We start from the raw sequence: 113,582 nt of genomic DNA on the forward strand, positions 1-113,582 counted from the left end.
CAAAGAAGAACTGCAGAATGCATTTGACCTCGCTTTCCAATATGATCGTCGTGTGGTCGTAGAAGAAGGCGTCGTTGGAAGAGAAATCGAGATTGGTGTATTAGGCAATGATGAGCCGAAATGCTCTGTCGTTGGTGAGATTGCGCCTAAAACAGATTTTTATGATTACAAAGCAAAATATGAAGATGGCGATACAGATTTGATCATTCCGGCAAGTGTGTCAGAGGATGAATATAAAACGATTCATGACATGGCGATTAAGGCATTTAAAGCCCTCGATGGATCTGGTCTCGTACGTGCAGACTTCTTCCTTACAGAAAAAGGTGAAGTGTTGATCAATGAAGTGAATACAATGCCTGGATTCACACCATTTAGTATGTTCCCATTACTTTGGAAGCACACTGGTGTAGAGTATCCAGAGTTAATTGAAAAGCTGGTGTCACTTGCAATTGAACGCCATCAAGAAAAACAAACCATTAAAACAACTTTTTAATGTGAGCAGCAAGCAGACACTATCCTTAGGTAGTGTCTCTTTTCCTTCAAACGTGAAATGAGAAAGAGAGGCGAAAAATCATGATCAAACGTACAGTGAAACAAATCGCCCAAATGGCTGGTGGAACCCTATCTAATCAAGCTTTTGGCGAAGAACAGATTCACGGAGTGACAACAGATACACGAAAAGTATCAAACGGCGCCCTGTTTATCCCGCTTATCGGAGAACATTTTAATGGTCACACATTTGCTTCGAAAGCAGTGGAGCTTGGAGCATCAGCTGTTCTTTGGAATCAAAAAGAAGCCAATCCGCCAGAAGGCATTCCGGTAATTCTTGTAGAGGATACACTAGCTGCCCTTCAACAGCTGGCGAAATCATACTTAAAAGAAGAAAACCCTAGTGTTGTCGGTATTACAGGAAGTAATGGGAAAACCACAACGAAAGATATGATTCATTCCGTCTTGCAAACAGCGTATCGAGTTCATAAAACAGACGGTAACTTTAATAATCATATCGGTCTTCCGCTCACCATTCTTGCAATGCCAGAAGGAACCGATATTGCGGTTTTGGAGATGGGCATGAGTGCAAAAGGCGAAATCGAATTTTTATCAGATCTCGCTGAGCCGGATGCAGCGGTCATCACAAATATCGGGGAATCTCATATGCAAGATTTAGGATCAAGAGAAGCCATTGCTGATGCAAAATGTGAGATCGTAAAAGGGTTAAAAGAAGACGGCATCTTTTATTACTTAGGTGATGAGCCTTTGCTTCGCGAAAGAGCAAGTTCACTTTCTCAGCGTGTGAAAACCTTTGGAGAAGCAGAGGACTGTGATATCAAGGTAACGCACATCAACCAGCTTGCAGAGGGAACAGAATTTCAGGTCGAAGGGTATGCCCAAGGTTTTCTCATTCCTGTATTAGGGAAACATAATGTGAAGAATGCACTTGCTGCTATTGCTATAGGCCAGCATTTTGGGCTGAATGAAAGACAAATTGCCCAAGGACTGATGCAAACGAAGTTGACGGGGATGCGTCTTGAGCTGTTTAAAACAGACAAAGGAATCACTGTCATTAATGATGCGTATAATGCAAGTCCTACTTCTATGAAAGCAGCCATTGATCTTGTGGGAGATATGGACGGTTTCGCCAATCGTATTCTTGTACTTGGAGATATGCTCGAAATGGGCAGTGAAGAAGAAACGTATCATTATGAACTTGGCCGTTACATCAAGCCGGAATTTATTGATCATGTCATGACGTATGGCCGTCTAGGTGCATTCATTGCTGAAGGAGCGAAAAAATCATTCGGGGCTGAGCACGTCTTCTCCTTTATGGACAAAGAGGATCTGAAGAAAAAACTAGCTGAAGTGGCAGGGCCTGACGATGTTGTGCTTGTCAAAGCCTCACGCGGTATGAAATTGGAAGAAGTCATTACTGCACTATAAAAGTGAGAAGGTGACAGAATGATTGGCTGTTTATGTATCCACGGTTTTACGGGTGCCCCTTATGAAGTAGAACCGCTGGCGCAATATTTAAAACAGACGGCAGATTGGGAAGTGCAGTCTGTCACGCTTCCGGGGCATGGGGATGAGCTTCAGTTAAAAGGCATTCTTTATCAAGAATGGATAGCGACAGCTGAACTCGAACTTTTATCCCTTTATCGAACTTGTGACACCGTGTATTTGGTCGGCTTTTCTATGGGTGGAATGATTGCTTCTTACTTAGCAGCAAAGTACCCAGTTGCTCGTCTCGTTCTTTTAAGTGCTGCGGCCAAATATGTGAACCCAAAACAAATGATGCAAGACACAAGGCAGATGGTAAAGGAGTCCCTGTCAGGGATCATTGATACAAACCCTTTATATGATCGATATCGCCATAAGCTCACAAGCACGCCGCTGTCAGCTGCGATAGAATTTGTGAAGCTGGTAAAGCAGACGAAGAATTCGCTTGAGAAGCTTCATCTGCCTGTGTTAATTGTTCAAGGGGAAAGCGACGGGATTGTGCCTGCTTCAAGTGCAGAATTTATTTATCATAAGGTCCCGTCTCGCCAGAAAGAAATGTTTTATTTGCCCGATTGTAAACATCATGTTTGTCATGAGCCATGTGCCCAGCAATTGTTTGAGAAAGTAGAACATTTTCTAAAAAAAGCAATTTAATATATAGAAAAGCTAAAATGTGGCTAAACTAATATAAATTGAATCCCACTTGTTAAAATTTGCATCATTTTTGTCGAATGTGTGACAGGCCTATGGTACAATAGGAAAGAAAAGGTGGTTGATTCGGTTGTTTCAATATGACGGAAAAACCTTTATCCCGCAGTCTAATTCGAGTAACGGAGAAGTATCAGCAGGAACCATATTTCAATATCGTCAGGACGGAAATATATTAACGGGCACATATCAAGGCGGCAGTATTGTATCTGGCGTACTTGTAGGAACTGTGAATGAGGATGGAACACTTCATTTTAGATACCACCATGTAAGCAAGGACGGCAGCATGAGAAGCGGGGCTTGCGAGTCCACTCCTAAGCAGCTGGATAACGGAAAAATTCAACTGTTTGAAAAGTGGAAATGGATGGACGGAGATCAAAGTGAAGGTGAATCTGTCATTGTAGAGCAGTAGATATATCCATTTCTGTCTTGTTGAAAAACAAATAGTGTAATGGTAAGATATAAGGTAGGGTAATTCGGGCTTTGTATATAATGGACCTGTCCTTTCAGAAAAGGGCAGTTTTTAATGATCATTCACGAGATTACTGAAACAGCAATTAGAAGGAGTTTGAATAAATTGACTATAACGTTTCAAGATTTTCAATTAAGCGAAAGTCTCATGAAGGCTATTAACCGCATGGGATTCGAAGAAGCAACACCGATTCAAGCAGAAACGATTCCTCTCGGTCTTCAAAATAAAGATGTCATCGGACAAGCACAAACAGGAACAGGAAAAACTGCAGCATTTGGTATTCCTCTTGTAGAAAAAATCGACCCAGCGTCTCCAAATATCCAAGCGATTATCATTGCGCCAACAAGAGAATTAGCGATTCAAGTATCTGAAGAGCTATATAAAATCGGCCAAGACAAGCGTGCACGCGTACTTCCTATTTACGGTGGACAAGATATCGGCCGTCAAATCCGTTCGCTCAAGAAAAATCCTCATATCATCGTAGGGACTCCAGGACGTTTACTCGATCACATTAACCGTCGTACAATGCGTCTTCAAAACGTTGAAACAGTTGTGCTAGATGAAGCAGACGAAATGCTAAACATGGGTTTCATCGAAGACATTGAAGCGATCCTTTCAAATGTACCAAGTGAACACCAAACACTTTTATTCTCTGCGACAATGCCTGCACCAATTAAGCGCATTGCAGAGCGTTTCATGACAAACCCAGAACACGTAAAAGTAAAAGCGAAAGAAATGACTGTATCTAACATCCAACAGTTCTATTTGGATATTCACGAACGTAAAAAGTTTGATACATTGACTCGTCTTCTTGACATTCAATCACCTGAGCTTTCAATTGTCTTCGGCCGTACGAAACGCCGTGTGGACGAATTGACTGAAGCACTTAACCTTAGAGGTTATACAGCTGAAGGAATTCATGGTGACCTGACTCAAGCAAAACGTATGGTTGCGCTTCGTAAATTCAAAGAGGGTTCAATCGATGTGCTTGTCGCAACAGACGTTGCAGCACGTGGACTTGATATCTCAGGCGTCACACACGTGTATAACTTTGACGTACCGCAAGATCCAGAAAGCTACGTGCACCGTATTGGACGTACAGGACGTGCTGGACGTACAGGTATGGCGATGACATTCATCACACCACGTGAAAAAGATATGCTTCGTGCGATTGAGCAAACGACTAAACGTAAAATGGATCGTATGAAAGAACCTACACTAGATGAGGCGATTGAAGGACAACAGCAAGTAACAGTTGACCGTCTACGCACGATCATCAGTGAAAACAACTTGAACTTCTATATGACAGCTGCTGCTGAATTGTTGGAAGATCATGATTCTGTGACAGTGGTTGCAGCTGCGATCAAAATGATGACAAAAGAGCCGGATGCAACGCCAGTTCGTTTAACAGATGAAGCACCGATGATTTCTAAACGTCATCGTAACAACCGCAGTTCTTCTAAACGCAGAGACGGCGGCGGTGGCGGAGGCTACCGTGGAAAAGGCAAGAACACCCGTTCATCTTATGGTGATAAAAAGCGTTCTTCAAATGACCGCAATCGTTCTTCTAACGATCGTCGTCAAAAGAAATCTTATAACAACTAACATACAAGAGCGAATCCTTTGCAGGGTTCGCTTTTTTTAACAGGCTGAAATTGAAACTTTTTAGGCTTTGTTACGTAATATATTGATAGAAAAGTATGAGAATGGGGGAAGAATGTGAGAAAACAGCCGCAACGTCAAATTAGTTTAAATGGTTTAAAGGTATGGCGTCTTCAAAATGGAATTATCTCATTGATTTTCTTACTCATCATCATTGGGGTATTTGTTGCCAGCTACTATTTTCAATGGCCATATTGGATTGGAGCGATCCTTTCTGGTTTATGGGTCTTACAGGTCATTTTTGGCATTTGGCTCATACCAAAAATCCGCCACCACATCTGGCGCTACGAAGTATTCGAAAATGAAATTGAAATACAGCATGGACTCATTCGCGTCACACGTGTAATTGTGCCAATGGTTCGTGTTCAGCATGTTGATACATCTCAAGGACCGCTTTTAAGGCGCTACCGTTTGGCCTCTGTTCAAATTTCGACTGCTGCCACAGTTCATGATATACCGGCGCTAGAATTAGAAGAGGCAGATGAGCTTCGTGATTACATATCTCGTTTAGCAAGGGTGACGGAAGATGATGTCTGAACCAAAACGTGTACACCCCATTTCGATGTTCATTGATTTTATATCAGATGCTGTATCCATGATCAAAAACTTCATTATCCCTTTTTTCGTGTTGATTTTTGTGAACTCGAATTCGAGCATTCGCTTTTATGCATTTATCATTCTTGGTGTGCTTCTTTTATGGAAAGCCGTTTTTACCATTTTAGAATGGAGACGATTCACTTACCGGATGGAAGACGATGAATTTCGTGTGGAATCGGGTGTGATTACGAAAAAGAAAAAATATATCTCGTTAGAACGAATTCAAACGGTCAATACAAGTGAAGGTATTTTCCAGCGAATTTTCGGTTTAGTACGGGTCCAAATCGAAACGGCAGGCGGAACGGATGGTCCAGAAGTGAGCCTGACCGCGATTACAAAAGCAGAAGCGGAACAATTAAAAAAGTCGATTTTCAACCGGAAGAAAAGCTTGCAGGAAGAAGAAATGACGGATGAAGCAGGTGATCTGAATGGCCATTTGACTGCGCAAAAACCTGTGCAGGAAGAAATCAATGTCTCCTATCGTATGGGTGTGCCAGAATTGCTTTTGGCTGCGACCACTTCAAGCGGTATCGGTGTCATTATCTCAGGGTGTCTCGCCATCTACACGCAAATAGATGAAATTCTCCCTTTGGACGGGTTCTTCAAGCAGTTCTCTTTTTTAAGCCATGCGAGCATTGAAATCTATGCGATTTTGATATTTCTTGCCGTATTGATCGCATGGATCTTGAGTGTTGGGGTAACAGCACTTCAGTATGCGAATTTTGCTGCAAAACGAAAAGGGAATGACATCATCATTACAAGAGGGCTCATCGAGAGACATCAAATGACCATTCCACTTGCGAGAATTCAAGCAGTGAAAATCAAAGAGAATATGATCCGTGAGCCTTTTGGTTTTGCGACGGTGATGCTTGTTAGTGCGGGAGGTTCGATTACAGAGAAAGAAACCTCTTCCGTCTTATTTCCGCTCATTCGGAAGAAAAAAATAAATGAATTGCTGTCACAATTCACCGATCATTATCATGTAGCACCAGAAACAGAGCTGAAAAAAGTGCCAAAACGTTCGCTCAAGCGCTACCTGATCTCATATGGCTTTGTGCCGTTACTTGTAGGTATCATCCTGTCGGTACGCTTTCCGCCATGGGGATATTTGGGACTCATTCCGTTACCGCTTGCTCTATTCTTTGGCTATTTAGCTTATAAACAATCAGGATATACAATCAAAGATTCATTGATTCAAATGACATCAAGAGGCATTGGCAAGACCACTGGCATTGTCTTGAGAAAACGAATGCAAAACTATACGATGACGCAATCTTTTTTCCAAAAGAAAGGTCGGGTCGCCAGTATTCACACCTTTGTGAAATCCTCTGCGCTGCTTGATTCCTTTGGTGTGCATCACCTTGAGGAAGAAGATGCGGCACGTGTATTTGATTGGTATTCGTATGAAAAAAATCAATCGTCTTAAACGAAAAATGTCGATCAGCTCCTGCTTGAGGAGTGATCGACATTTTTTATGAGATTAATAGCGTCTTTTTTTCGAATGGAAAAGCAGCGTAATCGGTGCTAGAATCATACCGCCGATCAATCCAAATAAGTGAGCCATGATATTGATGTTCGAATTGACGAACGTCATGATGACAGAAACAGCAAGAATCGTTAAAATCACTTGTGAATTCCCGCGGTCCATCATGTGCGGTTTAAACAGGACAAGGTATAGATAAACCCCAAACAAACCGAAGATCGCACCAGAAGCGCCAACATGTACATACTCTAAAGGCTCCACCCAATAGGTTCCGAGATTGCCAATGAATCCTGCACCGAGATAAATGATTAGAAATCGAACCTTCCCAAGCAAATGTTCAAGCGCTGGGGCGAACAAGAAAAGGGACATGGAATTGAATAAAATATGCGTGAGACTCCCGTGCAGAAAAATAGGTGTGACGAGACGCCACCATTCCCCAGCTGCTACACCATAATTGAAACCGACGAGATGATCCTGTCCAAGCTGTATAATAGGGATAGGAACCGCAAAAATAAGCCACAGGCCGATTTGTAAAGCAAGGATCGCTGTTACGATTGGATACGATCTAATAAATTGTTGAAAGCTCTCCGTTCGAATAAACATAACAAACCCCTTTTGACTAGATAATGGTAAGTTTATAGTAACACGTTTATGAAGCGAACACTCAAATTAGTACGAGTATCATAGGAGGTACCTCATGATCAAAGGAATAGGCATTGATATTGTAGAGATCGACCGTCTTTCGCGAGTGCTCAGCAGACAGCCCCGTTTACCACAACGAATTTTGACTTTAAGTGAACAGGACGTCTTTCTTACACTCAGTGAAAAAAGACAGCTGGAATTTTTGGCAGGACGCTTTGCGGCAAAGGAAGCCTTCGCTAAAGCATACGGAACGGGAATCGGTCAGCATTTAAGCTTTCATGACATAGACATTCAAAAAGACGATAAGGGGAAACCCTTCATCAAAAGCGAGAAAGCAGAGGGAGATCAGGTCCATGTGTCGATAACCCATACAAAGGAATATGCTGCTGCACAAGTTTTAATTGAAAGGTTGTCAAGCTAGTCTGCATATTGTTTGTCCCCCCTTCATATATTGGGTAGTGCGATAAGGAAGGGCGAGTTGCTAACAGGCTTTGATGGTTCGCGGTACGCAGTTAACTCTTGAGGCGTACTGTTAAAGTCAAACAAGCGGTTTCTTCCTTTTAACACAATTAACGAAGGGGTTGAAAAGGGTGAGAAAAAGCTTTGTTTTGCTTGTAACGGGAATCCTTTTTGTACTGATTCTCTCCGCATGCGGTCAAAAATCTCAGAAGGATATCGTTGGAGATTTAAACAAAAAGGCAGAGGAAATGACATCATACAAAGCCAAAGCAAAAATGACCATTGAGACAGGAAATGACCCGCAGGAGTACCAGGTAGAAATTTGGTACAAAAAGCCGGAGCTTTACCGTGTCTATTTAGAAAATCCGAAAAAGGATCAGAGTCAAGTCATTTTAAGAAATGGCAATGGTGTGTTTGTGCTGACACCTTCATTGAACAAGAGCTTCCGTTTCCATAGTGATTGGCCGAATAATAGCAGTCAGGTCTATTTATTCGAATCACTTGTGAAGGACATTAAAAATGACAGTGCAGCTCAGTTCAAAGCGAAAGAGTCAAAGTATGTGTTCGAAACGAAGACCAATTATCAGCACAACCAAATGCTGCCTACCCAAGAGATTACCTTTCATAAGAAAACAATGGCGCCTGCCAGTGTGAAAGTGCTGGATAGCGACAAAAAGCCAATGGTGAAAGTGGAATTCTCTCACTTTGAATTCAATAAATCCTTTGACAAAGATGCATTTGATGAGAAGAAAAACATGACACTCTCTCAAATGGATGTTGCCACAAGTGCAGACCCATCTGACAGCTTTGCGGTGAAAACACCAGTTGATATGCCAGAAGGCGTGAAGAAGATGGAAGAGAAAGAAATGACGACAGATGCTGGGAAGCGTTATGTAATTACGTACGGCGGCAAGAAATCCTTCACACTCATTCAGGAAAAAGCGCGAGTAGCTGAAGCATCTACGCCTGTCACGATGAACGGCGAGCCGGTCGATCTTGGTATGACAGTAGGGGTTCTGACAGATCAATCCCTCTCATGGACATCTGACGGGGTTGACTACTTAATTTCCTCAAGTGATTTATCGAAGGAAGAGCTTTTGATGGTTGCAAAGAGTGTAGAAGGCCAGTCAGCTAAATAGGCGAGAGCCTTAAAAAACAACATATCAGCCCTGTGCAAGGGCTGATTTTCTTTGATTTGTTTCACATTAATCTTGATTTTTAGTATCATATGAGGGGATTGAATCATTCAATAGGGAAGTGTGACTGATGGACACAAATGCCTTTTATAGAGACACATGGGCAGAAATTAATTTAACAGCAATCAAGCATAATGTTTCACATATGAAAGATCATATCGGTCAAAATGTTCAACTGATGGCTGTTGTGAAAGCCAACGCATATGGACATGGAGATATAGAAGTGGCAAGAGCTGCCCTCAAAGCAGGTGCAGACTTGTTGGCTGTAGCCTTTTTAGATGAGGCCATTTCTTTAAGAAATCAAGGCATTAAAGCACCGATTCTTGTACTCGGCGCAGTACCGCCGGAGTATGTCAAAACCGCTGTTCGATACAATGTGATCATGACCGCTTACTCCACCAGGTGGCTGAGGGAAATCGTCGATATGATGAAAGGGCAGATGGGACAACCCATTCGTTTTCATTTGAAAATAGACAGCGGAATGAACCGTTTAGGTGTGAAAACGTTGGAGCAAGTCAGCGAAGTAAAGAAGCTTGTCAGCGAGCATTCTTATTTACAGCTGGAAGGAGTATTTACTCACTTTGCGACCGCGGATGAAAAGGATGAGAACTATTTTGAGCGGCAAGTCGACACCTTTCAAACCCTGCTTCAGCCGCTTCATACGGACGAACTGCTCGTTCATTGTGCCAATAGTGCAGCAGGTTTGAGGTTTAAAGAAGTGTTGTTTAATATGGTTCGCTTCGGCATCAGTATGTACGGGCTGTCACCATCAGAGGAAATCAAAGATGAACTTCCTTTCAAGCTGGAAGAAGCCATGTCTCTTCATACAAAGCTTGCCCATGTGAAGCTCATTCAAAAGGGTGAGAGTGTCAGCTATGGGGCGACGTATACAGCTAATCAAGATACGTGGATCGGGACAGTACCAGTCGGCTATGCAGACGGGTGGATCCGGAAGCTGGCAGGCACGGAAGTACTTGTTGGCGGAAAGCGCCGGAAGATTGCCGGAAGGGTATGCATGGATCAATTCATGGTTGAACTGAAAGAGAATTTTCCTGCAGGGGAGCCAGTCGTTTTGATTGGTGGACAAGGTGATGAAATGGTATCAGTCGATGAAATTGCAAATAGGCTTGAAACCATTAACTATGAAGTCACTTGCTCCATTGGCCACCGCGTCCCAAGAGTTTATATAGAGGACGGCAAAAGGGTGCATGTGCGGAATCCGCTTCTTCAAGGCGGGTCCAGCTTTTTCTAAACAGCTTTCACAGGAACGATCGTCAAACTGACATCGTTCCTTTTTATTCTACAAAGAAGGGGTAAACATTCTCCCTTTTTTAGAGATTTTGGAAATACCGTATGATTTTCGGAAAAAAGCGTATAATGTGAAAGAGGAACTCCATTATCATCTTTGATTTACGGGTGAACAGCCGCTTCATGTTCTAATAAGAAATCATGAAAAAACAGCTTTGCTTGCGCATTGAATAATGGTATGATTAGTCTTGGAATGGATCGAAACGGTATCCGTAAGTTTTGTGGAGGTGTATGTTTTTTGTCTGAATCCAGCGCAACAAACGAAATGAAGATTCGACTACCGGAGGCTTTGATGTCTGAAATCGAACGAGTAGCAGAGCAGGATAAGGTAACAAGAAATGAATTGATCTACCGAGCGACAAAAACGTATATTCGTGAACGTAATATTCGACAAAATCGTGAATCGATGAGACGCGGCTACATGGAGATGGCGAAAATTAATCTGAATATCTCTTCAGAGGCACAATACGCAGAATTTGAGGCTGAGAATACAGTTGAGCGATTAGTCAGCGGGGGTTAAACATTTGATTGTTAAACGCGGTGATGTTTACTTTGCTGATTTATCTCCTGTTGTTGGCTCCGAGCAGGGCGGGGTTCGCCCAGTATTGGTGATTCAAAATGACATTGGAAATCGCTTCAGCCCGACTGCTATCGTTGCAGCCATAACAGCCCAAATACAAAAAGCGAAATTACCGACTCACGTCGAAATTGATGCAAAGCGCTACGGCTTTGAACGAGATTCTGTCATTCTCTTGGAGCAGATTCGTACAATCGATAAACAAAGATTGACAGATAAAATCACACATCTTGATGATGAGATGATGGAGAAGGTTGATGAAGCCTTACAAGTTAGTTTGGCTCTTATTGATTTTTAATATGGTGAGATTTGGTTGCTCTCTTGGGAGCAACTTTTTTTGTGTTCAATTTTTATTAACGTTATAATGAAGAAAGACTAAAAGAAGTGCTGTTTATGTACGTAGGGGGTAAAACATGTCGAATCATATCGTGTTAGCTTTTGCAAGAGAGCATCGAGAGGAATTACAAAAAGAGTGGACGGACATTTTTAGACGACTCGGAGAAATAGAAATGGACATGATGCTGAACGACAATATGTATGAAACCATCTGTTCGGAATATGTTCAATTAATCATTACATCTCTTTCAGAAGGGTATGCTGAAGATTTTGAAGAAAAAGTGCAAACTTTTGCTTTAAAAATTGTTCAAATGGGTATATCACTTAAGTTACTGGCAAATGGTCTAACAGAAATCCGTTCACATTTATATCACAAAATGAACGATGACAAAGATACAACAGAAGAAAGTCATGACCTCATCTGGCAAATTGATCGATTCATCACACCTATTCATAACGAGATCTTAAACCAGTATTCCATCTCATGGGAGAAAACAGTCAACCTTCAAAAAATCGCGCTGCAGGAACTTTCTGCCCCGCTGATCCCAGTATTTGAGCACATTACCGTCATGCCGCTTGTTGGAACAATTGACACAGAACGTGCCAAAAAAATTATGGAGAATCTGCTCAACGGTGTCGTCAAACATCGCTCACAAGTCGTCTTAATTGATATTACGGGTGTACCTGTCGTTGACACAATGGTAGCGCATCATATCATTCAAGCATCAGAGGCTGTGAGATTAGTAGGTGCGAAGTGCTTGCTTGTCGGTATTCGTCCAGAAATAGCCCAAACCATTGTGAACCTTGGAATTGATTTATCTCAAGTTACAACAAAGAATACCCTTCAAAAAGGAATTCAAACTGCTTTGGAAATGACAAATCGAAAAATTGTTTCATTGGAGGGATAACCCAGTGAGAAATCACCCGAAGATTCCAATCTTAAAACTATATAACTGTCTTCTGATTTCGATACAGTGGGAGCTTGATGATCAAACAGCTCTCCACTTTCAAGAAGACTTGCTGAATAAAATTCATGAAACAGGAGCAAACGGTGTTGTCATTGACCTCACATCCGTTGACATGATTGATTCCTTTATTGCAAAGGTATTAGGTGATGTGATCACGATGTCCAAGCTCATGGGGGCGAAAGTTGTATTAACAGGAATACAGCCGGCAGTCGCTGTGACGCTGATTGAACTTGGAATATCGCTTGAAGAAATTCAGACAGCACTAGATCTTGAACAAGGGCTTGAGACACTGAAGCGGGAATTGGGGGAATAGATATGAAAGACCAATCCTGTGTAAGAATATTGACGGAATGGGACATAGTCGCAGCAAGACAATTGGGGCGCAATGTTGCAAAAGAACTTGGATTTGGAACAGTTGACCAAGCAAGAATTACGACGGCCATTTCAGAATTAGCTCGAAACATCTATTTATACGCTGGTAAAGGTCAGATTTGTATAGAAGAAGTGATGGAGCGCGGAAAGCGTGGACTCAAAGTCATCGCAGCAGATGAGGGGCCGGGTATCATGGATATACGTAAAGTAATGGAAGACGGATTTTCAACATCAGGCGGACTCGGAGCAGGTCTTCCGGGCGTCAGACGGCTGATGGATGAATTTAAATTAGATTCTGCACCAGAACAAGGAACGGAGATACAAGCTGTTAAGTGGCTTCGCTAGGAGGGAAACCATGGATTTTAAGGAGGTAATGGAGCAGCGGTACCATCAGCTGCTCAGTCGTTATATCAGTGATTTAACTGAAACATCGCTTTATCAAGCTCAAAAATTTAGCCGTAAAACCATTGAGCATCAAATACCTCCTGAAGAAATAGTGAGTGTTCACCGAAAAGTGATTCAGGAGCTTTACCCTGATTTGCCGGAAGATGTTTTTCATTCACTAGACTTCTTAATTGAAGTCATGATTGGGTACGGACTTGCCTACCAAGAACATTTAACACTCAGAGGCATCCAGCAAGAAATAAAATCTGAAATTGAAATTGCTGCAAATGTTCAGCAAACCCTTCTGGAAACGAAAATTCCAGAAGGAGATACCTTTGATATTGGTGCAATTAGTGTACCGGCAAAACAGATGAGTGGAGATTATTACCACTTTGTAACAGATCACGATACAATCAATATCGCGATCGCAGATGTCATTGGAAAGGGAATCCCGGCTGCGCTCTGTATGTCGATGATTAAATATGCGATGGATTCCTTGCCAGAGTCAGGGAGCGGCCCAACAAAGGTGCTGAAAACCCTGAATCGTGTTGTCGAGCAAAACGTAGACCCAAGTATGTTTATCACGATGTTCTATGGCAGCTATAATAAAGAAACGCATGAGTTTAAATACGCATCGGCTGGTCATGAGCCGGGCTTTTTCTATTGCAAAAAAGAGAACACATTTTACGATTTAGACGCAAAAGGGCTTGTCCTTGGGATCGCACCAGAATTTGACTACAGACAGTACGAGAAGCATTTGGATGCAGGAGACATGGTGATCTTATTCTCTGATGGGGTCACAGAATCCAAGTCAGAGGATGGTTTCTTAGAGAGGGAGGACATCAAAACACTCATATCAGAGCACCTATCCTACTCAGCTCAAGAAATGGTGGATGCCATCTACGCCAGCTTACTCAAACTGCAGGATTTTCAGCTGCACGATGACTTTACTTTACTTGTTCTCAAAAGAAAGGTTTAGAAAGTGAACATGCGGGTATATAAAACTTTAGGAAACAAGAATTTCGAGGTGAATGCATAATGAATATGTCTGTAAAAGAGCATCAAATAGATCAAAAAACGAAAATCAGTGTCAGCGGTGAAATTGATGTGTACTCCGCTCCTGAGCTAAGAGAAACGCTCATGCCTAAAGCTGAGGCGGGAGAGCATCTTGAAATCTGTCTAAAGGATGTTACGTATATGGATAGTACAGGTTTAGGTGTATTCGTTGGGCTGTTTAAAGCGGCTCAAAAAGCAGGTGGCACATTAAAGCTTGAGAACTTGTCAGAACGGCTTGTAAGGTTGTTTGAAATCACTGGATTAAAGGACATCATTGACATTTCTGCAAAGTCAGAGGGTGGGGTACAATGAACGAATCAGTAGATCGAATCGAGATGAAAATACCGGCAAAACCAGAATATGTAGGCATCATTCGTTTGACTCTGTCAGGCGTAGCGAGCCGGATGGGATATGTCTATGAAGAAATTGAAGACTTAAAAATAGCCGTCAGTGAAGCCTGTACAAATGCAGTTCAGCATGCCTACAAAGGTGAAGACGGCGAAGATGGAGAGGTGGCTGTTCGCTTTCTTGTCTACGAGGATCGTCTAGAAATCATTGTCGCTGACAAAGGCGGTAGCTTTGACTTTAAGCAAAAACAGGAAGACTTGGGACCGTACACATCTGCTCATACGGTGGATCAATTGGCAGAAGGAGGTCTTGGTTTATACTTAATGCAAACATTGATGGATGAAGTCGAGGTGCAAGCAAACTCCGGAGTTACCGTGGCGATGACAAAGTTTTTAAACAGGGAGCGAGTTGACCATGACACAACCATCCAAAACTATGAAACTAACTAAAGATGAAGTAGACCGCCTCATCCAAAGCTATCAAACCAATCAAGACGAGCAGGCGCAGCTCACGCTGGTCGAATGCTATACAAACTTGGTTGATATGCTGGCGAAAAAATATTCTAAAGGAAAAAGCTTTCATGAGGACCTCAGACAAGTTGGAATGATAGGTTTACTTGGCGCTATTAAACGATACGACCCGCTCGTCGGTAAATCATTTGAAGCCTTTGCCATTCCAACCATCATCGGGGAAATCAAACGCTTTTTACGAGATAAGACATGGAGTGTCCATGTACCAAGGCGGATTAAAGAGCTTGGACCAAGAATCAAAATGGCAGTTGATCATTTGACAACAGAGACACAGAAATCACCTAAAGTCCAAGAAATTGCAGAATACTTAGATGTAACAGAAGAAGAAGTACTTGAAACCATGGAGATGGGCAAAAGCTATCAAGCGCTGTCTGTTGACCAAGGCGTAGAGGCTGATTCTGAAGGAAGTACTGTGACGATTTTAGACGTTGTCGGCTCACAGGAAGAGGGCTACGAACGTGTGAATCAAAAAATGATGCTTGAGAGTGTGCTTCATGTGCTGTCGGATAGAGAAAAAGAGATTATCAATCTGACTTACTTGCAAAATAAGAGTCAGAAAGAGACAGGCGATTTACTTGGCATATCTCAAATGCATGTATCGAGACTTCAGCGGAAGGCAGTGAAAAAACTGCGAGATGCATTATCAGAAGATGCGTCTATGGAGCTAGGGTAATGAAACAGATTGAACAGCATGAGCATGTAAACGCCATTATCTATCAATCGAATAAAGAAGGAAAACCATGCTGCGGGGACAGTTTTTTTATTAAAGCAGATGATGAAGAACTAATTTGTGCTGTAGCAGACGGATTGGGCAGCGGCCAGTACGCCAATGAATCATCTTCTTTAGTCAGCGAAATTGTCGAAGAATATGGACATGAGGATGTGGCGGCCCTCATCGACAGATGCAATCAGGCTATGAAAAATAAACGCGGGGCCACTGTGGCCATATTAAAGGTGAATTTTTCCCAGCAGCAATTTACCTATTGTTCGGTTGGCAATATTCGGTTTATCTTGAATGCACCTTCTGGCGACTATATTTATCCACTTCCGACATCAGGATACTTATCAGGGAAACCTAGAAAATATAAAACATACACCTATTCATACGAAAAAGGATCGATATTCATTATGTATTCAGACGGACTGAATGTGCCAAACATGCGCATGTGTTTAAAGCATGGACATTCAGTTGAAGACATCGCCAAACAGCTTGAAACATACACACAAGACAAAAAGGACGATCTCACCTATGTACTTGGTCAGCTCACGTAAAATAGCTGACCTTTTTTCTGTTTTGCCGGTTTTTTTGATACACTAAAAGAGAAGACACAGTGAGAGGATGCAAAGTATGAAGACATCTGACTTTTTATTGAAACAAATTGCGACAGAATTAAAGCTTTCAACAAAACAAATTGAAAGTGTGATCAAGCTCTTAGAGGATGGCAACACCGTCCCCTTTATTGCCCGTTATCGGAAAGAGCAGACAGGCTCACTGGATGAGGTGCAAATTCAAACCATTTCAGAGCGCTATACATATATCCAAAATGTCACGAACCGAAAAGAAGAAGTCATTCGCTTAATTGCTGAACAAGACAAACTAACCGATGAATTAAAACAGAAAATTGAACAAGCTCATAAACTGCAAGAGGTCGAAGATTTATACCGTCCATTCAAACAAAAACGTAAAACAAAGGCGAATGTAGCCAAAGCAAAAGGGCTTGAGCCGCTGGCAGAATATATACTCACGCTGCCAAGTGATGAGATCGAGAAGAAGGCCGCTTCTTTTATCAACGAAGAAAAAGAAGTGACAAATGTAGAAGAGGCACTTGAAGGTGCGCAGCACATCATTGCTGAACAGCTGGCAGATGATCCTGATATGCGAAAATGGATTCGCAGTGAAACGTACCAAAAGGGCAGTCTGGTCACATCAGGAAAAGACGTCGAAAGCGATGAGAAAAACGTCTATGAAATGTATTACGATTATCAAGAGCCAATCAAAAAGATTGTCCCGCACCGTGTACTAGCGGTCAACCGCGGGGAGAAAGAGGGCATTTTAAAGGCAGCCATCGAACCACCTGCTGAAAATATTCGCTTCTATCTCGACAAACAAGTTCTAAAAGGCAAACAGACGACGGCGAGACCGTTTATTGAAGCGGCAATCGATGATGCGTATAAACGCCTCATTCAGCCTTCCATCGAGCGAGAAATACGAAAAGAGCTGACAGAAAAAGCAGAGGAACAAGCGATTCATATTTTTGCTGAAAACTTAAGAAAACTGCTGCTTCAGCCGCCGATGAAAGGGAAGCGTGTACTTGGAGTCGACCCCGCATTTCGGACAGGCTGTAAATTAGCTGTCGTGGATGATACAGGCAAAGTCCATCATATTGGCGTCATTTACCCGCATCCGCCCGTGCAGAAAAAAGCGGAAGCGAAACAAAAAGTCAAAGAGATCATTCAATCATCAAACATTGAAGTGATTGCGATTGGAAACGGAACAGCCTCAAGAGAGACAGAACAATTCATTGCAGACTTGATTCAAGAGCTGGATCAGCCGGTTTCTTATTTGATTGTGAATGAAGCTGGAGCAAGTGTTTACTCCGCATCAGCACTTGCGCGAGAAGAGTTTCCAGATCTGCAAGTCGAAGAACGAAGCGCCATCTCAATCGCTAGAAGATTACAAGATCCTTTAGCAGAGCTCGTGAAAATTGATCCGAAGTCTGTTGGTGTGGGCCAATACCAGCATGACGTCAGCCAGAAGCAATTAAACAGCTCGTTAACCTTTGTGGTAGAAACAGTCGTCAACCAAGTCGGTGTAAACGTCAATACCGCCTCACAGGCGCTACTGCAATATGTATCAGGCCTTTCAAAAGCTGTCGCAGGGAATATCATCAAGCGCCGCGAAGAGATTGGGAGATTCACAAGCAGAAAAGAATTGAAGGATATCCCAAGGCTCGGTGCTAAGACATATGAGCAGTGTATCGGCTTCCTTCGCATTACAGATGGACAAGACCCACTTGATCGTACAGGTATTCACCCTGAGAGCTATAAAGAAACAAAACAGTTTTTACGCATGATCAACATGACGCCAGACGACCTTGGCACAGAGCAGTTAAAAGAGAAAATTGCTGAGGTTAAACTGGACAAAGCAGCCCAGCAGCTAGACATTGGGACAATTACACTTCAAGATATCATTGATCAGCTGACAAGACCTGAGCGTGATCCGCGGGATGAAGTACCAAAGCCGCTGCTCAAAACAGATGTGTTGAAATTGGAAGACTTGAAGCAAGGAATGGAGCTGCAAGGAACGGTGAGAAACGTTGTAGACTTCGGCGCATTCGTTGATATTGGTGTAAAGCAGGATGGGCTTGTGCATATTTCCAAGCTAAGCAACCGTTTTGTGAAGCATCCGCTTGATGTTGTATCAGTTGGTGACATTGTGACCGTATGGGTGGACTCTGTTGACCAGGCAAAAGGTCGTGTTGCCCTCTCCATGCTGAAACCAGAGTAAACAAAAAAACGAGGCGCACCTTAGGATGGGGTGTGCCTTGATGTGACTGAATGTTTTTTTCTATAGAAGTACCAGCATTGATTCAGCAATTTGATTTGATAATGATTTTTCTCATAAAATGCCTTCTGCATCTGATTTTTCAGCCAGTTGGGCATCGCCCATTCCTCCTTTGATCGAAACAGTGGATGTACCTTCAATGTATGCATAGGGGAAATTGTCCCGTTCGAGGTTTTTATAGAAAGGAACGATCTTGATTGAACGAGAGAGAGTTACAGCAGTTAACAGAGCACATTTCCCAGCAGTTCTTTGGCAAGGCATTCCGCCATCAGGCTGTTTTTAATGACCGTCTAAAAACGACAGGCGGGCGATATTTACTTGGTACACACAACATCGAACTGAACCGCCGATACCTAGAGGAGCATGGGCGAGAAGAATTAATCGGGATCATCAAGCATGAGCTGTGTCATTATCATCTGCACCTTGAGGGAAAGGGCTATCAGCATCGCGACCGTGATTTTAAAGCGTTATTAAAACAAGTAGGTGCCCCGCGTTTTTGTACACCGCTAAAGACCGTACGAAATAAGCGGCGTGCGGAGAAACGCCATGAATATATTTGCACAGGATGCGGCCGGTCTTTTATAAGGAAAAGACGGTTTGATACCTCTCGTTATGTATGCGGCGTCTGCAAAGGAAAATTAAAGTGGCTGCGCACAATCGATTCATTGTGATAAGCATTCCTCTACGGGGATGCTTTTTTTTGTTCCAATAGATGTGTGGACATATTGAGACAAAAAGAGACGCATGTCTCATTTTGTCTCTTTTTTCATCGGTGTGATTCAGTCAAAGCCTAAGTGTTTATGCGTCGTCATGTTGGCACGATTTTTGCTTGTATAGAAGTGCAAGCAAAAAAGATAGGAGGTTTTACTAAATGGAAATGGCATTGACTAAAGAAAAAGCCGTATGGATGTATCAAAAGATGCAGGAAATCCGCCAATTTGAAGACCGGGTGCACACGCTTTTTACAAAAGGAATTTTGCCGGGGTTTGTCCATCTTTATGCTGGCGAAGAAGCTGTTGCCGTAGGAGTCTGTGCTCATCTGAATGAAAAAGACAGTATTACAAGTACACACCGGGGCCACGGCCACTGTATAGCGAAAGGCTGTGATCTAAAAGGAATGATGGCAGAAATCTATGGGAAAGCCACAGGTCTCTGTAAAGGCAAAGGCGGATCCATGCACATTGCAGATTTTGATAAAGGAATGCTCGGTGCCAACGGAATTGTTGGAGGCGGCTTTCCTCTTGCGTGCGGGGCAGCCCTCACCGCTAAATATAAAAAGACAGAAAATGTAAGCGTTTGCTTTTTTGGGGATGGTGCAAACAATCAAGGAACTTTCCACGAAGGAATCAATCTCGCGGCCATCTGGAAACTGCCTGTCATTTTCATTGCAGAAAACAATGGGTACGGGGAAGCGACACCATTTTCCTATGCTTCAAGCTGCAAATCAATCGTGGATCGAGCGGCCGGTTATGACATTCCTGGGATTCAAGTGGATGGAAAAGATGTGATGGCCGTTTATCAAGCCGCAGAACAAGCAATTGAACGAGCAAAAAATGGAGAAGGTCCGACATTAATTGAATGCATGACATATCGAAATTATGGCCATTTCGAAGGAGACGCCCAGCGTTATAAAACCAATCAAGAAAAAACAGAACACCAAGAAGAGAGAGATGCGATCGCTCTTTTTAAAAATGAATTGATCAAGCAGCAGCTGCTGACGAATGGGGAGCTATCAAATATTGAAGCGGCTGTAGCAGAAGCGATAGATGAAGCCGTTACATTCAGTGAAGAAAGTGAATATCCAGATCAGACCGAATTATTGACCGACGTATATGTTTCGTATCAATAAATCAGAAGGGGGAGAGAAAAATGACAAGAGAAATCAGCATGTCTAGTGCATTAAATGAAGCGATTAAACTTGCCATGAGAAGAGACGAGAATGTCATTTTAATGGGGGAAGATGTTGCTGGAGGCGCTCATGTCGATCACTTACAAGATGATGAAGCATGGGGCGGTGTGCTTGGTGTAACGAAAGGAATCGTTCAGGAGTTTGGACGTGAGCGAGTCCTTGATACACCGATTAGTGAAGCTGGCTATGTAGGTGCGGCCATGGCAGCTGCTTCCACAGGGCTAAGGCCAATTGCAGAACTCATGTTTAATGATTTTATCGGCACCTGTCTGGACCAAGTGCTAAATCAAGGAGCAAAATTCCGATACATGTTTGGCGGAAAAGCAGAGGTACCGATCACGATCAGAACGACACATGGGGCGGGTTTTAGAGCAGCTGCCCAGCATTCACAAAGCTTGTATGCGCTATTTACAAGCATCCCTGGATTAAAAGTAGTGGTGCCTTCTTCACCATACGATGCCAAAGGATTGCTGCTGGCAGCCATCGAAGATCAGGACCCTGTCATCTTTTTTGAGGATAAAACGCTTTACAATATCACAGGAGATGTTCCAGAACGATACTACACGCTGCCGCTTGGCAAAGCAGATGTGAAAAGAGAAGGCTCAGATGTGACCATTTTTGCAGTAGGCAAACAAGTTCATACAGCACTCGAAGCGGCGGAACAATTAGCTGCACGTGGAATTGAAGCAGAGGTGATTGATCCAAGAAGCTTGTCACCGCTCGATGAAGAGGCCATTCTAACTTCAGTAGAAAAAACAAATCGGCTTGTCATTGTAGATGAAGCAAATCCAAGGTGCGGAATTGCCGCAGATATTTCTTCTTTGGTTGCGGACAAAGGATTCGATTTACTTGACGCTCCAATCAAAAAAGTGACGGCTCCTCATACACCAGTTCCGTTTTCACCACCGCTTGAAGATATCTATTTGCCGACACCTGATAAGGTTGTGAACACCGTCTTAGAGATGGTTGGAAAGAGTCACGACAAGATCTTGAACTAAAGAAAGGAGAGAGGGAGATGGCTGTCGAGGTTGTGATGCCGAAATTGGGCATGTCAATGAAAGAAGGAACGGTATCTGTCTGGAATAAAGAGATCGGAGAAACTGTGAATAAAGGGGAAAGCATTGCAAGCATCAACTCTGAAAAAATTGAAATGGAGATCGAATCACCTGCTGAAGGAACCATATTGGATATAAAAGTGCCTGAGGGAGAAGGTGTACCGCCTGGCACGGTCATCTGCTATATAGGTGAAGGAAATGAACAGATCGAGGAAAAGAAAGAAAAAGACCTGCCGCCAAAACAAAAGAAAGAGAGAAAGAAAATCTCCCCTGTGGCACGTAAGATTGCTCAAAGCGCTAATCTGGACATTCATACACTAGTGGGAACAGGTCCAGATGGGAGAATCACGAAAGCGGATGTGCTTCGGGCACTTCCTGATGAAAAAGAAAACCAACAAAATGAACCAAAGCATCAGCCAGTCAGCATGATGCGGAAAACCATTGCCTCGCGAATGATGGAAAGCCTGCAAACAAGTGCACAATTAACAATAACGATGAAAGCGGATGTGACAAAGCTGACAGCATTACAGTCTGAGTTGAACGAAACAGCTGGAGCACGACACGATATGAAATTAACCATGACCGATTTTGTAGCCAAAGCAGTGGTTCTTTCCCTGCTAGAGCATCCTGCAATGAACAGTCAATATCAGAATGATAGAGTCGAAACTTTTGAGTATGTTCATCTTGGAATCGCTGCTGCTTTAGATGACGGTCTGGCAGTGCCTGTTATTCGGCATGCCGAAAAACTTTCACTTATTGAGCTGGCGAAGAGCATCAAATCGAATGGCAAAAAAGCACGTGAAGGCAAACTTCTCCACGATGAAATTGAAGGCTCTACCTTTACAATCACTAATCTAGGCGCCTATGGTGTGGAACATTTCACCCCGATTTTGAACCCGCCGGAAGCAGGTATTCTTGGCGTTGGAAAAACGGATCACATGCCTGTTTATCATGGGAATGAATTATGTAAAGGGACGATCCTGCCACTCAGTCTGACCTTTGATCACCGCGTGCTGGACGGAGCGCCGGCATCACAATTTTTATCAACTGTTAAAACGTATTTAGAAAATCCAGTATCCATTCTTTTATAGGAAGAAGGTGAAATGAATGACGCTTGTCATTATAGGAGGCGGGCCAGCAGGATATGTGGCGGCAATAACAGCCGCCCGTTTTGACAGAGAGATTGTACTAATCGACCAAGGCTTGTTAGGAGGTACCTGCCTGAATGAAGGCTGTATTCCAACGAAAGCACTTTTGCAAAGCGCCGATATGTACGAGCATGTGAAATCAGCTGGACATTTTGGAATTGAGCTTCCAGGGAAGAAGCCTATCATTCATTGGGATGCCGTTCAAAAGCGGAAGCGGTCAGTCGTCAAGCAGCTGACTGATGGCGTTCGTTATTTGATGAATAAAAACAAAATCAGCGTGTTAAATGGGAAGGCATCATTTCTTTCAGCACATGAGCTATTGATAGAAAGTGAAGGGAAATCTGAAATCATTCAGGCAAAACAAATCATTATTGCTTCAGGATCAAAACCTGCTGCTTTACCTTTCGCCCCATTTGATAGAGAGTGGATCATTGATAGTAAGGATGCGATGACGCTCCCTTCAATACCAGATTCGCTTTGTATCATTGGTGGAGGGGTGATCGGCTGTGAGTTTGCAAGCATCTTTAGCCGAATGGGATCAAAGGTTGTCATGGTGGAACAGGCAGCACACATTTTACCTGAAGAAGATCACGATACAGCTAACTGTCTTCAAGATCAGCTTCAAAAAGCAGGTGTGGAAATTTTGACATCAGCAGCAGTCAAACAGCTTGATGCAATCTCAAAAAAAGTGGTGGTTGAGAAGGATCATGGGGAGCGCTGTGAAATCAAGTCCGATCATTGTTTAGTCGCCATTGGCAGAAAGCCGAGGCTGGGAGAGCTGAATCTTGAGCAGATCGGCATTGAATTTGACAGGAACGGCATCTGTGTGAATGAGCATATGCAAACCAATCTCCCGCATATCTATGCGTGCGGTGATGTGACAGGCGGCGTTCAGCTTGCTCATGCTGCTTTTCATGAAGGAACGATTGCGGCATCACATGCATCAGGTGAAGATGTAAAGGTCAATGAACAAGTGATTCCAAGGTGCATCTACACGTCTCCAGAAATCGCTAGTGTCGGTTTAAATGAAGAGAATGCTAGAAAACAATATGGGGAGATTCGAATAGGGAAATTCGCATTTTCTGCAAATGGAAAAGCATTAATTTTAAATCAGCCAGCTGGTCAAGTAAAGGTCATTGTCGAACCGCAATATCAAGAAATTTTAGGTGTATCTATCATCGGACCGAATGCAACAGAACTGATTGGACAAGCGGCGGTAATGATGCATACAGAGTTGACAGCTGATACATTAGAGCAGTTTATTGCGGCACATCCGACACTCTCTGAGGCGATACACGAAGCCTTGCTGCAAACAAATGGACGAGCGGTGCACTGCTGATAGAGAAACTTTCTATCCAAATGACTTCCTGGGTCAGCCAATAATTGAAAGCGTTTTTATAATTATCTATAATGGATAAAAAGCCCCCAGAGGAGAGGATGGAATGAATCCGACGCCTTGCTATTTAAATACTTGGAAACGTTTTGTTCGTGAAGGTTTGCTTGATAGATCTCGTCTGGATAAGAGAGTGATGGAGTCATGGCACAGATGTAAACAAGCAAATGTGAACCCGTATTTAGATAAAGGACAGTCGTTGTTAGAAAAGGAATTATTCAGTATTCAAAAAAAGAAGTACTCACTATTTCTAAATGCCGCTCTTCCTTACTTAAATAAAATCAGTCAGCAATTAAAAGAATCTGACATGATGGCATTACTTATCGATGCAGATGGTTATGTGCTAAGTCTGACAGGAAGCCAAAGGACGCTGGTAGAAGCGAAAAAAATAAACTTTATGGAGGGTGCGCGCTGGACCGAAGCCGATGTGGGGACGAACGCTATTGGAACGGCACTAGTCATTGGGGAAGCTGTAGCGATCAACGGAACTGAGCATTTTTCAGTCGCTTCCCACCATTGGAGTTGTTCAGCGGCCCCTATTCGTGATGCAGACGGCACGATCATAGGAGTCATTGATATCTCCTGTATGGCGGATCAAAGGCATCCTTTTATGCTTGGAATGGCTTCAACAGTTGCATATGCCATAGAGAGAGAAATTCAGGTCCAGCAAAAAAGAAAAGAGATGGAGCTGATCAGTCATTGTCTCCAACAGGTAGAAGCGGACGAGCCGTATGTTGTCTGTAATGAGAAAAAGCAGATTGTTTTGGCAAGTAAGCCGATTAGAGACCGATTTTCAGACTGGTATGGAATGGATGTTGAGCTGCTCATGGACGATACATTTGTTACACGGGACAAGCAGATTATTCAGTCAGAACAAGACGGAAAGCTGCTTGGGATGTCTTTTTCTCTTGAAGAAGCAGCGAAGAGCAATATAACCGTTTCTTTTGCTCAATTTCCCGGGGAATCTGGAACAAGTACGGCATTTCAGCAGACGCTCAGCGAATTGAAACGAGCGGCACAAACAGATGCAAATGTCTATATTTGGGGAGAAACAGGTACAGGGAAAGAACTGGCCGCTCGAGCGATTCACTTAGCTAGTGAAAGACATAAAGGACCGTTTATTGCCGTGAATTGCGGAGCCATACCTGAAAGCCTGTTAGAAAGCGAACTATTTGGTTATGCGGAAGGGGCTTTTACAGGGGCAAAACGTCATGGAGCAAAGGGGAAATTTGAACAGGCGCAAAAAGGAACACTCTTTTTAGACGAAATAGGCGAAATCCCTTATGCGATGCAAGTGGCGCTTCTTAGGGTCATTGAAGAAAGAAAAGTCGTACCGCTCGGCGGGACACACGAAACCCCTTTGGATATTAGAATCATTACAGCGACACACCGGAATATGAACGAACTGCTGAAGGAAGGAAAAATACGTGAAGATTTGTATTACCGTCTTCATGTCTATCCAATCAACATCCCGCCGCTTAGAGAAAGAAAAGAAGACATTGTTGATTTATATCGTTATTACCAAAAGAAACACCAATGGAATGCGACATTTCCTGAATCTTTTTTTCGTAAGCTGGAAGCGTACCATTGGCCAGGAAACATACGAGAGCTTTTTAATCTGTTTGAACATATAAGGGTACTGTTTCCTAAAGGAGGATGGATTGGTGAATCGCAATATGCGGCGGTATTAGAGACGGTGGATCAGAAAAAGCAGAAGTTGCATCTACCAGAATATACCGAGAATCCAAAAGAACTCACGCTAAGGGAACGCATTCAAAAGCAAACAGTGATAGAAGCACTGCACAAAACGAAAGGTCATGTGTCAGAAGCTGCGAGGTCAGCAGGGGTGCCTAGAAGCACGTTTTACAAGTGGATGCGGAAGTATAAGCTGTCATGAACCCATAGAGAGCGCAGCAGCAAGGAGACCTTGGTCTTTCAATTAGAGGTCGGGGTCTTTCTGTCATGTCTAAACAGAAAACAAAAAGGAAGGAAGAAAGGCTTGACTGTTATATTAGTATATGTTAAATTATAAAAGCCGTCGCTAATGAGACAGGAATGAAACACTTAAAAATTCTTGACACATTTTTCTGGCATAGATATAATGAAACATGTCTTATTATTCCGCAGTAGCTCAGTGGTAGAGCTATCGGCTGTTAACCGATCGGTCGTAGGTTCGAGTCCTACCTGCGGAGCCATAATGGAGAAGTACTCAAGTGGCTGAAGAGGCGCCCCTGCTAAGGGTGTAGGTCGCGTAAGCGGCGCGAGGGTTCAAATCCCTCCTTCTCCGCCATTATTGTATGGCCCGTTGGTCAAGCGGTTAAGACACCGCCCTTTCACGGCGGTAACACGGGTTCGAATCCCGTACGGGTCATGTTTTGTTTTTTGATTCGTTGGGCTATAGCCAAGCGGTAAGGCAACGGACTTTGACTCCGTCATGCGTTGGTTCGAATCCAGCTAGCCCAGCCATTTTTTATATATGTTTTTCTGCATAGCAGATGAGCCATTAGCTCAGTTGGTAGAGCATCTGACTTTTAATCAGAGGGTCGAAGGTTCGAGTCCTTCATGGCTCACCATTGTCACGCGGGTGTGGCGGAATTGGCAGACGCGCTAGACTTAGGATCTAGTGTCTTTATGACGTGGGGGTTCAAGTCCCTTCACCCGCATTGTTTTTTCAAACAGTGCACTTATCAATATATGAGCACATCATACACGCGGTCGTGGCGGAATGGCAGACGCGCTAGGTTGAGGGCCTAGTGGGTGAATAACCCGTGGAGGTTCAAGTCCTCTCGGCCGCATTTCAAAAATACCAAGGGTTTAGACCTTTGGTATTTTTTTGTTTAGACTGAAATATTTATTATTCACCGCATGCAATAGTGGTTATAACCATTTCACTAAAGTAGGAGGCGGTGGGGATGGCGAATATGAAACGGTTGGATTGCACCGGAGGGCGAACGATTTAGAGCTGTATTTTAGAAGTATGCCCGTCAGGAAGGTGTTTTTGATCAAGTGAATATTATTTTATGACGCTCACCATGCAAGAAAGTGGTGGGCGTTCTTTAGATATCATGCAAAGTTCTGAAAGTATCGGCTTACCTCCCAACTCCATAACTGACCCAGAACGTTCGATTGAAGTCGGCATTAAACATTTTAAGAAGGTTTTTAAACAGGCTGGCGGTGATTCGTTTAACTTTACAGGCATACAACTTTGGTTCTGGATTTATAGACTATGTGAAAAAGAATGGCGGGAAATACACAAAGAAACTGGCACTCGCTTTTAGCCGATTGCAAGCTTTTAAAATGGGCTGGAAAAGCTATGGTGACCCGAGCTTTGCTAATCATGTCATGAGGTATGTAAAAGGCTCTGATAAAAATGTGAAGCCTGTGAATGGTTCTATGGATTTCTATGAAACGGTCATGAAGGAAGCTTTGAAATATGAAGGGCAACCGTATGCCTGGGGTGATTCAAATCCGAAACTGGATTTGATTGTTCGGGCCTTGTTCAGTGGTCTTTTGCGAAAGCTGGAATCACTCTTTTTAGAACATCACAAGAACAACATGGGGCAACAAAGAAAATAAGTGAAAAAGAAGCGACTGTGGGTGACTTGGTGTTCTTTGGTGGCACATATGAAGGAAAAGCCATTACTCATGTTGGCATCTATGTAGGCAATGGCAGAATGTTTCATTCAAATGACAGTCGAATCCAATATTCTGATCTGAAATCAGTTTATTGGAGAGATCACCTTGTATCTTTTGGACGAATTAAATAACTAGGAATGAAAACATGAAAACACATATTGCATGGGCTTTGTCTTGTTTGTTATTAATATTACTGACAGGAAAATTTTGCTACTGAAATTGGACATTACTTTCATCATCAGGGAAATTTAGAGCAATCAAATGAATATTATCGTTTTAGAATTGAGGCGAGGCGAAAAATAAAGAAAGGAGAGATTATAAATGGAGATCAGCCGAATTCTATTGACAGTAATGGTGTTAAGTAGCATCTTAGCATTTACTCACTTTTCAGATAATAATGGTGCTTCAAATGGTGGTTTCAAAATTGCCGCAGATCGAGTTGGTGCGTAAAAGGAAGAGGATTGATTAACCTCTTCCTTTTTAGTCAGTTGTTCTATTTGAAATAAATCCTTTTATAATCACGGTCGCTAATAAAAAAACAAAGCAAATATTTATATTGAACATAATTATTAATTTACTAAAAAGTGCTACCCCAATACTCATACCAATAAAATTACACAAATTAAAAATACCAATATATATTTTCTTGGATTCTTTAAGTGCGGAGTCTAAAAGATAGTTTAAAGCAATTTGTACAAGAGAAAAAGCAATGAAGCAACAAATACTTGTTGAAATACATGCTATGAGGATCTTCGAATCGAAAATACTAATTAAATAACCTATTGAAAAAATGTATAATCCTATTTTGTAGAGATTTTTAACATTTTTGTTGCTTATCCTCTTCCCAATTACTATACTTGCCATACCTCCCATTAAAGAACTGATAAAAAGTATCCCTCCGGACTGTATCGAATTTAATTTTAAAATAGATGAAAATATATAAGAGAGAAGGAATACATTTGCTCCCAGCAATAAAAATAATAAAAAGCTGAGACCAGTTATTCTAACAAAAGATGAATTATTAAATATCTTTTTATTAATAATTGGATAAGAAATAATGCTGATATGGCGAATAAATAATAGAGAAAAAATAATACACAAAACAATAAAAAGAAAACTAATGTTCAAGGCACATAATAAAAAGAGGATACACATTATTAAATAGAACATTCCCAGCCAATCAAATGGACTCTTTTTTTCTAAATTTATTTCTGGAAAAGTGAGATATAAAATGGGTATAAAAATAATTGCACAACTCATAAATAAATATAATATGTGCCAATTAGTTAGAGAAAGGAGAATACCACTTAGTAAAGGACCTAGACCTGATCCCAAGGCCATAGCAAAGCTAATAAAAGCTAGACCTATTGGCAATAATGATCGATCAAGTACATCCATAACTGCAACCATTGTTAATGATATAAAGGCTGCCCCTCCAGCCCCTTGTGCTAGTCTACATAAAATAAGGAAATAAAAATTATTCGTAAAATATCCCAAAATCGAGAATGAAACAAACATAACTAAAGCGATTAGATATAATTTTTTTAACTGAATATTTTCAGCGAGCTTACTATATACTATTGAGCCAATTGTAACCATAACTGTATACCCTAAGATAAACCAACTGCTGAAAGCTATAGAGATATTTAAGTCTTTTGAAATTGGAACAATGGCTATATGAAAGAAAAAACTATTCATCACTCCAAGTAATACAGTGCTTAGTAAACAAAACAATGTTATCTTATCCCTCAAACTAACCCTCCGTTTAACCTATTTATAAAAAATAACTTCTTTTCTATACTTGAGTTATAGTTCTAGTAAAAAAATAAATGAATCGCGATCAGGATAGTCATATTTAATGGGTAAATTCTCTTTTGTAATCTTCTTAAATCCTACCTTTTTATAAAAACTGTGTGATCTAGTCGCTTGAGATGGGGTATCTAAAATCACCTTAGAAAATCCTTGATTCTTTGCAAAATCAAGCAAAGCTTCATAAAGCTTTTTTCCTGTCCCAAGTTCTTTGCCTCGATAGTCTTTATAAACAAAAAATTTCTTTAGTATGGCTATCTCGTCGGTTTTCTTTTGTAAACCAATAGAGCCTATAACCTCACCGTTATCGTTTAATGCCACCCAAAAGTTCCCCCCATCATTTATATAATTTGATGGAATATCCAGAATATCTGGTTGTTCTTCTATACTAATTCCAACACCTGCTTCAACATTTTGAATGTACAATATTAAATTAATGACTTCTTCTTTATATTGATCGTCGTAAACCGTAATCATTTATTAACTCCTCCTAATATGTATATAAAGGTAATTCTATTTAGAATTAAGGTTTTCTTTCTTTATTTTAATGACAGCCATTGTACATCTAGAAATACAAATAAGCTTGTCTTTCTGCTCGTCTGTAATCTTAATTTCCCACACCATGGTTGTTTTCCCTTTACGGATGGGTGCCTCTGTTGCTTTCACGATTCCTTCATTCTTTCCATGTATATGATTTGCGTTAATCTCTAATCCAACTCATATTCTTTCTCCATATCTAAGAGATTCCATGTGCCTACACTTGCCACAGTTTCAGCTAAGACCAACAGAAGCTCCCCCATGAAGCTGTCCAAAGGGTTGTCTGGTTGCATCATGAACAGCCATCGTTGCCATAACCTTTTCATTTGATACTTCAACAATTTCAATTTGAAGTGCATCCAATATTGTCTTCAAATAAAGCCTCCTTTTCCCTTATCCTACTTAAACATTAAAGTGTAACTAAATATTAGTAAAATTGAAGTTTGTGAAATTATCCATTGATTTTTTTGATACTATAGAAGAAAAAGAAAAATAAAAGTGGGTGAAATCATGGAGATACGACATTTTGTAACGTTTAAAAAGGTCATTGAAATGGGGAGCTTCACACAAGCAGCCGAACACTTAGGCTACACTCAATCAACGGTGACATCACACATTCAAGCACTTGAAGAGCATTTAGGTGCACCTTTGTTTGATCGAATGGGCAGAGCGATAAGAGTGACAGATATAGGTAAGAAGTTGTTGCACTATACATACGAGATGTTAGAAACCTATGGGAAAATTGAAAACATTGCAATTGAAGAGAAGGATATTCGGGGAGAGATAAAAATAGCTGCTCCTGAGTCTTTAACAGTATATCGTTTAGAGCCAATTTTAAGGGAATACAGAATGAAGTTTCCTCATGTAAGCATCATTTTAAGTAACGCTAACTGCGGAGATAACAAAAGAGCAATACTTAATGGTGATGCAGATATTGCGTTTGTCATGTTGCCACCATTGCAGGATTCTGATTTGATTGTCCATTCATTGTTAGATGAACCTATTGTCCTTGTTGGAAGCCCAGATTGTTCACTAAATTTTTCAGGCGAAAGGTATGAAAAACAGAATTTAAGCGATTGTTTGATTGTCAACGAGAAAGAATGTAGCTATAGGAAATTGTGTGAAGAATACCTCCTGGAACGTGGAATCGTCCCTTACAACACGATGGAGCTTTGGAGTATTGAAGCGATGAAACGTTGTGTAATGAGCGGGCTTGGAATTGCTTGTTTACCTTTAATGACTGTAAATGATGAAATTAAGGAGGAGAAGTTAAAGGTTATTCCTTGTGGTGATAATTTTAAACAGATTTTCTCCCAAATTGCATATCATAAGAATAAGTGGGTTTCCCCAGCTTTATCCATGTTTATTGATATTACGTTGAAACATGCAAAAGACTGGTCATGTTAGGAGAACACTTAGTCTCTTAAAGTGTAATGAGATGGTAAGTTATTTTATTTAAATTAACAGATTCGTTTGTTTAATAAGTAGTATGAAAGAACCGGTAAGCATAGATATTCTAATAGAAATTGCACCAAGCTCGGGATGGATTTTGTTTATTTTTCATAAAAAAAGAGATCAAGCCATTGTTTGATCTTGGAGAATATCATGCATCATTTTAAGTCTTACATTAAATAAAGGAAAAGAAATGGAGTAGACATTGGGTCTACTCTTCTTTTGCTTAGATTCAAAAGCTCACTTCTATTGCCACTTCAACCAACTTTTATTTTATAAGCTAAAAACCATTCAATAATATTAAGACTTTTAATGCTTCAGAGAGTAGCTATTTCGTTTAAATATTTTGTCAGAGTCTCTGCCTGTGAAAAAAGGAGAATGATCTGCATCAATACTGAATGTATTTTCAAAAGGTATTTGTTTATACATTTCTCTTTGTACTTCGATAGGTAGGACGAATGTTCATTATTTTGGCTCACCATTTTTTAAACATAATTAATATAAACGTATAGAAATGATGTTAAATGAATATAAGGAGTGTAATGAAAATAAGCTTTCATGGGCACGTTTCCACCCAGCATACAATCGATGTATCGATTGTTGTCCATAAAAGAACTGAATAAGCTCTTTTATTCAGCTTCTAGTTTCCTTTCACCTTTTATATTGTTAAATAAAGGTGATAATGAGATAATTTGATAAAAAGTAATTAAGTAGCATAAGATCAACCAAAGGAGTTATAACATGATAAAAAGGTTTTCTCTAGTTTTACTTACTTTCATGATGTCTATAGTTATTTTGCTAGTGGCTGCCAAAAATTCCCCTGGGGATAATGTCATTTCATTTGATCAGCCTCACATCTTAATAATATCAATTGGAATAATGGTATGTTTATTCATTCCTCCGTTAGTGATGTCTTTTTTCAGTCATTTGATTGTGAGAACTATATCTGGTATTTATCAATGTTTTATTGTTCTATCTTTTCTAGGGCTCATTCCAATAGGATTTCTTATTCCAGATTTTTTGACAATTGTTGTTTCTGTTGCAGGAACTTTAGCCAGCGTAGCTAGTCTTATAGTAACTTTAAGAATTGATAGGAATAAAGATGCTAATCTTAACTAAAATAAAAATGACATCAATTTCTAAGAATACAGTGATGTTTCGTTATTACTCACTTTTAACTAAAACTGAAAGATGTCTGAAAAATGGATTGACGTGATGAACTTGTTTAATCCTTTCGTGATTGAACGCCCATTTTGTAGAAGAAATATCTTAAAGTTAGAGAAGAACAAAAGTAAGTATGATCGTTGATTTTGTCCTTTTAAATCCTAAATTGCAATTATTTCCGATTCGTGTTACAATAAGAATAATTATTTTTGTTCGGCGTAAAGGATAGCATGAAGAAAGACTTTTCGTCTTGAGGATACTTTGGGCAAGGATAGTATAATACATTGTGTGGTATACGCACGAGGAGGCAACAAACATGGAACAAGGTACAGTAAAATGGTTTAACGCAGAAAAAGGTTTTGGATTTATCGAACGTGAAGAAGGCGACGATGTATTCGTACATTTCTCAGCTATCCAAGGTGACGGATTCAAATCTTTAGACGAAGGTCAAAAAGTAACATTTGACGTAGAGCAAGGTTCTCGTGGAGCTCAAGCTGCTAACGTTCAAAAAACTGCTTAATCTTCATCCTTTTAAAACAGGTTCTCTGTAGAGAGCCTGTTTTTTTATGCTTTCACGCATTTTTTCAATAAAAAACCCTACTCAGCGTACAAGTAGGGAGATGTTACAAGGTAATCGTAAAAAAATTCATGCTTCAAAGGTTTATCAACAGTATAGCATATTGGATTTACAATATGCGGAATTTGCCTAAATAAATTCTTTTTTTCTTTAATAAATTGCAGGATGGAAATGTCCGTAGAGAACATGTATTCAAAAATGGTGAGTGTGGAAGAGGTTCTTAACAGAAACTTTTGATTTGCTTTTCTGTGATCCCTTTGATGACTTCTAATTCACTTAGCAAAAATTCATGGGCATCATCTAGCATTTTCTTTTCACTTGCATTGAGTGCTTTCTCTTTCTTCATACGCATCAGATCACGCACAACTTCAGCACCTTCTTGGATGTTACCCGTTTTTATTTTGTTTGTGTTAATTGTATGCCGTTCTTTCCATGTCAGTAATTGATCTGATTTGCCATGCTGGAAAATGTGCATTACATCCTTTAAAGCCAGTATATCTGTAACAGGTCTAATACGTGAACCTGACATTTTACGTGTTGGAATCATTACTTTCATATGACTGATTGCCATTTTAATCACATAATACTGTTGTTTTTCATCAGAGAATTCTTTTTCTTCTATGGCTTCAATTATACCTGCTCCGTGCATTGGATAAACAATGTTATCACCAATTTGAAACATATCATCCACCTCCATAATGTATCTACTTTAAGGGTACCACACTTAGGGGTTAAATAATCAAATTTTTAATAATAACATGTTTATTTATTTGTTGTCAACAAATTTTGTTCTAAAAAAGAGAGGTTATTTTGTGGAAATTTTTGATATGATTTTTTTAATTTGAACATATCCTCCTCGCTATAAGAAAAACAGGATATCCACAATTACTGCTCGGACTCCACCCTTTATATCCGTCATCCTAGTCTTTCAAACGTAAACAGCTGTTTGTGAGGAAATTATGTTAAATAGCTGCAATATAAAAAGACCAGCCATTGAGCCAGTCTTTCAAAATAGAATCCGATCATAATGTCGAAATATCAATCACAAACCGGTAACGCACATCACTTTTCAGCACCCGTTCATACGCTTCATCAACTTGATTAGCGTTGATGACTTCAATTTGTGGTGCGATGTTGTGAGCAGCTGCGAAATCGAGCATTTCTTGTGTTTCTTGGATGCCGCCAACGAGTGAACCAGCTATGCTGCGGCGGCCAGAAATTAATGAAAAGACGTGGAATTGATCCGGCTTAGGCGGTGCACCGACGTTCACCAAGGTTCCATCTACACGGAGTAAGGACAAATAGGCATCCACATTAATGTTGGCAGAGACCGTATTGAGAATAAGGTCGTACTGACCAGCTAGTGTCTGAAACGTATCAGGATCACTTGTAGCAAAATAGTCTTTTGCGCCAAATGACAGTGCTTCTTCTTTTTTATTCAAAGAGCGGCTCAATACTGTCACTTCAGCGCCCAGAGCACTCGCGAATTGAATAGCAACATGGCCGAGCCCGCCCATTCCGACGATAGCAACCTTCTTGCCAGGACCTGCCTTCCAGTGCTTTAATGGTGAATAAGTTGTAATGCCAGCACAGAGAAGAGGGCTTGCGGCATCAAGGGGCAGTTGATCAGGAATGCTGACGACAAATCGTTCAGTCACGACAATTTTTTGACTGTAGCCGCCATAAGTCGGCTTCCCGTCATAGTCACGGCTGTTATACGTTTGGACGACTCCTTTTGTGCAATACTGCTCGTCTCCATTTTGACAATATTCACAGGTGCCGCAGGAATCCACAAAGCAGCCAACGCCCACACGGTCTCCGATCTGAAACTTCGTCACATCATCCCCTACAGCTGCCACGACTCCAGTGATCTCATGACCTGGAACCATCGGGAAAATGCCGCCGCCCCATTCATCAAAAGCGCTGTGGATATCTGAATGACAGATCCCGCTAAATTGAATATCAATTAAAATATCATGTGGACGAAGCGCTCTTCGTTCAATGGTCGTCCGTTCAAAGTTTGCTTTGGCATGTGATACACTTAAAACGTTTGATTGGTGCGTCTGACACATTCTTGATCATCCTTTCAAAAATAAGATTCGATTCTTTCCTCTATACTGTACGTCTTAAAGTGAACTATAAGTCAACAGAAAACCTTCTTTAATAATAAATTCAGGCGTTACAACATTCTTGATATCAAGAATTGAGCCAAAAGCATCTTGCTTTCTTTTTCAAAATGGAGATGATGAGGAAAGGGAGATCGGAAGGTAAGAGAAAGAAGGAGGGCACAATGAAAATAGCACAAGCAGCAAAACAGCTCGATTTATCCACTGCGACACTTAGATATTACGAAAATATTGGTTTGATTAGGGAAATCAAACGTGACGATCATGGGATTCGTGATTATACGGAGGATGATCTTCAATGGATCGAATTTATCAAGTGTATGAGAAATGCAGGGCTCTCGATTGATGCGCTTAGAGAATATACAGCCTTATTTTTTGAGGATGATGATCATACGTTATCTTCGCGAAAAAACATTTTGGTCAATGAACGAGAAAGACTCGTCCAAAAACAAAAGGAAATCGAAGAGACCATTAAACGATTGGATTTCAAAATAGAAAGTTATGAAGATATTATCCACAATCATGAGAAAAAACTCGCTCATCAGCTGAAAACTCATTCTAATTAAACGAAGAAAAACCTGTGAAAAATCACAGGTTTTTTTGATAGAGTTATCTTTTTGTGTAACGCACCCAGTTATAATGTGCGTGGAGTGGGGTAACACCGTTGTAGGAGCCGAGCCATTCATCGACACCTGCACCATTCCACAGGTTCATCATAATTTTCCCTGGTGTTTGAGGAATTTGAGTGGTGGCGGTATGTTTTAATTGTCCATCGACATACCATTTGATAGAGTTTGGCTGCCAGTCAAATGCATACGTGTGATAAGAGTTCGCTGCATCGAAACCAAGGTTGACGATCTTTTCATGATTTCCTACACCATTGGTATAGTAGTTAAACTGTACCTTTGTTGTATCTTTTCCTAGAAATTCAATGTCAATCTCATCCCAAGGCGTGCCATCAGTCGGTCCCGTATAAGTGAAGAAAGAAGAGACGATCCCCACATTTTTGGCTGGCTTCATGTTGACTTCGTACAGCCCGTAGCCGTAAGTTTGTGTGGAGCGGTTTTCTCCGCAGTCAAACTTGTTATAGGCGGGACTTGTGAGCGATAAACGCATTTCACCTGATGAGGTCATCGACACGTTATTTGCACGCCACGTACAGTTAAACATGTTTCCATTCGAGTATCCATCGGCTTTTTGCCACAACCCCGTATTATAGTTATTAAAAGGTTCATAAAACGATCCACCCGTTTGTGCCGAGGCACCAGCTGTAAATGTGGACAAACTCAAGACTAATCCAGTGACAAGCAGCATCAACATTCGTTTCATACGGTACATATTCGCATTCTCCTCTCCTTTTATGGAAGCGCTTTCTTTATTGATCATACATGATTTTTTCAAAAGGGAAAATCGGTCTAATATATGATATTAAAGGAGACTTTTTGCTAGATTCTTCTCTTCTTTTATGAGAAGTTATGAAAGAGAATGGTATAAACAGAAAAAGGCCAAAAACTCATAAAGGATAGTTGAGTTTTTGACCTTTTTTATTTTAAAAAACTTTTGCTTTTTCTTTAGCTTGATCAACTGCCGCTGTTTTAATCTCTTCGGCTAAATGGGGTGTATAAGACATGCCTTCTACGAAGATCTTGTCAAAGGAAGTTACACCAATGAAGTTTAAAACGGTTTGTAAGTGTCTGCTGCCAATTTCCTTGTCCTGCTGGGGTCCGGTCGTATAGATGCCCCCGCATGCCTGAATGTGAATTGCTTTTTTGTTATTTAATAGTCCAATAGGTCCATGTTCTGTATATTGAAAGGTTTTACCGCGCATACAAATGGCATCAATGTAGGCTTTCATGACAGGTGGATGTGAAAAATTCCACATAGGATTGACGAACACGTACTTGTCGGCCTGACAGAATTGATCAAGCAAATGTGCAAGGGCCTCTAGTTTTTTCTGATGATCTGGCTGTAATTCATCAAATGATTGTCCAGATTGAAGCTTTGCCCAAGATTCAATCACATCTTGATCAATTTGCGGGATGTCTGTTTTATATAAATCAAGGCGAATGATTCGATCTTCTGGATGTGCTTCTTGATAGGCGCTGATGAATGCTTCTCCAACAGTTAAGCTGTATGATGCAGAAGGACTGCTTGGGTGTGCGGTAATATATAAAAGGGTACTCATAATGTTTCTCTTCCTTTCAAATGTAGTTTAAAGGGCAAATTGTGCGATTCCGTCTCCATAAGACCAGTTATCCTGAGTTACTTCGATCAAATTGATAAATAGATCTTCTGTTCTTACGTTGGCGGATTGGTGCAATTGTTTGCTTAATTCTTTATAAAATTCCTTTTTCATTTCTGTTGGACGGCCAATATTTAAAAATATTTGTACGATCAACAATTCGTCAGATCGTTCAATTTCTAAACAAGTCGGATGAAAATTGAAGTTTTCTTTCTCGAGTTCCTCTATAATTAAAAAACGATCATCACTAGGAACCTTTAGATGGTCAACAATGACCTGTCCAATTATGTCTCTTATTTCGTTTTTAGCCTCAAGGGAACGACCTTTGATCATAGATACACGGGTTAAAGGCATATTCATCACTCCTATTGTTTGATGGGTACATGATGATGTTACCGCTAGAGAGGAATTTTAAGAATGTAGGTTAGTTCGTGTTTGTTCGTCTGAATAAAAGAAAATTGAATCTGGGTGATAAAATGACAAACCATGAAGCTTGGATTGATCAACTCATAAAACAATTAAGGACAAGACCGGCCCGTAATGCCAGCACAAAAATGAGGCAGATCGATTTAGCAAGGTTGATCGGTGTAGATACTAGAACTGTACAGTTATGGGAAAACGGTGAGCGTATGCCAAGTGTAACGAACTTAAAAAAGCTCATTTATACCTTTTTGATAGAAGAAAAGTTTATAGAGGGTCAAGAAAAACAAGAAGCTCAACACCTTTGGGGAGCAGCAAAACGAGCGTTTGAGGCAAATTCTTTATCAAACCGCTCCTTTCCTTCATTCGATGATGTTTGGTTTGATCATCTGCTCACTCAGCGTGAGATAAGTGATCTGAACCTGATTGACACGCCAACGGAGACTTTACATACAGCTTCATTACAAACTGTGATGGGGAAAAGAATGGACCACTTTATCGGCAGAATCAAGGAAATAGAGGATCTACATCGTTTTCTAGCGACGCCTCAATGTGTAACGATTGTAGGCCCTGGAGGAATTGGCAAGACATCTTTAGCGATGAAAACAGCTCAAACTCTGTCAAATCTATATGAAGATGGTATGTATGTATTGGAGCTCTCCTCACTTCAAGATCCAACTTTATTCACACATTTTCTTTATTCACAGCTAGAAATAAAAGAAAGGTCCAATCAGCCAGAATTACAATCCATCCTCGAGTTTATCGGTCATAAGAAACTATTGTTCATTTTTGATAATTGTGAACACCTGATTCAAAAATGTGCAGAACTCATAGATCAGCTTCTGTCTGCTGCACCAAATATCAGTATTATCGCAACGAGCCAGGAGCCGCTCAATATTCAGGGAGAGCGGATATATCGGCTTTCTCCCTTAACAAAACCAAAAAAAGATGAAAGCTATCAGATGGAACATCTACTAGAATTTGAAGCGGTTCGTCTTTTTATTGAACGTGCGAAATCCATTGTTCCTGATCTCGTTATCTCTCAACACAATATACAATTCATCGCTGATATATGTACAAGGCTGGACGGGATACCATTAGCTATTGAATTAGCTGCTTCCCGTCTGAATATCTTGACACTAGAACAGATCCTAAAGCGGTTAGATCAATTGCTCTCCTTCCTAACACAAGGAAACCGAACGGCAGCCCCGCGTCAACAGACTTTAAAGGCTGCGATTGAATGGAGTTATCAATTGCTGACACAAGAGGAGCAAAAATTACTTAGAAAAATAAGTGTGTTTGTAGGCAGTTTTACTTTAGAGGCCGTTGAAGAGGTTTGCGGATCATCTTCTCTAATAGAGGTAAAGAGTGACGAAGTGTTACATTTGGTTTCTAGCTTAGTGAATAAGTCATTGCTTTCGATTGAACAGTCAATAGACGGGCGTCGAGTGAGGTACTTTTTATTAGAAGGAATTAAACAATATGCACAAGAGCAGTTCAATGCATTAGAAAGTGAGGAATGTAGAAAATTCATTCGTCGTCAATATATGACGTACTATCAACAGTTTGTTCTTGAAATGGATAAGAAGTTTAGAACATCAAGCCGAGATATTATTCTAGCATCTATCAGAGATGAATATGCTCACATTCTTCATATCCTCACATCCTGCTATACACAGACTAATGAACAAGAGAAGAGCATAGGTTTGAGTATAATTGGGGCGATGTATTGGTTTTGGGTGCATGAAGGCAGCGCAGATGAAGGAGTTCTTTGGTTTGAGCGCTTTCTCAGTGTACTGCCATCAGCAGACGATGGGCATGAATCATTGCTGGCAAAAGTATATCATGGACAAGGCGTCCTGCTCTTTATTTTGGGACAGGATAATCAGTCACTGATCAGTGCATCTAAAAGTTTAAAAATAGCCCGGAAATATAAAATGTCTTCTTATATTTCATCTTCTCTGCGCTTAATGACCTATATATCTTTAAAGACTCACTCCTTAGAGGCAGCCGAACGTTATATTAAAGAAAGCATAGAGGTAGCTAAAAGGGCAAAGGATGGATGGAATATAGCTAGTTCTTATAATGCGTATGGTTTGATTCAAATGAAGCAAGGAAATGATGAGCAAGCAGCTAAACTGTTCAAGAGCAGTATTGAGTACTTTGAAGAAGTAAACGATAAGTGGGAGCTGTCAGCCCCATATGAGAACCTAGGTTATCTCGCTTTGAAACAAGGCCATACTAAACAATCTATTCCGTATTTTAAAAAGGTCCTGACGCTGGGATTAATGTATCAAGGCGCGTGGATTTTCACTCGTGGATTAATGGGAATCATTCTTTCATTAGTGTCAGGACAATGCTATCACGAAGCAAGTATCATGATTGGCGTATTTCAAAAAATAAATAGAGCTTCATTTCAACAGCCTGTGACTGAAGATTATCAGCAGGCACTCATTCTTATCAGACAGAACCATGATCACCATCTGATAGAAGAAGCAGTAAGGTATGGGGAACAGCTTCATAAGGATGAGCTCATCACATGGTTGGATGAATATGAGAATAAGACAAAGGGCTAAAATAAAGATCATTTTAGCCCTTCATCAAAAATCTGAAAGGGTCTTTGTCTAAGGCCTTTTTTGTATGCTATTTCATGTCTTATTGTGGATGCGCAATGTCAACTAGGCACTCCACAAACTCTTTCTTTCGCGAGTAAAAAGGAAAATGATCAGCATCAAGGGTATAAATACGCTCAAAAGATCTAGTGGCATACATCTGTCTTTGCAAGTCAATCGGAATGGAGCGGTCTTTTGTTGTTTCAATATAGACGCTAGGCACATGTCCAAAGCGTATATTTGTTAGAGAGACCTTATCTTCAAAAGGCTGAACAGGCTGTGGGCGTATATTCCTTTTGAACAATTGCAGATCTTCCTCCGAACTTTCGTTGAGCATATCCTCTGCAATGAATTCTTCAATTAATGTGAGGGTCTGATCCTTTTCGTTAAACGCTGCTTTAGGACCACCTGATGCAATATCACTGACGGCTTGTCCATTCTCTGGAACAAAGGCGCAGACGTATACAAGTTTTTTGATCTTCTCTGGTATTTCCTCTGCTGCTTGTGATATGACCATTCCGCTCATACTGTGTCCTACTAAAATGACAGTCTGGTCTATTTTTTCAATTGTTGAAACAACTTTTTTTACATAGCTTTTTAGTGATACGTCCTGTGGAGGCGTAACATCTTCGCCGCTGCCAGGTAAATCAATAGCAACTACTTTATGACCTTTTTGTTGAAGAGCAGGTGTTATTTGGTCCCAGCACCAGCCACCTTGAAATGCACCATGAACGAATAGGAATGTATTCAATGAGATCACCTCTATTGTTTGATGTAACTATTATAGTTACACTTAGAGATCCAGTCAAATGATATCGATTAAAAAAGAATGATTGACAAAGCGGACAGTTGTCCGTAAGATAATACCGTTACAATTGTCCTAAAGAGAAGCAAAGAAATTTGATTTACACATAGAGATACGTGCAATGTGGATGAAGGTAAAGAAGGTGAACATGGTGGAAAAGGATATTGGGGAAGAAATTGAAGAGATCGCTTTCTCCTTGTTTCAAGAATTTGGTGTAGAAAATGTCAGTATGCATAAAATTGCGAAAACAGCTGGTGTTGGGCAGGGTACTCTTTACCGCCGCTACGCCAATAAAAGTGATTTGTGCCTTTCTATCCTTGGGGAGAGATTTGAACAGCTGATTCCAGCTTTGCATCTTTACTTGAGCAAAATAAGTGATCAGCCGGTTCGTGAACGTTTGCGCTACGTTCTCGAAGAAATTCATCTGATCGTCGGTCACCATTTAGACTGGATTCGGATGCTCACAATCTCTGGGAATTTAGAGCAGACAAGTAAAGTGTATGAGAGTCATTACAGTCAATCGCTTAGACAAATCATTCGTGATTTGCTTGAAGAAGCGAGAGAAAAGGGAGAAGCAAACATACAGGATATAGAACTGACAACGTTATGTATGTCCTCTCCAATGACGCCTGAGCTCATGTTTTATATACATGAATCCGGCTATTCAATCGAAAAAATTGCTCAATTTGCTGCAGAAAAACAGATTTTATCCGTCTTTCAATAGACATGAAAGTGGCTCATTTCTGACCACCCTGACTTCCTAAGGTTCATCTAAATTGAAAAAGAAAAGGAGCCAACTTAATATGAACAAACAGAAAGCAGCAGCTTCTGACATTCGAACGCTGCCTATTATTATTTCTTTTATCACAGCTGGATTTATTGGCCTGTTCAGTGAAACGGCATTAAACATGGCGCTGAGAAGTTTAACGTTAGACTTTGGAATTGAAGCGACGACTGCTCAGTGGCTGACAACAGGATATTTATTAACACTTGGTATTCTCGTACCGATTTCAGGACTCATTCTTCAATGGTTTACGACAAGACAGCTTTTCATTACATCGCTCGTCTTTTCAATCATCGGAACATTTATTGCGGCGGTTGCGCCGGTCTTTAGTATTTTAATGGTAGCACGTGTCGTGCAGGCAGTCGGCACAGCATTGCTTCTGCCATTGATGTTTAATACGATTTTGGTCATCATCCCGCCTCATAAACGAGGCAGATCGATGGGGATTATTGGTCTTGTGATCATGTTTGCACCAGCTGTCGGTCCGACCGTCTCTGGTCTTATTCTGAAATCGCTGACGTGGCATTGGATTTTCTGGATTTCACTTCCTTTATTAATGGCTGCACTCGTATTTGGTTATATCTTTATGCAAAATATTACAGAACCAACAAGACCGAAAATCGACATCTTATCAATTGTGCTTTCAACCATTGGTTTCGGCGGAATTGTATATGGCTTTAGCAGTGCCGGTGAAGGCGGCGGCTGGAGCAGTATGCATGTCATCGTTGCAATTGTAGTTGGTGTCATAGGGATTCTTGTGTTCTCCTTAAGACAGTTGAACATGAAAGAACCAATGTTGAACTTAAGCCCGTTTAAATATCCAATGTTTGTCATTGGGTTACTTCTGATTTTAGTGTGTATGATGGTGATGTTGTCTGCTATGATGATTTTGCCATTGTATCTGCAAACGTCCTTGGCGCTTTCTACATTTACAGCAGGTTTAATGCTATTGCCAGGTGGAATTATCAACGGACTTCTATCTCCAATCATGGGTGGTCTATTTGATAAGTTTGGTCCAAAATGGCTTGTCATTCCAGGTCTTGTCATTGTCGCAGCGACGATGTTTGGCTTTACGAATCTAAGTGTGAATACGTCGATTGGATTCATTGTAACCCTTCATATTACCTTAATGATCGGAATCGCGATGATCATGATGCCTGCTCAAACAAATGGATTGAATCAGCTGCCGCCAGAGCTATATCCGCATGGTACAGCGATTATGAATACATTGCAGCAGGTGGCAGGAGCCATTGGTACTGCGATCGGTATCTCGATCCTTTCATCAGGAGCCCGCAGCTTTATGGAAAATGTGTCTGATCCCGCAAATCCGGTGAATCAGCTGCTCGCCTTCACAAATGGCGTCCAGCATGCATTTATCTTTGCAGTGATCATGACCGTCATTGGTTTAATCATCGCTTTCTTCATTAAACGAGTGAAGGTAGAACAACAAGTATCATAAGAGAAATGAAAAGCACTGAGGGCATAGCGCCGCAGTGCTTTTTTATTTGCTCCATGCTTGTTTCAAAGAGAGTGAAAACGGGGAGATAGGTAAAAAGTGAATTATTGATAATTTACTGCTGGTTCAGTAGAGGAAAAGAGGAAAAGGAAACGAATGAGTAACTAAGAAATGAATAAGATAGGAGTCTGAGATCATGAACTTAGAAGAACAAATCAAAATCGCTGCTTCATTACGCCAGCCATCTGAAGACTCATTAGCGAGTCAATCGGAACTAAAGCCAGTAAATCCTCCTGAAGTGAACAAAATGGAATATGATATTCCAACAAGTGCTGGTGAAACAAAGGTGTGGGTATTTAAGCCGGTGAACACATCAAAACAGCTGCTTCCTGTTTTTGTGAATTTACATGGCGGCGGATTTATCATGGGCAGTGCTGAAATGGATAATCCATGGTGTCCAGTTATTGCAGACAGGGCGCAATGTATTGTCGTCAATGTCGAGTATCAGCTTGCCCCAGAGCACCCATTCCCAGCCGCTCTTCATGAATGCTATGATGTCCTGAAGTGGCTGTATGAACATCCTGACGAGCTTCAAATCGATCGGAATGCATTAGCCATTGGTGGACATAGCGCAGGAGGAAACTTGGCAACGGCTGCATGTCTATTGAATATTCAAAAAGGAAATACAATCCCAATTGTCTATCAAGTGCTTGATTATCCGCCGCTTGATCTAGCCACTGATCCAGCAGAAAAGCCAGCGTTTGAAGAAGCAATCCCAGTTGAATTGGCGAGACTCTTTAATTCCTTCTATCTGCAAGGCCAAGATCCGCACAATCCGCTCGTTTCTCCGGTTTTTGCAGATCGTTCATCCTTAGCACAAATGCCTCCAGCTCTCGTCATCACAGCAGAGAAGGATTCGCTGGCTGAAGAAGCCGAGCAATATGCTGCCAAGTTAAAAGAAGCTGGGGTAGACGTCACGTACAGACAATTTAAAGGCGTTCCACACGGCTTCACGCACGCCGGAGATTTAGCCATAGCTGAAGAGGCTTGGCATTTGATGGGTGATCAATTAAAGAAAGCGTTTGAATAAAAAAGCAGAGTGACTCAAAAGCACAGGAGACAATGGGCCTGTGCTTTTATTACTGTTTCTGAAAAAGAAAAGTGAATGTAAAAAGGGTCAGATATCTTTCCTCAAGGAATTATCCCTGGCTACTATATGAATAAGACTCATTGGAATTCCATTTACCTTGATGCAGACATTCCATCCTCATTTGTAGAGGAGTTAATTGAACATTCCTACCAATTGGTTTTTCAAAAATGAACAAAAAAATCTCAACATGACATCCTCCAAAATGATTCAAAAGGAAGTGACTGAGGAGCTGTATCTAAGTTAGACAAATGCCCTTTGACTCTCTTCAAAATTGACTTGCATGAAATGCTGTCGTTATAATTTAACCAGTAAGAAGACATGAATAGGGGGATATAAAATGGGCTATACAGTCATTACAGGAGCAAGCTCGGGTATTGGATATGAGGCGGCTCTCGCCTTTGCAGCACGAGGGAAAAATCTTATATTAGCTGCACGCCGGCTTGATAAACTCCAAGAATTGAAGAAGAAGATTCATGATCAATATCCCGATATCAAAGTAGTCATACAGTCAGTCGATTTAACAAACATAGAGCAAGTGTATTCATTTTATGAATCATTGTCAGATTATGAGCTGGATACGTTCATTAATAATGCAGGGTTTGGTCACTTTGGCTCTATAGGAGAACAAGATTTAAGTAAAATTGGGGATATGCTTCATCTGAATATCGAAGCATTAACGATTCTATCCACCTTATTTGTTCGTGATTATGAGCAAGTAGAGGGAGCGCAGCTCATTAACATTTCTTCACGAGCCGGCTATACAGTCGTCAGCAATGCCGTCACCTATTCGGCCACGAAGTTTTACGTGAGTGCCTTTACAGAAGGACTGGCACTAGAGTTGAAAGAAAAGGGAGCTAAGTTACAGGCAAAAATATTAGCACCTTCCGCGACAGAATCAGAATTTGCAAAGCGTTCATTGGATGTAGACGAATTTGAATATGAAGGCAATTTCAAGAAATATCATACATCAAAAGAAATGGCAGCTTGTCTGCTTGAGCTTTATGACAGTGAAAAAACAGTCGGTATTGTGGACGGAAAGACATTCGAATTTGAATTGAAAGATATGATCTTTTCACACGCTGGTACAAGTATGAAATAACAATTCTCATCACTGAGGTAGATTTCCTTAGTGATTTTTTTATGGCATGATTGGCTGTGTGGTCAAGCATAGGAGAAATGTAACAAGTGAAGGCGATTAAGCATTACAAAATTGCCCTTCGTCACTTTACAGAAAAGGATTTTGTAAGTCCTAAGAAGATCGCTCAAAATGGATATCGATTATTTGATGAGAAAAATGCTTTAAAGAAACTAATGAAAAAAACACCTTCGCGTTAGGTGTTTTTTTCATGCATTCTTTGATAAAACAAAGAATCACAAGTCCAGTAGATAAGACTGCTCATGATGATGATGGGTAAAGACGCCTGGCTCCCAATACCATCAATGAAAAAGAGCATGACAACCATTGCAATCAATAAATAAGCAGCTAAATAAAGAGGATGGAAAGCCTTTGGCTGCAAAGAAAACAATAACTGCAAAGGAACCGCAAAGACGAAATAAAAAACAAAAAAGATAGGAATATAAAATATCAGAAACGCAGGCTCAGCTTGAATAGGTGGAAATAAGCAGACAAACAAGCCGAGTAAAATAGAGCTGATGAATAGTGTGATTAGGATTTTGTAAAAGGGTCGAAGCGAATGCAAAATGTATACTCCTTTTTTGTAAAATTTACTATATTTTATCATAAATTCATTATCAAGCATCGGTTATTTTGAAAATACGCCACCTTCAATACTCAACTTAATTACAGCAAATTTAGGTATTAAGAATTGAATAAATCATTAATATAACGCCCTTTTTACCTTTATTTGGTTATATATCTTTAGCCTCATGCCGATGAATGAATGTATGGTATAAAGTAAATCCTATAGATAGAGTTTAGCCATGAATCCATCAAATGAGGAAAAGAGATGATCCAATGAACATGACAAAATGGTTAGGTGCTGTCCTTCTTTCTGTTTTATTACTGGTGACAGCAGCCTGTGCGAACACGGGCACTCAAGAGAATAGTCAAAATGAAAAAGAGAACGTATCGAGTGAAACAAAAGAGAAAAACAAGGCGGTTGAAACAGGGAATAAGTCCTTATCTAATATTAAGGTATTAGCCACGGGCGGGACGATTGCTGGCAGTTCAGACAGTGATACAGATACGACGGGCTATAAATCTGGTTCACTCGGCATTGATAAAGTCATTGATTCAGTTCCACAGCTGAAAGATATTGCAAATGTCACGGGTGAGCAGGTTGCGAATGTCGGCAGTGAAAATGTTGATAACGCTCTTCTTTTAAAATTAGCCAAGCGAGTGAATGAACTATTAAAAGATGATCAAGTAGATGGCATTGTCATCACGCATGGAACAGATACACTTGAAGAAACAGCTTACTTTTTACATCTGGTTGTCAAAAGTGATAAGCCTGTGGTGGTCGTTGGCTCAATGAGACCAGCATCGGCAATCAGTGCGGATGGTCCGCTCAACTTGTATCATGCGGTGAAAATTGCATCAGCCAAAGAAGCAAAGGGCAAAGGGGTCATGGTCACATTAAATGATCGAATTGCTTCGGCTCGATTTATTACGAAAGCAAACACGACCACAACCGATGCCTTCAAGTCACTTGAGCAAGGATACATCGGAGTAGTTACTGGTGAAGTGGTGTCCTTTTATAACGAACCGACAAGAAAACATACGACTGAAAGTGAATTTGATGTATCAAAGATAAAAGAATTGCCGCAAGTTGATATTTTATACGGCTATCAAAATGATCAAAAATATATGTATGATGCCGCAGTCAAAGCAGGTGCGAAAGGGATTGTCGTGGCTGCAGCAGGAAATGGAACGATGTCAACAGAAGCCATCAAAGGGGCAACAGACGCAGTGAAAAAAGATGTCGTTGTTGTGAGATCAAGCCGTACGGGGAATGGGATTGTCACCCGCGAAAAAACGGATGATGAACATCACTTTGTGTCCTCTGATTCATTAAACCCGCAAAAAGCACGTATTCTGCTCATGCTGGCACTGACGAAGACAAAAGATCCAGTTAAAGTGCAAAGGTATTATGAACAGTATTAATGAAGAAAAAGACCCGAGTCATATTGGGTCTTTTTTTATGCATGTTCCTGATGTTCAGCACGCTCCTTTAAAGAGAGTAAAATATCTCGCCAAATATCGTCTACATCAGTAAGAAAGTGCCCTGCTTGATCTATATAATGGGTTTTGACGTTTGGAATCGCCTGAGCTATTTTTTCTATTTCTACAAATGGAGCCATTGTATCTTCTTTTCCGTGCCAGACATCAACAGGGATTTGAATATCTTTCATATCGAATGCCCATGGTTTTGAGAGTAAAATGGGTTCACGAATACATTCATCCACCGATTGACGAGTCGCTTCGTATAAATGTGTCATCATCATCTCTAACTGCTCATCGGTTTGAAGGAATTGCCGATCCCACGGATGTAAATGCTTGTTCCCGTTTTTGGCCAGCTTCTTAAATTTCTCTGGTTTGTTCTCAATCATTTTTTTCTGGGAACGATAGCTTGCTTTCAATAGCCAAGGAAACTTCTTACTAAGGAAAAAGGCTAATTTATTTTCTTTTAGCATACTTTTCGGCGGTTTTCCGCCTTGAAAAGGGGTTGTACTTGAGATCAGAGCGGCTGAAAGGACGCGATTCGGCAATTGATAGGCACAACCAGCTGCGAATGCGCCGCCTCCAGATACACCCATCACTGAAAAATGTTGAATGCCAAGATCATCTGCCACTTCCAGCACGTCTTTTGCCCAGTCTAAAATTGTACGGTCAGGGAGAGGGGTGGATAAACCGAATCCAGGTCGATCCAAACAGATGAGACGAATGCCGAGCTTTTGAGAGATTGGATCATCATCTAAAAACATCACTCTTGATCCAGGTGTTCCATGAAAAAAGAAAATTGGAAACCCCTCAAGATCACCGTATTGAGTCAAACCAATGTACCGGCCATCTTGTAAATGAATGCTTTGCATATTTTCATCTCCTTAATAGTTTAGTTAACTTAAATGTTAGTGAGAGAAACACCGTATTAAGGCGCTTCTTTTGCAATCTGATAGATCTTTTCGTATAGAGATAGTAATGTTTTTAAATCTTCTTTTGGAAGCTTTGCATAATATTTTTGAATAAGGTGCAATTGAATGTCTTCCGTATTCTTGTGATAGTCATGGCCCTTTTGAGCAAAATCAACAATGATTTCTCTTCGGTTATGTGGATTAATTTCTCGTTTGACATAGCCGAGCTGCTCAAGCTTTGATACAAGCTGGCTAGCTGCGCTGGCAGAAATCGAAAAGTAATCAGCTAATTCATTGATTGTTCTCGTATTCGTGCGCAATAGCTCAAGTGTCAACTCTTGTTTGGCTGATAAATCTGCATACTCATGTTTTAAAAATCGTTGATACTCTTCTACATAAATTGAGCCTAGAGCATTCGAGTATTCAATGATCTTTTTACCGTAATGAATGATTTCCTCATCCAATGACATCACCTCTCTTCTATTATAGGCAATCTTTATATTTAAGTGAAATTAAATATAAAGAAAAGTTAAATGAATGACGGATATACTTGAAAGGGAGATCACCGGTATATCCACTTTTTCATCAAAAAGGGACATAGTATACTTCCCATGACCCCTGCACATTCATAAAGTGTCGTTGGCTTGAATTTGAACACGTAGTACGCCAAAGCAGCCATGAAAAGGTCGCAGAAGAAAAATACATATAAGTCCTTTTTGGTGATAGCACAAATGACTGTTCTATTTGTTTTCACATGAATCACTCCTTATGAAGTCCAATGCCTTTTTCATTGTATTATGAGGAAAATCCATTTATAATAAAAAAATAAACCAACTGGTCGGTTTTATTTTGTCCGTATGAAGAAATGCAGGGTAGAAAGGGATTGTGACACATGACAAGTACACAAAGCGGGGCTGGAAAGAGTGAGAAGACGAAGCAAAAAATCGTCACCGCTTCTCGTGATTTATTTGCAAAAAAAGGTTATTCAGAAACATCCGTGCGTGATATTTTAGAGGCTGCTGAGGTGAGTAAAGGCAATCTCTATCATCATTTCAAAGGAAAAGAGTTTTTGTTTCTTCATATTATGGAAGAGGATCATCGTTTGATGATGGAAACGTGGCATGAGGAGAAGAAAACACTGAACCGAGCTATCGACAAGCTTGCCGGGTTTGCAGAACTGCTCAGCCAAATGGGCATTAACTACCCATTAATGAGAGCGAGTGAGGAATTTTGCGCCAGTGCCTTTACATCAGACGAAGTCATGGAACGGCTGAACAAGATTGATGTCGATTTTGATGATGTGATGAGAGATATCTTACTTGAAGGAAACAAAGATGGCAGCTGGTCGATCCAGCAGGTGGAGTCAAAAGTGAAAATATTACTTTCCGTTTTTTATGGATTAGACGTGTTATATAAAAATGACACCATCGAGCAGAAGAAAGAGTTACAAAAAGAGGCGATCTCATTGTTTATTCACGGAATCAACCATCATGAGTAACAAGTGAGTCAGTAAAGGGGAAACAAACATCATGCAAAAACCGATTCGTGAGCAAAAAGCAGTACTCGTTATTTTATTAAGTAATATATTTATTGCGTTTTTAGGCATCGGTCTCATTATTCCTGTCATGCCGCTATTCATGAATGTCATGCATCTAACAGGAAGTACAATGGGATACCTTGTGGCGGCGTTTGCCGTTGCTCAGCTCATCGCATCACCTATTGCAGGTAGATGGGTAGACCGCTACGGAAGAAAGATTATGATTGTGTCTGGGCTGTTTCTATTCGCATTATCAGAACTCGTTTTTGGTCTTGGTACACACGTGTATGTTCTGTATGTTGCAAGGCTTCTAGGCGGTATTAGTGCGGCATTTATTATGCCGGCTGTCACTGCGTATGTCGCAGATATTACGACCGTTCAAGAAAGATCAAAGGCGATGGGTTATGTCTCTGCGGCCATTAGTACCGGTTTTATCATTGGCCCGGGAATTGGCGGGTTTATTGCAGAATACGGCGTACGCCTGCCATTCTTCTTTGCGGCAGGGATTGCGTTTATTGCCGTTATTTCGTCTATGTTTATGCTGAAGGAGCCTTTAACAAAAGAAGAGCGAGCGAAGCAAATGAATGAAGTGAAAGAATCGACTTTCTTTAAAGATTTGAAAAAATCAATTCATCCAAGCTACCTCATCGCCTTTATCATTGTGTTTGTCCTCGCATTTGGACTATCTGCATATGAAACAGTCTTTAGCTTGTTCACAAATCATAAGTTTGGATTTGGTCCAAAAGATATTGCCGTGATCATTACCGTCAGCTCGATTGTGGCTGTCATCATACAAGTACTTGTGTTTGGTAAGCTGGTAAATGCCCTAGGTGAAAAAAGAGTCATTCAGCTATGTCTGATTATCGGGGCTGTCCTTGCTTTCGTTTCAACTGTTGTTTCAGGCTTTTTGGTTGTTCTGATTGTCACATGTGTCATTTTCCTTGCCTTTGATTTATTACGTCCAGCATTAACGACCTTCTTATCTAAAATCGCTGGCAACCAGCAAGGATTTGTCGCAGGAATGAACTCCACCTACACAAGCCTAGGTACGATTTTCGGGCCGGCACTTGGCGGCATCTTATTTGACCAAAATATTCACTTCCCATTTCTATTCGCAGGTGTTGTCTTATTTCTTGGATTAGGCTTAACCCTGATTTGGAAGGGAAAAGTGTCAGAAGAGGCAGCGGCAGAATAATGTCATGCAGAAGTAAGAGACCTTTTAACTAAGGTCTCTTTCTTTAATTGCGTGATTGATGCAGAAGAATTCATTTTGCTGAAAAGAGACCTGAATGTCAGCAGCTTTTTCTTTATAATGGAAGGGAAGGAGGAGAAATCGTGCATTTCTTAGAACGGCAAAAGACACCATCAATGAAAAAAGGAATTCGGCAGATCGATCCGGCATATCCAGTGTTTGTAGATGCGGTCATGGATGGCGTCATACAAGGACATCTTTATGTAGATGATGAAGCGCATCCGCTTGTTTATTTTCTCGAAGCTTCATGCGGCATTTATTATGTGGCAGGAAGGAGTGAAGCGGAGCTGTTACGCTGCTCAGCCTTCATTGTGGATATGTACGAAAGGCAGAAAAGACAAAACGGCCGATTCACCTTATTTTCAGCAAATTCATTAACAGATGCGATGATGAAAAAATGTCTTGGGTCACATCTGAATGAAATGGAAAGACATGCGTACGTTTATTCACAGGCATATTCTCATGCCACTCAGCCTCATCCAGGCTATAGAGTAGAGCGGACAAATGAGCGGGTGATGACTGCAAGCAGGGCTTTTCCTCCTAACTATTACGAAGCCTATTGGGGAGAAACAGCTCGTTTTCTATCAAAGGGAATCGGGATTGCCATTTTAAATGGAGAGAACGTGGTGAGTGAATGCGTCTTTATTTTTTCAAGTATGGATCGTGCGGAGATAGATATTTGGACAGATGAGTCTTATCGCGGAAAAGGTTTGGCGCTGCTGGCAGCTCAGCATATGATCAGCACCTGTCTTGAAAAAAAGAGGACACCGCATTGGGATTGCGATGTCCATCACCTAGCTTCAATCAAACTGGCAGAGAAGTTAGGCTTTCAGAGGCTCAAAACCTATCGATTGTTTTATGGTTCAAGATGAGAAGGTTTTGAGATACCAAGCATCCATTGCAGAATGCTCAGAGCCTTCAAGCGGTTCTGAAAGAAGAGAAAAGCCATACCGCTGATAAAGGCCTATAGCCGCTGTTAATTCCCGGCGGGTCTCTAAATAACACGCTTCGTAGTATGTAGAGGCATACTCCAGCGCCGTATCCATCAGTTTTTTGCCCGCACCTTTTCCTTGTGCTTTTGGACTTAAATAAAGCTTTTGTAATTCACATACTCCATTTGTAAATGGAGCAATCCCTACACCGCCCACAATCTCACCCTGCTCTTCAGCAATCCAATAGGCTGCATGAGTCAATGATTGATAGTATTCGAAAAGCTGGTCAAGTTGGGGATCAGTGTAGGCTGTTCCTTCAATCGCTAGATTCGCTGATTCTAGTGACTGGCGGATAATCGCTGCGATATACGGGTTGTCTTTTTGCTCAATGGGTCTAATGTTCATTTGAAGTACCTCCATTTTTATGGGTTAGGAGTTGATATCACATGTTCTGGCTGCAAACCGCCTTTTTTACAATCGTTGTCTTGTGTCTCTCATGGTGGGCAGGGAAAAGACGCCGGCAGCGCCATGCGGGGTTCATTGTTCCTATATGCTTGATTTTATTTGGTTTGGTTTTATTGATTGTTAGTTTTTTTATTGGCAGATGGGAAGGCATGGCGCTTAGTCTAGCGAGTGTCTCTATCGTTCTCTCTTCCATCATTTGTTTAATCATCGTCACTGGGATTCAATTTTTTAAAAAAGACGACTTTTCTTAAGCAGGAGCATCTGTATTCATCATGTGTTTATATTCTTCTCGAAGGATGCCCATGATGATGACATCTGAGTATGTACCGTTGAAATAGAGCGCTTGGCGTCTTTTTCCTTCGTATTGAAATCCGGCTTTCTCATAGCTTCGAAAGGCCCTTGGATTGTGGGAAAAGACTTCAAGCTCAAGACGGTTGAGTTCTAATGTGTTAAAGGCAAATGCTTGAACCATCCGAACAGCTTCAGTGCCATAGCCTTTTTGAAAATACTCTGGCCCGTGAAGCGCAATGCGGAAGCTTGCCGTATGATTGATTGGATCAATGTCCACAATCGCCGCATCTCCAATCATCTCTTTCGTGTCTAGTAGACAAATGGCGAAATCTCGTCTGCTGTCATCCTGCAAAAAGCGGGTATAGGCGGAGCGAATTTCTTCTAGTGTGAACGTTTTGCGTGTGCCAGTCATATAAAGTGTTTCTGCATGCTGGCATCCTCTTTGAATACCAGGATAATCTTGCTCTTCAATCGGTCTCAAAAATATACGAGTCATGACGGATCACCCTCCTCTATATATCGAGAGATTTCAATTAAATTCAGATCAGGATCACGGATATAAACAGATTCAATTGGACCTAATGTACCTGTGCGTCTGACCGGCCCCTCTTCAATGGGGACCACTTGCTTCCGGAGGTGCAGCAGCAAACTGTCCATGTCTAAATCGGTGATAAAGCACAAATCATGAGAACCAGGAAGAGGATGAGCCGCTTTTGGCTCAAATTCATGACCAGCTTCATGAAGGTTGATCTTCTGTAAACCAAAACGAAGCGCTTTACGGCCTTCACCAAAAGTTTCTTCCTTCATCCCTAATACGTTTGTATAAAAGCGAATGGTGTCCTCCATATGTTGTACAGTCAACACGATATGATCAAGTCGTCGTATCATCAGTCTCTCCTCCAAGTATGATCATTGATTGAACTGACTCTATTATATCATCACCTGAAGAGGATACCTTATTTAATCACGGTTTTATAGCTCCAGCTTTCCAAGGACATTTCCTTTCCACGCAGTACCCTTTCATCAAACTCCATCCAGCCATTTTTTCGGTAGAAATGACGATTGGCCTCGTTGTGCGTCATCAGTGTGAACAGTCCGCCGCCTTGCCGGGCGATAAAGGGAAAAAGGCATTGCTTTAACATGCGGCTTCCGAGTTTTTTTCCTTGCTGGTCTTTTGCCACGACAAGTGCTTCTAAATACCAGTAAGGCTGCTTTAAGGAAGAACATGCCTTTTTCGCCTCCTTTAACACACGGAACACATGCTGAACCGCCGATATACCGCCAATGAAGAGCAGCTTTAACCCACCTGACAACACATAATCCATGACGCTTGGTTCAGGAAGACGCGGATGCTTTAAAAGGGCAGCAGACACAATGTTCTCGTTTTCAACCCCGACCAAACAGATTTGATGCTGAAAATACACCTTTGTATTGACCAAATGCAGCTGACGAGCGAAAGCAGACCGGTTTGAGACCTTTTCACATAATAGGTCAAAAAATGAATAGTCCTGAAACGAATCATCTAACAACTCTGCCACTTGAGGCAGTTCATCCTCTCTAGCAAGTCTAAAATGAAACATATAATGGTCCTCCTTTACTGAACACATATAGATTATTGAACATGTGTTGAGTATAATAAGAAGTAAACCAATCGAACATCGGCAATGGATGAGATCCTGTTCATAAATAGACATTTGGCGCCTGATTGTTCAACAATGGAGGGGATGTCATGAAGGACAGACGAACAATCAAAACAAAAAGAGCCATTCGGGAAAGCTTCCTTGAGCTGTTAAAGGAAAAGGAAGTGCAGCAGATTACGGTATCAGAGCTATCAAGGAAAGCGGATTTAGGCAGGGGAACCTTTTATTTGCACTATCAAGATGTGTTTGATTTATATGAACAGCTTGAGAAAGAACTATTCGATCAGCTCGGGGGGTTATATGATGAAACCTTTCCAAGTCAGGACCCTCTTGATATGCTTTCCTTTTTAAACAAAACGACGGAGTACTTGAAAGAGAATCAATATATGTTGACGTTATTTGTAAAACCAAATGGTCCAACGACAAACCAATTCAAAGCATTTTTCAAAGAAAAAATCATGAAAGAGTGGCAGCTTGATCAGCGGCCGATTACAGAGAATGAGCAAATAGAGGCCTCTTTTGTCGTGTCTGGTGTCGTGGGTGTACTCGAGGAATGGATTCACGAAGAAATGACTATTGATGCCGGCAAGCTCGCGCATAAATTATACGAGCTTCTCCTCAAGGTGGAACAGGAATCGTAAAAAGTTATGTAGCCTTTGTCTTTCCTTTTTGATAAAATAGAATATATGTTCTTATTTGAAGTAAGGGAGTGGTGGGAGTGAGTGAGAAAAGGAAGCTGCTTTTTTATGGGGCGATGAGTATCGATGGATATTTAGCGAGAGAGGATCACCGGCTCGATTGGCTGATAGGGACAGAGGGCGAAGAAGAAACGAGCTATGACACCTTTTATGCGTCAGTCGATACACTGATCATGGGGCGCAATACATATGAACAAGTTCTTCAGCTGTCACCAGATGGGTTTCCTTATGAAGGAAAGACTTGTTATATCATGTCACGTACGTTACAAGACAGTCTGGAAGGAACCCATATCATTCGCGAAGATGTCTTATCATTTGTGAAAAAATTAAAGAATGAAACAGGCCGGAATATTTGGATTGTCGGCGGCGGGGGACTGCTTCAATCTTTCATAAAAGAAAGATTGGTTGATGAGCTTTTTCTTCAAATCGTACCTGTCATCATTGGAAGAGGAATTCCTCTCTTTTCGCCGGCGGATCTGGAATCCAAGTTTTCATTACAGGAAGTAAATCAATATAAACAAATTGCTGAAATGCATTTTATCTTAAAAGAAGAGGATCACTGAACCAAGGTGGTCTTTTTTTTATGAAATAAACTCGTTGACAAGAAAATATCCTAGTGTTAGGATAAATTTATCCTAGTTTTAGGATTTCTTGAAAAAGGAGTAGTTGCCATGGTGCAGCATGATCATGAATTAGATTTAAGGCTATTCCGCGTGTGGATGAAAGCCTATCAAGCCCTTTTTACAAATATCCAAAAAGACATTGAACGTTATGATATCGGATTTGAAAACTTTCAGATCCTTGAATTGCTCTACAGTAAAGGGCCTCAGCCTGTTCAAAAAATTAGCGATATCCTCTCAATCCCAAGTGGAAGCATGACATATGTCGTGAACAAACTAGAAAAACAAGAACTGGTGAAAAGGCAATGTGCGCCTTCAGATAAGCGGGTATTTCATGTACGGCTGACGGAAAAAGGGAAGCAATTGTTTGACGATATTTTCCCTAAACACACAGAGGTCATTTCGCAAAATCTAGCCTTTATTGAAAAAGAAGAAAAAGAGCAGCTCATTGAATTACTGAAAAAAATCGGTTTAGGTGCAAAACAACTTCGCGAAAAGGGGAAACAAGATGACACTCAGCTTTGATACGTTGGTACGTGAAAGACGATCCGCATCAAATTTTTTGCCAAATATCTCGATTTCGAGAGAAGAGCTTAACAGCATATTTGAAGAGGTCAAGCTGGCACCATCCGCTTTTAACTTGCAGCATACACAATATGTTGTCGTCCAAACAGAAGAGCTGAAAGAACAAGTAAGAAAAGCGGCATTTGGACAATATAAAGTGCACTCTGCTTCAGCAGCGATCATCGTACTCGGAGATCCAAAAGCTTATGAGCACGCAGGGAACATATATGAAGGCCTAAAAATGCTAGGCATTATCAATGCGCAGCAATATGAAGAAATGGTCAGAGAGACCGTGAGCTTTTATGTGCAGAGAGGAGCCGATTTCCAGAAGGAAGAGGCGATCCGCAATGCTTCCTTATCTGCCATGCTGTTTATGCTTGCCGCTAAAAATAAAGGCTGGGATACTTGCCCGATGATCGGATTTGATCCCGAAGCAATGAAAAAGGTATTAAACATTCAATCAGATTTGGTTCCTGTGTTAATGATTACACTCGGAAAAGAAAAAGTAGAGAGCAGACAAGCGAGAGGCTATAGAAAGCCAGTTTCTGAATTTGTGACATATTTATAAGACAGGGGGTTCCCATCATGGAACTAGGAATTAGTACATTTGTTGAAACAACACCCGATTTTCAAACAGGAAAAACAGTCAGTCACGCACAGCGTATTCGAGAAGTAGTAGAAGAAATTATTTTAGCAGATCAAGTCGGTCTCGATGTATTTGGCGTAGGTGAGCACCACCGTGAGGATTTCGCCGCATCGAATCCAGCTGTCGTCTTAGCAGCTGCAGCCACACAAACAAAAAATATTCGTCTGACAAGTGCAGTGACAGTCCTTTCATCAGCAGATCCTGTTCGTGTATTTCAGGATTTTGCAACGCTGGATGGACTATCAAACGGACGTGCAGAAATTATGGCAGGCCGTGGTTCATTTATTGAATCATTCCCGCTCTTTGGCTATGACCTTGATGACTATGAAGAATTATTTGAAGAAAAGCTTGATTTGCTGTTGAAATTACAGCAGTCAGAGCGTGTAACATGGAGCGGAAAGCATCGCCCGTCCATTCAGGATGTTGGGGTATACCCAAGACCTGTTCAAGATCCGCTTCCAATCTGGATCGGCAGTGGAGGAAATCGTGAATCTGTCGTACGTGCTGGATTACTAGGGTTACCGCTTGTACTTGCCATCATTGGCGGAAGTCCTAGACAGTTCGCACCGCTCGTTCAGCTGTACAAGCAAGCGGCAATGCACGCTGGACATGACCCTGAGAAATTAACTGTAGCATCACATTCTCATGGATTTGTTGCGGCAGAAACAGACCTGGCAGCAGATCAATTCTTCCCATCTACACAGCATGTGATGAACACATTAGCGAGAGAGCGCGGCTGGGGACCTTATACTCGTTCTACGTTTGATGCAGCGAGAACTTTAGAAGGGGCGCTGTATGTAGGAGATCCAAATACAGTGGCAGAGAAAGTCATTCACCTTAGAAAAAATGTAGGCATCACACGTTTTATGCTTCATGTACCGGTTGGTTCAATGCCGCATGATCAAGTGCTGAAAGCCATTGAGCTATTTGGAAAAGAAGTGGCTCCTAAAGTAAGAGAAGAGGTTGCCCGCTGGGAAGCAGAGCAAAAATAAATAAAAAGGCCGACCAAGAGAATAGGCTTGATCGGCCTTTTCTTATGCTTAAGGATCAGTGATACATGGTTTTACTGTAGGGCATTTGGCAGCAGAAGCAAATGGTGTGATCGCCAAGGAGAAGAGGAAAACAAGTTGAAAACAGATGAGCCATTTTTTCATGAAATCACCTCCGTTCACAATTGTTTCACTAGATTGAGGTGAGGATAAATGCATAGAAGTATGTAACGCACTCTATCCAGCATAAGACAATGATATCATAATTTTCAAAAAAATGAAAAAATAAACTTACAAAAGTTCTAAATTATGGTATAGTTTATACGTTCAACAAAAAAGGGAGGGATTTTTTTGTGAAAAAGGTCATGTCTTCTGTTTTGGTTGGAGTAATTGTCTTAACGGGTGCTGGGGTCACAACTGCTCCAGTGGAAGCAAAGGAGCAAACAAACAGTGAAGTAACGGCTCAGGCCAGTCGAACTGTTTCAGTAACAAGAACATATACGACATCAAACATCCCAGAAAGTATTGTATATGCAGAGGATGGCTGGGTCGGGATTTTAAAACAAACCTCTATTGAAGAATTAGGATTAGGAAAATATAGAGTCACATTTACTGGAACAGTGGTACGCGATCCGGGATTTAATTAAATAAAACGCAAAGCTGACAGGTGGACAAGCCTGTCAGCTTTTTTCATGAGGATAATAAAGAATCATTTGCATCCGTACCATTTGTTCTCCGGTTTGTTTATACGTGTGCGTCCGGTCCGCTTTAAAACGAATAGAGTCTCCGGCTTTTAAGGTGTATTGTTCATCACCAATGGATAAATCAAGGACTCCCTCAAAAACAGTGATCAATTCCTCTGTTCCCCCAATGTGTTCACTCGCACGAAGCGACCCGCCTCGATCAATTTCCACTCGGTACATTTCAAATTTCCCCCGGTCGTCAAAAGGGAAAGTCGTGTATACACGATATTTTCCATCATCTTCAGTTAAAACCTGTGCATCTTCCTTGCGTACTACCTTGATTTCAGGCTGTGGTGCGTGAATGAGCTCACTAAAAGATACCTTTAATCCGTTGGCGATTTTCCACAAAGTCGTGATGGTAGGGGTCGATTCTCCTCTTTCAATTTGTCCAATCATCGTCTTGCTGACACCAGTTAATTCTGCCATCTTTTCGAGGCTTAATTTTTTTTGATCTCTCAGAAGCCTCACATTTTTAGAAATAATCGATTGTACGTCTTCCATGAAAAAAGCTCCTTTCTCTATTTACTTTATAAAGACCGAACGTTACAATAAAACGTAATGTACGCAATAAAGTAATTAAAGTCTAAATAACGTATAAGGGAGGCGGCATTTTGATTGTATCCATGTTGATCTATGCTTTTGTTAGCAGCTTTACCCCAGGGCCCAACAACATCATGGCCATGGTCTTTACGAATAAATATGGGGTCAAGCAAACATTTCGATTTTGTTTAGGTGTAGGTATCGGATTTCTCGTCATTTTGTGTTTGAGCTGCTTCTTTAATCTCATCCTTTATCAAGTGATGCCGAAAATAGGATGGGTCATGGCGTTCATCGGAGCTGCATACATGATTTATTTAGCGGTCAAAATCATGAAAAGTAAAGGCGGGGATGACGAAACACTTGATCGCTACAATCATTTTATCCCTGGTATGATGCTGCAATTTATCAACCCAAAAGCGATTTTGTATGGATTGACTGTGATTTCAACATTTGTTTTGCCATATGGACAATCTAATATGCAGTATGTCATATGGACGCTGATTCTCGCACTCATTGGCTTTCTTGGTACATTCAGCTGGAGCTTATTTGGCTCTTTGTATAAGCGTTTTTTGACTGCTTACGAAAAACCGTTCCAGTATGTGATGGGGCTGCTTCTGATATACAGTGCGATTTCGATGATATGGGGCTATGTGATGTAAGTAGTCAGGAGCTTGGCAGCTGTCTGCCCATCACAACAGTATCATAATATAATCCGTCACTCAGCCGTTTATCGTTTTTTAATACGCCTTCAATCAAAAAGCCGTGGTTCTCATATAACCGAATAGCTTTTTTGTTCGTTTCCAGCACTTGAAGTGACATCTTCTGTATACCCTGCTGATCTGCCCAGTCGATTGAAGCGGCTAAAAGCTCTTTCCCGATGTGATAGCCCCAAGCATCTTTCTGGATGGCGACGCCAAATGTCACTTTGTGAGCAAATCGCTTGAGTGAATGGCCCTCGCATCTTGAAAAACCGACAATTTTTCTTTCAATAGCAGCGACCAAAAATAAATGCCGGCTTTGCTTGCTATCCTCTTGAATCAAAGCCTCAAATGCTTTTTCATCAAGAAAGGCTTCGCCCGGTTCACGGTCTAAATACTCTGTTTCACCATCGATTTTCAGTCTGAGAGCTGATAACTGTTTGGCATCGGCCGCTGAAGCGGACCGAATATGATAGGTCAACCCACGAACTGTGAAAATCTTTTTAGAGATGATCATTAATGAGAACACCCACCCTTCTTTCCAGTATGTCTATCATACCTGAAACGTGTACATCGCACACTCAGATGTTTTGTATCTTTCAAAAAGGCTAAATGAATAGTATCAAACGTGGAGGTGGAACAAATGAGTAAAGAAAAAGGACATATGGATAAAGCGAAAGGAAAAACAAATCAAGTCAAAGGTCAAGTCAAAGAAAAGCTTGGTGAAGCAACCGATCATCAAAACTTGAAAGCAGAAGGGAAAAAGGATCAAGCAAAAGGAAAGCTTCAAGATAAAAAAGGGGATGTCAAAAATAAGCTGAACGAGTAGAACCGAAACAAGTGCGTTGCTTCATGTATTCCTCATCACATGTCTTTCATCAAAAAAATGAATAGATGTGTGAAAAGAATTGATTATACGTTCTCACGATCATCATGTAGACTTGAGAGAGAAGACATGATCAAGGGAGATGGATGAAATGGAGCACGTGTGGGGAAAAGTTGACGAGTATATCACAGACAAGTTGATTCCTAAAGATGATGTATTGGAGCAAACCCTTACTCATAATAAGCAAGCGGGTCTGCCAGAAATTGATGTGTCACCAGCCCAAGGGAAAATGCTTTATTTATTAGCAAAAACGAAGAATGCAAAGCGCATTTTAGAAATCGGGACACTCGGTGGATACAGTACTATTTGGCTGGCTCGTGCTCTTGAAGAGGATGGGGAACTCATCACATTAGAGGCTGTCAGCCATCATGTACAGATCGCACAGCAAAACATCAGCAGAGCGGGCTTATCAGAACGGGTGAGCATTTTGGAAGGAAAGGCATTAGATACGTTATCTCAGTTAAAAGAGAAGGCTGCGCTTCCATTCGATTTCATTTTCATTGATGCAGATAAACCGAACAATCCGAAATATCTGAAGTGGGCGTTAGATTTCTCGAAAAAGGGAACAGTCATTATTGCAGACAATGTCGTCAGAAATGGTGCAGTCCTTCATGACTCTGATGAGGATGAACGAGTACAAGGAACTCGTGAATTTTTCGATTTACTCAAACAAGAGCCGAGAATAGAGGCAACAGCGATTCAAACTGTTGGGGAAAAAGGTTATGATGGATTTGTATACGGAATCGTCAAATGAAACAAAGCTTAACCACATGTGGTTAAGCTTTTTCTTTTAGAAAAACCATCTAGCAGTGCCCATCAGCATGACGCCGGCAAGAACAGTAAGTGACAGGCTTTTTGTCCAAACAGCAATGAGTACAGTAGGAGTCAAGACAGCCAGATACATCCAGTGAATGGTGACGCCTGTGCCTGTTGATGTATGGATGAAGAGATGCTCTGCAATCAAAGCTGTAAAGATACAAATAGGAATAAACGATAACCATTTCAGCACCACTTCAGGCAGCTGAATACTCCGTACAAATATAAAGGGTACGACTCTCGGAATGACGGTGACGATCATACAACCAACAATGAGCCATAACATAAAGCTGCTAATCATTTATCTGTCACCACCCCAATAGTTGCGACAAGTACAGTTGCTATGAGAACAGCCACATGTGATGGAACAAAATGAAGCAGAACAAACATAGCAATGACCATATACAACACAAGCGACAGGCGATGAGTTAACTTATTTTTGGGTACTGTCTGTAACGAAAGGACTAACAGTGCAGCAAACATCGCTGATAAAGCAAAATCAAGACCAAGCGCTTCAGGATTTGAAATCCAATGTCCAAAAATGCCGCCAAGTATGCAGGCCGCAATCCAGCATAAATACGCCGTTAAGTTCAGTCCGTGCATCCACCTGTTATTCAGCTTTCCTTTCTGCGCTAATTTATTTATCGCTACACCGAAGGATTCATCAGTCAGCAATAGACCGAATCCTATATTTTGTTTCACAGAGTAGCGTGTGAAATGAGGAGCAAGCGTCAGGCTGAGCAATAAATGCCGCAGATTGACAATAAATGTGGTGAAAATAATAGCGGAAAGGGGACTCCCTGTCACAAGCAGTGCACAGATAATAAACTGTGAAGCACCTGCGTAAATAAAAATCGATAAAAGCGCAATGTCCCATATACTTAACTGTGCGCTAATTCCAACAATTCCGAAGGCAAACCCAATACTCATATAACCGAGCAGGGTTGGCACACAATCTTTTATTCCCTCGAGAAACGGTTCATGTTCCGTGCTGGGAATGTGTTTCCTCGCTTCAATATCCAACGTCCTCTACTCCTTTTCTCCGTGGCCACCTATAGTTTTACTTACTATATGAAAACGAATTCAGCATGTCAATACCCGTTTATCTTCTATTATATGAAGAAAAATGGTGACAAAAAAGGATTGAAGTCAACCAGAATTTGTTATAAAGTAGTCTGAAAATAAAAATAAATGAGGTGACGACAATGCTATGGAAGCCTTTATTTGAACATGATGTACCAAACACCCTCCGTCCATAACGGAGAGTGATCTCCGTTTGTGGATATGGCGATCAATATATCCAGTAACGGAGGGGAAAAGATGAAGGAAAAATATATAGGCGCCCTTTACCTAGCAATCGCTGCAAGTATTTGGGGCGGCATGTACGTTGTTGTCAAAGTAACAGTAGCGGTGGTTCCGCCGCTTGAGCTTGTATGGATGAGATATGCTGTAGCAGGAATCGTGCTGGTGTGCACCATTTGGCGCTTGGGCTATTCCTTTCGATTAGATAAAAAAGATATCCCGCTTGTTGTCATGATCGGATTGATCGGAAATTTCCTATCAATTGTGACCCAAGAAATTGGCACCATGTATACGTCGGCACAAATGGGGGCTGTGATCACATCTGCGACCCCTGCTTTTATGGTGCTGTTTGCTTTCTTTCTATTAAAAGAAGCCATGACTGTTCGAAAGTGCGCATCCATCCTGCTTGCTACAGCAGGTGTATGGCTCATGATTGGACCAGTCGCAGTGCACTCAGATGAATTTGTTGGCGGTCTTTCATTAGTTTTCGCTGCTTTAACTTGGGCACTGATGTCTGTTTTGCTGAAACGAGTTCCAGGAAAATACCCTCAAGTTGTGACGACCACATATGCGATCATCATTGCATTCATTGTCTTAACACCAGCTGTTTTATTTCGCTTACCTCATCTAGATGTGGAGCAGATGGCAAGGCCAGAGATTTGGGGCGGCATTCTCTATCTAGGCATCATCTCAACAGCTCTAGCATTCTTTTTGTGGAATAGAGGGCTTCAATTGATGGATGCCTCGAGCGGCGGTCTGTTCTTTTTCTTTCAACCGATCGTAGGGGCAGCTCTCGGCTGGCTGCTTTTAGGTGAAGAGATGGGGATACGCTCATTCATTGGGATTCTATGTATCTTTGCAGGAGTCTATACTGTACTGCGTCAAAAGGAATAAGAAGAGATGTCCCTTATAAAAGGGGCATTTTCTTTAAAATGGACAGGGAAGAGAGTAGAGGTTGGGGGGAAGCAGAATGATACAATTTCCGCATTTGCAAAAAGGACAAACAATTGGCGTCACAGCACCTTCCTCAGGTGTACAGCCATCTTTGCATGACATGTTTCAGCTTTCATGTGAACGAATGAAACATAGAGGATACGATGTCATATGTGGAGAGACTGTCTGGCAGCAGGAAAAGGCAAAATCTGCCCCTGCGATAGAACGAGCAAACGAACTTCAGTACATGATGACATGTGAGGAGATTGACCACATCATCCCACCATGGGGAGGACAGCTGCTTATGGAAGTGTTAGAGCACCTTGATTTCTCATCCATGCAAAAAAAGTGGATTCTAGGTTACTCAGATACGAGTGCACTCCTGCTGGCGCTCACATTAAAAACAGGCATTGCCACAGCGCATGGACCGAACTTAGTCGATCTAAGAGGAGAAGAGCTTGATCAAACGACTGCCATGTGGGAGCGAACACTTTCCGCAAAAGGGGAGACGGAGATAACCCAGTTTTCTTCATCTATGTATCAAAAGGAATGGCAGCATGACAACCCGAGTAAACATGTCTTTCATTTAACAGAACCTACCGCTTGGCATACGGTTGATCAACAAGAAAAGATGGTAAAGGGCAGACTGCTGGGTGGCTGCATTGATGTCATACGTCATTTAGCAGGGACACCTTATGGGGACGTCAAAACTTTTCAGAAAACATTCATAAAAGAGGAACCGATTCTCTGGTATTTCGAAAACTGCGAATTAAATGCTGCAAGCGTGAAGAGATCGCTTGTTCAATTAAAACTAGCAGGTTGGTTTGATCACTGTTCAGGTATGATGTTTGGGCGTAGTGCAGTAAATGTGCCTGTTGAAGGGTATCAGTATCAGGATGTATATGAAGAATTACAAAAGGAATTACAAATCCCCATTTTTTACGACATAGATTGTGGGCATGTCCCGCCGCAAATGACGCTGATTAATGGGGCATATGCAGAAGTACAGCTGCATCCTCAAGGAAAAGCCGTACTAAAGCAAACATTTTTAGCATAAAAAAGGAAAGGGCGAACCCTTTCCTTCATATCACATTACATCCCTTTTGTTTCTTCACCTGCTTTTGGAACTTCCCACGCCGACTCACGGAATACTTTTTCCCATTTAGATACGACAATACATGCAACGGCATGCCCTGGAACATTCACGCCTGTTCGTGCCATATCCATAATTCGGTCAACACCGGCTATGATGGCAACGCCTTCTGCGGGAAGACCTACTGCATGAGCGGTTGCCAAAAGAACAACGAGTGAACCGGATGGCACAGCTGCAATACCTTTACTCGTTAACACAAGAACAAGCATCATTAAAAGCTGCTGTGACAGACTCATGTCGACACCAAACGCTTGTGCAAGGAATACGCAGGCAACCGATAAATATAAACTTGATCCGTCACAATTGAGAGAAAGACCAGATGGAATCACAAAGGAAACAATTCTTTTTGGACACCCGTATTTCTCCATTCGTTCCATCAATTGAGGAAGGACAGTTTCAGTACTCGTAGTAGAGAAGGCAACAAGGAACAGATCCCAAATCATTTTTAATACTTCGAAGTAGTTAAAACGGAAGATCAGTGCGACCAGAGGGAATAAAGCAAAGAGAATAATGAATAATCCTAAAAATACTGTTCCGACAAGCTTCATCATTGGGATTAATAAAACAATGCCATATTGGCCGACAGAAGCAGCCATTAATGCAAGAACCCCAATAGGTGCTGTCACCATCACCATCTGTGTGAGCTTAAACATAATTTGTGCCACTGATTCAAAGAAGGTGAGAACAGGAGCAGAGGCTTTACCGATGCCGCTTGCCGCTACACCAAATAAGATGGCGAAGAAAATGACAGCAAGTAAATCATTCTGAGCCATAACATCGACGATATTGGTTGGAATGATATCTAATACCATTTGTTTAAAGTCAACGACCTTCTCCGTATAACCATCTAATTCCCCAATATCTTTCTTAGCTAATTTAGAGAAATCGAGGCCAACGCCAGGCTTTAGCCCGTTTGCCAATAATAATCCGATCCCAAGAACGATGGTTGTGATGACCTCAAACCAAATGATCGTCTTTAATCCAAGGCTGCCCATTTTCTTCATGCCGCCGCTGCCGGCTGCACCAATAACAATGGTAGAGAAAACGATTGGAACAACGATCATTTTAATCAGCCTGATGAATCCATCTCCAATTGGCCTGAGTGCCATTCCGAAGTCAGGGAAGAAATGGCCGATAAGAGCTCCTATCACCAAAGCGATCATGATTTGAAAAGCGATAAACTTTTTCATCATCTCCTACCTCCTTTAAATGTCTGGAAAAGTTTTAAGAATTTTCCAATAAATAAAAATTCTATGTGGCCATGTTTTGTCCTCCTTTGTATTTAGAAAGATTTTATTTAAGAATCATTGGAATTATGAAGAAAGAGAAGAAAATAGGGCTATTACATGTCTATTGATCTAAGAAAAAATCAATTTTAAAAAACATGAAACTTTTTTAGAAAAATGTATTGACCCTTTTATGTGATTCATGGTATATTTTTATTCGTCGCTGATGACGTATTTGAAACGAAGACGTTCACACACATGCGGCAAACAAATTTTAAAAAGATGTTGACTTAAGAAAAACGATATGTTAAGATAATTAAGTCGCCTGATTAAGCGCCCGTAGCTCAATTGGATAGAGCGTTTGACTACGGATCAAAAGGTTAGGGGTTCGACTCCTCTCGGGCGCGCCAACACAAACCACGCGGGTGTAGTTTAGTGGTAAAACCTCAGCCTTCCAAGCTGATGTCGTGAGTTCGATTCTCATCACCCGCTCCATTTTGAACATGATCTTTGAAAACTAAACAAGACAAAACGTACCTGTTAATTCGAGTTTTTATAAAAAAATCCTATGATACTTCATAGGTAGTCAGTCAAACTGGCGAGGCAGGAAATGATCACATGCTAAGTTCGCTACGTCGTGTAGCAACGCATGTGTGATATGCATCCTGCATACCTCGGAGAGTTTGATCCTGGCTCAGGACGAACGCTGGCGGCGTGCCTAATACATGCAAGTCGAGCGGACAGAAGGGAGCTTGCTCCCGGATGTTAGCGGCGGACGGGTGAGTAACACGTGGGTAACCTGCCTGTAAGACTGGGATAACTCCGGGAAACCGGAGCTAATACCGGATAGTTCCTTGAACCGCATGGTTCAAGGATGAAAGACGGTTTCGGCTGTCACTTACAGATGGACCCGCGGCGCATTAGCTAGTTGGTGGGGTAATGGCTCACCAAGGCGACGATGCGTAGCCGACCTGAGAGGGTGATCGGCCACACTGGGACTGAGACACGGCCCAGACTCCTACGGGAGGCAGCAGTAGGGAATCTTCCGCAATGGACGAAAGTCTGACGGAGCAACGCCGCGTGAGTGATGAAGGTTTTCGGATCGTAAAGCTCTGTTGTTAGGGAAGAACAAGTGCGAGAGTAACTGCTCGCACCTTGACGGTACCTAACCAGAAAGCCACGGCTAACTACGTGCCAGCAGCCGCGGTAATACGTAGGTGGCAAGCGTTGTCCGGAATTATTGGGCGTAAAGGGCTCGCAGGCGGTTTCTTAAGTCTGATGTGAAAGCCCCCGGCTCAACCGGGGAGGGTCATTGGAAACTGGGAAACTTGAGTGCAGAAGAGGAGAGTGGAATTCCACGTGTAGCGGTGAAATGCGTAGAGATGTGGAGGAACACCAGTGGCGAAGGCGACTCTCTGGTCTGTAACTGACGCTGAGGAGCGAAAGCGTGGGGAGCGAACAGGATTAGATACCCTGGTAGTCCACGCCGTAAACGATGAGTGCTAAGTGTTAGGGGGTTTCCGCCCCTTAGTGCTGCAGCTAACGCATTAAGCACTCCGCCTGGGGAGTACGGTCGCAAGACTGAAACTCAAAGGAATTGACGGGGGCCCGCACAAGCGGTGGAGCATGTGGTTTAATTCGAAGCAACGCGAAGAACCTTACCAGGTCTTGACATCCTCTGACAACCCTAGAGATAGGGCTTTCCCTTCGGGGACAGAGTGACAGGTGGTGCATGGTTGTCGTCAGCTCGTGTCGTGAGATGTTGGGTTAAGTCCCGCAACGAGCGCAACCCTTGATCTTAGTTGCCAGCATTCAGTTGGGCACTCTAAGGTGACTGCCGGTGACAAACCGGAGGAAGGTGGGGATGACGTCAAATCATCATGCCCCTTATGACCTGGGCTACACACGTGCTACAATGGACAGAACAAAGGGCTGCAAGACCGCAAGGTTTAGCCAATCCCATAAATCTGTTCTCAGTTCGGATCGCAGTCTGCAACTCGACTGCGTGAAGCTGGAATCGCTAGTAATCGCGGATCAGCATGCCGCGGTGAATACGTTCCCGGGCCTTGTACACACCGCCCGTCACACCACGAGAGTTTGCAACACCCGAAGTCGGTGAGGTAACCTTTATGGAGCCAGCCGCCGAAGGTGGGGCAGATGATTGGGGTGAAGTCGTAACAAGGTAGCCGTATCGGAAGGTGCGGCTGGATCACCTCCTTTCTAAGGATATATGGAGCAGCGTACGTTTTCGTCTTGTTTAGTTTTGAAGGATCATTCCTTCAAAACATGTCTCTAGCGAGACAGGATTGTTCTTTGAAAACTAGATAACAATAAGTAATACATTCACATTGAATGCAATGCAAAGTTCATCACACATAGTGATTCTTTCTAAAGTAAGAAATGGTTAAGTTAGAAAGGGCGCACGGTGGATGCCTTGGCACTAGGAGCCGATGAAGGACGGGACGAACACCGATATGCTTCGGGGAGCTGTAAGCAAGCTTTGATCCGGAGATTTCCGAATGGGGAAACCCACTGCTCGTAATGGAGTAGTATCCATACTTGAATACATAGAGTATGAGAAGGCATACCCGGGGAACTGAAACATCTAAGTACCCGGAGGAAGAGAAAGCAAATGCGATTCCCTGAGTAGCGGCGAGCGAAACGGGAACAGCCCAAACCAAGAGGCTTGCCTCTTGGGGTTGTAGGACACTCTATACGGAGTTACAAAGGAACGATATAAGCGAAGAGGTCTGGAAAGGCCCGCCAAAGAAGGTAACAGCCCTGTAACTGAAATGTTGTTCTCTCCAGAGTGGATCCTGAGTACGGCGGAACACGTGAAATTCCGTCGGAATCCGGGAGGACCATCTCCCAAGGCTAAATACTCCCTAGTGACCGATAGTGAACCAGTACCGTGAGGGAAAGGTGAAAAGCACCCCGGAAGGGGAGTGAAATAGATCCTGAAACCGTGTGCCTACAAGTAGTCAGAGCCCGTTAACGGGTGATGGCGTGCCTTTTGTAGAATGAACCGGCGAGTTACGATCCCGTGCAAGGTTAAGCAGAAGATGCGGAGCCGCAGCGAAAGCGAGTCTGAATAGGGCGCATGAGTACGTGGTCGTAGACCCGAAACCAGGTGATCTACCCATGTCCAGGGTGAAGTTCAGGTAACACTGAATGGAGGCCCGAACCCACGCACGTTGAAAAGTGCGGGGATGAGGTGTGGGTAGGGGTGAAATGCCAATCGAACCTGGAGATAGCTGGTTCTCTCCGAAATAGCTTTAGGGCTAGCCTCAAGGTAAGAGTCTCGGAGGTAGAGCACTGATTGGACTAGGGGCCCCTACCGGGTTACCGAATTCAGTCAAACTCCGAATGCCGATGACTTATCCTTGGGAGTCAGACTGCGAGTGATAAGATCCGTAGTCGAAAGGGAAACAGCCCAGACCGCCAGCTAAGGTCCCAAAGTATACGTTAAGTGGAAAAGGATGTGGAGTTGCTTAGACAACCAGGATGTTGGCTTAGAAGCAGCCACCATTTAAAGAGTGCGTAATAGCTCACTGGTCGAGTGACTCTGCGCCGAAAATGTACCGGGGCTAAACGTATCACCGAAGCTGCGGACTGTTCTTACGAACAGTGGTAGGAGAGCGTTCTAAGGGCTGTGAAGCCAGACCGGAAGGACTGGTGGAGCGCTTAGAAGTGAGAATGCCGGTATGAGTAGCGAAAGACGGGTGAGAATCCCGTCCACCGAATGCCTAAGGTTTCCTGAGGAAGGCTCGTCCGCTCAGGGTTAGTCGGGACCTAAGCCGAGGCCGAAAGGCGTAGGCGATGGACAACAGGTTGATATTCCTGTACCACCTCCTCACCATTTGAGCAATGGGGGGACGCAGGAGGATAGGGTAAGCGCGGTATTGGATATCCGCGTCCAAGCAGTTAGGCTGGGAAATAGGCAAATCCGTTTCCCGTAAAGGCTGAGCTGTGATGGCGAGCGAAATTTAGTAGCGAAGTTCCTGATTCCACACTGCCAAGAAAAGCCTCTAGCGAGGTGAGAGGTGCCCGTACCGCAAACCGACACAGGTAGGCGAGGAGAGAATCCTAAGGTGATCGAGAGAACTCTCGTTAAGGAACTCGGCAAAATGACCCCGTAACTTCGGGAGAAGGGGTGCTTCTTAGGGTGTTAAAGCCCCGAGAAGCCGCAGTGAATAGGCCCAGGCGACTGTTTAGCAAAAACACAGGTCTCTGCGAAGCCGTAAGGCGAAGTATAGGGGCTGACGCCTGCCCGGTGCTGGAAGGTTAAGAGGAGCGCTTAGCGTAAGCGAAGGTGCGAATTGAAGCCCCAGTAAACGGCGGCCGTAACTATAACGGTCCTAAGGTAGCGAAATTCCTTGTCGGGTAAGTTCCGACCCGCACGAAAGGCGCAACGATCTGGGCACTGTCTCAACGAGAGACTCGGTGAAATTATAGTACCTGTGAAGATGCAGGTTACCCGCGACAGGACGGAAAGACCCCGTGGAGCTTTACTGCAGCCTGATATTGAATGTTGGTACAGCTTGTACAGGATAGGTAGGAGCCTTGGAAACCGGAGCGCTAGCTTCGGTGGAGGCATCGGTGGGATACTACCCTGGCTGTATTGACCTTCTAACCCGCTGCCCTTATCGGGCAGGGAGACAGTGTCAGGTGGGCAGTTTGACTGGGGCGGTCGCCTCCTAAAATGTAACGGAGGCGCCCAAAGGTTCCCTCAGAATGGTTGGAAATCATTCGCAGAGTGTAAAGGCACAAGGGAGCTTGACTGCGAGACCTACAAGTCGAGCAGGGACGAAAGTCGGGCTTAGTGATCCGGTGGTTCCGCATGGAAGGGCCATCGCTCAACGGATAAAAGCTACCCCGGGGATAACAGGCTTATCTCCCCCAAGAGTCCACATCGACGGGGAGGTTTGGCACCTCGATGTCGGCTCATCGCATCCTGGGGCTGTAGTCGGTCCCAAGGGTTGGGCTGTTCGCCCATTAAAGCGGTACGCGAGCTGGGTTCAGAACGTCGTGAGACAGTTCGGTCCCTATCCGTCGCGGGCGCAGGAAATTTGAGAGGAGCTGTCCTTAGTACGAGAGGACCGGGATGGACGCACCGCTGGTGTACCAGTTGTTCTGCCAAGGGCATCGCTGGGTAGCTATGTGCGGACGGGATAAGTGCTGAAAGCATCTAAGCATGAAGCCCCCCTCAAGATGAGATTTCCCATTCCGCAAGGAAGTAAGATCCCTGAAAGATGATCAGGTTGATAGGTCTGAGGTGGAAGCGTGGTGACACGTGGAGCTGACAGATACTAATAGATCGAGGACTTAACCTATATTCTAATGTGAAGCATGAACATTGTTATCTAGTTTTGAGAGAACATTCTCTCCATCAGGTTTGGTGGCGATAGCGAAGAGGTCACACCCGTTCCCATACCGAACACGGAAGTTAAGCTCTTCAGCGCCGATGGTAGTTGGGGGTTTCCCCCTGTGAGAGTAGGACGCCGCCAAGCTTGTTATCTTTATATCATCGCGGGGTGGAGCAGTTCGGTAGCTCGTCGGGCTCATAACCCGAAGGTCGCAGGTTCAAATCCTGCCCCCGCAACCAAAATGGTCCGGTAGTTCAGTTGGTTAGAATGCCTGCCTGTCACGCAGGAGGTCGCGGGTTCGAGTCCCGTCCGGACCGCCATTTTTATGACTTGTAAACGAAAACGTATAGTTTCGTTTTTTTTTATGTCTTTTTCTTTCTACAAGTGCCCAAGTTGCAATGAAATGATTTGTGTTTGGCTACACTATAAGAAAGAATAGATAGATTACCTCAACTCAGCCTGGTTTTTTCACACCAGGCTTTCTTTATATCATTTTTAGTTGGAACTGAGACTTATATTCGCTACACTAATACTAACTGTGTTTGACCTCATGTCTACTTAACCAATTGATTGCAAGAAGGGGCTGTCTTTTTATGGATGAATTTGATCTTATTCGCCGAATCACACCAAAAGATACATATCAGCGCTCTTTGATCATGGGCATCGGTGATGATGCAAGTGTTTATCAACCTCATTCACATTGTGAAGAGGTCGTTTGTGTTGATACAATGGTGGAGCATATTCATTTTCGTTTTGACTTTTCCACACCATTTGAAGTTGGCTTTAAGGCAGTGGCAGTCAATGTCAGTGATATCGCTGCAATGGGAGGGACCCCAAAGTATTATCTTGTTTCAATTGCGATCCCGCCTCATGGTGATGAGACAATCGTCACGGAACTTTACGAGGGAATGAAAGCGTTGGCTGACTCTTATCATATGGATTTGATTGGTGGAGATACAGTGGCCACCCGCAGTGACTTTGTCATTACCGTGACTGTGATTGGTGAGGTTTCAAAGGGAAAAGCTTGTTATCGTCACAGTGCGCAGACTGGAGACGTTGTCTTTGTCACAGGTGAACTCGGTTCATCAGCTGCTGGGTTATCAATCTTAAACAAAGCAGCCTCTTCTAAGGCGGTCGATACTGATTTTTTTCTTAAGCGTCATAAAATGCCTCAGCCTCATATTGCTGCTGGACACATTTGTTCAAGTTTCCCGCGTGTGACCTTGAATGATGTGAGTGATGGACTAGCGAGTGAGTTGAATGAAATAGCCGAAGCGAGCTGTGTGATGATCGAGATAGAAGCTGATAAGCTTCCAATTCATCCAGATCTACAGGTGCTCCGCAAAGACTGGCTTGAATGGGTTTTGTTTGGGGGAGAAGATTTTGTTTTGACTGGTACGATACCAGAATCTGATTGGGAAAGCTTTGAATCGCAATGTCAAAAAGAAGGCATTCAGATCACACGTATTGGACAAGTCAAAGATGATCAAGCAGCCAGTGTTATGTTAAAAGACAATGATCAACAAACAATGTTAATGAAAAAAGGATATAATCATTTTAAGAAATGAGGTGACATCACCGGTGAAATTAACATGGACGACAAAAGGTGCGGATGAGACGAAACGAATTGCCGCTGCTTTGGCCAAACTTGTGATGCCAGGCGATGTATTGACATTAGAAGGAGATTTAGGTGCAGGCAAAACCACTTTTTCAAAAGGTTTTGCGGAAGGCTTAGGAATTACCCGTATCGTCAACAGCCCCACCTTTACAATTATTAAAGAATATACTGATGGCAGACTGCCACTTTATCATATGGATGTGTATCGCATGGAAGATGCAGATGAAGAGATCGGACTCGAAGAATATTTTGAGGGTGAAGGTATATGCTTGGTTGAATGGGCACATCTTATTGAGCCTCAATTGCCTTCTTCCTATTTAAAAATAGAAATGCTGAGAACAGAACGTGAAGAAGAACGGCATCTCACGTTTGATGCAAAAGGGGAGCGTTATGAGACCCTTTGTAAGGAGATGAAAGAATTTGACCATACTGGCCATTGATACATCAAACCATACACTAGGAATTGCTCTTGTAAGAGATTTCACTGTGATTGGCGAGAGCATTACGTATTTAAAAAAGAACCATTCCGTCCGAGCGATGCCTACTGTTGAAGCATTGATGAAAGAATGTGGTGTATCACCAAGCGAATTAAGCAAAATCGTTGTAGCAAAAGGACCTGGTTCTTACACTGGCGTCAGAATCGGTGTTACCATCGCAAAAACACTTGCGTGGACGCTGTCTATCCCGATATCAGCTGTTTCGAGTTTAGAAACACTTGCGGCAAATGGCCAATATTTTGATGGGTATATCTCACCTCTATTTGATGCGAGAAGAGGACAAGTTTATACCGGACTATATATGTTTGAAAAGGGTAAGATCAAAGAGGTAGAACCAGATCAAAATATCTTGCTCACGGATTGGCTTCATGAACTGAAGCAGACAGGAAAGCCTGTTCTATTTCTTGGACAAGATGTGCATCTTCATGAAGAGAGCATTCGCTCCATTTTAGGAGAAACGGCTGTACTGGGAGAGGGGACATTTCATAACCCAAGACCTTCAGTGCTTGCATTTTTAGGCGCAGATCGTCCTGCTGAAGATGTCCATCAGCTTGTTCCTAACTATATTCGTTTGGCAGAAGCGGAAGTGAAATGGCTTGAAGGACAAAAATAATCTTCACATAGCAGAGATACGACAAATGACAGTAGCGGATATTCCAGAGGTGTATACGATTGAAGTGCATTCGTTTACAGCGCCTTGGAAAAAGGAATCGTTTGTCTATGAGATTCTTCATAACCAATACAGCCATTATTTCCTCATTGGAGAAGATAAGCAGCCTGTTGGGTATTGCGGGGTCTGGATTGTCATGGACGATGCACAAATTACGAACATTGCGATTCTCCCTGAGCATAGAGGAAAAGGCTACGGGGAAGCATTGCTTCGATATGTCATGGAATTTTGCAAAGAAAAAAAGACAGATCATCTTTCTTTAGAGGTGCGGGTTTCAAATACACTAGCACAATCCCTCTATGAAAAGCTCGGTTTCAGACCAGCTTCTATTCGAAAGAATTATTATACGGATAATGGAGAAGATGCATTAGTCATGTGGGTGAATATAAATGAGTGAACAAACAGATCGATTCATATTAGGTATAGAAACAAGCTGCGATGAAACAGCTGCGTCCATTGTCAAAAATGGAAAGGAAATCGTGGCGAATGTGGTCGCCTCGCAAATAGACAGTCATAAACGATTTGGCGGAGTTGTACCCGAAATTGCTTCAAGGCATCACGTGGAGCAAGTCACCATCGTATTAGAAGAAGTGATGGCACAGGCGGGTATGAGCTTTAAGGATTTAGATGCGATTGCTGTCACAGAAGGACCTGGCCTCGTGGGTGCTTTGCTGATTGGTGTCAATGCAGCAAAGGCACTGAGCTTTGCCCATCAAATTCCTCTTGTTGGTGTTCATCATATTGCAGGGCATATTTATGCAAACCAGCTTGTTGATGAATTGGAGTTCCCATGTTTAGCTCTTGTTGTCTCCGGCGGACATACTGAGCTTGTTTTAATGAAGGAGCATGGATCTTTTGAGGTCATCGGAGAAACTTTAGATGATGCAGCTGGAGAAGCGTACGATAAAGTGGCCCGGACGATGGGTCTCCCGTACCCAGGCGGACCTCATATTGATCGGTTAGCACATGAAGGAGAGCCGACAATTAAGCTTCCTCGTGCATGGCTTGAAGAAGGGTCTTATCACTTTAGCTTCAGTGGTTTAAAATCAGCTGTGATCAACACGTTACACAATGCGTCACAAAAGGGAGAAACGATTGCCCCAGAGAATTTGGCCGCAAGTTTTCAAGCAAGCGTCATTGAGGTGCTTGTTGGGAAAACATTGAAAGCGGCTGAAGCCTATGGCGTGAAGCAGGTCGTTCTAGCTGGAGGAGTCGCTGCCAATAAAGGACTAAGAAAAGCTTTAACCTCAGCATTTACGAAGCTGCCAGAAGTGAAAGTCATTATTCCGCCATTATCTCTTTGCACAGACAATGCAGCCATGATCGCTGCCGCTGGAACCATTGCGTTTGAAAAAGGAATCAGAGGCGATATGGCGATGAATGGCCAGCCAGGGCTACCGCTAGTCTCATATGAATGAAAACTCCTGTGGATTACAGGGGTTTTTATTTTTTATGAAAGCGATTTATTCACATGTAAACGTTATATATCCACAATTGTTAGAAAATTTTGTTTTAAAATGAAGAGGATGTGTATAAATATGATCTTTTTTGTGGATATGTGATTAAAACTCTGTGGATAAAGTGGATAAGTCTAATGTATTTAAGAATAATCAAGAAGTTATTGTGGGTATCATTGTGGATAATAAATTTTCTTTGAAAGAAAAAAGAGTACCTTTTAGGGCACTCTTTAAGCTTCTGACAGCTCTTCCCACTCCGCAAAAAGTGATTCCAGCTCTTGATTGAGCGTATCATTTTCTGTCTGAATGGCTTGGACCTTCTCGTGATCTTGAAAAATATCAGGATCACATAGCAGCTCTTCATTTTCACCGAGCTTGTCTTCGACGACAGCAATGCGTTCTTCAATTTCTTCGATTCTGCGCTGCTTTTGTCTTTCTTTCTTTTTCAGTTCTTTTTCTTCCGCATAAGAAAGCTTTGCCTTTTCTGCTGGCTGTGCAGCTTGTTTTTTAAGCGGCTCATTTTCTTGAAGTGCTTCCAGCTCTAATTGTTCATTTTTCTTTTCAAGATAGTAGTCATAATCACCGAGATATTCTCTTGTTTCTGTAGGCGACAGCTCAAATACTTTCGTAGCAAGACGATTGATAAAATAACGATCATGCGAAACAAATAAGATGGTTCCTGGATAATCGATTAGTGCATTCTCTAAAATTTCCTTACTATCTAAGTCCAGATGGTTTGTCGGCTCATCGAGAATAAGAAAATTGGCTTTTTGGAGCATCAGCTTTGCCAGTGCAAGGCGTGCTTTTTCTCCACCGCTTAATGCATGGACAGGCTTTAAAACGTCATCACCGGAAAAAAGGAAGTTTCCTAAACATGTCCGAATTTCTTTTTCATTCATATGAGGATAGTCATCCCAAAGCTCATTGAGCACTTTTTTCGAGGATGTCAGTTTGGCCTGCTCTTGGTCATAGTAGCCGATCGTGACATGAGATCCAAAAGTGATGTCGCCTTTTACTGGTGTTAATGTGTTCGTTAACGTTTTTAAAAGGGTTGATTTCCCGATCCCGTTAGGACCAATGAGTGCCACACTATCCTCGCGTTTAATCTGAAAAGAAAGAGAGGATAGGAGCGGTGTTTTTTCATCATAACGAATATCGAGATCATGCACCTTCAGCACATCATTGCCGCTTTGTCTCGTAATATCAAAATGAAAGTTTGCGGATTTTTCGTCTCCTAAAGGCTTATCTAAACGATCCATTCGTTCGAGCTGCTTGCGTCTGCTTTGAGCGCGCTTTGTAGTTGAAGCTCTTGCCAGGTTGCGGTCCACGAAATCCTGAAGCTTTGAGATCTCTTCTTGCTGCTTTTCGTATAGTTTCATATCCCGCTCGAGCTGCTCTGCTTTCAGCTCAAGATACTTACTATAGTTCCCTGCAAACTTTTTCATCGAAGTTCTTGAGACTTCATAGACGTGGTTTACGACTTTGTCTAAGAAATAACGGTCATGGGACACGATGAGAATGGCACCTGTATAATTTTGCAAATACTGCTCCAGCCATGATAAGGTATCAATATCTAAATGGTTGGTCGGCTCATCCAGAATTAAGAGTTCTGGTTTCATTAATAAGAGCTTTCCAAGCGCTAGACGGGTTTTCTGACCGCCGCTTAAGGATTGGACGGTTGTCTCATCTTCAAAATGACTAAAGCCGAGTCCATGAAGAATGGAGCGGACATCTGCTTCATATTGATAGCCGCCTTGATCTTTAAATTCCTGCTGCAGCCTGTCATAGGTTTTCATCAAGGCATCCAGCTCAGAACCTGTGGAAGAAGCCATTTTCTCCTCAATGGTTCTCATTTCTTGTTCCATCTCTTTTAAATGATCAAAAACCGATAATAATTCGTCTTTTAACGTACGTGTAGACGTTACATCGGTATGCTGTGCTAAATAGCCGATCGATAGGTCTTTTGGTTTGATGATCTCACCTTGCTCGTAAGACATTTGACCGGCAATGATTTTTAAAAGCGTGGATTTGCCTGCGCCGTTACGACCTACAATGGCAATGCGATCCCTTGCTTTGACTTCCAATTTTATATTCGTTAAAACGGTATCAGCGCCAAACGATTTGGACAGCTGATTCACTTGTAGAATCATCATGTAACTTCACCTCTGCTATAATATGTTAAGTGTAGCTTATCAGCAGTAAACCGGCAAATGTTACATACAATCGCCATATTCAAATGAAAGACAGATAGGAAAAAATAGTGTATCATTTGAGTGAGGGAGCGTTGAAAGATGAGTCAATTTAGCCACTTTAACGAACAGGGAAGAGCAAAGATGGTCGACATTAGTGACAAATCGTCTACAGTGAGAACCGCCGTTGCTGTTTCAAGTGTTCGTATGATAAAAGAAGTGTTTCATAAAATAGAGCAACGTGAAATTGGAAAAGGAGATGTGCTGTCTGTTGCACAGGTTGCTGGCATCATGGCAGCAAAGCAAACATCTACCATCATTCCAATGTGTCATCCGCTTGCACTAAAAGGCGTGGATATCTCCTTTCATTGGGAGGAAGACGGAAATGCGCACATCCTGAACATACAAGTACAGGTAAAAACAAAAGGAAGTACGGGTGTGGAGATGGAAGCGCTCACTTCTGCTTCAGTATGTGCACTGACCGTTTACGACATGTGCAAAGCGATTGATAAAGGCATGATCATCGGTCCTACCTATCTAATTGAAAAGACAGGCGGGAAAAACGGTGATTTTCACAGAGCATCTGATATTTAAGTTGGAGGACCTTATATGAATATAGATCAGTCAAAAATTCCACAAGCGACAGCCAAACGTTTGCCGCTATACTACCGTTTTTTAAAAAATCTGCATGCATCAGGAAAACAAAGGGTGTCATCGGCAGAGCTTAGTGATGCAGTCAAAGTGGATTCTGCCACCATTCGCCGAGATTTTTCGTACTTTGGTGCACTTGGGAAGAAAGGGTATGGCTATAATGTCGATTATCTCTTGACCTTCTTCAGAAAGACCCTTGACCAAGATGAAATGACCAATGTCATGCTCATCGGTGTCGGGAATTTAGGGACTGCTTTTTTACACTATAATTTCATAAAAAATAATAATACAAAAATTTCAATGGCTTTTGACGTCAATGAGAGTAAAATAGGAAGTGAGATAGGCGGCGTGCCTGTCTATGATTTGGATAAGCTTGAAGAGCATGTTCAAGAGGTAGGAGATATCCCTGTTGCGATTTTGACAGTACCTGCCGTAGCAGCTCAATCCATTACAGATCGTTTGATTGCCCTTGGCATCAAAGGAATCCTTAACTTTACGCCGGCTCGATTGAATGTGCCGGAACACATTCGAATTCATCATATAGATTTGGCGGTTGAACTTCAGTCTCTTGTGTATTTCTTAAAGCATTACTCTGTTACGCAGGAGGACTGACGAAAAGGGGTAAAGGGGGTGGAGCAAATGGGTCCGATCGGTCCTGGGAGTTTGATTCTGATTGCGATTGTAGCGCTCATTATTTTTGGGCCGAAAAAGCTTCCTGAATTAGGAAGAGCAGCAGGAGATACACTACGTGAATTCAAAAATGCCACAAAAGGCTTAGCTGATGATCAGGAAGAAAAAAAGAAAAAAGAAGATCAGTAGAATAGGATGAGCTTCATGAATGTCAAAGATATGCCGCTTATGGAGCATATTGTGGAACTGCGAAAACGTTTAGTGATCATTGCGATGTTTTTTGTCGCCTTTATGGTGGCTGGTTTTTTTCTCGCGAAGCCGGTCATTGTGTATTTACAAAATACCGATGAAGCGGCAACACTCACGCTGAACGCATTTAAGCTTACAGATCCACTGTACGTGTTTATGCAGTTCGCATTTGTCATTGCTTTGGTTTTGACGTGTCCCGTTATTTTATATCAGCTGTGGGCGTTTGTGAGTCCTGGCTTATATGAAAAAGAAAGAAAGGTGACACTTGCTTACATTCCGATTGCACTGCTTTTATTTTTGAGCGGTGTGGCTTTCTCTTATTTTATTTTGTTTCCGTTTGTCGTCGACTTTATGATGCGAATGTCGAATGATTTAAATGTAGAGCAAGTCATTGGGATTCATGAGTATTTTACATTTCTGATGCAGTTAACACTTCCATTTGGCTTTTTGTTTCAGATGCCCGTCGTGTTGATGTTTCTCACAAGACTTGGTATCATCACACCGATGTTTTTATCAAAAATACGGAAGTATGCCTATTTTGTCCTCCTTGTCATTGCCGCACTTATTACACCGCCAGAGCTTGTTTCTCACCTCATGGTCACCTTGCCAATGCTCGTTTTATATGAAGTGAGCATTATCATTTCGAGAGTGACCTACCGCAAAATGCAGCAAACAGAGGAGAAAGAAAAACATTATGTTTCATAAAAAAGCATCATGATCCAATGAGGATCACGATGCTTTTTCTATTGTATAAGAAATTGATTGATCGCGTGAAAGAGGTGCTCATAATAGGCGGGCACATGCGGGACAAAATCATGAACACCCACTTCGATGCTTTCCTCACGTCGTTCTTCGTTTGCATCAACTTGAAAGCCCTCGATTCGAATTCTTTCACATGTCCCTGTTAACAGCTGCTGCGCATCAAGCAGCTTTGCTCTGTACAGACCAGCGACTTCTTCTTTCTGTAGATGAACTTCCATGTGCTCAACTTGATTCATATAAAGGTACACATGGCAGAACTCACGATCGATGAACGAAGGCATATGGATTTCATCCTGTATGACACCTGCAAAGGTGAGGTTCTCAAAAGGGATGGAAAGACCAAGTTCTTCTTCTACCTCTCTTAAGCCACCAGAAGGCTGTTCATCTGCGAGAAGATGGCCCGCTGCGGTGATATCAAACAGAGAAGGAAAATCCTTTTTTGCGGGACTTCTTAACTGAAAATAGAGATACATGGTGTTATGCTCTTTTTTAAGAAGCCAGAAATGAAATGTTTCATGCCAATGGCCTTGGGCGTGGACAACTGAACGAGCGGCAGCTCCAATTGTTTCATGCTGATCATTGAATATACGAAGTTTTTCATGTTCCATGAAGATACATCCTCCATAAAAAAACCATTTTCCAACAGTGGAAAATGGTTTTTAATTTATTTTTGCTGCTGTTTTTTGAGTTTGACAGAGAAGGCAAACATTTTAAGCGCGATATTGATATTATAGGCCGCAAACACCATCAGCAAAATACTGTAAAATGACCACATGTCACCTGGGTTTTGAATGGCCATATAGGTGAAAGCCACACCTACGGCAAAATAAATGATGCCCCATACGACTGGGTTTCTCATGAGAAAAAGCCTCCAATAATCATTTGCATGGTTTGAGATTGTTCTTCAATCATTTTTTTCACTGGCTCAATCTGCACAAGAACGACAAGTGAATTCATCAGCATGTGAGCGCCGATTGGAACAATGATTCGTTTTGTTTTCGCATATAAAAAGGCAAAGGTAAAGCCCATTGCGGTATAGAGCAAGATATGGGGAAAATCATAGTGTACAGCAGCGAAAACCACTGAACTGGCAAGTGCTCCAATGAAGAAATTCGTTTTTTCATAAATCACACCAAAGATGATTTTACGGAAAATGATTTCCTCTAAGATTGGACCAATCAGGGCGATGACAATGACAAGCCAAGGAACGGCATCCATAATGGATAAAATGGTTTGCGTATTTTCTGACTCACGGCCAATGCCGAATCCATATTGTTCAATCGCCCCCGCAATCGATTGTGCAAAGAGAGAAAGAAAGAAACCGCCAATGATCCATGCGATAGCAGAACCGATTGAAACTGGCGCTTCATTTCGCAGTGAAGCTTTTGGGACGGTTCGAAGGATGAGCAGAATAATGATCAATCCGATACAAAAACTGATGATTGTCCACGTTCCTGATAATTTTGAAAGCTCTGTTTGAGTCATCGGTGATTGAATGAATCCCAGCCATTTCATAATGAGCACATAAGGAAACGCAGAAACCTGCACCAATATATACGTTAAGATGATGTACCAATATTGTTTTTTCAAGTAACGAAAACCCCTTTACTAAAAGAACTAGATTTATTGTAACACAAGTCTCCTTTTTCGATGAAAAGGAAAGAATCTGAGATCAAAAAAGATCGTGAAAGCGTAAAAATTTTTAAAGGTTTTTACTTGAAATTGCAGAAGACATTCTTTATTATAATAAATGTGTTAGCACTCTCTGGTGATGAGTGCTAAAAAAGACTACATATAAAAATTGAGGAGGTTGTTTCTTATGTTAAAGCCATTAGGCGATCGCGTAATCATTGAACTCGTTGAATCTGAGGAAAAAACCGCTAGCGGTATTGTTTTACCGGATTCTGCAAAAGAAAAACCGCAAGAAGGTAAAATTGTTGCAGCAGGTTCAGGGCGTGTACTTGAAAGTGGTGAGCGCGTTGCGTTAGAAGTAAGCACAGGCGACCGCATTATCTTCTCAAAATATGCAGGCACTGAAGTGAAATATGAAGGCAAAGAATATTTAATCCTTCGTGAGAGCGACATTTTAGCCGTTATTGGCTAATCACATAAAAAAATTGAGATAAATTTTTAAAAAGACTGAGGAGGTTTCGTTATTATGGCAAAAGATATTAAGTTCAGTGAAGAAGCACGTCGCGCGATGTTACGCGGTGTAGATGCACTTGCAGATGCTGTAAAAGTAACTTTAGGACCTAAAGGACGTAACGTGGTTCTTGAGAAAAAATTCGGTTCTCCACTTATCACAAATGATGGTGTAACGATTGCAAAAGAAATCGAATTAGAAGATGCATTTGAAAACATGGGTGCAAAACTTGTGGCTGAAGTTGCAAGCAAAACAAACGACGTAGCTGGTGACGGTACTACGACTGCAACAGTTCTAGCTCAAGCGATGATCCGTGAAGGTCTGAAAAACGTAACAGCTGGTGCAAACCCTGTTGGCGTGCGTAAAGGGATCGAAGAAGCAGTGAAAGTAGCACTTGAAGGCTTGCACGAGATTTCTAAACCAATCGAAGGCAAAGAATCAATTGCTCAAGTTGCGGCTATTTCTGCAGCAGATGAAGAAGTCGGCAGCCTAATCGCAGAAGCTATGGAACGTGTAGGTAACGACGGAGTTATCACAATTGAAGAATCTAAAGGATTCACAACTGAGCTTGAAGTGGTTGAAGGTATGCAATTTGACCGCGGATATGCTTCACCATACATGGTGACGGATTCTGATAAGATGGAAGCGGTTCTTGAAAATCCTTACATCTTAATTACGGATAAAAAGATCACAAACATTCAAGAAATCCTTCCTGTACTTGAGCAAGTTGTACAACAAGGAAAACCATTATTGCTCATTGCTGAAGATGTAGAAGGCGAAGCACTTGCAACTCTTGTTGTGAACAAACTTCGTGGTACATTCAACGCAGTGGCAGTAAAAGCACCTGGATTCGGTGATCGTCGTAAAGCAATGCTTGAAGACATCTCTGTTCTAACTGGCGGAGAATTAATCACAGAAGACCTAGGACTTGACCTGAAATCAACTGAAATCGGTCAGCTTGGCCGCGCGTCTAAAGTTGTTGTGACAAAAGAAAACACAACAATCGTAGAGGGCTCAGGAGATTCTGCTCAAATTGCAGCACGTGTGAACCAAATCCGTGCTCAAGTAGAAGAAACAACTTCTGAATTCGATAAAGAAAAATTACAAGAACGTCTTGCAAAACTAGCTGGCGGCGTCGCTGTCATCAAAGTTGGTGCTGCTACTGAAACAGAACTAAAAGAGCGTAAACTACGCATCGAGGATGCACTGAACTCAACTCGCGCAGCAGTTGAAGAAGGTATCGTATCCGGTGGTGGTACAGCACTTGTGAATGTATACAACAAAGTCGCTTCAATCGAAGCTGATGGTGACGTTCAAACAGGTGTGAACATCGTTCTACGTTCTCTTGAAGAGCCAATTCGTCAAATCGCTCACAACGCAGGTCTTGAAGGATCTGTTATCGTTGAGCGCTTGAAAAACGAAGAAATTGGCGTAGGCTTCAACGCAGCAACAAACGAATGGGTAAACATGATCGAAAAAGGAATCGTTGACCCAACAAAAGTAACTCGCTCTGCACTTCAAAACGCAGCTTCTGTAGCAGCAATGCTTCTAACAACTGAAGCAGTCGTTGCTGACAAACCAGAAGAAGGCGGCTCAGGCGGCGGAATGCCAGATATGGGCGGCATGGGTGGAATGGGCGGAATGATGTAACACCCTCGAAAACCCCTTGAAATATAGGGGTTTTTGTTATGTCTTCATGAATTTGATCACATGCAATAAAAAGTATCAGGGCTGCTGAATTGAAACCTTTTCTGCTTTTCAATCGTTAAAATAAGAGTAAGTGATTTCATGGGTTTTTACCCGATACGGTATTTTAAAAAGAAAAGCGGTGATCATATGGGCTTCACTACATGGGTAGCGATTATTGTTGCACTGGCCGTCGTGTTTGGAGTGTTTGGATCAAAGAAGCGTGATAAATAAAAAACCCACTTCCAATTGGAGGGTGGGTTTTTTATTGCAAATACAACATTAATTGGTTATACTGATTTTAGTTGTTTGTTGTAAATGCAACAAAAGGAGACGAGGTACATGAAAGAGATTTTGCGGGAGATCGGCGTGATTGCTCGTGCGCTTGATTCCATAAGTAATATTGAATTTAAAGAATACGATTTAACGAAGGGGCAGTATTTGTATCTTGTGCGTATTTGTGAGGAGCCTGGTATCATTCAGGAAAAGCTGGCGGAAATGATTAAGGTGGATCGAACTACGGCGGCTCGGGCTATCAAAAAGCTAGAACTGCATGGGTTTATTGAGAAAAAAGAGGATCGTGTGAATAAAAAAATCAAAAAGCTGTTTCCAACTGAAAAAGGGATAACGGTCTACCCAATGATCAAACGAGAACATGATTATTCGAATCAAGTGGCGCTCAGTGGGTTTTCTGAGGAAGAAGCGGAACAGATTTATGAGTATCTTCTAAGGGTGCGAAAGAATATAGAAAAGGACTGGGAAGATGTGAAAAAAGGGATAAAGAGAAGCTACTAATTAATAAGGAGGGCGACTTTATGACCGTCAATTTCATTCGGTGCAATGTACAACATGTAAAGGAGCTACAGAAAATAGGGATCAATACGTTTAAAGAAACCTTTCTGGATCAAAACAAAGTGGAACATATCGAAGCTTACGTGAAGACAGCTTTTCACCTAAACCAGCTGTTAAAGGAATTACAGCACCCTTCTTCACAGTTTTATTTTGTTCAAGTGAATGGGGAAATAGCTGGTTATTTGAAGATCAATATGAATGATGCCCAATCAGAAGAGATGGGCGATGACGCGTTAGAGATTGAAAGAATTTATATCAAGCAATTCTTTCAAAAGCAAGGATTAGGCAAATATTTAATCGATCAAGCCATTGAAATTGCGAAAAATCATCATAAACGGGATGTTTGGCTTGGGGTGTGGGAGCACAATAGAGCGGCCATCGCTTTCTATCAAAAGCATGGGTTTGTTCAAACAGGGGTGCACGCCTTTCTCATGGGGGACGAAGAGCAAATGGATTTCATTATGACCAAAACATTGAGGTGATCAAAAAGGGGGAAGGGTACATGCATGTTCCATCATTTTTTCAAGTGAAAGATATGGAGAAAATCAAATCATTTATTCAATCTCATTCATTTGCAACAGTTGTGACGACATCGAATGGAAAGCCCATTGCGACACATATTCCGTTGAGTTTTCATCAAGTTGACGATTTGTATGTGATCTCAGGGCATATGGCGATTGGGAATCCTCAGTGGAAAACGTTTGAAGAGAGCGAGAAGACGCTCGTCATCTTTCAAGGGCCGCATGCCTACATATCCTCTTCATGGTATGAAAAAGAAGCAGTACCAACATGGAATTACCAGGCTGTTCATGTTTATGGAAAGGCGGAACTGCTTGAAAAATCGGAACTGGTTAAGGAATTAACCACAATGCTGGAGACATACGAAACTCGCAGAGAACATCCAGTGTTATGGGATACGTTGTCTGAGGAACTGTTAGAGAAGCAAATGAAAGGCATTGTAGGTTTTAAGATCATCATTGATGAAGTTCAGGCTGCTTTCAAATTAAGCCAAAATCGCCACGAAAGAGATTATGACCGCATCATTGAAAAGCTGGAGGCAGAGGGTGAAGTGGAAATGGCTGAGGCGATGAAAAGAGAGTTCCGTGTAAGAGGCTTCTCGAAAGATCAGTTATTCTTATGAAGCGCTAAAAATGAATGAGAACGTTACTTAAACACTTTCTTCTAGGAAAGTGTTTTTTTGTGATGATAAATAAAAAAGCCCTCATCATTCAAGGGCTTTAATGAAACAAATTATTTTACTTTAACTGTGAAGGTTACATCTTTACTATTCATGTAATCGTCAGTTGTGACATTTCCAAATTTCAGCTTTAATTCTTTGATATTTTTAATGTTGATCTCTTTGCCCTCAGGAGCTAAGAATTGAATAACACCATCTTGTTTAACGCCACCTTCAACTTCGCCACCAATATCACCATCAGTCATAAACATATTGGCATCTAATTGCATGCTTCCAGCTACAACTTTACCTTGATCTGGATAGAAGTTTAGAACTTTATCTGTCGTATTTTCGATATTCATCCCAACATTGATTCTATCCTTCATAATTTTAATCTCGCCAAGGTTTACTTTCATTCCTTGAGCAGTTGTTTTGTGTTTGCTCGCATTTATTTTCTTTGAACCATCGTCTTTTTTGTTTTTTGATTGTGTTTTTGTGCTTGTAGACTCTTTTTCTTTAGATGCACCTGTAGACACATCTTCTGTTGAGCCGCAAGCAGCCAGTGTAAATGTTAGCCCTAAAGCTAAAAATAAAGCATAGAATTTCTTCAAAATGAAAATCCCCTTTTGTTTAATTTATATAAGCGTCCTGTGCTTATATATTGATCATGACTATTATAATAGGATAAAAGTACTTGTAAATCAACAAAAAATGATAAAAATAGAAAATAATTGTTTTGGATTGTTTTTTATAAACCAGTTAGCTTAAAATTACATAAAATCCACTTCTTGTGACTTAAAACGAACTTGAATTTCCTTATAATAGAATTATTATAAGGGATTGGGAGTGATTGAGATGGAAGGTTCGTCAATCAAGACGGTTAATAGAGAGGATCAACATGAATTCTTGTTTCTGAATATATCTTCAAATACAGTTGGGGCTCTTTCAAAGGAATCTGCTGAGAGGATTCTAAGTGAGAGGGATACCGATGAAATACACCAATTGATGTATGTTCCTATTGAAATTCATGAAGATCTCAAATGGCTGATTCATTCTTTGCATAAAGCCATCATGGATGAAAAAGATGTACGTGTCGTTCTTGAATTGGCTGATCTACTCTATTTCTTTGTTGTCCCTGCTTACAAAGAAGAATTGATGAGCCAAGAAGATTTGTCACACATGGTGAATGATATATTGTTTATGTTGGATCTTTGGACAGATGAAAACATAATAGAGTTAGTTGATGCCATTCAATATGAATTACAAAGAGTAGAGAGAAAAGGCTTGTAGAGCAATCTCTACAAGCTTTATTCTCTATTTTTATGCAGTTGTGTTATTGACGACAGGCTCTTTTCTAAACACGCCCATGCAGCCTGCAATGATGATTAATACAGCTGGAAGGATGAAGAACATAGAAATAGAAATAATGCCGCCTACAGCAGATACTAATAATAAAATTCCACCAAGCTTTGCTTTTTTCTTTACAATGACAGATGAGACAATGGCAAGAATAGAGAAAAGCATTGCTGCCCAGCCTAATCCTGTAATTTCACTCGTGCCTGAATCGCTAAATGCTGCATCGATTCCTCCGAAAGCAAGAGCGAACATTGCGCCGAAAAATCCAAAAATACCGCCAATTAAACCTAAAACAAATTCAGTTGTTCTTTTCATGATACTTTCCTCCGATATGTAAATAAGAATTATTGGTACTTAAGAACCAACACAATCTTACTAATCGGCATTCTTTTCATAAAGTTAATAGTTTTGTTAAAAAAAACAAGAAAATCCATAAAGGATTTTCTTGTCCAATTATTGGGCTCTTTCCCAAGTGATTTTTGTTTCATTTGTTTTTTTCGTTCCCTTTGCCAGCACCTTGCCGTTTTCTTGTTTCACGGTGATGTTTAGGTCATAAAAGGAATAGAGGGCGCCGAGGCTGTCATTTTCAGGTTTATGCAGATTGTTTTCTTTTTCAGTTGATGCTCCAATGGCCAGCGTTTTTGCAAAGTTTAAACCGATGACTTCAGCGTAATCACTATTGGTATCAGAGGAAGCCGTTACGTTTAAAGAAATGATTTTTTTCTTTTGATCAACGGTGATGTCAGTGTCTTTGATGAGCTTAGACTGCTCCATCACTTCTTTCGTTTCCTTTTGAATGCGTTCATTAATCGTTGGAAGTGCCTTAGATTCTGGTTTTTGTTCTTTTGTCGTATTTGAGCATGCTGCTAGAATGGAGAGACTTGCAACCAGACTCATGAAAACAAGTAGACTTTTTTTCACGTTCGTTCTCCTTTTTTCGTCGAATGTTGTATGTTTATGTTACCACGAATCTTTGTTTTGATTAAAAGAGAAGTGTTGATAAGCTGTGAACAATAAAAAGCACCCAATGGGGGGTGCTTTTTTCTTATTGTGCTGAAAGGCTTGTACTTAATGGGATAGAAGAAATGACGGTGAATTTAGGAGCTGCGGCACCGGATTCTAAATTTTTACGTAAAAGTGACGATTTGATTGACCCGTCCCAATTTTTATAGACACTTCCTGATGTATTTGCACGAAGCTGTACATTCGAAAAGCTTGCTTGTGAATAGCTATTTGTTCCATTATCCTGTACGCCATGTACCATTTTGACAACATCAAGGTTTTTCAGACGGCTAGGGTTGTAAACAGGCTGCTTATAGCGCAATTTCCCATTGACATATAGTGACACCGTGCCATCACCATTGTTGATGAGCTTTAAGTTGACCCGTGCGCCATCTTTAATACTTGTATCGTATTCGCTGTTCCAGTATTTACTGCCGCCTTGTGAGCCGCTGCCTAGAAAAACCTTATAGCCAGAAGACGTTTTTGAAATACCGCTCTCTACAACAGCAGAGCCGAGACCGAGATACCAGTCCGCATAGCCATTTTTAATGGTGGCTGTTTTCGGCAGGACAATATCAGCAGAGATACCTGACCATTTGGCTTCATCTGTTTGCGTCACAATGGCGCCGTGACGAGGACTAGCCGCTGAGGCAGGAAGACTTGAAAACATCAAAACGAAGGCCAAACTTACAATCAAAACGGTGAAACACTTTTTCATGAAAATTCCTCCTTAAATTTGATTCACTTTCATTATATAAAATGAAGGAGGGGGGCTGCTTACAATGTTCTGGCTGTTTATGGTAGTATTTATGAACTTTATCGGTCATAAAGTGGTCAACTTGTATTTGAATTGTAATGTGTCTGTAAAATAACTGGGTTCATCTTCATGTATAATGAGTGCAGAAACCAAAAACGGAGGATTTCTTAATGAATAAAAAGCTTATCACGACAATCGTAACAGTAGCTAGTTTATTTTTAGCATTCAGTTTCTCACATGGAGCAAGTGCAAAAAAAGTAAGCGGCAATATTACTTGGTACAATGGTGTCGGCAAAAAAGGCGCAGATGGAAAAAAACTCGGTCATTGGGATGCAGCAACTAAAATGGGCTTTGACGTACCGAAAAAAGGTACAAAACTAAGAGTGACAACAAAAGCGAAACCACATAAAGTGATTACAGTATATAAATATGATGTAGGCAGAATGCCAAATGCTGTATTAGACGTAAGTCCAAAAGCATTCAAAGCACTTGGGTATAAAACAAGTAAAGGTGTCGTAAAAGGGCATTACACTTATTAATACATAGGCATGCAAAGAAGCGGGAAAAGTTCATTTTCTGGCTTCTTTTCTTGTAGAGAGGGTCTGAAAGGCAATGAAAAAATCAACATGGTGGATCATCACAGTTATTGGCGTCGCAGTGATTGCGGCAGTTCTTTTCTTCATGATGAAGCCGGGGCAAGAGGCGAAACATGCAGGGAAAGTCAAAACAAATCAAGATGCAAAAGACGAATTGCTCGTTTCATTTACAGATCAAAAGTTAAACAATACTTATTACTTGCATGATCGGGCGCTTCATACGGAGAAACTGACAGCATATCCTTCGATTGCTTATGATTCTACGAAACAAGTTTTATATTACACGTATACGGATGAAGACACGCAAAAGGTGAGTATTCGGGAATTAAATGTGAAATCTGAAGAAGAAAAAACACTGTTTACGAGTGATGATTCCATCGACAGTATGAGGCTGTCTGGTGACGGAAAGAAGTTATTTCTAAGGTATAACAAGGATTCTGGAGAGCAATTTTTTGTCGCGTCTTTTGATTTGAACACACACAAAATGAGGGAGCTGTATCCAGAAAAAAGCAAGGATGATACGGTGAGTTCTTTTGCATATGATCCGACTTCAAATGATTTGGCGATCCAGCATTATTCTTTAAAAGAAGATTATCAAAAAACCGATGAAGCGAATGAAAAGGGAAGAGATCCTGAACCAACGACCATGAAGATCACCCTTCAAACAGGTGAGAAGGAGAAACGCATTGCACGTATCTCACAAACGATCAATGATATTTCATTTTCTCCAGATCATAAGAAATTGATTTATACAGAAGTAAAGGTTCGTAAAGAAAAAGAAATATCCTCGATTAAGATGCTTGATGTAGAAACAGGAAAAACGACGACACTCGTTAAAAACAGCCAGGATGTTCATATTTTAAGTGCTGCACAGCCGCAATTTTCTACGGACGGGTCGTCTGTTTATTTCTTAGGTGTTGCAAAAAACGCAAAAGAATTAAAGGATGACACCGGACGAAAGGCGAAGGTAAGAACGATTTTTGAATACAATATGAAGAAGAAAACAGTGGAAGCCGCTTGGGAGAAGGATGGCGGAATCGTTAACAATTTCACTGTCAATCGATAAATGAAACGTTCAGTTATTTATATAACTGGACGTTTTTTTATTTTGTCACTTGAAATGCTGGAGAAATGGTGGATTTATAGAAGGAAAATCAGTTTTTAAGCAGGGATACGAGGGCTATTTTCATATTTTACTTATGTGACAGAAGAAAAGAAAAAGAGTAGTATGAGTGAACATAAAAAAACGAGAGGACTGATGACATCTCGTTTTCTCTGTTTTATTTGTTTTCATCTAATAAGTTCTGAAAGATAAACAGGGCATTAATGGAGTGAGGGAATCCAGCAACCTTTGTACAGTGTTTAATAATCTCCATAATCTCTATGACAGAAAGTCCAATATGTAATGCTTGTTCAAAATGAGTCTTTAAGTCTTCTTCACAATCGCCTTTTGTGATGAGGGAAGATAATGTGCTGATGGCCTTTTGTTTTTCATCTAATATGAAGTGATTGAATTCTTTTTGTTCACTGAGTTCAATGGTTAGTTGTTCAATGTTTGAGCGAATGCTCTCGTTCTCATGGATTGAAAGCTTCTCTCTGTTACCTGCCGCTGTTTCTTGTTTGACCTGGCAAGTCTCTTTTTCTTCATTCAAATTGAACTCCTCCGTTTTTTATCGCAATTTTCCATTTGTTCGTTCATTATGGCTTATGTGCCTTTTGATAGATGTAATGGGTATATAGTAGTATTATCGGTTTGCTGCGTCAACTTTTTAAGTATGGAACGCTCTTCAAAGGAATGATTCATGCGATTTATTTTTCCATTTTGAAATGGATCATAAAAGGGCTAATGAATGGATGTCCGTTAGCCCCTTTGTAATCAGCAGTTTCATAAGTTCTACGCATTTAGTGGAAGAGTGGTTTCATTTTTACTGAATGATATCCATCGGTCTCATCATGTCATAATCTTCATGTTCTAAAATATGACAATGCCACACATATCGGCCGCTGTATGGAACAAATCGAGCAACGATCCGAATGACTTCACCTGCATGCGCCTGAATGGTGTCCTTGTAGCCTTGTTCATGTAAAGGAGGCGCTTCGTTTGGTCCTGTATACACGATTTCTCCTGTCGATTGATAGACTTCTGTATCAAATGGCCTTCTGTCTAAAACCCTAAATTGAACAAGATGCAAATGAATAGGGTGTGTCCCTCTGGTTGGATTGACGATAGACCAAACCTCTAGACTGCCAAGACGAGGATTTTCTGTGACAGGGTCATTCCAAAATTGGTTATCGAGCAATAGGATAGGGCGGCCGTATTTATCCTGTGTGCCGGTAAGTGTGAGTGTACGCTCTCTATCAGCTCGACTTGGCCGAAGCGCTGGCAGCGGTTTGAAAATTGGACGTAAGGTTTTAGGTACTCTCCCTTTTAGCGGGCGTGTGACTTTGAATTGCATAATGTTCGCATCTGTTTCAGGATTCACATCCTGTCCGCAGCCGGCTGTATTTTTGAGAGTGATCGTTTTGTTTTCGTAAGCTGAAAAGTCGATGATGACATCGAAACGTTCAGCAGGTGCGATGCTAAAGGATTGATGGCGAACGGGTCTTGGCAAAAAGCCCCCATCGGAACCAATTTGCAGGATTGTGGCGTCGTTATCTAGATGCAGCTCGTAAGTTCTAGTATTGGACGCATTTAAAATACGAAAACGGTATTTTCGCGGCTCTACTTCTAAATATGGCCATACTTTTCCATTGACTAAAATTGTTTCTCCACAAAAAAAGGGCACGATGGATGGGTCTGGTATGTCACTGTCCTCTGGTGTGTCGTTTGGTCTGCTAGGATAAAACAGTGAGCCGTCCTCCTGAAACGTCCGGTCCATAATCATTAAAGGAATGTCGTAGTCATCTTTCGGAAGCTCTAAAGACTTTTCAAATGCATCTGAGATCAAATAAAACCCAGCTAAACCGGCGTACACATTTAGTCGTGTCAGTGCCATTGCATGATCGTGATACCACAATGTGCAGGCTTGCTGATGATTTGGGTAGACGTAAGTCTCTCTTTCAAAAAAAGGACCGGTTGCTTCAAAGTCCCGTGAGAACCAGGCCTCTGGGTAGCCGTCACTGCTTGCTGGTGTGACGCCGCCATGCAGATGAACGACTGTTTTGACCTCTGGTTCATCGTGATGACCGGAGTGGATGGTGTGATCGACAGGCAGAAAATGTTTCAATGGCAATTTGTTCATCCATTTCACTTTGACCTTTTCATTTCGATTGGCTTTAATGGTTGGACCAGGCAAGCTGCCATTATAGGTCCATAGCTTGGTTGGCGGCAGGTCTCTATGAACTTTTAAGAATACCTCCTCCATAGCAATTTCATAATACGTTTGTCTTGGGTTCTTTTTGACGGGCTCCGCGACTTCTGGAATTGGAAGCTCGTCAACAAATTTTTCTAGGTTCATGTTGACTAATCCTCACTTAAATTCAATTTGATACAGTATAAGTGCGGACATCCAAATAGGTGAATAAAATAAAAAAACCCGCTTTTCAGCGGGAGAATTAAGGGTGTTTATTTTCAAGCGCCGCATTTGCAGGCACTTTTTTATTCGGTTTAAAGATGAAATAAGCAGCCAGTACGCCAAAGGTAATGATACTCGTCAAAATGAGCTGTGGCCGCATGGATTCGATAAACAGCATCGATGCCAAGATGGCGCAAATGACCAAAATGGTAAAGTACGTGAGGTATGGGAACAGCCACATTTTGATTTTGAGCTGTTCTGGATTTTCTTTTTCGATTTTGCGTCGCATTCTTAATTGTGAAACGGCAATGACCAAGTAAACAAGAAGAGCAATGGCGCCAGATGCATTGACTAAGAACAAAAAGATGGTTTCAGGATAAAAGTAGTTCATCATGACAGCAATGTAGGAAAAGAAGGTACCTGCGACTGTAGCCGCTACAGGAACACCACGTTTGCTGATTTTCATAAAGCGTTTCGGCGCTTCGCCTCTTTCTGCTAATGAATAAAGCATTCTGGACGTTGTGTACAAACCGGAGTTTAAACAAGATAGAACAGCTGTTAAGACAATGACGTTCATGACTTGAGCGGCTGATGGAACACCAATGTATTCTAATACCGCAACGAACGGGCTTGTTAAAATACTTGCGGAATTCCAAGGAAGCAAGGTGACAACGACAGCAATTGATCCGACATAGAATACGATAATACGCCATACAACAGAGCGGGTGGCTGTCGTCACAGATTTGACTGGGTCTGCTGATTCACCGGCCGCTATGGCCACAATCTCCGTTCCCATGAAGGAAAAGATGACGACGACGATTCCGAGTAACACAGAGCTGAATCCATTTGGAAGAAAACCGCCGTTCCCTGTTAGATTGGCAAGACCTGAAGTATGATGACCGCCAAAACCAAAGATAAATGCAAAACCAATGAGTAGAAAGAGAATGATGCTGACGACTTTAATTAATGAAAACCAATATTCAAATTCGCCAAAAGATTTAACAGAAAAGATATTTGTTAATGTTAAGAGGATTGTGAGGATAAGGCTTGTGAGCCAAACAGGTGCATCTCCATACCAATATTGAATAATGGCAGCACCGGCAATGGCTTCGATGGCGATGACGATCACCCAGAAGAACCAGTAAAGCCAGCCGATTGTAAACCCGGCCCATGGACCGATGGCATCGCTCGCATATTGTGAGAAAGAACCGCTTGTCGGATAGGCACATGCCATTTCTCCAAGCATTCTCATAATAAAGATCACCAGAAGTCCGGCAAAAGAATAGGAAAGAATGGATCCAGGCCCTGCAGAATGAATGACAGCGCCGCTACCAACAAATAGCCCTGCCCCAATGACCCCAGCAATGGAAATCATCGAAATATGTCTTGTTTTAAGGTTTTTTTGAAGACCGTTTGTCATGTTGGACATTTCTTTACCTCCAAACATTTCTCATGAATAGAGAATTTGTTTTTAGAATATTTTAAATTTTATCATACTGAATTGTCATTCAGCATTGGACAGGTTATCAAACTGACATTTCAAACCTCTTAACATGATGTTAAAAAGTAGAAAGGATTTGAGAGATTATGTTCCCTCTTTTCCCTCTGTTTATTTTTAAAATAGCATAAAAAAGGAAGGAGGGAAGTTGTGTCTCAAAATAAAATTATTCTGATAATTTTCCAAAGAAGAGTGATTTGACGATATGGCCATTTCGAAGAGAATTGGAAAAAGGTTGATGGGAGTAGGTCTTGAGGTCATTTGACCTTGTAAAAATAAGTTTGCTTAGGTCAACACATTTCTATTTATCCTATTTTGCTGACATGAGCGAATCATGTTGCTGTAGACCCACACGGGCTTTGCTTTGTAAGATAAATAATAGAAAAGTGATGTGTGAGGAGGCGCGGCGACATGGAGCGCTATAACGAATTAAGACAAGGTGAAACAGGTGCTTGGGTCAGCATCATTGCCTATGTGATCTTATCTGCGGTCAAACTCATTATTGGGTATGTGTTTCATTCAGAGGCTCTTTCAGCAGATGGATTGAATAACACGACGGATATTATTGCATCCCTTGCTGTGTTGATTGGGCTGCGTATTTCTCAAAAGCCGCCTGATGAAGATCATCCGTATGGTCATTTTAGAGCGGAAAATATTGCGTCTCTTGTGGCTTCCTTTATCATGATGCTTGTTGGACTTCAAGTTTTGCTGAGTGCAGGCCAGTCGTTCTTCTCATCTGAGCATCAAACGCCGGATATGATCGCGGCTTGGACAGCAGCAGGAAGTGCTGTTGTGATGTACGGTGTGTATATTTATAACCGCAATCTGTCCAAACGAATTAATAGCCAGGCTCTCCATGCGGCAGCTGCTGATAATAAATCAGATGCGTATGTGAGTATTGGAACATTTGTAGGAATTATGGCCTCTCAATTTCAGCTGGCATGGATTGATACGCTAGCAGCCTTTGTCATTGGCTTAATTATTTGTAAAACTGCGTGGGAGATTTTCAGAGATGCCTCTCATTCGTTAACAGACGGTTTTCATATCAAAGATATGTCTAAATATAAAGAGACCATTGAAGCAACACCAGGAGTAGGCGATTTAAAGGATATAAAAGCGCGTTATCTTGGAAGTACAGTCCATGTGGATGTAGTGGTTGAGGTCGAGCCTAACTTGAACATAGCAGAAAGCCATGATATTGCAGATGAAATTGAACGAAGAATGAAGCAGGAGCATGATATTTTACACTCTCATGTTCATATGGAGCCGGCAAGTAAGTCAAAAGAAGAGAAGAAGTCTTTCCCATCGTGAAAAGGCTTCTTTTTTATACGTGCTGATGTTATATGTAAATGCACGTTGTATGGTAAAGTTAGACTATATGAAATTTGACAGAAACGTGATAGGAGGATCAGGATGGCATTTGATGAACCGATGCATTCAGATTTACAAAAAATCGTAGATAACATCAATAAAGTCATGGTTGGGAAAAAAGACATTGCGATATTAAGCCTTGTTGCGATTTTGGCGAAGGGGCATGTGCTGCTCGAGGATGTGCCTGGTGTAGGGAAGACGATGATGGTTCGTGCTTTGGCAAAATCCATTGGCTGTGAGTTTAAGAGAATCCAATTCACTCCTGACCTTTTGCCTTCAGATGTAACAGGCGTGTCGATTTACAATAAAAAGACGAATGAATTTGAATTTAGGCAAGGACCGATCATGGGGCAGATTATTTTAGCTGATGAGATCAACCGGACCTCTCCTAAAACACAATCAGCATTGCTTGAAGCGATGGAGGAAGGCAGTGTCACAGTGGACGGAGAAACGATGCCGCTTGCGGATCCTTTTTTCGTCATGGCGACACAAAACCCAGTGGAATATGAAGGGACTTATCCGCTGCCAGAAGCGCAAATGGACCGGTTTTTATTCAAACTGCAGATGGGATATCCGACCATGCTCGAGGAGCTGGAGGTGCTCAACTTGCAGGAGAAGCAATCCCCGATTGATACGCTCCAAGCTGTCATGACAAAGGAACATATCCATGCGTTGCAGCAGGCTGTTCAGACCATTCATGTGGATGCATCCATTAAAGAATATATTGTTGAAATTGCTCAAGCGACGCGTAAACACTCATCTGTTTATCTAGGTGTGAGTCCAAGGGGATCGATCGCCTTGATGAAAGCGGCACAGGCGTATGCACTTTTGAATCAGCGCGATTATGTGATTCCTGATGATGTACAGTATTTGGCGCCTTATACATTACCGCATCGTATGATTTTGACATCAGAAGCGACATATGAAGGGAAGAAGGCGGAGACACTGCTGCGGCAAATGCTTGAGCAAATTGGCGTGCCAGTTCAAAAGTCGATGACTCAATGAAGTCACGTCATCGTGTAACAATTTCATTATGGTTAAGGGTGATGATGCTCATCATTCTCACTGCGGCAGCCTTTTGTTATGCCATGTTTCAGGGAGGGTTTGTGAGCTGGTTCCTTTTTTATGCATTTTTACCATATGCTTTGTATGCTTTGCTGTTTGCACTTGTTCCGCTTCGCGCGACAGCCAAGAGGACAATACAGCAAACACGCTTAAAGGCGGGGGATGTGCTGTCCGTTGACCTTGAAATCAAGCGGACACATCCATTTCCGTACGTTTACGTCATGATAGAGGATGCTCCGCCAGATACCTTTCACTTACAGGAACAGATTGAAATGAAGCAAATGCTTTTTCCCTGGTTTCGGAAAACATGGCGATTTTCCTATCAATTGAATGATGTCATGCGGGGAGAGCATCATTTGACAGCCGTTAGAATCAAAACGGGTGATATGTTTGGGTTTGTTGAAAAAGAAATCATCATTCCGTTAGAGAAAAAGCTGCTTGTCTACCCAAAAGTGCTGGATATCCCTGTAGAGCCTGCTGAGTCAGTGAGTGAAAATGGAGGCAAAGCGGTTCACTCGTGGTTCAATGAACCGGCCCATGTGACAACAGGCGTACGGGAATATCAGCAAGGAGACCGTTTTGCTTGGGTGGACTGGAAGACGACGGCCAGAAGAGGCCAGCTGATGACGAAGGAATTTGAACAGAATCAAGCAAAGGACCTTGTTGTGTTTGCTGATTTTACTGATCAAGCTGTTTTTGAAACAGTCGTCTCTATTGCGGCATCTGTTCTTCAAACGGCTGTGAAAAAAGGAGTGCCGTCAGGTCTTGTCCCTCTAGGAGATCAGCATGCCTTTCGAGTCGATCAAGGAGAACTTCATTTACAGGACATGCTTTATTATTTAACAAGGGTGCAGCTTCAGCCTTCCCGCGCACTAGAATATAAACCGTTAGCAGCGAGTGAGTACCAGCACTCAGGAAAATATGTCGTCACGGGTCAGCTGCAGGAGGAGCTTGCGGCAAGTCTCTTTGGAAATCGAAACAGGAAGAACATCACCGTGCTTTTAGTGAAGAAAGCCGTTGACCATTTCACGACAAAAGAAAAACAGCTTGTAGACCGGCTCAAGGCCTCTGGAATACGCATCACCCTTTTATTTGAAGACCGGCTGCACGAAAGAACTGTGAGGTGACAAACATTTATGCTGCATTCGCATCTGCGGCAAAGCCGTTTTGAATTGTTCATCTATTATGCTGTAGCTTTTCTGCTGCTATGGGAGTGGCTTCGTCCGCTTCAAGATTTTACAGAGACGAGCCATACGTCTTATTTCATCATTTTTATCGGGCTTACGTGTTTGTTTACGTTCTTTCGTCTGAAGTGGTATGTGACGTTTCCTATTTGTGCTGGACTGATTTTGCTCGCCTTATATTTGATCTTTTATCAATCAGCGCCAGGTTATCCGGCTGCTTTGTTTGCTGATATCAAGGATAATATCACGTTAATGAGTATGGGCATGTGGAGTGATATGTACCCGTCTTTCCGCACATTGTTGTTTTATATTTTGCTGTGGCTGCTTGTCTACTTGCTACATTATTGGGTGGTCTATCAGCAGCGTATCTTTTTCTTTTTACTGATGACGATTGTGTATGTCACGATTCTTGATACGTTTACGCCATATGATGCGACTTTTGCAATCGTTCGTATTATGGTATTTGGCTTTTGTTTGCTTGGGTTGCTGTATTTTGATCGACTGCGTTCAGCTGAGGGCGTTCGGGTGTCACAGAAAACACGTCTAAAGTGGTTTTTGCCTATGCTGGCGCTTGTCCTTCTATCAGCGTCACTGGGTGCTTCTTTGCCAAAGTCTGATCCGAAATGGCCCGATCCTGTTCCGTTTTTTAAGGCGGTCACGAATCAAGATGGGACAGCCGGGCAGAATAAAGTGGGATATAGTGCAGATGATTCGGCGCTAGGCGGACCGTTTAGTGAGGACCGCACACCTGTTTTTAAATGGAGCGGAAAGGAGCCATCATACTTTCGTGTAGAAACAAAAAGTATTTACACAGGAAAGGGCTGGGAGGATGCTTCAAATGATACGAAGCCTACTCGGCTAAAGGACGACACTGTGCCGAATCGGTGGTTTACTGAGCGAGTGAAAACAGAGGAGCATGAAACAAGAATTGATATAGAATCGGATTATCGATTTAATCATGCTGTTTATCCTATTGGAACGATCATGCTGACGCCAATGGAAAACATTCCGCTGCAAATCATGGGCAAAACGGAGAAAATTGTCCCGTCTATGCAAAACCCACCCAAAAATTTAGGGAACTATCAAGTCAGCTTTTTATCTCCTACATTTATTCTGGAGGATTTGCAGAGAATCAAAGTACCGACAAAGAAGCAGGTGAATCAGCAGGTTGGCCGTGAATACTTGCAGCTTCCATCTTCACTTCCAGAGCGTGTGAAAACTTTGGCAAACAGCTTAACGGAAACGAAGGACAATATGTATGATAAAGCCAAAGCAATCGAGGATTATTTAGGATCTGCGAAGTTTTCATATGAAACGCAGAATGTCGCTGTGCCTGGTCGTAATGAAGATTATGTGGATCAATTTTTATTTGATACGATGATTGGCTATTGTGATAATTTTTCAACATCTATGATTGTAATGCTTCGATCGATTGGGATTCCGGCGAGATGGGTGAAAGGGTATACGTCTGGCCAGTTATATGAAACACAAATGGATGGAAACAATGTGTATGAAGTGACCAATAACAATGCGCATTCATGGGTAGAGGTTTATTTTCCAAACAGAGGCTGGGTCACCTTTGAACCGACAAAAGGATTTACAAACCCAGAGACTTTTACGAATGAAGCTGTTTCAAGCGATCAAACGGATGATCAAAAAGAAGAAGATCAGTCTAGTTCTGATGCAAGTGAAGATCAGCAGCAAGACCAGCCGAAGCAGCAGGAGACAGAGCAGCCTGCACAACCAAAGGAACAAACAGCGCAGGCAAAGCCAAATATGGTGCATGTTGGTTGGGTTATAGGTTATGCGGCAGTAGCTATTGTCCTGCTTGGTTTCATCAGCTGGATGCTTTATCGATTCAGAACAAGATGGCTGCCATTCTTTATTGTAAGAAAGGTGAAACGTCTGCCAGAGGATGAAGCATTCTTCTATGCGTATGCAGCTCTATTAAAGCAGCTAGGGCGCAGAGGAATCGAGAAAAAGCCAGGTATGACGCTAAGAGAATTCGCTTCGTTGATTGATGAGAAGAATGGAGATCATCATATGTCAGAGCTGACGCAGCTTTATGAACGTGCGCTCTACCGGCGAGAGGATGCCTCGGCGCTTTGGCAGCAATCGGCAAAGTTATGGGAAAATTTAATAAACAGGAGATAGTCTTGACCGCGTACCTTCCTGTTGTTAGAATAGGTGAATATTAAAACCTTCTAAAATACATGAAATTGAAGCGTTCGGATGTGAGTCTGGGCGCTTCAAAAGCGTGATTCACACTGAGAGCAGGTTTTCTCCTCTCATTTTTTCTGTGCGTTTATAAAAAACTATATTGGACATAGAGGTGACACCATGACAAATTTAGTAAATGAAATGATTTTGGTTCTCGATTTCGGCAGTCAGTACAATCAGCTGATCACACGCCGTATTCGTGAATTTGGTGTGTACAGTGAGCTTCATCCGCACACTTTAACTGCTGAAGAAATTAAAGAAATGGCACCTAAAGGAATCATCCTTTCTGGTGGACCAAACAGTGTTTATGATGAAGGATCTTTCCGCTGTGATGAAAAGATCTTTGATCTAGACATTCCGGTTCTAGGCATTTGCTACGGCATGCAGCTCATGACTCACTATTTAGGCGGGAAAGTAGAAGCGGCCAGCCAACGTGAATATGGAAAAGCAGATATTCATATTAACGGAACACCTGCTCTATTCAAAGACCTTCCAACGGATCAAGTCGTTTGGATGAGCCATGGTGACCTCGTTGTTGAAGTACCAGAAGGCTTTACAGTCGATGCAACAAGTGCACATTGTCCAAACTCAGCCATGAGCTTAGCTGAGAAGAATTTCTATGGCGTTCAATTCCATCCAGAGGTTCGTCACTCTGAGTACGGAAATGACCTATTGAAAAACTTTGTCTTCGGCGTGTGTGATTGCGATGGCAAATGGTCAATGGAGAACTTCATTGAAATCGAAATGCAGAAAATCCGTGAAACAGTAGGCGACAAGCAAGTATTGTGCGCACTAAGCGGCGGTGTGGATTCATCTGTTGTGGCGGTATTGATCCACAAAGCCATCGGCGATCAGCTGACATGTATTTTCGTTGACCACGGTCTTCTTCGCAAAGGCGAAGCAGAAGGGGTTATGAAAACATTTAGCGAAGGTTTCAACATGAACGTGATTAAAGTAGATGCGAAAGATCGTTTCTTAAACAAGCTAAAAGGTGTGTCTGATCCTGAGCAAAAACGTAAAATCATCGGTAACGAATTTATTTATGTATTCGATGATGAAGCGGACAAGCTAAAAGGAATCGACTACTTAGCACAAGGAACACTTTACACAGACATCATTGAGAGCGGAACAGCAACGGCACAAACAATCAAATCTCACCACAACGTAGGCGGTCTTCCAGAAGACATGCAGTTCGAATTGATTGAGCCACTCAATACGCTATTCAAGGATGAAGTTCGTGCCCTAGGTTCAGAGCTTGGCATTCCTGATGACATTGTCTGGAGACAGCCATTCCCAGGTCCAGGACTAGGTATCCGTGTACTAGGTGAAATTTCTGAAGAAAAACTAGAAATCGTCCGTGAATCGGATGCGATTCTACGCGAAGAAATTGCCAACTTCGGCCTTGAGCGCGACATCTGGCAATACTTCACGGTTCTCCCAGACATCCGCAGCGTAGGTGTTATGGGTGACGCAAGAACATACGACTACACAATCGGCATCCGTGCTGTTACATCTATTGATGGGATGACGAGTGACTGGGCAAGAATCCCTTGGGACGTGCTAGAAAAGATCTCAACTCGTATCGTCAATGAAGTGAAGCATATTAACCGCGTGGTGTATGATATTACGAGTAAGCCGCCTGCTACGATTGAGTGGGAGTAAATGTAAAAGAGCTAAAAACCTTTGTGTATCAAGGGTTTCTAGCTCTTTTTTATTTTCAACTGCACTTTTTCCTTCCATTTTTTTATTCATCATTCCATCCCTTACACACATCAATCCATTGTGAATAACCGGAGTATTTTTCTAATTGTTTTATTGTGAGTTCAATAGCACTGTTACTGCTCCCGCAGGCTGGATAGACTGTCTCAAAACGTTTGAGTGAAATATCTAAATAAACAGAAACGCCATTCTTTATAGCAAAAGGACATACTCCGCCAATTTCATGACCGACCAAGTCAACGACCTCATGAGGAGAAAGCATTTTAGCTTTTGTTTTAAAATATTCCTTGAATTTTTTGTTATCAACTTTTGCATCGCCAGAGGTCACAATTAAAATAGCTTGTCCCTTTACTAGAAAGGATAGTGTTTTTGCGATTCTTTCAGGTTCGCAGCCCAATGCAGAAGCAGCCAAGTCTACAGTTGCACTAGATACTGAAAATTCTTGAATTCGAGTATCCATATCATATTGTTTAAAGTAATCTTTTACTTGTTTGATGGACATTATCATTTCTCCTCTTTATTATCTATTATTTAATCGATATTGATGTGGTGTTAGGTGATACTTTCTCTTAAATAAACGAATGAAATGCTCTACATTTTGATAACCAACGGCTGCCGCAATATGATCTACTTGTGAATTGCTGCCAGTGAGCATTTCGCAGGCTTTTTCCAATCTTATTTCTTGTCGAATCGCACGAAATGATTTGCCAAGCTTACGAGCTATATATTTTGACAGGTAAGACTGTGAAAGGTTAAATTTCTCTGCCATCTCCTGGATGGTGATATGCTCACAACATTGCTGAATATATTGGAGCATTTCAATAATACGTATATCACGATATTGTTTGACCTGATTGACGTTCATATGACTTGGTTTGAATCTTAATAAGAGACATAATAATATCTCAAACAAATTATTCATAATCAACTGGTAACTAGGAAACCGATTATAATTTTCTGTAAATAGTTGAAGAGAGCAATCTAGCAAATGTTTATCCAAGTGACTATGGAAAATAAGAATATTTTTATTTTCTTTTATATACAATGCATTCAAAAAGAATTCTGAAATGACATTGTTTCCTTTTAACATTTTAAAAAACACTTTTTGAAAAGTACTCTTACGGATCATGATTTGCATGGCGATTGTATTCTCCATTACAATTGGCTTGTGTATGGTGTCAGGTGGAATAAAGGCAATATCTCCTGATTTTAAAGTCATTTTTTTATCTTCCACTTCTACATACATCTCATTTTCCAGAACATAGATCATTTCAAAGAAATCATGGATAGCCGACAATTGAGGCATAAAACGGCTATACTTTCTCACTTCGATATCTTTCTCCTGACCTAACCACATGGTATCTTCCTTTTCAAATTCGTTCTGCCCTTTTTGCAAAAATTCTTCAATATATATTTGTTTATGCATTAAATTGTGTTTATCATAATTCTTCAAAAATAATTGCAATGATTGATTGTCATGCTTTTTCTGTTGGTATTGTTGATAAAAAATTTCTTGCTCGTTATATTCTCTTAAATATTGCATCACTTCATGTTTTTCAAGTTTATCTTTTTCCATCTACATCCAAACCTCTAGTTTATTTACTGCAACCACCAGGGCCTTCACTGTTGCTTCTATAATATCTTTATCAATTCCAGCACCCCAATGCATTTTTCCTTGATATGAAATTCCAATCTGTGCACAGGCTTTTGCTTGGGAATCTTTGCCCAAAGAATTCTGTTCATAGACTTCCAAAACATATTCGAGATGAAAATATGCTTTTAACGCATTACTGATTGCATCTAAACTTCCAGTGCCAGTTCCTTGTATTTCAATTTGTTGATCATCTCTCAGCAAAGTTAAGGTAACTTCCTGCTTCTCTCCTTTATGAAATTGATAATCAAGCAGCTGGAAATGAGGGTGATAATCAACATACTGTTCTTTAAAAACATGATATATTTCTTCGACAGACAATTCCTTACTTGCCTGATCAGATACTTTCTTCGCTTCATATCCCATGGCTTCATTCATTTGATAAGGAAGTTGAATGCCATAATTTGTTTCTAGTATATAGCTTATGCCGCCTTTTCCAGACTGGCTGTTGATTCGAATCACATCCGCTTGATAATTCCTCCCCAAGTCAACGGGATCTACTGGGATATACGGAACGTCCCATTTATCAACTTTATTTTCTTTTCTATATTTCATACCTTTAGATATCGCATCTTGATGTGACCCAGAGAATGCGGTGAAAACCATTTCCCCAGAATAGGGCTGCCTCTCAGGAACGGTGATTTTTGTTAGTTTTTCATATTTTTTACGAATCGCTTCTAGGTTATTGAAATTCAATTTTGGATCATAACCTTGTGAATACATATTCATCGCCAAGGTAATCAAGTCTACGTTCCCTGTACGTTCACCGATACCAAATAATGTACCTTCGACTCTTTCTGCGCCAGCTAGAACACCAAATTCTGCATCACTCACCCCAGAGCCGCGGTCATTATGAGGATGAACAGATAATGTCACACTGTCTCGGTAAGACAGATTTTTGTGTATATACTCAATCTGACTTGCAAAGATATGAGGCATTGAATATTCAACTGTTGTCGGAATATTGATGATCGCTTTATGAGCTCGTGTCGGTTTCCAAATATCTAAAACACTATTACAAATATCTAACGCATAATCAACTTCTGTTCCTGGAAAGCTTTCTGGACTATATTGAAAATAAATATCACTATTTGTTTTTTCGGCAAGTTCTTTTACTAAAATAGCTCCATCAATGGCAATTTGTTTAATTTCATCTTTTGTTTTCTTAAATACCTGTCTGCGCTGCGCTTCTGAAGTCGAATTATATAAATGAACAATTGCTTTCGGTACTCCCTTAATGGCTTCGAAGGTTCGGCGGATAATATGCTCTCTCGCTTGTGTGATCACCATAATCGTGACATCGTCTGGAATCATATGATGATCAATCAGTGTCCGTAACAGCCTAAACTCCGTATCAGAAGCAGCTGGAAATGCGATTTCAATTTCTTTAAAACCTATCTCTACTAGTAACTGAAACATTTCTAATTTTTCTTCTAAGTTCATAGGAATAGATAATGCTTGATTACCATCCCGTAAGTCCACACTGCACCATATCGGAGCACTTTCTAATGTTTCTTTCTTCACCCAATCATAAGTAAGCTTCGGTGGCAAAAAGTATTTCTTTTCGTATTTTTTGTGGTTAAACATCATCGATTCCTCCTAGAAAATAGAATATAAAAAAAGCCTTTCATCCCCAATATTTACCTTGGAGACGAAAGACTTCTTCTTACGCGGTACCACCCCTGTTTCATGATAAACAAACATTATCATGCCCTTATTCGGATACAGATTGTTTGATCTGTATCCTTCCCATATAACGGTGGGGTGCCGACCTTAACTACATCAATACTTTTCATTTCACTAAGGCTACTCTAAGGTGAGTTCCCTGCTTTTTTGTTATTGCTTCTCATCAACCAGCAACTTTCTGAAAACATTTCGGCAAGTACTATTCCTTATCATCGCATTCTCATTTTTCTGATTTTTTCTATTATACCAAGTCTATAAAAAAGAGATAGTGATAGGGATATCTTTTTTAATTGATTTTTTTTGTTCTATGGGTGCTTATCTTTAATCCTCTTCACCAAATAAAATTCCGAGGCCACAAATAAAGGTGAGTGAATTCATAGCGAACAATAAAATCGCACCAATTTTTTTCATGACAATGAACCTCCTCTTAAATTCGATCTGCTAGCCTTCAAAATTTAAATTCACTGGTTCATCCTCTAAATGATCCACAGTATTTTGTTCTGTCACGGGGACACTTTCATCTACAATTTTAAAACTAAGTTCGTCCATCCAAATGTGACCTTGACCATGTAGTAATATGCCAAACGCAATGACTTCACTTTTGACTGGAACATCCAATACTACACTAAAATGATTCCAGCCGTTTGTTCCTGTAATGGGGCGGTTCATCATGTTGTCAAACGCAAGAACTTCACCTGAAGAATGGTCAATCCTCATCCATAAACCAGCTGAACCTTTCACATCTTCGCTTTTGACAAAAGCAGAAAATTGAAGGCGTTCTCCACGGTAACGATCAGACTTAATTTGCTGCATCAAGGTCGCGAATCCTCGTGCTTTTTCATCTTTTGATTTCAGGTAAGCTGAGGTAGTACCACTGTGTACAATTCTGTTATCCAGACCTGTTTCATAATCAGATGGTGTTTCTCCCGTCATAATCCAGCCGGTAGGTGTGTTCTTATTTGCAGCCATATTCATTTCCTCCTTGTCAATGACATTCCTTAGTAATCTCCGATAACGTGCGGGTGACATATCATATATCTTCTTAAAGGCTCTAGTGAAGGACTCCTGTGAACTAAATCGATACTGCAATGCAATGTCAATCGCCCGTTGATCCGTATGAATTAAATCCTTCGCCGCTTGGGTCATTCGACGTTCCCTTATATAATCGACAACTGACTTCTTAATCACTTTCTTGAATATACGGTGAAAGTGAAACCTAGAATAACCAGCGTGTTTCGCTAGAGTTTGAAGCGGTAAATCATCTTTCAGATGCTGTTCAATATAATTTAATGTTTCTTGAATCGTTTTCTCATGTTCTTGATAGGACAACCGAGCACCTCCTTGCCTTACGAGTTTAGTATAGCGGAAATGCTCTTTAGGAAACTTGACTTTTTGTGCTGTGTTGCAATTATAGAATGGACCTTATAGTCCTAGGTTCAGGACTGGGTATCCGTGTACTGGGTGGAGTTTCTGAAGAAAATCTAGAAATCATCCGGGAATAAGATTTAATTCTACTCGAAGAAATTTCCATCTTAGGCTTTGAGTGAGACATCTGACAATATTTTGAGGTTCTCCCAGACATCCACAACAAAGGTGCCATGGATGACGCCAGAATATACGACTAAACAATTGGTATCGGTGCTATCACTTTGATTAATTACAGTTTCAGCAGAACTGCAAAAAATATTTAATTAGATAAATGTAGGTTGAGGGATATTGAAGGAAAATCAGATGTGAAGGGGATACAATGAATGAACAACTTAAAATTATTATTGATCTCATAATTAAAGCAGATAATACAATTGAAAAGAATATCATATTCGAAAAATTTTTTAATAAATCAGATCATATAAAAATATTCAAATATTAATGAAAGTTTTAAAAATAGGGAAATTAACGGTTATAAAATATTTCTCCTGACTATACAAAAATGTGGATTCTTGATAGTAATTATATTGGAGGGGATTACCGAAAATAAAAGTTGGTAAAGTTGTACATTTTGATTTGAATATTTTGACGTATTTAAACAGGTTATTAAATGATTATAGACAAAATATTCAGAAGAATGAATTTCTCGATTATCTAAATTTTTTTAAAAATAATCAATTCAATTATAATATTACTACTGCATTAATGGAACGCTCAATGTCCGATATAAGTGGTGTTGATAAGAATATTTGGAGGGTACTCTAAAAAAACTGTTGAGCCCATTTTAAATACAGTTTGGGATATTTACCATGTAAGATTAATAGAACAATCTTTTTTTATAGATAATAGTAATAAGGAAGAGATATTTTTATCATAATTTCAGTTCAAGAGATGATGCTTTTAATGAGTTATCTAAAATAAATCAAATAAAGGTTTTTGTAATTAATGATGGAAGACCGCTTGCAATTCGAGATATAGGTATAAAAGATATTTGTAACGACGAATTTTACAATGAGCTTTCATTCTTCATTTTTATTGCTATTTTTGGGCATTCTTCTCTGTTTTGATTTATTAGCCATATCGATCCTACAAATATAGACATCCCAAACATCTTTAAAATAAAACTTGTCAAAAATGTATATCCTTCGATTTCAATACCTAGCATAATTGTGGCTATTATGATTCCTATAAAACCAGCTAAGAAATATAAAATCAAAAATACACCTCCTCTAAAAACATCCTACTAAAACATTGAAAAGAACCCCTAACCAGGAGTTCCTTTCTCTATTCAATATTTTCTTAATGGGATATTTCCAATAAAGTTTTTTAGTGAAATTTTATAATGTTGTTCAATGTCACGTCCAAGGTTTTCATGTAATACCTTCATTTGTTCAATTATATAATTAAGATCGAATACATTATATAACTGTTGAGTTTCCCAAATAGTGGTGAGTCGAGCCTTATTATCAAATGGTATTACTGAAATAATGGGGTCGTCTTCCTCATACTCCATTGTGTAATATCTATACTCTGTAACTTTGTTTTTTTTCTTTATCTTTTTAATCCAGTCGTGCAAAGATGCATAAAATTCTAATAAGGCGATATTTTCTTCAAAATATACTTCGCCATTTATAACTATTTTAAACTCTCCCTCTACTCTTAGAGCTGTTGATGGATCTTTCTTCATGTTCTTTGGAATATCTTTCTCATCAGATGTGAACATATAATCAAATTCTACTTGATTGGATAAGCTGTCCATATTTTACCATCCCAACCTATAACTATTTTTATTTTTGTCTCACCTTTTGTTCCGATTTTCTTTTTCAGATTTGCAGTGATGACAAAGGATAGTTTTTTATTATTGTTTATAGTAAACGAAACATTTTTAGATTGTAAAGCTTCTTTTATCCATTTATTTACTGTGCTCTTGCTTTTGGTATCAAATTTTCTGTATCTACCTTTTGCATTACTAAGATGTTTGTTGCTAACAGAAAACTTAGAAACTTTTTTTATACCTTGTTTAATTACCTGTTTTTTAAAAGTTTTTATTATTAGCTTCTTTCCGTATTTTTTAATAGCATATTGAATACCAAACCTAGAAACAATTCCAACTATTATTGCTGGAACAATTGATGACTGAGCTTCTATGGTGCTAACTTTATACTCTTTTCCTGTTTCATCATCCACAAAGGTTGCTGTAAAATCATTTCCTTCAATCTCTTCAATTAACACGTTGAATTTGTTAGTTTCTTTTTCCCCATTTTCTAACTCTGTAATACCATCAACTGTGATTTCACCTGTCTCATGATTAATTTTCATGTCAGTTTGGACATTCATACTCTCAGCTTCAAGCTGAGTAGATATATTAACTTCATCTAGGCTTTCCTTAACTTCCATTAACATATCTTGTTCTAGCTCTATCCCCAATTCTTTTTCAACATTCACTTCATATTCTTTACTAGCATTCTCTTCTATTCTTAAAGCATCAGAATCAATTTCGCCTGATTTTGCACTTGCAAATTCAGGAACAACTCCACACAAAAACAATGTTAACACAAGAATTTTTATTAAAACCTTTTTCAATCTAATTCTCTCCCTTGTTACAAATAATCATCCCATTGCCATACTCTCTGTCATAACCTAGCTTTCCAAGATCAACTGTATTTTTCTTGAGTGTTTGATGAACATTCTCTTTAGATTTGTATTTTTTAGAATACAAACAGCCTATAGCACCTGTTGCAAACGCAGTTGCAAAGGATGTACCTTTTACCTTTGTATATCCTCCGTGTATATCAGTTGTTTTAATATTTACTCCAGGCGCAGAAAAGTCAATTTTTCCTTTTGCTGAAATTGGATCAATTTTTAGTTTTTCGTTAAGTGAGGATATCGATAAGACGCCTTCATATTTTGCAGGGTATTCAACAGTTAGACCTAATGTATTTCCAGAAGCAGCTGTAATTGTTATATTGTTATCTAAAGCAATTTTTATAACATTTCGTAATTCATCGTAGTCTTTTCCAAATCCGAAACTTATATTAATTATGTCTACCTTTTGCTCAATACACCATTTAATCCCTTTGACAACATCTTCAACTTTTCCTTTGCCATTTTTATTTAGTACCTTGACATCATAAATAATGGGATTCTGTGAAATACCTTTTATTTCTTCACCAGTTGCAGCGATTATTCCGGCAATTGCTGTACCATGACCATAATCATCTTCGATAGATTTTTTTGGTTTAATAGCATTGTACTCATAAAAAGTTAAATCTTTAAACTCTTTATGTGACTTATTAATACCGCTATCAAGGATAGCAATTTTGACATAATTCTTATGATTATTAGGTTTTTCATGACCTATAACTTTATATCCCCATAGCAGGTCTTTTTCCTTCTCTGTCTTGTATGATTTACTATTATCCTCAGAAACATCGCCAGATAGTCCCCAACATAATACAATTGCAAGAATCACTAGGCACGAAACAAATAGTAATAAGGCTTTTGACTTTTTCATTCAAGCTTCCTTCTCACATGCAGTATTTAGAATTAATACAGAATATACCTCCCTTCCCTTTTTATGAAATACAAGAATATATTAACCTATATTTATTTTGATGTAAATGTTATTTAAGGTAATATATCCTTATATATTTAAAATTTCCCATGCGTGTACTACTGTAAATATGCCAGTTCTTCTTCTTGACTCGTTTACTTAATAATTATCTATGATTTTTTGATTAAAAATGTTTTGCCACTGCCAACTATGACCTGATAACACAATGAGTTTATTCATTACTTGTTGTAACCTCACTCCAACTCCACATGTCCAACGTTCTCCAAAATTGAAAGCGAAACAAGTAAACGTAAAAATAATGTCACTAAAATAGATTTTGAAAATGAAAAATCTAAATTAATCAGTGAAATTGCAAATGGACAAAAGCTCTTTTTTTGGAATATGAATTATTCCAACTAAAACAGATTAAAGAATAGGCTATTTTTATTTGAATCTTGTACTTAGAAAAGAAAAGTAAGTGAAATAGTGTAATTACTTAAGTGTGGATCTGCATTTTGTTCAAAAATTTTTACTATTACTGATACTATAATTATAGAAAGGGTGTTGAATATTGCTGGAATTGTAAGTAAATTAGAAGGGTTACCATGCAAAGAAACTCTAGTCATAAACTTGACTAGAGGTTTCTTACTGGGTAATTGTGCAATTTTAATTCATTCACTTTAACGCTTCTGTTTAAAAATCATTCAGTTTATTTGAAATCCCTCTTCAAAATCGAATAAATAAACACATCATCAAACCCATTCTGACCAAGATCATACTCCCTTAATAAACCCTCTCGAACAAAATCAACATTCTCCAATAATTGAACAGAGGACGTATTTGCTGGATCAATAATCGCTTCAATCCGATTCAGATACATTTCCTGAAACCCATATCGTAACACCGCAGCAATTGCTTCGCTCATGATGCCTTTTCTCCAATGATCGTGGTGTAATTCATAGCCGATTTCCGTGCGGCAGTGCTGTTTTTCTAGATTGAGAAAGCCGCAGCTGCCGATGATCGCAGGATCATCTTTTAGAGAAATGCCCCAGCGGATGCCTGTTTGTTCTTTGAAGATGTCGTGATACCACTTGATTTCTCCTTTTGTGTCTTCAATCGTTTCATGAGCATCAATGCCCATGTAGCGGCACACGGTTTCATTGGATAAGTAGATGTGCATATCCTCAGCGTCTTCGATTGTTGCTTGTTTTAAGATTAGTCTTTCGGTATGTATGGTTGGAAATGATTGCGGGAATATCAGTTTATGTCTATACATATTTTTCTCCTCGTGCAATTTTATTTAAATTATACCTGTACTGGTCGATTTTGTGTAATGCTTTGGTATAATATGTGAGAATGTGATTGCGGGGATAATTCACAAACAGAATTCGATTAAAAGCAAAAGAGGATAATTGAAATGGGTATTTTTCTAATTATGATCGTCATCGTGATGATCATCGTATCTTTAGCGATCTATTTGTTTAAAAAGGGAATCATCCATTCTAAAGTGTTAGTGATTGTAGGTTCTGTTTTAGGAGGAACCGCACTATTTGTTTGGGTGGCTATGTTTTTTAATTTTCACTCTGTATCTTTAACAAATGAATCGCTAGGTCATTTTAAGATTGGTGAAAAATTTGAGAGAGATCATACTTTTGTGGAGAATACTCAATTCTCCCATCCTAAACAGAGGGTCTATATGGAAAAAGAAAATCAAGATTTTGTAGTATCAGTTGATCAACATCATCGAGTTACATCTATTTACAATCAGTCAAAACAGAAAAAACTCAAAACATCTAAGGGAATCACTATTGGAGACGATTATTCATCTGTGCTACAAACATATGGAGATCAATTCAAGAAGCTCTGGTTTGTCGAAGGGTATAGCAAAGGTATACAATATCAAGATCAATCAAACGGTATCATTCTGGAGTTCTTTTTCAATGACAATAAACTAGCACTCATTGAACTTCGTAGTAAGCGGAAATAAAAAAGTAGAAAGTAAAAACAAGCATTTCAATTGAAATGCTTGTTTTTATGTTTCTTTTCCATAACATGTCTTACAATAAAAAACCCCTTCA

The 113,582-nt window shown here is 41.0% G+C and carries 121 protein-coding genes, 11 tRNA genes, 3 rRNA genes, 5 pseudogenes and 1 other annotated feature (2 of these 141 running past the window's edge); of the genes and pseudogenes, 96 read left to right on the forward strand and 44 right to left on the reverse strand.

All coding sequences use genetic code 11. The features are described from left to right. From NSU13_RS02465 to NSU13_RS02495, 7 genes are all read left to right on the forward strand, one after another. Window positions 1-493, forward strand: partial view of a D-alanine--D-alanine ligase gene (locus NSU13_RS02465; RefSeq protein ID WP_342489812.1) — the 3' portion only. The gene continues 590 nt to the left of window position 1, outside the view; 493 of the gene's 1,083 nt are visible here — the last part of the coding sequence; its start codon lies beyond the left edge, outside the window; its stop codon occupies window positions 491-493. An 80-nt stretch (window positions 494-573) separates the two neighbouring features. Continuing rightward, on the forward strand, window positions 574-1,938 hold the full coding sequence (murF, locus tag NSU13_RS02470) for a UDP-N-acetylmuramoyl-tripeptide--D-alanyl-D-alanine ligase (RefSeq protein ID WP_342489813.1): 1,365 nt from the start codon (window positions 574-576) through the stop codon (window positions 1,936-1,938). Window positions 1,939-1,956: 18 nt separating this feature from the next. Beyond that, window positions 1,957-2,649 (forward strand): alpha/beta fold hydrolase, encoded by a 693-nt coding sequence (locus NSU13_RS02475; protein WP_342489814.1) that lies wholly within the window; start codon window positions 1,957-1,959, stop codon window positions 2,647-2,649. A 127-nt stretch (window positions 2,650-2,776) separates the two neighbouring features. Then, window positions 2,777-3,115, forward strand: coding sequence for a n-acetylglutamate synthase (locus tag NSU13_RS02480; RefSeq protein WP_081124015.1), 339 nt, complete (start codon window positions 2,777-2,779; stop codon window positions 3,113-3,115). 165 nt (window positions 3,116-3,280) lie between these two features. Continuing rightward, on the forward strand, window positions 3,281-4,780 hold the full coding sequence (locus tag NSU13_RS02485; protein ID WP_034283956.1) for a DEAD/DEAH box helicase: 1,500 nt from the start codon (window positions 3,281-3,283) through the stop codon (window positions 4,778-4,780). A 114-nt stretch (window positions 4,781-4,894) separates the two neighbouring features. Further along, window positions 4,895-5,374 (forward strand): PH domain-containing protein, encoded by a 480-nt coding sequence (locus NSU13_RS02490; RefSeq protein WP_024425383.1) that lies wholly within the window; start codon window positions 4,895-4,897, stop codon window positions 5,372-5,374. After that, window positions 5,364-6,860, forward strand: a complete 1,497-nt coding sequence (locus NSU13_RS02495) for a PH domain-containing protein (RefSeq protein ID WP_041116752.1) — start codon at window positions 5,364-5,366, stop codon at window positions 6,858-6,860. The genes NSU13_RS02490 and NSU13_RS02495 overlap by 11 nt, the downstream gene beginning before the upstream one ends. 54 nt (window positions 6,861-6,914) lie before the next feature. On the opposite strand, the gene NSU13_RS02500 is transcribed toward NSU13_RS02495, so the two are convergent. Beyond that, entirely contained in the window at window positions 6,915-7,520 is a 606-nt protein-coding gene (locus tag NSU13_RS02500) for a rhomboid family intramembrane serine protease (RefSeq protein WP_041116754.1), read from the reverse strand. 94 nt (window positions 7,521-7,614) lie between these two features. Here NSU13_RS02500 and acpS point away from each other — a divergent pair, with 94 nt between their 5' ends. The 14 genes from acpS (at window position 7,615) to NSU13_RS02570 (ending at window position 18,601) form a co-directional block, all read left to right on the forward strand. Continuing rightward, window positions 7,615-7,980 (forward strand): holo-ACP synthase, encoded by a 366-nt coding sequence (gene acpS / locus NSU13_RS02505; protein WP_065215281.1) that lies wholly within the window; start codon window positions 7,615-7,617, stop codon window positions 7,978-7,980. A gap of 160 nt (window positions 7,981-8,140) precedes the next feature. Continuing rightward, window positions 8,141-9,157, forward strand: coding sequence for an outer membrane lipoprotein-sorting protein (locus NSU13_RS02510; protein WP_098677666.1), 1,017 nt, complete (start codon window positions 8,141-8,143; stop codon window positions 9,155-9,157). 127 nt (window positions 9,158-9,284) lie between these two features. Continuing rightward, window positions 9,285-10,466, forward strand: coding sequence for an alanine racemase (gene alr, locus NSU13_RS02515; RefSeq protein ID WP_342489815.1), 1,182 nt, complete (start codon window positions 9,285-9,287; stop codon window positions 10,464-10,466). 294 nt (window positions 10,467-10,760) lie between these two features. Then, window positions 10,761-11,042: a hypothetical protein gene (locus tag NSU13_RS02520; RefSeq protein ID WP_003214273.1), complete on the forward strand. Its 282-nt coding sequence runs from the start codon at window positions 10,761-10,763 to the stop codon at window positions 11,040-11,042. A 4-nt stretch (window positions 11,043-11,046) separates the two neighbouring features. Further along, window positions 11,047-11,397 carry a type II toxin-antitoxin system endoribonuclease NdoA gene (gene ndoA / locus NSU13_RS02525; RefSeq protein ID WP_024425388.1) on the forward strand — a complete coding sequence of 117 codons (351 nt, stop codon included), beginning with the start codon at window positions 11,047-11,049 and terminating at the stop codon, window positions 11,395-11,397. A 115-nt stretch (window positions 11,398-11,512) separates the two neighbouring features. Then, entirely contained in the window at window positions 11,513-12,343 is an 831-nt protein-coding gene (locus NSU13_RS02530) for an RsbT co-antagonist protein RsbRA (protein WP_342489816.1), read from the forward strand. A gap of 4 nt (window positions 12,344-12,347) precedes the next feature. After that, entirely contained in the window at window positions 12,348-12,716 is a 369-nt protein-coding gene (gene rsbS / locus NSU13_RS02535; protein ID WP_003214235.1) for an RsbT antagonist protein RsbS, read from the forward strand. 2 nt (window positions 12,717-12,718) lie between these two features. Continuing rightward, window positions 12,719-13,120, forward strand: coding sequence for an anti-sigma regulatory factor (locus tag NSU13_RS02540; protein ID WP_024427376.1), 402 nt, complete (start codon window positions 12,719-12,721; stop codon window positions 13,118-13,120). Window positions 13,121-13,130: 10 nt separating this feature from the next. Then, entirely contained in the window at window positions 13,131-14,138 is a 1,008-nt protein-coding gene (locus tag NSU13_RS02545) for a PP2C family protein-serine/threonine phosphatase (protein ID WP_024427377.1), read from the forward strand. A 59-nt stretch (window positions 14,139-14,197) separates the two neighbouring features. Further along, a complete protein-coding gene (locus NSU13_RS02550; protein WP_024425392.1) occupies window positions 14,198-14,527 on the forward strand; it encodes an anti-sigma factor antagonist in 330 nt (109 codons plus the stop codon). Then, complete coding sequence (gene rsbW / locus NSU13_RS02555) at window positions 14,524-15,012, forward strand: anti-sigma B factor RsbW (protein ID WP_034283945.1); 489 nt, start codon at window positions 14,524-14,526, stop codon at window positions 15,010-15,012. Before NSU13_RS02550 ends, rsbW begins: the two co-directional genes overlap by 4 nt. Then, window positions 14,978-15,766, forward strand: coding sequence for an RNA polymerase sigma factor SigB (sigB, locus tag NSU13_RS02560; RefSeq protein ID WP_024427378.1), 789 nt, complete (start codon window positions 14,978-14,980; stop codon window positions 15,764-15,766). The genes rsbW and sigB overlap by 35 nt, the downstream gene beginning before the upstream one ends. Next, window positions 15,766-16,365, forward strand: a complete 600-nt coding sequence (locus NSU13_RS02565) for a PP2C family serine/threonine-protein phosphatase (RefSeq protein ID WP_034283944.1) — start codon at window positions 15,766-15,768, stop codon at window positions 16,363-16,365. Before sigB ends, NSU13_RS02565 begins: the two co-directional genes overlap by 1 nt. 76 nt (window positions 16,366-16,441) lie before the next feature. Beyond that, window positions 16,442-18,601: a Tex family protein gene (locus NSU13_RS02570; RefSeq protein ID WP_342489817.1), complete on the forward strand. Its 2,160-nt coding sequence runs from the start codon at window positions 16,442-16,444 to the stop codon at window positions 18,599-18,601. Window positions 18,602-18,621: 20 nt separating this feature from the next. Here NSU13_RS02570 and cmpA read toward each other — a convergent pair whose 3' ends face one another. Then, complete coding sequence (gene cmpA, locus NSU13_RS02575; RefSeq protein WP_008346893.1) at window positions 18,622-18,756, reverse strand: cortex morphogenetic protein CmpA; 135 nt, start codon at window positions 18,754-18,756, stop codon at window positions 18,622-18,624. Between the two features lie 99 nt (window positions 18,757-18,855). Here cmpA and NSU13_RS02580 point away from each other — a divergent pair, with 99 nt between their 5' ends. The 16 genes and pseudogenes from NSU13_RS02580 to NSU13_RS02655 all read left to right on the forward strand — a co-directional run bounded on the left by NSU13_RS02580 (window position 18,856) and on the right by NSU13_RS02655 (window position 28,249). Beyond that, complete coding sequence (locus NSU13_RS02580) at window positions 18,856-19,329, forward strand: SprT family protein (RefSeq protein WP_342489818.1); 474 nt, start codon at window positions 18,856-18,858, stop codon at window positions 19,327-19,329. 200 nt (window positions 19,330-19,529) lie between these two features. Continuing rightward, complete coding sequence (locus NSU13_RS02585) at window positions 19,530-20,507, forward strand: thiamine pyrophosphate-dependent dehydrogenase E1 component subunit alpha (protein WP_087975232.1); 978 nt, start codon at window positions 19,530-19,532, stop codon at window positions 20,505-20,507. Window positions 20,508-20,527: 20 nt separating this feature from the next. After that, on the forward strand, window positions 20,528-21,565 hold the full coding sequence (locus tag NSU13_RS02590; protein WP_041107434.1) for an alpha-ketoacid dehydrogenase subunit beta: 1,038 nt from the start codon (window positions 20,528-20,530) through the stop codon (window positions 21,563-21,565). A 17-nt stretch (window positions 21,566-21,582) separates the two neighbouring features. After that, window positions 21,583-22,713: a dihydrolipoamide acetyltransferase family protein gene (locus tag NSU13_RS02595; protein WP_342489819.1), complete on the forward strand. Its 1,131-nt coding sequence runs from the start codon at window positions 21,583-21,585 to the stop codon at window positions 22,711-22,713. A 16-nt stretch (window positions 22,714-22,729) separates the two neighbouring features. After that, window positions 22,730-24,109 (forward strand): dihydrolipoyl dehydrogenase, encoded by a 1,380-nt coding sequence (gene lpdA / locus NSU13_RS02600; RefSeq protein WP_342489820.1) that lies wholly within the window; start codon window positions 22,730-22,732, stop codon window positions 24,107-24,109. A 103-nt stretch (window positions 24,110-24,212) separates the two neighbouring features. Beyond that, complete coding sequence (locus NSU13_RS02605; protein WP_342489821.1) at window positions 24,213-26,060, forward strand: sigma-54-dependent Fis family transcriptional regulator; 1,848 nt, start codon at window positions 24,213-24,215, stop codon at window positions 26,058-26,060. Window positions 26,061-26,283: 223 nt separating this feature from the next. Further along, a tRNA-Asn gene (locus tag NSU13_RS02610) sits at window positions 26,284-26,358 on the forward strand. Between the two features lie 4 nt (window positions 26,359-26,362). After that, window positions 26,363-26,453, forward strand: a tRNA-Ser gene (locus NSU13_RS02615). 9 nt (window positions 26,454-26,462) lie between these two features. Then, window positions 26,463-26,534: transfer RNA gene (locus NSU13_RS02620), tRNA-Glu, on the forward strand. Between the two features lie 20 nt (window positions 26,535-26,554). Beyond that, window positions 26,555-26,629, forward strand: a tRNA-Gln gene (locus NSU13_RS02625). A 31-nt stretch (window positions 26,630-26,660) separates the two neighbouring features. Continuing rightward, window positions 26,661-26,736: transfer RNA gene (locus NSU13_RS02630), tRNA-Lys, on the forward strand. A gap of 7 nt (window positions 26,737-26,743) precedes the next feature. Continuing rightward, window positions 26,744-26,826: transfer RNA gene (locus tag NSU13_RS02635), tRNA-Leu, on the forward strand. A 48-nt stretch (window positions 26,827-26,874) separates the two neighbouring features. Next, a tRNA-Leu gene (locus tag NSU13_RS02640) sits at window positions 26,875-26,958 on the forward strand. A gap of 107 nt (window positions 26,959-27,065) precedes the next feature. Beyond that, a pseudogene (locus NSU13_RS02645) lies at window positions 27,066-27,930 on the forward strand (bifunctional lytic transglycosylase/C40 family peptidase); the annotation flags it as partial. A gap of 69 nt (window positions 27,931-27,999) precedes the next feature. After that, window positions 28,000-28,164 (forward strand): annotated as a pseudogene (locus NSU13_RS02650) (tetratricopeptide repeat protein); the annotation flags it as partial. Next, the gene (locus NSU13_RS02655; protein WP_342489822.1) at window positions 28,121-28,249 is read left to right on the forward strand and encodes a hypothetical protein; all 129 of its coding nucleotides are present in this window, start codon (window positions 28,121-28,123) and stop codon (window positions 28,247-28,249) included. The pseudogene NSU13_RS02650 and the gene NSU13_RS02655, both read left to right, overlap by 44 nt. A 30-nt stretch (window positions 28,250-28,279) precedes the next feature. Here NSU13_RS02655 and NSU13_RS02660 read toward each other — a convergent pair whose 3' ends face one another. The 3 genes and pseudogenes from NSU13_RS02660 to NSU13_RS02670 all read right to left on the reverse strand — a co-directional run bounded on the left by NSU13_RS02660 (window position 28,280) and on the right by NSU13_RS02670 (window position 30,520). Then, entirely contained in the window at window positions 28,280-29,551 is a 1,272-nt protein-coding gene (locus tag NSU13_RS02660) for an MFS transporter (protein ID WP_342489823.1), read from the reverse strand. 54 nt (window positions 29,552-29,605) lie between these two features. After that, entirely contained in the window at window positions 29,606-30,085 is a 480-nt protein-coding gene (locus NSU13_RS02665; protein ID WP_342489824.1) for a GNAT family N-acetyltransferase, read from the reverse strand. A gap of 36 nt (window positions 30,086-30,121) precedes the next feature. After that, window positions 30,122-30,520 (reverse strand): annotated as a pseudogene (locus NSU13_RS02670) (PaaI family thioesterase). Window positions 30,521-30,655: 135 nt separating this feature from the next. Here NSU13_RS02670 and NSU13_RS02675 point away from each other — a divergent pair. From NSU13_RS02675 to NSU13_RS02685, 3 genes are all read left to right on the forward strand, one after another. Continuing rightward, window positions 30,656-31,552, forward strand: a complete 897-nt coding sequence (locus NSU13_RS02675) for a LysR family transcriptional regulator (RefSeq protein ID WP_342489825.1) — start codon at window positions 30,656-30,658, stop codon at window positions 31,550-31,552. 786 nt (window positions 31,553-32,338) lie between these two features. Next, window positions 32,339-32,716: a hypothetical protein gene (locus NSU13_RS02680; RefSeq protein ID WP_342489826.1), complete on the forward strand. Its 378-nt coding sequence runs from the start codon at window positions 32,339-32,341 to the stop codon at window positions 32,714-32,716. A 361-nt stretch (window positions 32,717-33,077) separates the two neighbouring features. Continuing rightward, a complete protein-coding gene (locus NSU13_RS02685; protein WP_003214229.1) occupies window positions 33,078-33,281 on the forward strand; it encodes a cold-shock protein in 204 nt (67 codons plus the stop codon). Between the two features lie 277 nt (window positions 33,282-33,558). Here NSU13_RS02685 and NSU13_RS02690 read toward each other — a convergent pair whose 3' ends face one another. Together NSU13_RS02690 and NSU13_RS02695 are read right to left on the reverse strand one after the other, a co-directional pair. Further along, on the reverse strand, window positions 33,559-34,020 hold the full coding sequence (locus NSU13_RS02690; RefSeq protein WP_139336392.1) for a CarD family transcriptional regulator: 462 nt from the start codon (window positions 34,018-34,020) through the stop codon (window positions 33,559-33,561). Between the two features lie 340 nt (window positions 34,021-34,360). Then, complete coding sequence (locus tag NSU13_RS02695; RefSeq protein WP_202739414.1) at window positions 34,361-35,410, reverse strand: NAD(P)-dependent alcohol dehydrogenase; 1,050 nt, start codon at window positions 35,408-35,410, stop codon at window positions 34,361-34,363. Between the two features lie 218 nt (window positions 35,411-35,628). On the opposite strand from NSU13_RS02695, the gene NSU13_RS02700 reads away from it, so the two are divergent. After that, window positions 35,629-36,030 carry a MerR family transcriptional regulator gene (locus tag NSU13_RS02700; RefSeq protein ID WP_008346757.1) on the forward strand — a complete coding sequence of 134 codons (402 nt, stop codon included), beginning with the start codon at window positions 35,629-35,631 and terminating at the stop codon, window positions 36,028-36,030. A 43-nt stretch (window positions 36,031-36,073) separates the two neighbouring features. Here the strand turns inward: NSU13_RS02700 and NSU13_RS02705 are convergent, their stop codons facing one another. From NSU13_RS02705 to NSU13_RS02715, 3 genes are all read right to left on the reverse strand, one after another. Continuing rightward, the gene (locus NSU13_RS02705) at window positions 36,074-36,802 is read right to left on the reverse strand and encodes a glycoside hydrolase family 16 protein (protein WP_046313988.1); all 729 of its coding nucleotides are present in this window, start codon (window positions 36,800-36,802) and stop codon (window positions 36,074-36,076) included. A gap of 211 nt (window positions 36,803-37,013) precedes the next feature. Beyond that, complete coding sequence (locus NSU13_RS02710) at window positions 37,014-37,649, reverse strand: FMN-dependent NADH-azoreductase (RefSeq protein WP_342489827.1); 636 nt, start codon at window positions 37,647-37,649, stop codon at window positions 37,014-37,016. Window positions 37,650-37,676: 27 nt separating this feature from the next. Then, window positions 37,677-38,060: a tautomerase family protein gene (locus NSU13_RS02715; protein ID WP_008346751.1), complete on the reverse strand. Its 384-nt coding sequence runs from the start codon at window positions 38,058-38,060 to the stop codon at window positions 37,677-37,679. A 122-nt stretch (window positions 38,061-38,182) separates the two neighbouring features. Between NSU13_RS02715 and NSU13_RS02720 the strand changes: the two genes are divergently transcribed. Further along, the gene (locus NSU13_RS02720) at window positions 38,183-40,702 is read left to right on the forward strand and encodes a helix-turn-helix domain-containing protein (RefSeq protein WP_342489828.1); all 2,520 of its coding nucleotides are present in this window, start codon (window positions 38,183-38,185) and stop codon (window positions 40,700-40,702) included. A gap of 79 nt (window positions 40,703-40,781) precedes the next feature. On the opposite strand, the gene NSU13_RS02725 is transcribed toward NSU13_RS02720, so the two are convergent. Next, window positions 40,782-41,489, reverse strand: a complete 708-nt coding sequence (locus NSU13_RS02725) for an alpha/beta fold hydrolase (RefSeq protein WP_342489829.1) — start codon at window positions 41,487-41,489, stop codon at window positions 40,782-40,784. A gap of 205 nt (window positions 41,490-41,694) precedes the next feature. Between NSU13_RS02725 and NSU13_RS02730 the strand changes: the two genes are divergently transcribed. The 6 genes and pseudogenes from NSU13_RS02730 to NSU13_RS02755 all read left to right on the forward strand — a co-directional run bounded on the left by NSU13_RS02730 (window position 41,695) and on the right by NSU13_RS02755 (window position 46,268). Next, complete coding sequence (locus tag NSU13_RS02730; RefSeq protein ID WP_024425406.1) at window positions 41,695-42,267, forward strand: TetR/AcrR family transcriptional regulator; 573 nt, start codon at window positions 41,695-41,697, stop codon at window positions 42,265-42,267. A gap of 79 nt (window positions 42,268-42,346) precedes the next feature. Next, a complete protein-coding gene (locus NSU13_RS02735) occupies window positions 42,347-43,786 on the forward strand; it encodes a DHA2 family efflux MFS transporter permease subunit (protein ID WP_342489830.1) in 1,440 nt (479 codons plus the stop codon). Between the two features lie 193 nt (window positions 43,787-43,979). Continuing rightward, window positions 43,980-44,873, forward strand: coding sequence for an alpha/beta hydrolase (locus NSU13_RS02740; protein ID WP_202739412.1), 894 nt, complete (start codon window positions 43,980-43,982; stop codon window positions 44,871-44,873). A 102-nt stretch (window positions 44,874-44,975) separates the two neighbouring features. Continuing rightward, window positions 44,976-45,104 (forward strand): annotated as a pseudogene (locus NSU13_RS02745) (MmcQ/YjbR family DNA-binding protein); the annotation flags it as partial. Window positions 45,105-45,270: 166 nt separating this feature from the next. Further along, complete coding sequence (locus NSU13_RS02750) at window positions 45,271-46,032, forward strand: SDR family NAD(P)-dependent oxidoreductase (RefSeq protein ID WP_342489831.1); 762 nt, start codon at window positions 45,271-45,273, stop codon at window positions 46,030-46,032. Between the two features lie 86 nt (window positions 46,033-46,118). After that, a complete protein-coding gene (locus NSU13_RS02755; protein ID WP_342489832.1) occupies window positions 46,119-46,268 on the forward strand; it encodes a hypothetical protein in 150 nt (49 codons plus the stop codon). On the opposite strand, the gene NSU13_RS02760 is transcribed toward NSU13_RS02755, so the two are convergent. Beyond that, window positions 46,265-46,633, reverse strand: coding sequence for a UPF0715 family protein (locus NSU13_RS02760; protein ID WP_306654788.1), 369 nt, complete (start codon window positions 46,631-46,633; stop codon window positions 46,265-46,267). The two genes, NSU13_RS02755 and NSU13_RS02760, sit on opposite strands and share 4 nt — an antisense overlap. Before the next feature lie 275 nt (window positions 46,634-46,908). On the opposite strand from NSU13_RS02760, the gene NSU13_RS02765 reads away from it, so the two are divergent. Then, a complete protein-coding gene (locus tag NSU13_RS02765) occupies window positions 46,909-48,057 on the forward strand; it encodes a type II asparaginase (RefSeq protein ID WP_342489833.1) in 1,149 nt (382 codons plus the stop codon). A gap of 35 nt (window positions 48,058-48,092) precedes the next feature. Here NSU13_RS02765 and NSU13_RS02770 read toward each other — a convergent pair whose 3' ends face one another. Both NSU13_RS02770 and NSU13_RS02775 read right to left on the reverse strand, forming a co-directional pair. Next, complete coding sequence (locus tag NSU13_RS02770) at window positions 48,093-48,986, reverse strand: alpha/beta hydrolase (protein WP_262090556.1); 894 nt, start codon at window positions 48,984-48,986, stop codon at window positions 48,093-48,095. A gap of 56 nt (window positions 48,987-49,042) precedes the next feature. Then, window positions 49,043-49,495 carry a MarR family transcriptional regulator gene (locus NSU13_RS02775; RefSeq protein WP_342489834.1) on the reverse strand — a complete coding sequence of 151 codons (453 nt, stop codon included), beginning with the start codon at window positions 49,493-49,495 and terminating at the stop codon, window positions 49,043-49,045. A gap of 422 nt (window positions 49,496-49,917) precedes the next feature. On the opposite strand from NSU13_RS02775, the gene NSU13_RS02780 reads away from it, so the two are divergent. The 3 genes from NSU13_RS02780 to NSU13_RS02790 all read left to right on the forward strand — a co-directional run bounded on the left by NSU13_RS02780 (window position 49,918) and on the right by NSU13_RS02790 (window position 52,686). Further along, window positions 49,918-50,523: a TetR/AcrR family transcriptional regulator gene (locus NSU13_RS02780; RefSeq protein ID WP_041106413.1), complete on the forward strand. Its 606-nt coding sequence runs from the start codon at window positions 49,918-49,920 to the stop codon at window positions 50,521-50,523. Window positions 50,524-50,554: 31 nt separating this feature from the next. After that, window positions 50,555-51,757 carry a tetracycline resistance MFS efflux pump gene (locus tag NSU13_RS02785; protein ID WP_034284096.1) on the forward strand — a complete coding sequence of 401 codons (1,203 nt, stop codon included), beginning with the start codon at window positions 50,555-50,557 and terminating at the stop codon, window positions 51,755-51,757. A gap of 140 nt (window positions 51,758-51,897) precedes the next feature. Then, complete coding sequence (locus NSU13_RS02790) at window positions 51,898-52,686, forward strand: GNAT family N-acetyltransferase (RefSeq protein ID WP_342489835.1); 789 nt, start codon at window positions 51,898-51,900, stop codon at window positions 52,684-52,686. Here the strand turns inward: NSU13_RS02790 and NSU13_RS02795 are convergent. Next, window positions 52,678-53,151: a GNAT family N-acetyltransferase gene (locus NSU13_RS02795; RefSeq protein WP_041106421.1), complete on the reverse strand. Its 474-nt coding sequence runs from the start codon at window positions 53,149-53,151 to the stop codon at window positions 52,678-52,680. The genes NSU13_RS02790 and NSU13_RS02795 overlap by 9 nt on opposite strands. 41 nt (window positions 53,152-53,192) lie before the next feature. Between NSU13_RS02795 and NSU13_RS02800 the strand changes: the two genes are divergently transcribed. Continuing rightward, window positions 53,193-53,462 carry a YesK-like family protein gene (locus NSU13_RS02800; RefSeq protein WP_034284090.1) on the forward strand — a complete coding sequence of 90 codons (270 nt, stop codon included), beginning with the start codon at window positions 53,193-53,195 and terminating at the stop codon, window positions 53,460-53,462. Here NSU13_RS02800 and NSU13_RS02805 read toward each other — a convergent pair. The 3 genes from NSU13_RS02805 to NSU13_RS02815 form a co-directional block, all read right to left on the reverse strand. Continuing rightward, window positions 53,459-53,998, reverse strand: a complete 540-nt coding sequence (locus NSU13_RS02805) for a GNAT family protein (protein WP_342489836.1) — start codon at window positions 53,996-53,998, stop codon at window positions 53,459-53,461. The genes NSU13_RS02800 and NSU13_RS02805 overlap by 4 nt on opposite strands. Further along, on the reverse strand, window positions 53,995-54,390 hold the full coding sequence (locus NSU13_RS02810) for a VOC family protein (protein ID WP_024425420.1): 396 nt from the start codon (window positions 54,388-54,390) through the stop codon (window positions 53,995-53,997). The genes NSU13_RS02805 and NSU13_RS02810 overlap by 4 nt, the downstream gene beginning before the upstream one ends. A gap of 68 nt (window positions 54,391-54,458) precedes the next feature. Continuing rightward, a complete protein-coding gene (locus NSU13_RS02815; RefSeq protein WP_073204022.1) occupies window positions 54,459-55,082 on the reverse strand; it encodes a GNAT family N-acetyltransferase in 624 nt (207 codons plus the stop codon). A gap of 149 nt (window positions 55,083-55,231) precedes the next feature. Here NSU13_RS02815 and NSU13_RS02820 point away from each other — a divergent pair, with 149 nt between their 5' ends. The 6 genes from NSU13_RS02820 (at window position 55,232) to NSU13_RS02845 (ending at window position 59,306) form a co-directional block, all read left to right on the forward strand. After that, window positions 55,232-55,783 (forward strand): TetR/AcrR family transcriptional regulator, encoded by a 552-nt coding sequence (locus tag NSU13_RS02820; RefSeq protein ID WP_024425422.1) that lies wholly within the window; start codon window positions 55,232-55,234, stop codon window positions 55,781-55,783. Between the two features lie 77 nt (window positions 55,784-55,860). After that, on the forward strand, window positions 55,861-56,403 hold the full coding sequence (locus NSU13_RS02825; RefSeq protein ID WP_098677652.1) for a dihydrofolate reductase family protein: 543 nt from the start codon (window positions 55,861-55,863) through the stop codon (window positions 56,401-56,403). 108 nt (window positions 56,404-56,511) lie between these two features. Beyond that, window positions 56,512-56,985 carry a MarR family transcriptional regulator gene (locus NSU13_RS02830; protein WP_041116800.1) on the forward strand — a complete coding sequence of 158 codons (474 nt, stop codon included), beginning with the start codon at window positions 56,512-56,514 and terminating at the stop codon, window positions 56,983-56,985. Further along, the gene (locus tag NSU13_RS02835) at window positions 56,969-57,592 is read left to right on the forward strand and encodes a nitroreductase family protein (RefSeq protein WP_342489837.1); all 624 of its coding nucleotides are present in this window, start codon (window positions 56,969-56,971) and stop codon (window positions 57,590-57,592) included. Before NSU13_RS02830 ends, NSU13_RS02835 begins: the two co-directional genes overlap by 17 nt. 17 nt (window positions 57,593-57,609) lie before the next feature. After that, the gene (locus NSU13_RS02840) at window positions 57,610-58,662 is read left to right on the forward strand and encodes an LLM class flavin-dependent oxidoreductase (protein ID WP_342489838.1); all 1,053 of its coding nucleotides are present in this window, start codon (window positions 57,610-57,612) and stop codon (window positions 58,660-58,662) included. A gap of 350 nt (window positions 58,663-59,012) precedes the next feature. Then, on the forward strand, window positions 59,013-59,306 hold the full coding sequence (locus NSU13_RS02845; protein WP_277722400.1) for a hypothetical protein: 294 nt from the start codon (window positions 59,013-59,015) through the stop codon (window positions 59,304-59,306). Between the two features lie 33 nt (window positions 59,307-59,339). Here the strand turns inward: NSU13_RS02845 and NSU13_RS02850 are convergent, their stop codons facing one another. Then, window positions 59,340-59,903, reverse strand: coding sequence for an XRE family transcriptional regulator (locus tag NSU13_RS02850; protein WP_024425428.1), 564 nt, complete (start codon window positions 59,901-59,903; stop codon window positions 59,340-59,342). A gap of 110 nt (window positions 59,904-60,013) precedes the next feature. Here NSU13_RS02850 and NSU13_RS02855 point away from each other — a divergent pair, with 110 nt between their 5' ends. Next, complete coding sequence (locus tag NSU13_RS02855) at window positions 60,014-60,601, forward strand: LysE family transporter (protein ID WP_024425429.1); 588 nt, start codon at window positions 60,014-60,016, stop codon at window positions 60,599-60,601. A gap of 4 nt (window positions 60,602-60,605) precedes the next feature. Here the strand turns inward: NSU13_RS02855 and NSU13_RS02860 are convergent, their stop codons facing one another. Continuing rightward, complete coding sequence (locus NSU13_RS02860) at window positions 60,606-61,157, reverse strand: GNAT family N-acetyltransferase (protein ID WP_342489839.1); 552 nt, start codon at window positions 61,155-61,157, stop codon at window positions 60,606-60,608. Between the two features lie 126 nt (window positions 61,158-61,283). Between NSU13_RS02860 and NSU13_RS02865 the strand changes: the two genes are divergently transcribed. Both NSU13_RS02865 and NSU13_RS02870 read left to right on the forward strand, forming a co-directional pair. Further along, entirely contained in the window at window positions 61,284-61,469 is a 186-nt protein-coding gene (locus tag NSU13_RS02865; protein WP_024427790.1) for a CsbD family protein, read from the forward strand. A gap of 148 nt (window positions 61,470-61,617) precedes the next feature. Then, on the forward strand, window positions 61,618-62,280 hold the full coding sequence (locus NSU13_RS02870; RefSeq protein WP_025093548.1) for an O-methyltransferase: 663 nt from the start codon (window positions 61,618-61,620) through the stop codon (window positions 62,278-62,280). Window positions 62,281-62,316: 36 nt separating this feature from the next. Here the strand turns inward: NSU13_RS02870 and NSU13_RS02875 are convergent, their stop codons facing one another. Together NSU13_RS02875 and NSU13_RS02880 are read right to left on the reverse strand one after the other, a co-directional pair. Further along, window positions 62,317-62,643: an AzlD domain-containing protein gene (locus NSU13_RS02875; RefSeq protein ID WP_025093547.1), complete on the reverse strand. Its 327-nt coding sequence runs from the start codon at window positions 62,641-62,643 to the stop codon at window positions 62,317-62,319. Then, window positions 62,640-63,365 carry an AzlC family ABC transporter permease gene (locus tag NSU13_RS02880; protein WP_024425434.1) on the reverse strand — a complete coding sequence of 242 codons (726 nt, stop codon included), beginning with the start codon at window positions 63,363-63,365 and terminating at the stop codon, window positions 62,640-62,642. Before NSU13_RS02880 ends, NSU13_RS02875 begins: the two co-directional genes overlap by 4 nt. Window positions 63,366-63,662: 297 nt before the next feature. Between NSU13_RS02880 and NSU13_RS02885 the strand changes: the two genes are divergently transcribed. Together NSU13_RS02885 and NSU13_RS02890 are read left to right on the forward strand one after the other, a co-directional pair. Then, window positions 63,663-64,538, forward strand: coding sequence for a DMT family transporter (locus NSU13_RS02885; RefSeq protein WP_024425435.1), 876 nt, complete (start codon window positions 63,663-63,665; stop codon window positions 64,536-64,538). Between the two features lie 76 nt (window positions 64,539-64,614). Next, entirely contained in the window at window positions 64,615-65,634 is a 1,020-nt protein-coding gene (locus NSU13_RS02890) for a S66 peptidase family protein (protein WP_342489840.1), read from the forward strand. A 35-nt stretch (window positions 65,635-65,669) separates the two neighbouring features. On the opposite strand, the gene gltP is transcribed toward NSU13_RS02890, so the two are convergent. Then, window positions 65,670-66,920 carry a glutamate-aspartate/proton symporter GltP gene (gene gltP / locus NSU13_RS02895; protein ID WP_024425437.1) on the reverse strand — a complete coding sequence of 417 codons (1,251 nt, stop codon included), beginning with the start codon at window positions 66,918-66,920 and terminating at the stop codon, window positions 65,670-65,672. Window positions 66,921-67,289: 369 nt separating this feature from the next. On the opposite strand from gltP, the gene NSU13_RS02900 reads away from it, so the two are divergent. From NSU13_RS02900 to tsaD, 12 genes are all read left to right on the forward strand, one after another. Beyond that, a tRNA-Arg gene (locus NSU13_RS02900) sits at window positions 67,290-67,366 on the forward strand. Between the two features lie 11 nt (window positions 67,367-67,377). After that, a tRNA-Gly gene (locus tag NSU13_RS02905) sits at window positions 67,378-67,451 on the forward strand. A 176-nt stretch (window positions 67,452-67,627) separates the two neighbouring features. Next, window positions 67,628-69,176 (forward strand): 16S ribosomal RNA (locus tag NSU13_RS02910). 182 nt (window positions 69,177-69,358) lie between these two features. Continuing rightward, window positions 69,359-72,289: ribosomal RNA gene (locus NSU13_RS02915) — 23S ribosomal RNA — on the forward strand. A 61-nt stretch (window positions 72,290-72,350) separates the two neighbouring features. After that, window positions 72,351-72,466, forward strand: a 5S ribosomal RNA gene (gene rrf, locus NSU13_RS02920). Together the 16S, 23S and 5S rRNA genes with 4 tRNA genes alongside form the textbook arrangement of a ribosomal RNA operon. An 18-nt stretch (window positions 72,467-72,484) precedes the next feature. Next, a tRNA-Met gene (locus tag NSU13_RS02925) sits at window positions 72,485-72,561 on the forward strand. A 4-nt stretch (window positions 72,562-72,565) separates the two neighbouring features. Then, window positions 72,566-72,642, forward strand: a tRNA-Asp gene (locus NSU13_RS02930). Window positions 72,643-72,915: 273 nt separating this feature from the next. Next, window positions 72,916-73,890, forward strand: coding sequence for a thiamine-phosphate kinase (gene thiL, locus NSU13_RS02935; RefSeq protein WP_342489841.1), 975 nt, complete (start codon window positions 72,916-72,918; stop codon window positions 73,888-73,890). Window positions 73,891-73,903: 13 nt separating this feature from the next. Continuing rightward, window positions 73,904-74,380 (forward strand): tRNA (adenosine(37)-N6)-threonylcarbamoyltransferase complex ATPase subunit type 1 TsaE, encoded by a 477-nt coding sequence (gene tsaE, locus NSU13_RS02940; protein WP_034283027.1) that lies wholly within the window; start codon window positions 73,904-73,906, stop codon window positions 74,378-74,380. Further along, window positions 74,361-75,050 (forward strand): tRNA (adenosine(37)-N6)-threonylcarbamoyltransferase complex dimerization subunit type 1 TsaB, encoded by a 690-nt coding sequence (tsaB, locus tag NSU13_RS02945; protein WP_342489842.1) that lies wholly within the window; start codon window positions 74,361-74,363, stop codon window positions 75,048-75,050. Before tsaE ends, tsaB begins: the two co-directional genes overlap by 20 nt. 25 nt (window positions 75,051-75,075) lie before the next feature. Next, a complete protein-coding gene (gene rimI / locus NSU13_RS02950) occupies window positions 75,076-75,504 on the forward strand; it encodes a ribosomal protein S18-alanine N-acetyltransferase (RefSeq protein WP_342489843.1) in 429 nt (142 codons plus the stop codon). Beyond that, window positions 75,497-76,525, forward strand: a complete 1,029-nt coding sequence (gene tsaD / locus NSU13_RS02955; protein ID WP_024426735.1) for a tRNA (adenosine(37)-N6)-threonylcarbamoyltransferase complex transferase subunit TsaD — start codon at window positions 75,497-75,499, stop codon at window positions 76,523-76,525. The genes rimI and tsaD overlap by 8 nt, the downstream gene beginning before the upstream one ends. Before the next feature lie 269 nt (window positions 76,526-76,794). Here tsaD and NSU13_RS02960 read toward each other — a convergent pair whose 3' ends face one another. Further along, on the reverse strand, window positions 76,795-78,717 hold the full coding sequence (locus tag NSU13_RS02960; protein ID WP_268437167.1) for an ABC-F family ATP-binding cassette domain-containing protein: 1,923 nt from the start codon (window positions 78,715-78,717) through the stop codon (window positions 76,795-76,797). Window positions 78,718-78,855: 138 nt separating this feature from the next. Here NSU13_RS02960 and moaC point away from each other — a divergent pair, with 138 nt between their 5' ends. Genes moaC through tatC form a run of 4 tightly spaced genes read left to right on the forward strand, consistent with a single transcriptional unit; the run spans window position 78,856 to window position 80,988 of the window. Continuing rightward, entirely contained in the window at window positions 78,856-79,347 is a 492-nt protein-coding gene (moaC, locus tag NSU13_RS02965; RefSeq protein WP_024424463.1) for a cyclic pyranopterin monophosphate synthase MoaC, read from the forward strand. 15 nt (window positions 79,348-79,362) lie between these two features. Next, window positions 79,363-80,016 (forward strand): redox-sensing transcriptional repressor Rex, encoded by a 654-nt coding sequence (locus NSU13_RS02970; RefSeq protein WP_008355687.1) that lies wholly within the window; start codon window positions 79,363-79,365, stop codon window positions 80,014-80,016. A 27-nt stretch (window positions 80,017-80,043) separates the two neighbouring features. Beyond that, window positions 80,044-80,223 carry a twin-arginine translocase TatA/TatE family subunit gene (locus NSU13_RS02975; protein ID WP_008355689.1) on the forward strand — a complete coding sequence of 60 codons (180 nt, stop codon included), beginning with the start codon at window positions 80,044-80,046 and terminating at the stop codon, window positions 80,221-80,223. A 6-nt stretch (window positions 80,224-80,229) separates the two neighbouring features. Further along, window positions 80,230-80,988 carry a twin-arginine translocase subunit TatC gene (gene tatC, locus NSU13_RS02980; protein ID WP_098676753.1) on the forward strand — a complete coding sequence of 253 codons (759 nt, stop codon included), beginning with the start codon at window positions 80,230-80,232 and terminating at the stop codon, window positions 80,986-80,988. 38 nt (window positions 80,989-81,026) lie between these two features. On the opposite strand, the gene NSU13_RS02985 is transcribed toward tatC, so the two are convergent. Genes NSU13_RS02985 through NSU13_RS02995 form a run of 3 tightly spaced genes read right to left on the reverse strand, consistent with a single transcriptional unit; the run spans window position 81,027 to window position 82,635 of the window. Continuing rightward, a complete protein-coding gene (locus tag NSU13_RS02985; RefSeq protein WP_024426732.1) occupies window positions 81,027-81,653 on the reverse strand; it encodes an NUDIX domain-containing protein in 627 nt (208 codons plus the stop codon). Between the two features lie 56 nt (window positions 81,654-81,709). Continuing rightward, entirely contained in the window at window positions 81,710-81,904 is a 195-nt protein-coding gene (locus tag NSU13_RS02990; RefSeq protein WP_003213897.1) for a YdiK family protein, read from the reverse strand. Beyond that, window positions 81,901-82,635, reverse strand: coding sequence for a CPBP family intramembrane glutamic endopeptidase (locus NSU13_RS02995; protein ID WP_034283019.1), 735 nt, complete (start codon window positions 82,633-82,635; stop codon window positions 81,901-81,903). Before NSU13_RS02995 ends, NSU13_RS02990 begins: the two co-directional genes overlap by 4 nt. Before the next feature lie 229 nt (window positions 82,636-82,864). Between NSU13_RS02995 and groES the strand changes: the two genes are divergently transcribed. The 6 genes from groES to NSU13_RS03025 all read left to right on the forward strand — a co-directional run bounded on the left by groES (window position 82,865) and on the right by NSU13_RS03025 (window position 86,867). Continuing rightward, window positions 82,865-83,149 carry a co-chaperone GroES gene (gene groES / locus NSU13_RS03000; RefSeq protein ID WP_024426730.1) on the forward strand — a complete coding sequence of 95 codons (285 nt, stop codon included), beginning with the start codon at window positions 82,865-82,867 and terminating at the stop codon, window positions 83,147-83,149. A gap of 54 nt (window positions 83,150-83,203) precedes the next feature. Next, the gene (groL, locus tag NSU13_RS03005; protein ID WP_024424467.1) at window positions 83,204-84,838 is read left to right on the forward strand and encodes a chaperonin GroEL; all 1,635 of its coding nucleotides are present in this window, start codon (window positions 83,204-83,206) and stop codon (window positions 84,836-84,838) included. A 138-nt stretch (window positions 84,839-84,976) separates the two neighbouring features. Continuing rightward, a complete protein-coding gene (locus NSU13_RS03010; RefSeq protein WP_255290936.1) occupies window positions 84,977-85,108 on the forward strand; it encodes a hypothetical protein in 132 nt (43 codons plus the stop codon). 108 nt (window positions 85,109-85,216) lie between these two features. Then, window positions 85,217-85,669, forward strand: a complete 453-nt coding sequence (locus NSU13_RS03015; RefSeq protein ID WP_065215064.1) for a MarR family transcriptional regulator — start codon at window positions 85,217-85,219, stop codon at window positions 85,667-85,669. Window positions 85,670-85,689: 20 nt separating this feature from the next. Beyond that, window positions 85,690-86,208, forward strand: coding sequence for a GNAT family N-acetyltransferase (locus NSU13_RS03020; protein ID WP_342489844.1), 519 nt, complete (start codon window positions 85,690-85,692; stop codon window positions 86,206-86,208). 20 nt (window positions 86,209-86,228) lie between these two features. Next, entirely contained in the window at window positions 86,229-86,867 is a 639-nt protein-coding gene (locus NSU13_RS03025; protein WP_342489845.1) for an FMN-binding negative transcriptional regulator, read from the forward strand. A gap of 110 nt (window positions 86,868-86,977) precedes the next feature. On the opposite strand, the gene NSU13_RS03030 is transcribed toward NSU13_RS03025, so the two are convergent. Continuing rightward, a complete protein-coding gene (locus tag NSU13_RS03030; protein ID WP_024426726.1) occupies window positions 86,978-87,514 on the reverse strand; it encodes a hypothetical protein in 537 nt (178 codons plus the stop codon). Window positions 87,515-87,749: 235 nt separating this feature from the next. Between NSU13_RS03030 and NSU13_RS03035 the strand changes: the two genes are divergently transcribed. After that, entirely contained in the window at window positions 87,750-88,193 is a 444-nt protein-coding gene (locus NSU13_RS03035) for a hypothetical protein (protein ID WP_139142212.1), read from the forward strand. 30 nt (window positions 88,194-88,223) lie between these two features. Here the strand turns inward: NSU13_RS03035 and NSU13_RS03040 are convergent, their stop codons facing one another. The 3 genes from NSU13_RS03040 to NSU13_RS03050 all read right to left on the reverse strand — a co-directional run bounded on the left by NSU13_RS03040 (window position 88,224) and on the right by NSU13_RS03050 (window position 89,979). Next, on the reverse strand, window positions 88,224-88,574 hold the full coding sequence (locus NSU13_RS03040) for a DUF4064 domain-containing protein (RefSeq protein WP_025092751.1): 351 nt from the start codon (window positions 88,572-88,574) through the stop codon (window positions 88,224-88,226). A gap of 138 nt (window positions 88,575-88,712) precedes the next feature. Next, the gene (locus tag NSU13_RS03045) at window positions 88,713-89,180 is read right to left on the reverse strand and encodes a hypothetical protein (RefSeq protein WP_024426723.1); all 468 of its coding nucleotides are present in this window, start codon (window positions 89,178-89,180) and stop codon (window positions 88,713-88,715) included. A gap of 124 nt (window positions 89,181-89,304) precedes the next feature. After that, window positions 89,305-89,979 carry a hypothetical protein gene (locus NSU13_RS03050; protein ID WP_024424477.1) on the reverse strand — a complete coding sequence of 225 codons (675 nt, stop codon included), beginning with the start codon at window positions 89,977-89,979 and terminating at the stop codon, window positions 89,305-89,307. Window positions 89,980-90,188: 209 nt separating this feature from the next. Between NSU13_RS03050 and NSU13_RS03055 the strand changes: the two genes are divergently transcribed. Together NSU13_RS03055 and NSU13_RS03060 are read left to right on the forward strand one after the other, a co-directional pair. Then, entirely contained in the window at window positions 90,189-90,557 is a 369-nt protein-coding gene (locus NSU13_RS03055) for an RlpA-like double-psi beta-barrel domain-containing protein (protein ID WP_024424478.1), read from the forward strand. Between the two features lie 73 nt (window positions 90,558-90,630). Next, window positions 90,631-91,680, forward strand: a complete 1,050-nt coding sequence (locus NSU13_RS03060; RefSeq protein WP_046314188.1) for a hypothetical protein — start codon at window positions 90,631-90,633, stop codon at window positions 91,678-91,680. 214 nt (window positions 91,681-91,894) lie between these two features. Here the strand turns inward: NSU13_RS03060 and NSU13_RS03065 are convergent, their stop codons facing one another. The 3 genes from NSU13_RS03065 to gabP form a co-directional block, all read right to left on the reverse strand. Beyond that, on the reverse strand, window positions 91,895-92,266 hold the full coding sequence (locus tag NSU13_RS03065; RefSeq protein WP_034282883.1) for a carboxymuconolactone decarboxylase family protein: 372 nt from the start codon (window positions 92,264-92,266) through the stop codon (window positions 91,895-91,897). A 273-nt stretch (window positions 92,267-92,539) separates the two neighbouring features. Next, complete coding sequence (locus NSU13_RS03070; protein ID WP_211043987.1) at window positions 92,540-94,072, reverse strand: multicopper oxidase domain-containing protein; 1,533 nt, start codon at window positions 94,070-94,072, stop codon at window positions 92,540-92,542. Between the two features lie 97 nt (window positions 94,073-94,169). Then, window positions 94,170-95,558, reverse strand: coding sequence for a GABA permease (gene gabP, locus NSU13_RS03075; protein WP_024424482.1), 1,389 nt, complete (start codon window positions 95,556-95,558; stop codon window positions 94,170-94,172). A 480-nt stretch (window positions 95,559-96,038) separates the two neighbouring features. Here gabP and NSU13_RS03080 point away from each other — a divergent pair, with 480 nt between their 5' ends. From NSU13_RS03080 to guaA, 5 genes are all read left to right on the forward strand, one after another. Further along, entirely contained in the window at window positions 96,039-96,938 is a 900-nt protein-coding gene (locus tag NSU13_RS03080) for a cation diffusion facilitator family transporter (RefSeq protein ID WP_024426719.1), read from the forward strand. 102 nt (window positions 96,939-97,040) lie between these two features. Continuing rightward, complete coding sequence (locus NSU13_RS03085) at window positions 97,041-98,003, forward strand: MoxR family ATPase (protein ID WP_048240035.1); 963 nt, start codon at window positions 97,041-97,043, stop codon at window positions 98,001-98,003. A gap of 101 nt (window positions 98,004-98,104) precedes the next feature. Then, window positions 98,105-99,190, forward strand: coding sequence for a DUF58 domain-containing protein (locus NSU13_RS03090; protein WP_252050200.1), 1,086 nt, complete (start codon window positions 98,105-98,107; stop codon window positions 99,188-99,190). A gap of 9 nt (window positions 99,191-99,199) precedes the next feature. After that, on the forward strand, window positions 99,200-101,401 hold the full coding sequence (locus NSU13_RS03095; RefSeq protein WP_111927675.1) for a transglutaminaseTgpA domain-containing protein: 2,202 nt from the start codon (window positions 99,200-99,202) through the stop codon (window positions 101,399-101,401). Between the two features lie 186 nt (window positions 101,402-101,587). Continuing rightward, window positions 101,588-103,129, forward strand: coding sequence for a glutamine-hydrolyzing GMP synthase (gene guaA, locus NSU13_RS03100; protein WP_024424487.1), 1,542 nt, complete (start codon window positions 101,588-101,590; stop codon window positions 103,127-103,129). Window positions 103,130-103,211: 82 nt separating this feature from the next. Here the strand turns inward: guaA and NSU13_RS03105 are convergent, their stop codons facing one another. The 4 genes from NSU13_RS03105 to NSU13_RS03120 all read right to left on the reverse strand — a co-directional run bounded on the left by NSU13_RS03105 (window position 103,212) and on the right by NSU13_RS03120 (window position 107,852). Next, the gene (locus NSU13_RS03105; protein ID WP_252050202.1) at window positions 103,212-103,688 is read right to left on the reverse strand and encodes a YbaK/EbsC family protein; all 477 of its coding nucleotides are present in this window, start codon (window positions 103,686-103,688) and stop codon (window positions 103,212-103,214) included. Window positions 103,689-103,706: 18 nt separating this feature from the next. Continuing rightward, window positions 103,707-104,762, reverse strand: a complete 1,056-nt coding sequence (locus NSU13_RS03110) for an AraC family transcriptional regulator (protein ID WP_252050203.1) — start codon at window positions 104,760-104,762, stop codon at window positions 103,707-103,709. Continuing rightward, a complete protein-coding gene (locus NSU13_RS03115) occupies window positions 104,763-106,424 on the reverse strand; it encodes a 2-isopropylmalate synthase (protein ID WP_041116050.1) in 1,662 nt (553 codons plus the stop codon). It abuts the gene before it with no gap. Window positions 106,425-106,481: 57 nt separating this feature from the next. Then, window positions 106,482-106,745: a binding site (T-box leader), on the reverse strand. A gap of 219 nt (window positions 106,746-106,964) precedes the next feature. Then, window positions 106,965-107,852, reverse strand: coding sequence for an AraC family transcriptional regulator (locus NSU13_RS03120; protein WP_041116051.1), 888 nt, complete (start codon window positions 107,850-107,852; stop codon window positions 106,965-106,967). Window positions 107,853-107,956: 104 nt separating this feature from the next. Here NSU13_RS03120 and NSU13_RS03125 point away from each other — a divergent pair. Next, window positions 107,957-108,148 (forward strand): annotated as a pseudogene (locus NSU13_RS03125) (GMP synthase (glutamine-hydrolyzing)); the annotation flags it as partial. Between the two features lie 809 nt (window positions 108,149-108,957). Here the strand turns inward: NSU13_RS03125 and NSU13_RS03130 are convergent. The 5 genes from NSU13_RS03130 to NSU13_RS03150 all read right to left on the reverse strand — a co-directional run bounded on the left by NSU13_RS03130 (window position 108,958) and on the right by NSU13_RS03150 (window position 112,780). Continuing rightward, window positions 108,958-109,167, reverse strand: coding sequence for a hypothetical protein (locus tag NSU13_RS03130; RefSeq protein ID WP_024424492.1), 210 nt, complete (start codon window positions 109,165-109,167; stop codon window positions 108,958-108,960). Window positions 109,168-109,239: 72 nt separating this feature from the next. Next, window positions 109,240-109,710, reverse strand: coding sequence for a hypothetical protein (locus NSU13_RS03135; protein WP_024424493.1), 471 nt, complete (start codon window positions 109,708-109,710; stop codon window positions 109,240-109,242). Continuing rightward, entirely contained in the window at window positions 109,686-110,534 is an 849-nt protein-coding gene (locus NSU13_RS03140; protein WP_024424494.1) for an SAR2788 family putative toxin, read from the reverse strand. The genes NSU13_RS03135 and NSU13_RS03140 overlap by 25 nt, the downstream gene beginning before the upstream one ends. Window position 110,535: 1 nt before the next feature. Beyond that, window positions 110,536-111,465: a S8 family serine peptidase gene (locus tag NSU13_RS03145; protein ID WP_024424495.1), complete on the reverse strand. Its 930-nt coding sequence runs from the start codon at window positions 111,463-111,465 to the stop codon at window positions 110,536-110,538. A 748-nt stretch (window positions 111,466-112,213) separates the two neighbouring features. Continuing rightward, window positions 112,214-112,780, reverse strand: coding sequence for a GNAT family N-acetyltransferase (locus NSU13_RS03150; protein WP_029707591.1), 567 nt, complete (start codon window positions 112,778-112,780; stop codon window positions 112,214-112,216). Between the two features lie 141 nt (window positions 112,781-112,921). Here NSU13_RS03150 and NSU13_RS03155 point away from each other — a divergent pair, with 141 nt between their 5' ends. Beyond that, the gene (locus tag NSU13_RS03155) at window positions 112,922-113,491 is read left to right on the forward strand and encodes a hypothetical protein (RefSeq protein WP_024426710.1); all 570 of its coding nucleotides are present in this window, start codon (window positions 112,922-112,924) and stop codon (window positions 113,489-113,491) included. 45 nt (window positions 113,492-113,536) lie between these two features. Here NSU13_RS03155 and NSU13_RS03160 read toward each other — a convergent pair whose 3' ends face one another. Further along, window positions 113,537-113,582, reverse strand: partial view of a hypothetical protein gene (locus NSU13_RS03160; protein ID WP_041116052.1) — the 3' end only. The gene runs 128 nt beyond the window's last position; 46 of the gene's 174 nt are visible here — the last part of the coding sequence; the start codon falls outside the window, past its right edge — the gene reads right to left on this strand; the stop codon is at window positions 113,537-113,539.

This window comes from Bacillus sp. FSL M8-0049 (assembly GCF_038593355.1).
Lineage (GTDB): Bacteria > Bacillota > Bacilli > Bacillales > Bacillaceae > Bacillus > Bacillus safensis.

Excerpts from the sequence above, each read along its gene's own strand:
- NSU13_RS02870 (WP_025093548.1), top strand. The coding sequence starts at position 61,618 with ATGGAGCACGTGTGGGGAAAAGTTGACGAGTATATCACAGACAAGTTG.
- gltP (WP_024425437.1), bottom strand. The coding sequence starts at position 66,920 with ATGAAAAAGTTTATCGCTTTTCAAATCATGATCGCTTTGGTGATAGGA.
- NSU13_RS02985 (WP_024426732.1), bottom strand. The coding sequence starts at position 81,653 with ATGGAACATGAAAAACTTCGTATATTCAATGATCAGCATGAAACAATT.
- NSU13_RS02550 (WP_024425392.1), top strand. The coding sequence starts at position 14,198 with ATGAATATGTCTGTAAAAGAGCATCAAATAGATCAAAAAACGAAAATC.
- NSU13_RS02720 (WP_342489828.1), top strand. The coding sequence starts at position 38,183 with ATGACAAACCATGAAGCTTGGATTGATCAACTCATAAAACAATTAAGG.
- sigB (WP_024427378.1), top strand. The coding sequence starts at position 14,978 with ATGACACAACCATCCAAAACTATGAAACTAACTAAAGATGAAGTAGAC.
- NSU13_RS02570 (WP_342489817.1), top strand. The coding sequence starts at position 16,442 with ATGAAGACATCTGACTTTTTATTGAAACAAATTGCGACAGAATTAAAG.
- NSU13_RS02585 (WP_087975232.1), top strand. The coding sequence starts at position 19,530 with ATGGAAATGGCATTGACTAAAGAAAAAGCCGTATGGATGTATCAAAAG.
- NSU13_RS02835 (WP_342489837.1), top strand. The coding sequence starts at position 56,969 with ATGACACTCAGCTTTGATACGTTGGTACGTGAAAGACGATCCGCATCA.
- NSU13_RS02540 (WP_024427376.1), top strand. The coding sequence starts at position 12,719 with ATGAAAGACCAATCCTGTGTAAGAATATTGACGGAATGGGACATAGTC.
- NSU13_RS02695 (WP_202739414.1), bottom strand. The coding sequence starts at position 35,410 with ATGTGTCAGACGCACCAATCAAACGTTTTAAGTGTATCACATGCCAAA.
- NSU13_RS03040 (WP_025092751.1), bottom strand. The coding sequence starts at position 88,574 with ATGAAAAGAACAACTGAATTTGTTTTAGGTTTAATTGGCGGTATTTTT.
- NSU13_RS02795 (WP_041106421.1), bottom strand. The coding sequence starts at position 53,151 with ATGAACATTAGACCCATTGAGCAAAAAGACAACCCGTATATCGCAGCG.
- NSU13_RS03080 (WP_024426719.1), top strand. The coding sequence starts at position 96,039 with ATGGAGCGCTATAACGAATTAAGACAAGGTGAAACAGGTGCTTGGGTC.
- NSU13_RS02840 (WP_342489838.1), top strand. The coding sequence starts at position 57,610 with ATGGAACTAGGAATTAGTACATTTGTTGAAACAACACCCGATTTTCAA.
- NSU13_RS02590 (WP_041107434.1), top strand. The coding sequence starts at position 20,528 with ATGACAAGAGAAATCAGCATGTCTAGTGCATTAAATGAAGCGATTAAA.
- NSU13_RS03055 (WP_024424478.1), top strand. The coding sequence starts at position 90,189 with ATGAATAAAAAGCTTATCACGACAATCGTAACAGTAGCTAGTTTATTT.
- NSU13_RS02820 (WP_024425422.1), top strand. The coding sequence starts at position 55,232 with ATGAAGGACAGACGAACAATCAAAACAAAAAGAGCCATTCGGGAAAGC.
- NSU13_RS02970 (WP_008355687.1), top strand. The coding sequence starts at position 79,363 with ATGAATATAGATCAGTCAAAAATTCCACAAGCGACAGCCAAACGTTTG.
- NSU13_RS02675 (WP_342489825.1), top strand. The coding sequence starts at position 30,656 with ATGGAGATACGACATTTTGTAACGTTTAAAAAGGTCATTGAAATGGGG.
- NSU13_RS02890 (WP_342489840.1), top strand. The coding sequence starts at position 64,615 with ATGATACAATTTCCGCATTTGCAAAAAGGACAAACAATTGGCGTCACA.
- NSU13_RS02810 (WP_024425420.1), bottom strand. The coding sequence starts at position 54,390 with ATGATACGACGACTTGATCATATCGTGTTGACTGTACAACATATGGAG.
- NSU13_RS02960 (WP_268437167.1), bottom strand. The coding sequence starts at position 78,717 with ATGATGATTCTACAAGTGAATCAGCTGTCCAAATCGTTTGGCGCTGAT.
- NSU13_RS02885 (WP_024425435.1), top strand. The coding sequence starts at position 63,663 with ATGAAGGAAAAATATATAGGCGCCCTTTACCTAGCAATCGCTGCAAGT.
- NSU13_RS02875 (WP_025093547.1), bottom strand. The coding sequence starts at position 62,643 with ATGATTAGCAGCTTTATGTTATGGCTCATTGTTGGTTGTATGATCGTC.
- guaA (WP_024424487.1), top strand. The coding sequence starts at position 101,588 with ATGACAAATTTAGTAAATGAAATGATTTTGGTTCTCGATTTCGGCAGT.
- NSU13_RS02740 (WP_202739412.1), top strand. The coding sequence starts at position 43,980 with ATGAACTTAGAAGAACAAATCAAAATCGCTGCTTCATTACGCCAGCCA.
- acpS (WP_065215281.1), top strand. The coding sequence starts at position 7,615 with ATGATCAAAGGAATAGGCATTGATATTGTAGAGATCGACCGTCTTTCG.
- NSU13_RS02750 (WP_342489831.1), top strand. The coding sequence starts at position 45,271 with ATGGGCTATACAGTCATTACAGGAGCAAGCTCGGGTATTGGATATGAG.
- NSU13_RS02765 (WP_342489833.1), top strand. The coding sequence starts at position 46,909 with ATGAACATGACAAAATGGTTAGGTGCTGTCCTTCTTTCTGTTTTATTA.
- rimI (WP_342489843.1), top strand. The coding sequence starts at position 75,076 with ATGACAGTAGCGGATATTCCAGAGGTGTATACGATTGAAGTGCATTCG.
- NSU13_RS02700 (WP_008346757.1), top strand. The coding sequence starts at position 35,629 with ATGAAAATAGCACAAGCAGCAAAACAGCTCGATTTATCCACTGCGACA.
- NSU13_RS02685 (WP_003214229.1), top strand. The coding sequence starts at position 33,078 with ATGGAACAAGGTACAGTAAAATGGTTTAACGCAGAAAAAGGTTTTGGA.
- NSU13_RS03110 (WP_252050203.1), bottom strand. The coding sequence starts at position 104,762 with ATGGAAAAAGATAAACTTGAAAAACATGAAGTGATGCAATATTTAAGA.
- NSU13_RS02860 (WP_342489839.1), bottom strand. The coding sequence starts at position 61,157 with ATGATCATCTCTAAAAAGATTTTCACAGTTCGTGGGTTGACCTATCAT.
- NSU13_RS02690 (WP_139336392.1), bottom strand. The coding sequence starts at position 34,020 with ATGTTTCAAATTGGTGATAACATTGTTTATCCAATGCACGGAGCAGGT.
- NSU13_RS02975 (WP_008355689.1), top strand. The coding sequence starts at position 80,044 with ATGGGTCCGATCGGTCCTGGGAGTTTGATTCTGATTGCGATTGTAGCG.
- NSU13_RS02500 (WP_041116754.1), bottom strand. The coding sequence starts at position 7,520 with ATGTTTATTCGAACGGAGAGCTTTCAACAATTTATTAGATCGTATCCA.
- NSU13_RS03020 (WP_342489844.1), top strand. The coding sequence starts at position 85,690 with ATGACCGTCAATTTCATTCGGTGCAATGTACAACATGTAAAGGAGCTA.
- tatC (WP_098676753.1), top strand. The coding sequence starts at position 80,230 with ATGAGCTTCATGAATGTCAAAGATATGCCGCTTATGGAGCATATTGTG.
- groES (WP_024426730.1), top strand. The coding sequence starts at position 82,865 with ATGTTAAAGCCATTAGGCGATCGCGTAATCATTGAACTCGTTGAATCT.
- NSU13_RS03145 (WP_024424495.1), bottom strand. The coding sequence starts at position 111,465 with ATGAAAAAGTCAAAAGCCTTATTACTATTTGTTTCGTGCCTAGTGATT.
- NSU13_RS02715 (WP_008346751.1), bottom strand. The coding sequence starts at position 38,060 with ATGCCTTTAACCCGTGTATCTATGATCAAAGGTCGTTCCCTTGAGGCT.
- NSU13_RS02530 (WP_342489816.1), top strand. The coding sequence starts at position 11,513 with ATGTCGAATCATATCGTGTTAGCTTTTGCAAGAGAGCATCGAGAGGAA.
- NSU13_RS02850 (WP_024425428.1), bottom strand. The coding sequence starts at position 59,903 with ATGGAAGACGTACAATCGATTATTTCTAAAAATGTGAGGCTTCTGAGA.
- moaC (WP_024424463.1), top strand. The coding sequence starts at position 78,856 with ATGAGTCAATTTAGCCACTTTAACGAACAGGGAAGAGCAAAGATGGTC.
- NSU13_RS02805 (WP_342489836.1), bottom strand. The coding sequence starts at position 53,998 with ATGACTCGTATATTTTTGAGACCGATTGAAGAGCAAGATTATCCTGGT.
- NSU13_RS03115 (WP_041116050.1), bottom strand. The coding sequence starts at position 106,424 with ATGTTTAACCACAAAAAATACGAAAAGAAATACTTTTTGCCACCGAAG.
- NSU13_RS03060 (WP_046314188.1), top strand. The coding sequence starts at position 90,631 with ATGAAAAAATCAACATGGTGGATCATCACAGTTATTGGCGTCGCAGTG.
- NSU13_RS02780 (WP_041106413.1), top strand. The coding sequence starts at position 49,918 with ATGACAAGTACACAAAGCGGGGCTGGAAAGAGTGAGAAGACGAAGCAA.
- NSU13_RS02545 (WP_024427377.1), top strand. The coding sequence starts at position 13,131 with ATGGATTTTAAGGAGGTAATGGAGCAGCGGTACCATCAGCTGCTCAGT.
- NSU13_RS02565 (WP_034283944.1), top strand. The coding sequence starts at position 15,766 with ATGAAACAGATTGAACAGCATGAGCATGTAAACGCCATTATCTATCAA.
- NSU13_RS03155 (WP_024426710.1), top strand. The coding sequence starts at position 112,922 with ATGGGTATTTTTCTAATTATGATCGTCATCGTGATGATCATCGTATCT.
- rsbW (WP_034283945.1), top strand. The coding sequence starts at position 14,524 with ATGAACGAATCAGTAGATCGAATCGAGATGAAAATACCGGCAAAACCA.
- NSU13_RS02830 (WP_041116800.1), top strand. The coding sequence starts at position 56,512 with ATGGTGCAGCATGATCATGAATTAGATTTAAGGCTATTCCGCGTGTGG.
- NSU13_RS03135 (WP_024424493.1), bottom strand. The coding sequence starts at position 109,710 with ATGGACAGCTTATCCAATCAAGTAGAATTTGATTATATGTTCACATCT.
- lpdA (WP_342489820.1), top strand. The coding sequence starts at position 22,730 with ATGACGCTTGTCATTATAGGAGGCGGGCCAGCAGGATATGTGGCGGCA.
- groL (WP_024424467.1), top strand. The coding sequence starts at position 83,204 with ATGGCAAAAGATATTAAGTTCAGTGAAGAAGCACGTCGCGCGATGTTA.
- NSU13_RS02655 (WP_342489822.1), top strand. The coding sequence starts at position 28,121 with ATGGAGATCAGCCGAATTCTATTGACAGTAATGGTGTTAAGTAGCATC.
- NSU13_RS03025 (WP_342489845.1), top strand. The coding sequence starts at position 86,229 with ATGCATGTTCCATCATTTTTTCAAGTGAAAGATATGGAGAAAATCAAA.
- NSU13_RS03010 (WP_255290936.1), top strand. The coding sequence starts at position 84,977 with ATGGGTTTTTACCCGATACGGTATTTTAAAAAGAAAAGCGGTGATCAT.
- NSU13_RS02770 (WP_262090556.1), bottom strand. The coding sequence starts at position 48,986 with ATGCAAAGCATTCATTTACAAGATGGCCGGTACATTGGTTTGACTCAA.
- NSU13_RS02775 (WP_342489834.1), bottom strand. The coding sequence starts at position 49,495 with ATGTCATTGGATGAGGAAATCATTCATTACGGTAAAAAGATCATTGAA.
- tsaD (WP_024426735.1), top strand. The coding sequence starts at position 75,497 with ATGAGTGAACAAACAGATCGATTCATATTAGGTATAGAAACAAGCTGC.
- NSU13_RS03085 (WP_048240035.1), top strand. The coding sequence starts at position 97,041 with ATGGCATTTGATGAACCGATGCATTCAGATTTACAAAAAATCGTAGAT.
- NSU13_RS02710 (WP_342489827.1), bottom strand. The coding sequence starts at position 37,649 with ATGAGTACCCTTTTATATATTACCGCACACCCAAGCAGTCCTTCTGCA.
- thiL (WP_342489841.1), top strand. The coding sequence starts at position 72,916 with ATGGATGAATTTGATCTTATTCGCCGAATCACACCAAAAGATACATAT.
- NSU13_RS02990 (WP_003213897.1), bottom strand. The coding sequence starts at position 81,904 with ATGAGAAACCCAGTCGTATGGGGCATCATTTATTTTGCCGTAGGTGTG.
- NSU13_RS02595 (WP_342489819.1), top strand. The coding sequence starts at position 21,583 with ATGGCTGTCGAGGTTGTGATGCCGAAATTGGGCATGTCAATGAAAGAA.
- NSU13_RS02735 (WP_342489830.1), top strand. The coding sequence starts at position 42,347 with ATGAACAAACAGAAAGCAGCAGCTTCTGACATTCGAACGCTGCCTATT.
- NSU13_RS02785 (WP_034284096.1), top strand. The coding sequence starts at position 50,555 with ATGCAAAAACCGATTCGTGAGCAAAAAGCAGTACTCGTTATTTTATTA.
- cmpA (WP_008346893.1), bottom strand. The coding sequence starts at position 18,756 with ATGCCCAACTGGCTGAAAAATCAGATGCAGAAGGCATTTTATGAGAAA.
- alr (WP_342489815.1), top strand. The coding sequence starts at position 9,285 with ATGGACACAAATGCCTTTTATAGAGACACATGGGCAGAAATTAATTTA.
- NSU13_RS02605 (WP_342489821.1), top strand. The coding sequence starts at position 24,213 with ATGAATCCGACGCCTTGCTATTTAAATACTTGGAAACGTTTTGTTCGT.
- NSU13_RS03070 (WP_211043987.1), bottom strand. The coding sequence starts at position 94,072 with ATGAACCTAGAAAAATTTGTTGACGAGCTTCCAATTCCAGAAGTCGCG.
- NSU13_RS02705 (WP_046313988.1), bottom strand. The coding sequence starts at position 36,802 with ATGTACCGTATGAAACGAATGTTGATGCTGCTTGTCACTGGATTAGTC.
- NSU13_RS03015 (WP_065215064.1), top strand. The coding sequence starts at position 85,217 with ATGAAAGAGATTTTGCGGGAGATCGGCGTGATTGCTCGTGCGCTTGAT.
- NSU13_RS02865 (WP_024427790.1), top strand. The coding sequence starts at position 61,284 with ATGAGTAAAGAAAAAGGACATATGGATAAAGCGAAAGGAAAAACAAAT.
- NSU13_RS02495 (WP_041116752.1), top strand. The coding sequence starts at position 5,364 with ATGATGTCTGAACCAAAACGTGTACACCCCATTTCGATGTTCATTGAT.
- NSU13_RS02680 (WP_342489826.1), top strand. The coding sequence starts at position 32,339 with ATGATAAAAAGGTTTTCTCTAGTTTTACTTACTTTCATGATGTCTATA.
- NSU13_RS03150 (WP_029707591.1), bottom strand. The coding sequence starts at position 112,780 with ATGTATAGACATAAACTGATATTCCCGCAATCATTTCCAACCATACAT.
- NSU13_RS02800 (WP_034284090.1), top strand. The coding sequence starts at position 53,193 with ATGTTCTGGCTGCAAACCGCCTTTTTTACAATCGTTGTCTTGTGTCTC.
- NSU13_RS02665 (WP_342489824.1), bottom strand. The coding sequence starts at position 30,085 with ATGATTACGGTTTACGACGATCAATATAAAGAAGAAGTCATTAATTTA.
- NSU13_RS02815 (WP_073204022.1), bottom strand. The coding sequence starts at position 55,082 with ATGTTTCATTTTAGACTTGCTAGAGAGGATGAACTGCCTCAAGTGGCA.
- gabP (WP_024424482.1), bottom strand. The coding sequence starts at position 95,558 with ATGTCCAACATGACAAACGGTCTTCAAAAAAACCTTAAAACAAGACAT.
- NSU13_RS03095 (WP_111927675.1), top strand. The coding sequence starts at position 99,200 with ATGCTGCATTCGCATCTGCGGCAAAGCCGTTTTGAATTGTTCATCTAT.
- murF (WP_342489813.1), top strand. The coding sequence starts at position 574 with ATGATCAAACGTACAGTGAAACAAATCGCCCAAATGGCTGGTGGAACC.
- NSU13_RS02475 (WP_342489814.1), top strand. The coding sequence starts at position 1,957 with ATGATTGGCTGTTTATGTATCCACGGTTTTACGGGTGCCCCTTATGAA.
- NSU13_RS03050 (WP_024424477.1), bottom strand. The coding sequence starts at position 89,979 with ATGAAAAAGTGTTTCACCGTTTTGATTGTAAGTTTGGCCTTCGTTTTG.
- NSU13_RS03105 (WP_252050202.1), bottom strand. The coding sequence starts at position 103,688 with ATGTCCATCAAACAAGTAAAAGATTACTTTAAACAATATGATATGGAT.